Below are 93,088 nucleotides of genomic sequence, written 5' to 3' on the forward strand. Positions count from 1 at the left end.
GTGGCTTATGGCTATCGAAACTTTGCAAATCTACGTGACCGCATCTATTTAGTTCAAGGCTTAATTTTTGAAGACGTTAAAGACAACAAAAAGAAGCTCCAGCTAAGCAAAGCTGCTTAGCTGGAGACACTGTACTCTATTCAATTTGACCCTCACCAACACTATTTGACGAAGAGCCAAAAAAAACTAGCCCATACCACCGAAGTGATAGGGCTAGTCTATAGTCCGAATATAATGTTACAAAAATGTTGATGTGGGAATCAAATTAAGCTTTGATTTCAGCAACAACACCGGCACCAACTGTACGTCCGCCTTCACGGATTGAGAATTTAGTACCAGTTTCGATAGCGATTGGGTGGATTAATTCCACTTCAATTGTTACGTTATCGCCAGGCATAACCATTTCAGTACCTTCAGGTAACTCAACAACACCAGTTACGTCAGTTGTACGGAAATAGAATTGTGGGCGGTAGTTAGTGAAGAAAGGAGTATGACGTCCGCCTTCTTCTTTAGATAAAACGTAAACTTCCGCTACGAATTTTGTATGTGGAGTGATTGTTCCTGGTTTAGATAAAACTTGTCCACGTTGGATATCTTCACGAGCAACCCCACGAAGTAACGCACCAATGTTGTCACCAGCTTCAGCGTAATCCAATAATTTACGGAACATTTCAACACCAGTTACAGTTGTTTTTGAAGTTTCTTCTTCAATACCAACGATTTCGATTTCGTCACCAACACGTACTTGACCACGTTCAACACGGCCTGTAGCAACAGTACCACGTCCAGTGATTGAGAACACGTCTTCGACTGGCATCATGAATGGTTTTTCAGTATCACGTTCAGGAGTAGGGATATACTCATCAACTGAAGCCATTAATTCCATGATTTTTTCTTCGTATGAAGCATCGCCTTCAAGAGCTTTAAGAGCAGAACCTGCGATAACTGGAGTGTCATCGCCTGGGAAGTCGTATTCAGTTAATAGATCACGAACTTCCATTTCTACTAATTCTAATAATTCTTCATCATCAACCATATCAACTTTGTTTAAGAAAACAACGATGTATGGAACACCAACTTGGCGAGATAATAGAATGTGTTCACGAGTTTGAGGCATAGGGCCATCAGCAGCAGATACTACTAAGATAGCTCCGTCCATTTGTGCAGCACCAGTGATCATGTTTTTAACGTAATCCGCGTGTCCTGGGCAATCTACGTGAGCGTAGTGACGAGCATCAGTTTCATACTCGATGTGAGAAGTGTTGATAGTGATACCACGTTCTTTTTCTTCAGGAGCGTTATCGATATCAGCATAGTTTTGTGCTTCCCCGCCGTTATGTTTCGCTAATACAGTAGCGATAGCAGCAGTTAATGTAGTTTTACCATGGTCAACGTGTCCAATAGTACCAATGTTTACATGGGGTTTAGAACGGTCAAATTTTTCTTTAGCCATTTTAAATGTTTCCTCCTAAAAATCCTAAGATTAGTTTTTTATTATTTGATACGCGGTTAAACAACCGCATTATCATCTGTAATTATTTTACCCGAAATTCTTAAAAAAGCATAGTCAAAAATAGGAAATAAGTGTTTTACGACTTATTAGTTATTTCCGCCACCATTTTTCTTAATAATTTCTTCTTGGATAGATTTTGGTACGTCTTCATAGTGGTCAAATACCATCATAAATGTACCGCGACCTTGTGTTGCAGAACGTAAAGTAGTTGCATAACCAAACATTTCTGCTAAAGGAATAATCGCGTTAACGATTTGTGAGTTTCCGTGAGCTTCCATACCTTCAACACGGCCACGACGACTTGTAACGTGTCCCATGATATCACCTAAGTAATCTTCAGGAACAGTAATTGTTACTTTCATCATCGGTTCTAAGATTGCTGGATTAGCTTTCTTAGCAGCGGCACGTAAAGCCATAGACGCAGCAACACGGAAGGCTGTTTCATTCGAATCGACATCATGGTATGAACCATCATAAAGTTTTGCTTTAATATCCACTAATGGATAGCCAGCAAGAACCCCATTGTTCATTGATTCTGCTAATCCTTTTTCAACGGCTGGAATGTATTCACGAGGAACCACACCACCAACGATAGCATTTTCAAATTCGAATCCTTTACCTTCTTCGTTCGGAGTAAATTCAACCCAAACGTGTCCGTATTGACCTTTACCACCAGACTGACGGACAAATTTACCTTCAGCTTGAGTAACAGGTGCGCGGAATGTTTCACGATAAGATACTTGAGGTGCACCAACGTTAGCGTCAACGTTGAATTCACGTCTCATACGGTCTACTAAAACGTCCAAGTGAAGTTCGCCCATTCCTGAGATAACTGTTTCACCTGTTTCAACGTTTGTTTCAACACGGAATGATGGATCTTCTTCTGCAAGTTTTTGTAGAGCAACACCCATTTTATCTTGGTCAGCTTTTGATTTAGGCTCAACAGCGACTTGGATAACTGGTTCAGGGAATTCGATTGATTCAAGGATAACCGGAGCATCCAAGGCACAAAGTGTGTCCCCTGTTGTTGTATCTTTCAAACCAACTGCAGCTGCGATATCGCCTGAATACACTTTATCAATTTCTTTACGTGTATTCGCGTGCATTTGAAGAATACGTCCAATACGTTCTTTTTTGCCTTTAGAAGCGTTCAATACATATGAACCACTCTCAAGGACACCAGAATAAACACGGAAGAAAGTTAAACGACCTACGAATGGGTCAGTCATAACTTTAAATGCTAATGAAGCAAACGGTGCTTCATCATCAGCCGGACGAGTTGTTTCTTCGTCTGTCTTCGTATCAATCCCTTTAATTGCTTCGATGTCTAATGGTGATGGTAGGTAAGCTAATACCGCATCCAACATTAATTGAACACCTTTGTTTTTGAAAGCAGAACCAGCTAATACTGGGAAGAATTCAACGTTGATTGTTGCTTGACGAATTCCAGCTACTAGTTCTTCTTCAGTGATTTCTTCACCATCAAGGTATTTCATCATTAATTCTTCATCAGTTTCAGCTACAGCTTCCACTAATTTTTCGCGCCATTCTTCAGCAAGCTCTTTGTAATCTTCAGGAATATCAGTTTCTTGAATGTCAGTACCTAAATCGTTTGTATAGATTTCAGCCTTCATTTTAATCAAGTCAATGATTCCAGAAAATGTTTCTTCCGCTCCAATTGGAATTTGGATTGGATGAGCATTTGCTTGTAAACGGTCGTGTAATGAATTTACTGAATAGAAGAAGTCCGCGCCTAGTTTATCCATTTTATTACAGAAAACAACACGGGGAACTTTATATTCAGTGGCTTGACGCCAAACTGTTTCAGTTTGAGGTTCAACACCTGATTGTGAATCTAGAACTGTTACCGCTCCATCAAGTACACGTAATGAACGTTGAACTTCAATTGTGAAATCCACGTGTCCAGGAGTGTCGATGATGTTTACACGATAACCTTTCCATTGTGCAGTTGTTGCTGCAGATGTAATTGTAATACCACGCTCTTGTTCTTGCTCCATCCAGTCCATTTGTGACGCGCCTTCGTGCGTTTCACCAATTTTGTGGATTTTACCAGTATAGTATAAGATACGCTCAGTTGTTGTTGTTTTACCAGCATCAACGTGGGCCATGATACCAATATTACGAGTTTTTTCTAATGAAAATTCTCTTGCCATCTCAGTTTGTACTCCTCTCTTTATTCAAATCGATTGCAAAGTAACTGTCTGCTGCAGCGTTAAGCTGCAGACAGAGAGGATCTTACCAACGATAATGTGCAAACGCACGGTTCGCATCTGCCATTTTGTGTGTATCTTCGCGTTTTTTAACTGACGCACCAGTGTTATTAGCTGCATCCATAATTTCTTTAGCTAGACGTTCTTCCATTGTGTGTTCACCGCGCAAACGAGCGTAGTTTACAACCCAACGAAGACCTAATGTTGTACGACGTTCAGGACGAACTTCAACGGGTACTTGATAGTTAGAACCACCGACACGGCGAGCTTTAACTTCAAGAACAGGCATAACGTTCTTCATGGCTTGTTCGAAAACTTCCAATGGATCGTTCCCTGTAGATTCTTTAATAATGCCAAATGCATTATAGATAATGTTAGCAGCAATCCCGCGTTTTCCATCAACCATTACACGGTTAATTAAGCGAGTTACTAATTTTGAGTTATAAATAGGATCTGGTAAAACATCACGTTTTGCAACTGGACCTTTACGAGGCATCCGTAACTCCTCCTTCCGAAATATTTCTATTGTATAGTTTCATTTGTAAGTTTCAGTTCAAAATTAAGCTTTAGGTCGTTTAGTACCATATTTAGAACGGCTTTGTTTACGGTCGTTAACTCCCGCAGTATCAAGCGCGCCACGTACGATATGATAACGTACCCCTGGTAAATCTTTTACACGTCCACCGCGTAATAGTACCACGCTATGTTCTTGTAAATTGTGTCCAATACCTGGAATATAAGCTGTAACTTCGATTAAGTTAGACAAACGAACACGGGCATATTTACGTAAAGCTGAGTTCGGTTTTTTAGGTGTCATAGTTCCCACACGAGTACACACACCACGTTTTTGTGGAGAGTTCACATTCGTTTGAGATTTCTTGAAGCTGTTATATCCTTTGTTCAATGCTGGTGAATTAGATTTATCCACCTTAGATTTACGAGGTTTACGTACTAATTGATTAATTGTAGGCATTCCTTGTTTTCCTCCTTCCTTAATTCGCTTTGTTAGTCCCACACATCCAGGTGGTTCTTTTTAGGCGATAAAAAATAATGCAATCTCTGCATCCTTTATCAAATATGCTTTGATAAACAGTCAGCACGTCTCTAAACAGAGACCTGTAGATAAAGCACCTTTGTTAGAATAGCATGATTAAGCCCCTCTGTCAACTGACTTTCAGGGTTTTTCTAGCGATTTCCAAAAAAATATAAAGCGACTTAAAAAAAATGGAGACTCTCTATCTTTTTAATAGAAGAAAAGTTAAACTGTAAGAGAAGTTTTCGTGCATCTCAAACGACATGTAAAACCGCAATTTAAACAAATCTTTCTACAAAGGATGAGTGACTATGGAATTAAAGCAAATGGTGGGTATTGAAGCTGCAAAATACGTCAAAGACGGGATGGTCGTTGGCTTAGGAACTGGCTCGACGGCTAAATTCATGGTGGACGAAATTGGTCGCCGTGTAAACGAAGAAGGCTTATCGATTATTGGTGTAACTACTTCTAAAAACACGGAAAAACAAGCATTAGAATTAGGTATTCCGCTAAAAAGTATCGATGAAGTTACAGCTGTCGATGTGACGATTGATGGTGCGGATGAAATCAGTCGCGATTTCCAAGGAATTAAAGGTGGGGGTGCTGCCTTACTGTTCGAAAAAATTGTTGCCACCTACTCAAAAAAATGTATCTGGATTGTTGACGAATCAAAAATGGTCGAAAAACTTGGGGCCTTCCCACTTCCCGTTGAAGTGATGCCTTATGGAAGCCAACAGCTCTTCCATTTATTCGAAGAAAAAGGTTATGCACCTAGTTTTAGAAAAACAGAAACGGGTGAAATGCTCGTTACGGATGGCGGCCATTATATTATTGATCTACAGCTAGATGTTATAGAAGATCCGCGGACGTTAGGCAAATACCTAGACGAATTGGTAGGCGTAGTAGAACATGGACTATTCCTAGATATGGTTAATTTAGTGATTGTTGGTCATGAAAATGGACCTGAAACACTTACTTCCCCTTATTAATCCAAACGAATTTAGTGAAATACAGCAATAAATATTCAAATTATAAAGAAATTTTCCTGTTTTTTACCAAAAAGCTACCATTTCAATTCTCTTTATGCTACATTTTTTATAATAAAGGTTGTAATGAATATAGAGAGGATAAAAAATGAAAATTATTGGTTATGCACGGACGACCATCATTAATGATGATCTAGATAATCAGCTCACTCATTTGACCAAATTTAACTGTCATGAAATTCACCATGAATCATGTACAGATGAAGCGAGTCAAACGGAACATGCTGATTTAGCGTCTGTTTTAAGGTTGTTACAAACAGGGGATACATTGGTAATCTGCCAACTTCATCGTTTAGGTAAGTCAACACGACAACTGACTGAATTGATGCAACAATTTCAACAAACAGGCATTCACTTAGTGAGCCTGCAAGAAGGGATTGATACGCGCAGTGAGTCAGGAAAAGCCTATTTCCAATTAATGGATGGTCTGGCGACAATGGAATGTACCTTGATTAAAGAGCGCACCTTGGTTGGGTTAAATGAAGCGCGTAAAAAAGGCAATATTGGGGGACGTCCCAAAATCGACGGTCGTACGGTTAAACGAATTCGTCGCATGTACTTCGAGAAAAAAGAGAAGATTCAACAGATTTCAAATAAATGTGGCGTCTCTGTCGGTACTTGCTACAAGTACATCAATCTTTCAGAAACAGATGTCCAAAAATTTTTAGAGAAAAAAGCATAAGTTGCTTAACTCAAATAAAATAAGGCGAAATTCACAGGGAGTCCATATTCCCCGAGAATTTCGCCTTATTTTTTTATTTATATTTTATAGTCGTGGATTTAGCTTAAAAAGAAGGAATCAGCCCAAAATGGAAAGTTTTTCCCATGACTTTTTTTTAGAATTTTTCTTTCTTGTGAAACTTTTATCAGTTTTTCAATGGAAATCTCGTTGAAAACATTGTACAATAAGGATGGAATTGAAAATTTCAGAAACTATATTGTAAAAGGAGCGCTATACATGCCAAAATTAGTTTTCTCTCGTCACGGTCTTAGTGAATGGAATGCATTGAACCAATTTACTGGTTGGGCTGATGTTGATTTAGCACCAGAAGGAATTGAAGAAGCCAAAGAAGGCGGACGCAAAATTAAAGAAGCCGGAATTGAATTTGATGTTGCTTATACATCTGTTTTAACTCGCGCAATCAAAACTTGTAACTTCATCTTAGAATACTCTGACCAATTATGGGTACCTCAAGTAAAATCTTGGCGCCTAAATGAACGTCATTATGGTAAATTACAAGGACTTAACAAAAAAGAAACAGCTGAAAAATATGGTGACGAACAAGTGCACATCTGGCGTCGTTCATATGACACTTTACCTCCATTAATGGATCCTACTGATGAAGGTTCTGCAGCAGGCGAACGTCGTTATGCTATGTTAGACAAACGTGACGTACCTGGTGGCGAAAACTTAAAAGTAACTCTAGAACGTGCTTTACCATTCTGGCAAGATGAAATTGCCCCAGCATTACTAGATAACAAAACAGTTTTAGTTGCTGCTCACGGAAACTCATTACGTGCATTAGCTAAACACATCGAAGGTATCTCTGATGAAGACATCATGGACCTTGAAATCCCTACAGGACAACCACTTGTTTATGAATTAAACGACGACTTAACTGTAGCGAAAAAATACTATCTATAAGATTTAGAGGTTGGACAGAAACGTTTAACTCCGAGAAATAAGACAGAATTCATGGAAATTGCTCTTCAAATTTTTAATGGATTCTGACTTATTTCCGAAGGAGTTGCTTCTGACCAACCGTTTTTGTTAGAGGTTGGACAGAAACGTTCAGCTCCTATAGTAAAAGGCTGTGCAGCCCGTCAATTTGACGGATTGCATAGTCTTTTTTTCTAAGCTATGTCCATCAAAAATTTTACAGTCTGGTCACAAGCAGCTCAACAAAGGACGTTGATCTCATTGCTAGATTAGTTCAGCTAGATTAGCTGTAGACTAATTCATTCTATATTGCCCTTACTACTGCCAAAGTTTCAGAGTAATAGATAATCTTGGATTTTCAACCAATAAATGATGGATAAAGCTGAGTGAAATTCTAGTTTCAGCTAACTCCATAAAATTGTCAGCAGTGTCCAATATTCATAGAATTCTATGAATATTGTAGATTTCAAACTGAATCTCCATATGAGATAAAGAGCCTCTTTTTCCTACTAGTGTCTATTCGCACACTTTTTACGTAAAAAATGTAGCGAAATAGATGGTTTTAGCTAAAAAAACTGATAGCCAAGGGATTCTTGCTATTGTATGCTCTGTAAAATAAATCGAAAACAGTGCGAATAGACACTAGTGGACAATTTATGATTTCCAGCTAATAAACACTGGATATAGATTTAAATTCAGACGATTTTTTTACAGAATTTGTCAGGAAAACTCCCTGTTTATACGGTTCTATGGCTTTTATAAATTTTAAACCAAATATTTATTGGAGGATAAAAGCCCACTTTTTCCCCACTAGTCTTTATTCGCACAACTTTCTTAGGGAAAAAGATGGTGAAATGGATGATTTTAGAAGCAAAACCTACTGAGCAATGGATTCTTACCATTTTACTCTCTAGTAAAATACTCAAAAACAGTGCGAATGACGACTAATGGAAAAAATATCTAGCCAGCAGCTTTATATGAAAAATCACTCGTTATTTTACAATCTAACTTCCCAGATAAAAATCAGCTGTTTTAGCAATCGAACACACGATAGAACTGTGTGTTCGCTTGCGGCTCGACTCCTTTATTTTTTGGCAGAGGCCTGACCGCAGGCGAGATTTATCATCACACTAAAAAAGCCTCAGCGGTACAACATTGCTGAGACTTACTATTCTAGTTTAATTTAATCTAATCAGTCTACACGTAGCTTGATTCAGTCATACTTGCTTGATAGATAGCAACGACGTCTTCTTCACTTAACGGTACGAAAGCTTGCGTTGCAATGGCACTTTGCGCGACCGCTTGTTTGGCCATTTCTGCAAATTTCGACTCATCAGAAATCCCAACTTCTGGCAAAGTCATAGGAATGCCACAAGCTTTGAAATAATCATACGTCTTTTGAATCGCTAAACTAGCAGCTATTTCTGGCACTGTTTCAGTAATGCCCCAAACTTCTTTTGCAAAACGAGCAAATTTTGGCGCGGTATCTTCATTTAAGACATGCAACATCCAGCGTGGCGTAATAATCGCTAGGCCGATACCATGAGTAATATCGTAAAAAGCACTTAATTCATGTTCCATCGCGTGACATGACCAAACGCCTTTTTTCCCACTTCCAGTTAAGCCATTCAGCGCCAAGCTGCTGGCCCACATCAGATTTGCGCGAGCATCGTAGTCGTCTGGTGTTTCTAAAGCGATCGGACAGTTTTTGATGACTGACTTCATCAAGCCTTCAGAAATACCATCTTGGACATCCGTTCCCGGCGTTAAATTGAAATAGCTCTCAAATAAATGACTTAAAATATCCGCTGATCCGGCTGCTGTCTGAATTTTTGGTACAGTGAAAGTATTTTGTGGATCTAAAAACGAGACTTTCGGCAAGGTTGACGGGCCACCCATTCCTAATTTTTGGTTCGTTTGCATATTCGAAATAACGGCACCCACATTCATTTCGCTTCCCGTAGCAGCCAAGGTCAAAATGGTCACGATTGGCAATGCTGGTCCATTGAAGCTTCTTCTCTCTAAGACTAAATCCCATGCTTTTTTATCTGAATAAAAGCCGGCTGCTACAGCTTTCGAGCAATCAATTGTCGAGCCACCGCCCACTGCTAAAATAACTTCTATTTTGTGTTCTTTACACAAATCAATGCCTCGTTGCACCGTTTCTACTCGCGGATTTGGCTCTACGCCAGATAATTCAAAAACTTCACAGGTCGCTTCATTCAAACGAGTCATCACTTCATCGTACAGTCCATTTTTCTTAATACTACCGCCACCATAAACTAGTAACACTCGTTGACCATATGTTTTTATTACCTCAGGCAATTCTCCTAAACGGTCTTTCCCAAAGCGAATATCCGTTGAGACATGAAATTTAAAATTTTCCAAAATAACTCTCCTCCTCGTACCTTTTTCTCTATTTTAGCATAGGGACTAAATAAAAGAGCCGGAAAATGTTTCTCCCAGCTCTCTTATTGCTTATTTTATTCACTAATTGCTGTCTCTAAACCGACATGAATCATATCTGCAAAGGTTGTTTGTCTTTCTTCAGCCGTTGTTTCTTCGCCGGTGATAATATGGTCGCTAACTGTCATAATCGCTAAGGTTTGCACCTTAAATTTCGCGCCTAAATAGTACAACGCAGCAGCTTCCATCTCAACACCCATGACACCCAAATCGGCTAATTGCATGGTTTCAGTTAAGTCATCTTTGTAGAAAGTATCTTCTGATAAGACATTGCCGACATGTGTCGTGAAGCCTTTTTCTTTTGCCACTTCATAGGCTTTCAATAACAATTTGAAATCGCCAATTGGTGGAAAATGGAAGGCTTGGAAATTCTTCTCAATCATTGAAGAACTGGTTGCAGCCCCTTGTGCAATAATCAAATCACGGACATGAATGTCTTTGGCTAAAGCACCACAAGTCCCCACACGAATTAATTTTTTCACACCGTATTCGGTGATTAATTCATGGGCATAAATGGTTGCTGAAGGCATCCCCATCCCGGTTCCTTGGACAGAAATCCGCTCACCTTTATAGGTACCTGTATAACCCAACATCCCGCGGACATTGTTATAGCAGACCGCATCCTCTAAAAAGTTCTCAGCAATATATTTTGCTCGTAGTGGATCGCCTGGCAATAAAATTTTATCAGCAATCTCGCCTTGTTTCGCTTCAATATGAACGCTCATAAAAATCTCCCTTCTATTCTACATCTACTCATTATCTACTCTTTTTATTTATCGGAGTGCTTATTTATAAATCGGATTTTATAACACGGCTAAAGTTTCTTTAATCAATGCTTTGAATTCAGCTTTGACACGCTCAGTGGTTTCCACGACTTCTGCATGATTTAGATTGGCTTGCATGCCAGCCGCTAAGTTGGTGATACATGAAATTCCTAAGACTTTCAACCCGTTATGGACAGCCACGATGACTTCTGGAACGGTCGACATACCGACTACATCAGCGCCTAATGTTCGTGCCATGTGAATTTCAGCAGGCGTTTCGTAGGTTGGACCCGTGAAGCCCATGTAGACGCCTTCCTTCATATGAATACCTTTTGCTTGCGCCACCGCGCGGGCTTTTTCACGATAATCAAGGGTATACGCTTGGCTCATATCTGGGAAACGAGGCCCTAAATTTTCTTCATTCGCACCAATTAATGGGTTCGTGCCCATAAAGTTTAGGTGATCAGTAATTAACATCAAATCGCCAGGCGCAAAGGTTTTATTGACCCCGCCACAGGCATTTGTAACTACCACAGAATGAGCTTTAAGAGCCGCCATCACTCGGACTGGATAGGTCACAGTGGCCATCGAATAGCCTTCGTAATAATGGAAACGTCCTTGTAAAGCCAAGACTTTTTTACCGGATAATGTTCCATAAACCAATTTCCCCGCATGTCCTGCGACTGTTGAGACTGGGAAATTTGGAATTTCTTCATAAGCAATCGCAATTGCATCCTCGATCTCATCAGCTAATTCACCTAGACCTGAGCCTAAGATTAAACCAAATTCGACTTCACCAATGCCTTTATCTTTTAGAAAGCTAGTTGTTTCCTGTAATTTTTCACTTAATGTCTTCATCGATACACCTCTATTTTAATAGTTTTAAGAAGCTCGTGCCATTTTCGGTAGCTGCTACGTCAAAATTCTCAGCAATCGTTGCTGAAATATCCGCATAATAGCCTTGACTCAAGGCACCTTGGCCAGCCATTTTTTTGCTATAGACTAGTAACGGTACATATTCACGGGTATGGTCAGTGCCAGGGAAGGTTGGATCGTTCCCATGGTCAGCGGTGATCATCAATAAGTCATCCTCGTCCATCGCTTCAAGTATTTCTGGAATCCGCGCATCAAATTCTTCAATCGCGTTGCCGTAACCAACCACGTCACGTCGATGACCGAATAACGCATCGAAATCGACTAAGTTCGTGAAGCTTAAACCAGTAAAGTCTTTTTCCATAACCGTTAATAGTTGGTCGACACCATCCATATTGCTCTTCGTACGAACAAATTCTGTAATCCCTTGGCCATTGAAAATATCATTAATTTTTCCAACCGCGATTACATCTTTACCAGCCTCTTTCAAGGAATCTAATACTGTTTCGCCAAATGGATCCAAGGCATAGTCATGACGATTGCTTGTACGGGTAAAGTTACCTGGTTCACCTAGGTAAGGACGGGCAATAATTCGACCAATCATGTACGGTTCATCTTTAGTAATATCGCGGACATACTGACAAATACGATACAATTCTTCTAACGGAATGACCTCTTCATGAGCAGCAATTTGAAGCACTGGATCGGCAGAAGTATAGACAATTAAATCGCCCGTTTTCATTTGATGCTCGCCGAAATCATCAATTACAGCAGTCCCACTATAAGGTTTATTGCAGACAATTCCACGACCAGAAAAGTCAGAGATTTGTTTTAATAATTCATCTGGGAAGCCATCTGGAAAGACGCGGAAGGGTTTCTTAATATTCAAGCCCATAATTTCCCAATGCCCAGTCATCGTATCTTTCCCCACAGAAACTTCTTCCAGCTTCGTTGCATAGCCTTTGTGATCTGCCACTGAAGCAACCCCTTTGAGCGGACGAATCGTACCCAAACCTAAGTTTTCTAAATGAGGAATCTTCAAGCCTGCTTGTTCCGCAATATGACCTAATGTATCTGAGCCAACATCGCCAAACTTCTCAGCATCTGGCGCTTCTCCAATACCGACTGAATCCATCACAATCAAATGTACACGTTTAAACATGTCTATTCCTTCTTTCTATTATTTTCATTTATTATCATACCTTATCTGAGTAAAAAAAGGGCAGACAAAGACATATTGTCCCTTAAGCCCACCCTTTTTTCAAATTACTGATTATTCAATTTTATTCTACTCTATTAAAGACGACCGACCAACGGCAATTGACTTTATTTCGATTTAATATAATTCTTCCCATTAGCTTTTGGTCCGGAAGCTTTTCCTAGGAAAATAACCAAGACCAGAATGGTTAAGACATACGGTGCTGCTTGCAGATACACTTCTGGAATTGAAGAAATCACTGGCAAATTGCCACCGACGATACTGATGTTTTGAGCAAAACCGAAGAAAATTGCGGCGCCCATCGCACCTAGTGGATTCCATTTACCAAAGATCATCGCAGCCATGGCAATAAATCCTTGACCGGCAATCGTTGTTACGGCAAAACGTCCTGAGATCGATTGGGCGAAAATTGCGCCACCCATTCCACCGAAGAAACCAGAAAGTAAAACCCCTGAATAACGCATGACATAGACATTAATTCCCAACGTATCGGCTGCTTGAGGATTTTCCCCGACAGAGCGCAGACGCAGACCAAATCTTGTTTTGTAGACAACGAACCAAGCCAATATGGCAATCAAGATAGCAAAGTAGGCTGGCAAGGTTGTGTTTTTAAAGAAGATTGGACCAATCACTGGAATATCTTGCAAGATTGGAAAACTAAAGTAACCAAAAATTTGTTGAATATTATCTGTTTGACCTTTTCCGTAGATAACTTTTACCAAGAAAACGGCTAAGGAAGGTGCCATCAAGTTGATGACCGTCCCACTAATAATATGATCGGCCCGAAGATTGATGGTTGCCACTGCATGTAATAATGAAAAAACCATCCCAACTAATCCACCGACTAAGATTGCAACCCACGGTGTCCATACGCCTAAACTTTCGGCATAGGTTAGGTTAAAAGTGATTGCGCTAAAGGCACCCATCACCATGATTCCTTCAAGTCCCACGTTGACAATCCCACTACGTTCTGAGAATACGCCACCTAAGGCTGTCAGAATTAAGGGCGCGGCGTACACTAATGTTTGCGTCACAATAGATGCGATTAATGAAATATCCACTAGAGAACCCCTCCTTCTTGATCTTCGTCATTTGGTTTACTTTCAATTTTTTCGACGACTGCAACCTCTTTTTTATTGCCAGAAGTTTTCGCTAAGATAAAGCGAATTAAATAACTAATCCCGACAAAGAAAATAATAGAAGCAATCACGACATCGACTAATTCTGGTGGAATGCCGACAAACTGCATGCCTTGACCACCTAATTTTAAGATACTGAACAGGATAGCTGCCAAGAGAATCCCAATCGAGCTGCCTGCGCCAAGTAGCGACACGGCCATCCCATCAAAACCAATACTTAGAGAGGACCCTTGCACGAAGAAATATTGGTACGTGCCTAATCCTTGAACGACACCACCCAATCCAGCTAGACCACCTGAGATGATCATAGAAGTGATGATCGTGCGTTTACTGCTCATTCCTGCATATTCGGAAGCAAAAGGATTCAGTCCAACTGCTCGAATCTCATAGCCTAACGTTGTTTTCTTCATAAGAAACCAGACTAACACTAAAAAGATCAGTGCTAAAAAGATCCCTGTACTGAGACGTGAGCCGCCACCTAATTGCGTCAACCAATCCATTCGAAGAGAGCCATTGGCACCAATTGGTTTCGTGACTCCTTTATTATTCATAATTTTTTCACTCATCACGTTATTCACGATATGCGTGCTAGCATATAGCAGTACGTAATTTAGCATAATAGTGACAATTACTTCGCTTGTCCCAAAGAAAGCGCGCAAGACACCGGGAATCGCTGCGGCAATCGCCCCAGCTACGGCACCGGCAATAACTGCTAGCGGCAAGACGATTAATTTCGAGGTATCAGGCATCGACAGAGCTACCCAAATACTAACCACCCAGCCACACAATGCTTGTCCAGAAAGCCCGATGTTAAAGAAGCCAGCTGAATTAGCTACCGAGAAACCGAGAGCGGTAAAGATTAAAGGCGCCGCCATTACGAAGATTTCACCAATACTTTTTGAATCTCTAAATGCTGTTTGGAACATCGCTTGATAGCCAGTAATCGGCTCGTAACCAAAGATTAGCATAATAATTGCACCAAGTACAAAGCCCATAACGACTGAGAGCACAGGCACTAATATATTCCGAAGTTTTTCTGATCGACTATTCACCAGAATCACCTACTTCCACCTTTTTTAACTCTTCGCGCGCTTCTTCTAATGAATAACCCGCCATCATTAACCCTAATTCATTTTCTGACGTTTGTGCTGGATCTACGATACCGACAATTTTCCCGCCATGTAATACTGCGATTCGGTCAGAAACATTTAAGATTTCATCCAACTCAAAACTAACTACTAATACGGCTTTGTCTTTATTTCGTTGTTCAATTAAGCGTTTATGAATGTACTCAATCGCCCCAACATCTAAGCCACGAGTCGGCTGAGAAACAATTAATAAATCCGGATCTCGATGAATTTCTCTGGCAATAATTGCCTTCTGTTGGTTCCCGCCTGAAAGAGCCCGAGCAGGCACTAATTCATTAGTCGTCCGCACGTCAAATTCTTCAATTAATTCGCGAGCGAACTGATTCATTTCTGGATAATCTAAAATGCCATGGTTACTAATTGGTTCTTGATAATAGGTCTGTAAAGCAATATTTTCAGCTAGCGTCATCTCTAAGATTAAACCATATTTATGTCGATCTTCTGGCACATGACCGACACCCGCTTCGGTTATCTTCCGCGCTGAATGATTGGTAATCTCATCACGATTCAAGAAGACTTTTCCTGATTCGACTTTGCGTAAGCCAGTCAAGGCTTGGATTAATTCCGTTTGACCATTGCCATCGATTCCGGCAATCCCTAAGACTTCTCCCGCGCGGACTTCTAAGCTCAGATCTTTGACCGCTGCCAGCCCGCGACTTTCGTTTACCACCAAGTTTTCGACAGATAAAACGACTTCTTTTGGCACAGCCGGTTTTTTCTCTGTTTTAAAGGAAACCGCGCGCCCGACCATCATATCAGCCAATTGTTGAGACGAAACATCTTTAACATTGACTGTATCGATACTCTTACCGCGACGAATGACGGTACAACGATCCGCTACTTTCTTAATTTCATCAAGTTTATGCGTAATGATAATAATTGATTTGCCTTCTTTAACTAAGCTATGCATAATCTCCATCAATTCATCAATCTCTTGAGGAGTTAAAACCGCTGTCGGCTCATCAAAAATTAAGACATCCGCCCCACGATAAAGGGTCTTTAAGATTTCAGCACGCTGCTGCATCCCAACAGAAATATCTCTGATATAGGCATCTGGATTGACCGACAATCCATACTTTTCAGAAAGCTCTTTAATCTCTTTCTCGGCCTTCTTACGATTTAAGAAGCCTAAACGATTCGGTTCATTTCCAAGAATAATGTTTTCTGTGATCGTAAATGCCTCCACCAACATGAAATGTTGATGCACCATGCCAATTCCTAAACGATTAGCCACCGTTGGACTTGAGATAGCAACTTTCTGTCCGTTCATATAAATATCTCCAGAAGTCGGTTGCAACAACCCTGACAACACATTCATCAACGTCGATTTTCCAGCACCGTTTTCTCCTAACAAAGCATGAATTTCACCACGCTTTATCTGCAAATTAATTTGGTCATTTGCTTTAAACGTGCCAAACTCCTTGGTTATGTCTCGCATTTCAATGACAAAATTTTCTTGATCCACGTTTTTTCACATCCTAACGATTTTAATACACTTCACTAAGTGATTGATACGAATGAGTCGCAGCTAAAACAAGTAGATTTTAGCCTTTAGCACATTGGTTTATTTGCGCGTGATTAGACTCTTAGGAAAACAGACTCTGTCGCTCTACTTTCCTAAAAGCTAGTCTCTTATTTTAGAAAAGCCTTGCTAAACAAATTGTTCAACAAGGCTATGCAATTCTATTTCTTATTTAGTTGGTGCTTCTGGTATCTCAATATCGCCAGCAATGATTTTTTCTTTTGCTGCTTCAACAGCGGCTTTCGCTTCATCTGTTAGGTAACCATCAGTTAGGTCAACACCACCGTCTTTTAGTCCGTAAACTAAATGTTCGCCACCAGGGAATTTACCGTCTAACGCACGATTAGAAATATCTTTTACCGCTGCACCCACACCTTTAAGTGTCGAAGTTAGTGTAAAGTTATCTTTTTCGCCAGTCTTCTTGTTTGTGTACTCCCCTTCTGCTTGTTGGTCACTATCCACACCAATTACCCACACTTTATCTTTATCACCAGCTTCATTTAAAGCTGTTGCTTCTTGGAAGACACCATTTCCAGTACCACCTGAAGCATGATAGATAATATCTGCGCCATTTTGATACATAGAGGCAGCTAAAGCTTTTCCTTTAGCAGGATCCCCAAATGAGGCTGCATATTTCACTTCAACTTTAATATCTTTTTTCAATTCTTTCGCTGCATCTGCTACACCTTTTTCAAAACCAGCTTGGAAACGGTCAATAACAGGACCTTCTTCACCACCGATGAAGCCAAGTTTGTCTGTTTTTGTTGTGTAAGCTGCTGCAACCCCTGCTAAATAAGCGGCTTCGTGGTCTTTAAATGTTGCAGAAACCACGTTATCTTGTCCTTCAATCACATCATCAATTAAGCCAAAATTCACATCTGGATTTGCTGCTGCACCGGCTGCAATTGAATCTTTTAATAGATAGCCAATACCAAAGACTGTTTTAAACCCTGAAGAAACTGCTGAATCAACATTTGTTGTGTATTGAGACGCATCATTTGATTGAATGTAGTCAAAGCCTCCTGGTCCTTTAGAAAGACCATGTTCTTCCCCCCAAGCTTGAAGACCTTCCCAAGCTGATTGGTTAAATGAACGGTCATCTGTTCCACCAATATCGGTTACAAGTATAACGCTGTGTTCCGCATCTGTTTTACCAGAAGCACTGCCGCTTGAATCCGTAGAATCTGTTCCGCCTTTACCTCCACCACATGCACCTAATACCAGTGCTGCCGTCAATGCAACGGCACCTAAACCAAATAATTTTGCTTTTTTCATTTCTGTAAAGCCCCCTATATAGTATGAGTTTTTTCAACAGTCAGTGACTGAATTGAACAAGGTTTATAAATCTTCTTCCGTAAATGCATACGGCAATAATTCCCGAACCGTCATCTGTTTTTCAACACCATTATCACCCAGCAACGTCACCGGCATCTCAGGCGAACAAAATTCCGCCATGACCTGTCGACACGCACCACAAGGAGAAATAGGTTCCGGGGTATGTCCTGCAACCACTAAATGTGCAAATTCGCTTTCGCCTTCTGAAACAGCCTTAAAGAAAGCCGTCCGTTCTGCACAATTCGTTAAGCCAAATGAAGCATTTTCAATATTAATCCCTTGGTAGGTTTTGCCACTTTTTGTGACGAGACAGGCACCCACAGGAAAATGAGAATAGGGAACATAGGCTTTATCTAATGCAGCAATTGCACTATCTTTCCATTCTTGCTTCGTCTCTTGCTTCATGCATTACGCCTCCTCTTAGTAGCCTTCGCCAGTCGTTCCAGAAACAATCGAAACGCCTGCGCTTGTACCAATCCGAGTCGCACCAGCATCAACCATCGCCTGTGCTTCTTCAGCATTATGAATGCCACCAGATGCTTTAACACCCATCTCAGGCCCAACCGTTGCGCGCATAATTTTCACCGCTTCAACAGTCGCTCCTCCAGTTGAGAAGCCAGTCGATGTTTTTACAAAATCAGCGCCTGCTGCCTTAGATAATTCGCAAGCCTTAACGATTTCTTCTTCTGTTAATAAAGAAATTTCGATGATTACTTTGACTAACGCTTTGCCTTTAGCTGCTTCAACGACTGCTTGAATATCGGCTTGAACTGCATCATATTGTTTTGATTTCAAAGCACCAACATTGATTACCATGTCGACTTCATCTGCGCCATTTTCAATCGCATTTGTTGTTTCAAACGCCTTCGTCGCTGACGTGTTCGCCCCTAACGGAAAGCCAATCACGGTACAGACAGCCACAGAAGAATCAGCTAATTCCTCATGTGCTAAAGCCACCCAAGTTGGATTCACACAGACTGACCAAAAATGATGTTGCTTGGCCTCTTCAATAATCCGTAATACATCCGCCTCTTTCGCGTCTGCTTTTAAAATAGTATGGTCAATCAGTTGATTTAATTCCATTTTTATCCGCTCCCTACTCTATAATCGTTCATCTAATACTCTACTTAATGATTTACTCTGCCATTTATTTAATGACCTATTCAACAATCTAATCAATAATCTAGTCAATAATTTACTCTGTAATTATATCATGAATTAGCTGAGGCTCTTCGGCTGACACACCGATTTCTATATTTTTATACAGCAACTCTTTGACTGCCTCAATCGCCTGGGTATTACTATAGATTGTGAGCAATGATTCCCCTTCGACGACTGCATCGCCAATTTTTTTATGCAGCTTCAAGCCTACCGCATGATCAATCGATTCTTCCTTCGTTTGACGCCCCGCGCCTAGCATCATCGCTGCTATGCCAATCTCATTGGCAACGAGTTTAGTGACAACACCAGAAGTTTTCGCTGGCAAGTCCATTGCGTACTGCGCTGTTAAAATCATCTCCGGTTGATCAATCACTCGGGTATCGCCCCCTTGATTTTCGATCATTTCGCGGAACTTCGCTAAGGCTTTACCAGAAATCAACGCTTCTTTTAATAACTCACGCGCTTCTTCTAAGGTCTCAGCTTTCTTAGCCAAAACAACCATCTGACTGCCTAACACATAACACATCTCGACTAAATCCTCAGGTCCTTGACCTTTCAATGTTTCGATTGCTTCCACAACCTCTAAACTATTGCCGATTGCTTCCCCTAAAGGTTGCGACATATCAGAAATCACGGCCATTGTTTTGCGTCCAGACAATTCCCCGATACGCACCATCGTATGCGCCAACCGTTTTGCTTCATCAATACTCTTCATGAAAGCTCCATCACCTGTGGTCACATCCAAGACAATCGCATTTGCGCCTGCCGCAATTTTCTTACTCATAATTGAGCTTGCGATTAACGGAATGGAATCCACCGTCGCCGTCACATCACGCAAGGCATACAATTTTTTATCCGCCGGTGCCAAATCGCCCGATTGGCCAATCACTGCCACCTGACTCTTATTCACTATTTCTATAAAATCTTCATCAGAAATTTCTACTTTAAAGCCTGGAATTGACTCCAGCTTATCTAACGTGCCTCCGGTATAACCTAGGCCACGTCCTGACATTTTCGCCACAGGTGCCCCAACACTGGCCACTAAAGGCGCCAAAATTAAAGTTGTGGTATCGCCCACGCCACCCGTCGAATGTTTGTCTACTTTGATGCCCTCAATCGAAGACAAATCAATCATTTCGCCTGAATTCGCCATCGCTAAGGTTAGATTGGTAATTTCTTCATTGGTCATGTCTTCATAAAAAATAGCCATCAATAACGCGCTCATCTGATAATCAGGAATGACATCGTTCGTGTATTCCTCAATAATAAAATGAATTTCCTCTTTCGTTAGTGCCAGGCCATTTCGCTTTTTTTCAATTAAATCAACCATTCTCATCTTCGAAATTCCTCCAAATCTTCCTTCGTAATTATACATTATTCTACCTCTAGGTAAAACACTTTAGTAAAACAGTTTACTAATAACAAGCTATCCGTTAGATAGCGTTTACAAACGCACTATAGCTTATTCGACAGGACTTGTCAACCTCTTCACACTCTCACGAATAATTAATTTTGTTTCGAAGGTTTTATTCGGAATCTTGCGATTTGGGTACTCGATGGCATCAATTAAGAACTTCGCTGCATAATAACCAATCTCAAAACTCGGCTGACGCACAGTCGTAAGAGGTGGGTAAATATATTCAGAAAGCTTCAAGCCATCAAAACCAATCACCGAGATATCCTCAGGAATCTTCCGTCCCGATTCATAGATTGCTTGGTAACAGCCAATCGCCATCGCATCATTACCACAAAAAATCGCCGTTATCTCCTTACTTTTTTGCAACAATTCTCTTGTCGCCTCATAACCACCCGAAACTGTCAGCTCACCAGACGTTACCAATTTCCCAGAAAAAGGCAGTCCATTATCTTTGAGCGCCTGACGATAGCCATTAAACCGCTCCTCCAACTGATAATAACCCGTTGTCTCCTTCAACATACCAATCTGTTTGTGCCCTTTATTAATCAATAAACTCACCGCTTGATAAGCCCCTTCGTATTCCTTAACCAAAAGCCGCCCATTATCACGCTGATTCAAGCCTCGATCAATCAACATAATCGGCATATGACGATAAAAACCACTGGTCAACGAATGCTCCTCAGACAAAATATGCGGCGTCGCAAATAAAATCCCATCTACCGAACGATGAGCCAACTCCTCCAAATACTGCTTCTCTTTCTCCTGGCTATGACGTGAATTACATAAAATAATCACATAACCCAAAGAATTTATATAGTTTTCGACCCCTTCGATAATCTTTGAAAAGAAAAAATCCGTCACATCAGGCACAATCATGCCGATTGTTTTCGAATGACGATTAATTAAATTTGAAGCAAAATAATCCGGTTTATATTGATGCTCCTCCACTACTTGTAGTACGCGAGCACGAGTCGCTTCACTAAAACGGCTGCCTTTATTATTCAAAATTTGTGAAACGGTCGTCACTGAAACGCCCGCCAGTTCAGCAATCTCTTTAATCGTCAACTTCATCCCCGACACCCCTCTTTTTCAAACTCGCCTACAGTGTACCAAATTTTCTCTGAAAAAAATAGCCACTTGAAAAACGAAACACCCGTGAACACCTTGTAACTATACAAAAAAACGCCCTGCAAGGTAACATGACTCCTCACCTAAATTCAATCCGCTTATTCAACTAGCGAGGCAAACGGAATGCTCGTATGACAATCCAAAGATAGCTATACGAATAAATAGTAAAAAAGAGAAATACCCGGTTAATTACCTAGGTATTTCTCTTTTGACCTTTGCTTGTCCATATGAATGTCCAGCATTTCTTATTGCAATCACAAGTATCCTGCAATTACTCTAGCGACAGCCCTCACCCAGATTTACGCTAGACTACTTACCTGATTTTACCTAGGTAATTACCCGAAAAAACTCGATTAAGCTTCTTTGATACTTTTTAGAATGTAATAGCCTTTATCCTTTGTGACAATCTCAACATTGCCGAAGGTTTCAGCCATTTTTTTCTCAGCACTCGGTGCACCCTGTTTCTTTTGAATGACGATGGTTAATGTACCCCCAACTTTTAGTAGTGGGTACGCACCTGTTAAAATCTCATGGACGACCTTTTTACCTGCCCGAATTGGCGGATTACTAACAATCGCCGCATAATCTGCTTGAGTAAGTGTTTCATAAATATTTGATTGATGAATATCGACCTGCTTCACGCCATTACGACTAGCATTCCCTTGAGCCAAACCAACCGCTCGCTGATTAACATCAATCATCTCAACTGGCAGCTGGCTGGCATGAGCTAGAGCCAAGCCGATTGGTCCATAACCACACCCAACATCTAAAATCGCCCCTTCAGGTAATTCCTCCCAGCTGAATGCATCAATCAATACGCGTGAGCCATAATCCACTGTATCCCGTGAAAATACGCCACTATCTGTCTCAAATTGGAAATTCTTGCCCTTTAATTCAAACGACCATTTCTCTAGGTCATGCGCCACATCTGGTTGTTCTGTATAATAATGATTTGCCATCGATTTCGCCCCCACATTTCTTCTCTTGACTAGTCTACCTTTATTTTGTTTGGCAGGCAACTTTTCCTTCTACTTTCTGTCAAAATCCTCCTTTTTATCGGGAAAAGCACACGGAAAAATTCATCCGCCAAAGCCATTCTTTAAAGAATTTACTTCCAAAGCAAAAACACATAGGAAAAATGGTTGAATTCCCTTATTTTATGGTAAAATAATCTCAGTGCTGGTAAGGGAGGATAACATGGACGACAAAATGAATTACTATCAGATTGCGCGAAAGGAATGGCAGGAGTTTTACCGAAACGGTGCGGCCCCTTTAACGCAAGAGGAACTAGATAGTATCAAGAGTTTTAACGATCAAATTTCAATGCAGGATGTGCAAGATATCTATGTGCCATTGACGCATTTAATTCATTTATATATGAAAGAATTTGAATCTTTAACAGTGAGTAAAGGACTGTTTCTACATGAATATGTCCCTGTACCGCCTTTTATTATTGGGATTGCTGGGAGTGTTGCCGTTGGGAAAAGTACCACAGCACGCCTACTACAGATTATCCTATCGAGAACCTTTAAACGCCGTAATGTCCAATTAATTACGACCGATGGCTTCCTTTATCCAAACAAAGTATTGGAAGAACGAGGCATCATGGATCGCAAAGGATTTCCCGAAAGTTACGACATGGAGAAGCTGATTGAATTCCTCAATCAAGTAAAATCGGGGCAAGAAGAGATTAAAGCACCGCTGTATTCGCATAACGTCTATGACATTATCGATGGCGAATTTGAAACCATTCAGCAGCCAGACATTCTGATTGTCGAAGGGATTAACACCTTGCAGCTACCCGCGAATCAGCAAATTTACGTGAGTGATTTCTTTGATTTCTCTGTCTATGTTGATGCCGACTCTGACTTAATTGAAAAATGGTACTTGGATCGTTTCGGAGCCTTATTAGATACGGCTTTCCGTGATCCAGAAAACTACTATTATCAATATGCGATTGGCGACCGAAAAGACGCCTTTGCAATGGCTAAGGACGTTTGGCAATCAGTTAACCTGAAGAATTTAGAAGAATATATCTTGCCAACTCGTGGACGAGCAGATATCATTCTCCATAAAACAGAGCATCATATTATTGATGAGATTTTTCTACGTAAGTACTAATTTCCATTCAACTACTGACGTAGGCTAGAAATATTGGTATGATACTACTTGTAAGATAAATTTTGCGTTTTAGAGTGAAGGCCTGACCTTCCTTTGAGATAAATTAAAATGAATAGGGGTAATAAATGTGACGAACGTTGCCGACATGACAAATGTTGAAAAGATTATCGTACTCGATTACGGTAGTCAGTACAATCAATTAATTACACGCCGCATCCGTGAGTTTGGAGTCTTTTCAGAACTACTAAGCCACCGAATTACTGCTGCTGAAGTCAAAAAAATGGCGCCAAAAGGCATCATTTTATCTGGTGGACCAAATAGTGTCTACGATGAAAAAGCGTTTCGGATTGATCCAGAGATTTTAGAATTAGGCATTCCAATTCTAGGTATCTGTTACGGAATGCAATTAATCACTCATTGCTTAGACGGAAAAGTTGAATCCGCAAAAAATCGTGAATACGGTAAAGCTGAACTAGAAGTCACTAGCTCTTCTGCTGCCCTATTCCAAAATACGCCAGACAAACAAACTGTTTGGATGAGCCACGGTGATTTAGTCACTGAAGCACCTGCTGGATTTGAAGTAGTTGCTACAAGTAAAGACTGCCCAATCGCGTCTATTCAAGATAGCGAACGTAAATTCTACGGCGTGCAATTCCACCCGGAAGTTCGCCATTCTGAATACGGCAATGATTTATTACGTCATTTTGCTATGGATGTCTGCGAATGTAGCGGCAACTGGACAATGGATAACTTCATTGACATGGAAATTGCCAAAGTTCGTGAAAAAGTTGGCGACAAAAAAGTTCTTCTTGGCCTTTCAGGCGGGGTTGACTCAAGTGTCGTTGGGGTTCTTTTACAAAAAGCGATCGGCGATCAATTAACTTGTATCTTCGTTGACCACGGCTTATTACGTAAAGGCGAAGCTGAACAAGTAATGGAAAGTCTAGGCGGAAAATTTGGCCTAAACATCATTAAAGTTGACGCAAAAGAACGCTTTATGAATAAACTTGCTGGCGTTTCTGACCCAGAAGAAAAACGTAAAATCATCGGAAACGAATTCGTGTATGTATTCGACGATGAAGCAACAAAACTAGACGGAATTGACTTCCTAGCACAAGGAACTCTTTATACTGACGTCATCGAAAGTGGAACTGAGACTGCGCAAACAATCAAATCTCACCACAATGTCGGCGGCTTACCTGAAGACATGCAATTCCAACTAATCGAACCTTTAAACACCCTATTCAAAGACGAAGTCCGCGAATTAGGCAAACAATTAGGCATGCCTGACGCAATCGTTTGGCGCCAACCATTCCCTGGACCAGGATTAGGTATCCGTGTCCTAGGCGAAATCACTGAAGAAAAATTAGAAATCGTCCGCGATTCTGATTTAATCTTACGCGAAGAAATCGCTGCAGCTGGCCTTGATCGTGACATCTGGCAATACTTTACAGTCTTACCAGGCATCCGTTCAGTCGGCGTTATGGGCGACGGCCGTACCTACGATTACACAATCGGTATCCGTGCCGTAACATCCATCGACGGCATGACCGCAGATTTCGCTCGCATCCCATGGGATGTCTTGCAAAAAATCTCTGTTCGTATCGTTAATGAAGTCGCACACGTCAATCGAATCGTGTACGATATTACCAGCAAACCGCCAGCAACAGTCGAGTGGGAATAATGCATAGGTGAATTAGATTTAAAATTGTTGATCTAATAGGCTTAAATTCCAGTCATACAAACAAATTTGAGGTCATTTAGGTGCAATTTTGCCTTAGTGTGACCGCAAATGTATCCTGATGAAACCAAATTTATTGAGTCAGTCAAATTTTTTTGACTGGCTTTTTTATTTTTTGATTCTTCCTTTTCTTTTAAACGGCGATAGATAATTGCCCACTTTGGAAAAACCGGAAGTTAGAATTTATCTCTAAATTTGTTGTGGCCTTAGCCGCCGTCTAAACTCAGGTAAAACTCAGATTTTCTTTTTTAAATACATATATCTTTCTATAAAATCGCTTGATAGAATAAAGTAGTCATAATATGCATACGTGATTTTGTATAATAGAACTGTAGTTATAAAAAGGAGGAATTTCTCAATGCAACAACACTCAATCAAAATTTTCACTCTATGCGCTATGGCTGTATGTATAAACGTTATACTAGGATCGATTATCACCTTAACGCATATTCCATTCCTATTTTTAGATTCATTAGGAACTATTTTTATCTCAGCGAATTTTAAAATGAGGTATGGTGTTATTACAGGTTTATGTACAAATTTATTATTAGCAGTTATTCATGGACCACTTGCTTTACCCTTTGCCTTAGTGAGTATCACAATCGCTATTGTCACAAACTTATGTGCAAGAAAGAATTTCACCTATTCAAAAGCAGTTTTAACGGGTATTTTACTTGTCCTGATCGGTTCTTTAGTTAGTGCCCCAATACGTGTCATTTTGTACGGAGGATTTGGTGGATTACATAAATCAGTTTCAGACATACTAGTTTTTTCTATTCAAGCAACTGGCAGACAAGCAATTACTGCTGCTTATTTTGGTGCAGTAACAGATGGAATAATAGATAAAATCATTTCTTGCTTAGCTATTGTATGGCTTAGTAACTTGCCTCAAATCAAAAGACTACTTCGGTCATTTTACATAACAAAGGAGAATAATCATGAATGGACAAATGAGAATCCTTAGAATTTTCATCCAGTTATTAAATGGTGAAACACTTTATAAAAAAGATTTAATTGAAGAATATCAGAAAAAAGGAAGTACGATTCAAAGAGATATGACCGTTATCGAAGAAGCGCTAGAAGAAAATCTGCGAACTTCTTTGAATACACCTTATATTGGAAGACTATTTCGTGAGGGAAAAGGAGTTTATCAACTACCTGAATATATTAAAAAGAACTTCTTAACAGATGATGAATTACTTGCTACTTTAAAAATCTTATTTGCTAGTCGTGCATTCAATATAGAAGAAATGACTAATTTCATTGATAAATTCCATGACTTATCAAAAGATAAAAAAAGAGTTCGTCAATTTATTGCTAATGAAGAACTCTACTATCATGGTGTTTCAAAAGTAACCCTACTAGATAGAATTAACCTTATTTATGATGCAATTTCAGAAAATAAAATGATTGAGTTCGAGTATACAAAATGCGGAGAAACACGAACTTTCAAACGCATTCCGAATGCTGTTCATTTTTCTGATTTATATTTTTTCATGTTATCAGCTTCGCACACGGCTCAAGATGATGGAGATTTTTCTGCGTTAAATAAATTTCGTATTAATAATATGGTGAATCCGAGGATTGTATCTTCTAAAAATAGAACAAAGCATAAAGATCGTTTCGAAAGTGGTGCTTTAAGAAATCAAACGGCTCATCTCCCCTTTTTAGGAAATACAATCACGATGATTGTTGACTTTTATCATGATCCTGTATATGTATTGGATCGTTTCCCAAATTCTAAAATTCTTAAGGAAAATGAAGATGGAAGTTTCCGTATTGAAGTCGAATCAAATGATGGTTATGGAGTAAAAATGTGGTTACTTAGTCAAGGTGATATGATAAAAGTGATTTCACCTAATCATATGAGAGAGTATATTATTCAAGATATGATCGGTGCATTAGATTATTATGGATATGAAGTAACCCCTAAGGAAGATAGTTAACAGCTATCTTCTTTTTTATTCAAAAAAAGTTGAAATTTTCTAAAAAAGTTTGCTTGAAAACCGTAAGTGTTCATATTATGAATACGTCATTTTGTATAATTGAAATAGGCTAGAATTAGCTGTATAAAAACAAGGAGGTCGCTAAATGAAAATAAATAACTTTAGCAATGTTTCAGCTTCGGAAAAAAAATACCGAGCAAAAATGGTTAAAGGAAAACATGGTTGGTTAGTAAAAGGTATGGTATTTGGTACGCTTCTACTTGGTGGTATGACTTTCAATACAACCTCAGCTGATGCCGATGTATGGATTCCTAACACTGTAGAACAAATTTCAAATAGAATTACAGAGGGACAGACGTCATTAACAATGATTGAAGGAGATACTGTTTATAACATCGGTTTAGCTATAAACATTAAAGACCCAATGCAATTATTGTATGATAATGGCTTCAAAAATGGCGATCAGTATACATTAGCTGTTGGTACAGTTATTTCTTGGGACGGTAATCACGTAACTGTGACAGATTCCAATGGGAATGTGATTGGAGATACTCTAGTAAACGATTCACAAAAACATAACCCTGATGAAACAATCGCTGGGCAAGCTACTGATACACCTAAAAATGTGTCAACGAATAAAAAGGAAGATGCTACATATACGCCAACGGACAATAAGACAACACCATCTACAAATAGTCCAAGCGGTAAAGATTCAGTAGTGAAACCTGAAACTCCTACGACACCTGTAGAAAATGAAAAACCTACAAGTCCTGTTGTACCAGAATCTCCAGTAACTCCTGAAACACCAGTTGTACCTGAAACTCCTGAGACTCCAGTAAAACCTGAAACTCCAGAGGTTCCAAATGAGCCTAACAATCCTGATACTGGTGAAAAGCCAACTACACCTGTAGTTCCTGAACAGCCAGATAATCGGACAGAATTAGAAAAATTAAAAGCACAATTAGCAGAATTGGAAGCAAAATTACAAGTCGCGCAAGAAGAGTTGAATCAAGCTTCACAAGAATTAGCGAATGCTAAAGCAACCGACCTAGATGCTGAAATTGAAGCATTGCAAGCTATTGTGGATCAAAAAAATGAACGTATTTCTGTGATTCAAAATGAAATCTATGAATTAGAAGCAGAAAGAGCTTCTGCTTACTCAGAACTAGATACTGCGACAACTGTATTGAATAATACCTTAGCTACTCAACAACAAGCACAAGAAGCTGTGAATGCAGCACAAGCCGCTTTAGATGCCATTCAAGCATCTGATGATTTGGAACAAATTGCCAATGCAGAAGCAGCATTACAAACGGCTAAAGATGCGTCTGCTAGTGTAGATGCAGAAGTCGCTCAAGCGCAAAACGTTGTAAACGAAAAACAAAATGCGTTAACTGCTATTGAAAACCAATTAACAGCGAAACAAGCAGAACTTGATGAAAATAATGTAGAAGCTGATCTAGCTACTTTGGCTGAACTTCAAGAACAAAAAGCGAATCAAAAATCTGTAGACGAACTCGAACAAATTGTAGCTGAGAAGCAAAAAGTTGTTGATGAGTTGAATGAGCAAATTGCTGATGTGAAACGGAAGATTGCAGATATTGAATTAAAAGTTGACCGTTCAGATGCAATTAATTCATTGAAAGATTTACCTTATTTAACACAAGAATTAGTTGATGGATATGTATCACAAATTAATTCAACATTGAGTAAAGATGAAATTCAAGCAATTGTGAATGAAGCGAATGCCAAAAATGCTGAATTAAAAGCGCAAGCTGATGCAGAACAATCTGCAAAAGAATTGGCTCAAGCAAAAACAAACGCAATTGCTTCACTAGATGCATTAACATTGTCATCTGTTGAAAAAACTGATTTTATCTCACAAGTTGAGAATGCTCAATCGGTTGATGCAATTAATGCAATTCTAGGAAATGCACAAACTGTTTCTAATCAAAACAAAGCAAATCAAACACTTAAACAAGCAAAAGAAGATGCGATTGCTTCTTTAGATGCATTCACTCTTACTGACGAAGAAAAAGCTGATTTCGTTTCACAAATCAATTCAGCTTCATCAGTTGATGCAGTTAATCAAATTGTAACTTCTGCTAAAACTCAATCTGATGCAAATGAGCAAAAGGATAATGATGCGAAAGCACTAGAAACTGCTAAAACAAATGCAAAAGTGTTAATCGGGAAAATGAATTTAACTTCTCAACAAAAAACAACATTTACTGCTCAAATTACAGCTAGCACAACAATTGAACAAATTGATGCAATTGTAAAAGAAGCACAAGCAATTTCTGACAAAAATGATGCAGACGAGCAAGATGCAAAAGAATTGGCTACCGCCAAAACAAATGCATTGGCTAAATTAGAAGCAATGAATTTAAAAGATCAAAAATCTGATTTCACAAACCAAATCAATAATACTCAATCTGTATCAGTAATTGAACGTATCTTGGAAGAAGCACAAAAAACCTCAGACAAGAACGATCAAGATAACATGGCTTCTCAAGAACTAGCTAAAGCAAAAGAAGAAGCTTTAACTAAACTCAACTCACTAAACTTAAAATCTGATCAGAAATCAGATTTCACAAATCAAATCAATGATGCATCTTCTATTGATCAAGTAAACTCAATTTTAGTTGAAGCACAAAATGTTTCTAAATCGAACGACGATGCTGATCAAGCTTCTAAGTCATTAGAAACAGCAAAAACTGAAGCATTAACTAAACTTGATACGTTAAATCTAAAAGACAATAAATCAGAATTTACAAATAAAGTAAATGCTGCTAAATCAATTGATGCAGTCAATGCAATCATTGCAGAAGCTCAAACAATCTCTGATACAAATGATCAAAAAGATGCAGAAGACCAAAATCAAAAAGAATTAGCAACTGCTAAAACAGAAGCTCTTGCTAAACTTGATACACTAAATCTTAAAGATCAAAAATCTGAATTTGTAAATAAAGTGAATACGGCGAAAACTATCGTTGAGATTGATCAAATCGTTAAAGATGCTCAAACAGTATCTACAACAAATGATCAAGCTGATAAAACTGCTAAAGAGTTGGCCGATGCCCAACAATCTGCGATAGCAGAGGTAAAGTCATTAGAGTACTTGTCTGATCAAGAAAAAGCAGACTTTACAACTCAAATTAATACTGCTAAAACAATTGATGCGGTTACTAAAGTAGTTAGCGATGCAAAAGCTAAAAATGAAGCAAATGCTCCTCAACCAGAGAAAACTTTAGATGAAGTTAAGAAAGAAGCTATTAAAGAAATTCAAAAAGCTAATCTAGGATTGAATGCAGTTGGTTACATTACTAAAGTAAATAAAGCAACATCCATCGAAGAAGTTAATCAAGTTATGTTTGAATTTAGAATTGCAATCGAGGCTAATACTAATAAAAATAATCCTAGCGCTTCAACAATCGAACGAAATGCTGAGGAAGCTCAGAAATTCCAAGATGAATTCTTAAAAGAATTAAATGCTTATCGAGTTGCTAATGGATTATATGAAATTACTTTTGATCCTACATTAAATGCGGCTGCTCAAATCAGAGCTAAAGAATTAGAAGCATCATTTGAACATACACGTCCTAGTGGGGGTAAACCTTTATCTGCAGTAGTAGAAGCATCTGGTGGATTATCTAATAATATTTACGGCACAGTTGGTGAGGCAATCTCTTATGGATCTGGTTGGCAAAATTTAAGTGGTGAATCTGCAGCTAGAGCAGTTATAAATGGTTGGCAAAATAGTCCAGATCATGATTCTATTCTTAAAACTAGTGATAATAAAAGCTTTACCATCGGAATCGGATTCTACATTGGTTCAGATGGCAAAACATATATGACTTTCTTATTTGGATCACTTAAAGCGGTACCTAATAATTAATTATAGTTAACATAACTAATTTTCAAAATCAAATCCTTCTCACAACTAATTAAATATAGTGAGAAGGATCTTTTTATCTGTATAAAACAAACTACATCAAAAGACAAGTAATTACAATAAACGAATTCTCATATCCAGCTATCAAGAAGATGTTTACTGATTTACAACGTTTAGATGAAGTTGTGTTTTCTTACTTTCAATCAACTTATCAAAATACGCAACAAATTGCATCAAGTAAAGCTTGTTTACAACACTTATCAGGATTTGATCATCATGTTGATGTTAAAAAACAAATCATTCAATCAAATCAAAAGAAATGGGTTGCATTTGACAACAATCAATCACAAGAGCCTATCTATAAGCCCTCAGTAAAACATTAAAACCCTCCAATATAATTATTCTTCGCACTATTCATGCGAACATCTATTATACCGGGGGTTTGTGTAGATTATTATGAATACTGGTCAATACTTACGCAGAGGTGGTCAATTTGTCATATTGACTTCACTCAAATTATAACTTATTTTTTTGTGTTGTCTGCTTGCCAGGTAACTGTCAAGTTATGATTTAAACCTTTTTTCACTACAACATTTACTGACAAATTGTATCTAACACATCTAGCAGAGAAACAAAATTTCTAAAATCAATATTTTCATAATTTGATAACACATATTGTGAAAATATCTCTTTTCCATAAAAGTCTTCTCCACCAGCTTTATCAAAAGTTTTTCCATTGATAACTGTATTTAACATTGAGTCCAAAAACAAGTCTTCCAACTCATTTTCCCGACTATTTCCTATCAAAGAATGCGTTATTAAATACAAGTTCTTTTCTATTTCAACATACAATTTATTCTGAAGTTGTTCAACTTTGGATTTATGTATGTTTGAATGATTGATAAATTTTTTTAAGGGTTTGGATTTATTTGCCATCTCATTGTCGAAAAGAAATATCGTTGGTTTATTTTGACAAACAGCTTCATTTTCCATAAATAGTTTCAAATAGTTGGGATAAGAAACATTATCTTTATCAGAAAAAAAATTATACAATTTTGTCATTGAATCTGCCCCGTCTAACTCAAGATCAAAAAAATATCTAAGACATTTACTACGATTCAAAAATTGGAATTTATAAATAAATTCATTTTTACCTTCAATTTTCTCTATTAGATTAGGGTATGATTTATACATCTTTTTTAATGCAGCCTTTATATATCTAACATCAGTTTTGCCTTCAGTTACAATTATCGGATACTCATTGCCATAAAAGTATTTGTAAAATAGAAATTTTTGGTATTCTTTTTCTCGTCCACTAAACTGTTTAGCTCTTGTTATATATTTTTTTCCTTTTTTTCGACACTCAAAAGATATTTTTGGTACTCTATATTATTTTTCATTATAGAAGCATTGTTTTCTAATTTATTATTATACTTATCTAACTGGTTAATAAATGCGAAACGGCCATTAAGTTGATTAATACTACCAGTTCTCTCATTAACATCAAAACTTCCTGTTTTGTACAATGTATTAGCCATCGCTCGAGTATCTTTGTAGTATTCTCTAGGTACATTCAATTTTTTATTTACAATTAAACCTGTTACTGTCTGCCTTGAATTATTAAACTGTAGTCTAGTTTTATCTTCATTGATCTCAAATCCCGCTTTAACAATCTTTTTTTCTAGTTTTTTTAAAAAAGTTTGGTATTCATTAACTATCTGAACGTTATTAGTTGAAAAAGTTAAATCATCTGCATATCTTGTATAATTTAATTTAAATCTTTTTGCTAATTGCATAATCCTATAATCCATTATTTGACATATTAAATTAGTTATTATAGGTGAACTCGGTGCTCCTTGTGGAAGAACTCCCTTATAACAAGATAATTGCGCTATGATTACTGCCACTTCAGTTGGAACTTTAAAGTCTTTATTTTTCTCAAAAAAACCTTTCACTCTTCCAAAATGAAAACTTTTAAAAAAATCTTTTAAATCCACATTTATAATAAATTTTTTATTTCTATGAATTTTTGCATTTGTCATTATGCTTTTATTAACTTCAAAAGCATGAGAAATCATTGGAACCCTGTAGCGTATGCCATCTTTTAAATTTTTTTGATAAAGATTATATTCGTATGTGTTCGCATATTTTTTCCAAACGTCAATTTGAGTTTCCCATAATATCTCGGCTAATCTCTTTTGAACATATTTTAGTTTTCCTTTAGGTGCATCTATATTCCTAAAACCTCCATTTTTTTTAGGAATTTCAAAAGATTCATAAAAACTATCGGTTCCCTTCACATATAATAGATGAGTCATACTTCTTTTACTTATATCAAATTCCTCAAAAAAAATATTTTTGTCTTCTATTTCAGTTAATCGCATTGACTTTAATCTCCTTATAGAAGCGTGTGGCAACTCATTATGCGAAGCATGGTCGGTAAACAACTCATTATATATTGTCGCTATGGTATTGGAGGCATGCTTACTAGCTACCCTTTTTGTCATAACTTGCGAAACACAAGTCAAAAAATCTTGCCACACGCACATTCATTATATCATTGATTACACTTGATTTTCTCAACATAATCACTTTTCTTGATTTTCTATATCGTACTTTTATGAAATATAATCCAATTGATTTATATTTAATTTTCGGCCAATATTTATAACTTATTTAGTGAAAATCTACTCAATTAACTAACGCTCAGATTAACTGTAATATAAGATTATACTTATTACTTTCCAACTGTTAAGTAATCCTTAACAGTTGGAAGTTTAATCATCTTTCTAAATTTTTGAATCATCATTTACAATAAACCTTATCCGCCTTTTCCGACTCACTCATACCAATAGAACCAAAAAGAGACTGCCCTAAGACAGTCCCAAAACTTATTTCAATTCAATCAATCTAAATCCTCTACCTCATAAATTTCACATTTACTTAGAGTCTAGACTCATATCTTCAGAAATACAGCTAGCTATACTAATAGCTGCCCCAATCAAGTTCGCATCGTTTCTGTACTTGCAGCGCTCAATTTTAGTCGAGACAAGCTCACTAAATGCATGTGTAATTTCTTGATAATAGAGCTTTTGAAGTTCTTTTATAAACCAATCTTCAGAGCTTATCCCACCACCGATGCAAATAATTTCTGGATTATAGAATATAGTAATGATATTTAATCCCTTAACAATATTCAGTAACCATTCATCGACCGTCTTTTTGGCAATCCTTTCGCCTGCTAGATAATCCTGACATATTTGCTCAGCAGTATAGACTTGCCCCGTTCCTCTATTTCTCTTATATATTGCCAATAATCCAGGAATTGAGACCTGAGAAGCCATTCCTTTTAGTCGTTTTCCATCAAATCCTATTGGTAAATGGGAAAATTCTCCAGCAAAGTTATCCTGACCACGTATGACTTCAGTTCCATTGAATAATGCTCCGCCAATTCCCGTTCCTATTAACCAATAGGCACTCGTCCGACTATTTCGTCCGTTTCCTATCGAAACTTCACATAATCCAGCAGCCCTAGCATCATTCAATGTTGAAACAGGTAGGTTTAGGCGAGCGGTTATCTCTTTATTCACATTCGTTCCATACATTACACAGATTGAATCAGCCGCTTTGGACAGAACACGAGAATCCTCTGCTATGATTCCTGGGGTACTTACGCCTACGCCAATCACTTGATTCGTATCGATATCTTGACAAATATAATCATAAAATAGCTCCGCAGATGCACATCGCTTTGTTGGCTTTTGCCATTTCTCTATGATGTCCATGTTTTTTGATAAGATCGCATATTTAATATATGTGCCGCCAATATCAATACTTAAATACATACTTTCCACCCACTATCCTTAAACTAAACTTCGAGAAATTTCGTCTTTAATCGTTACTCCAGAAGCTTCTAATTCTTCAATTTTAGCTACAAATTTCGGCAAAAATTTCTTATGCGCTAGTAGCAATTCATCCATCACTGTTTTAGCCGTTGCTCCAGCAGGAATCAATGGATTGATTGTAAAGGCTTGTAGCAACATGCCATAATCTCCGGTAACTGCCGCTTTACAAATACATAATTCCATATTTTTCATTAATTGTAACCAGCCTTTTTCTGCTGGCTCTAGACTACCAAAAGCAATCGGTAAAGCTCCTGCAGCGCCAATGTATGCAGAGACTTCCACGACACATTCTGGCGGCAGGTCAGGAACCGCTCCTTTATTTTGAGTTGAAACAACAATATGCGTTTTTTTGTTAGCATAGATTGATGCAATCGATTCACACGCAGCATCTGAGTAATGTGCGCCACCACGTTTTGATAACTGTTCTGGTTTATAATCTAGTTTTGGATCTTTGTATAATTCAAATAATTCAGCTTCTGTTTGTTTCACTTGTTGTGCTCGAGTACCAATCGTTGCAAATTCTTCAAGCGCAAAATCAAGCATCTCTTCTTGACGGTAGTAATAACGGTGATACCCACAAGGAATCATATTCATCTGTACGAGTTGTTCTTTAAAGAATGGCACATTATGGATGTTTACGGGAATTCCAGCGTCCGCTTCAAACATTTTATCAATAATTTTTGGCGTCACATCTTCACCAAATTTATCAATAACTTTATGCCAGTGAAAATGATTTAAACCAGCGAATTTATAAGTTAAATCATTTAAAGTTTCCCCAATTAAATTAGGTTCCTTCATCATTGCACCAATTGGCACATTACATAATCCGATAACTTTTTCCCATTTACCATATCTAACGATTGCTTCTGTTACCATTCCTGCAGGATTAGTAAAATTAATCAGCCATGCATTAGGACACAAACGTTTCATTTCTTCGACAATCTCTAAAATAATAGGAATTGTTCGTAACGCTTTAAATATTCCACCGGCTCCATTGGTTTCTTGTCCCATCATGCCGTAGGATAAAGGAATTCGTTCATCGCGAATACGCGCATTTAATTGTCCTACACGAAATTGAGTGGTTACAAAGTCTGCATCCTTCAGCGCTTCTTCACGATCCATAGTAAGATGGATTTCTACATCATAAGGTGAGGCAGCCCACATTCTACGAGCCATTTCACCAACAATCTCTAATTTCTCTCTACCTTCTTCAATATCTACTAACCAAATTTCTCGGATGGGTAATTCATTGTAACGTTTAATAAAACCTTCCATTAATTCTGGTGTATAACTGCTTCCTCCGCCAATTGTAGCGATCTTAATTCCTTGTTTACTCAATCTATTCATCTTCCTTCCATTTTCTATTCAACAACTATACTTGTTTTAAATTCTTCTTTCGGTTTACTAGCTGCTAATTCTTGTTCATATAATCTACGGTCTTGCATCGCCATAAACGGGTAATAAACAATTGTCGACATTACGATAATTACGACTTGTACAAATACCCCTTTAAACCCTTGTAGTATAAATCCAGATAAGATTGGTGGCATGGTCCACGGAACTTGGACTGCCGTAAATGGTGCCAAAAACCCAGTAGCAATTGCTAAATATATTATGGTAAAAGTAATCACTGGTACAATAATGAACGGGAACAACATGAGCGGATTATACACAATCGGTAAGCCGAAAATGACGGGTTCATTGATATTAAATAAACCTGGTAGTAAAGATAGCTTCGATATTTCCTTCATTTGTTTCGACTTAGCTCTTAATAAAGCGGCGATTAATAATCCTAAAGTAATACCGGTCCCACCAATTTTTACAAAATAATCTAAAACCTGAGGCGTCATAATGTAGGCTCCTGCTGCTACTGTCAGCGGCCCTTTTTCAGCCAACGCACCATTAGCAATCGAGTTGGCCGTTAATATAGGTAAGATAGGTCCCATAACAATATTTGGTCCATGTAAACCCATCCAAAATAATAATGCACACAAGACAACCATAATAATGCCGCCCACATACGTATCTGTTAAGCTTTGCATTGGTTCTTGCATCACTTTGAATATAAATTCAGTCAACGTAGTATCAAAATTATGCAACACATAATATAACCCCATGGATACTAACGCAATAACAAATCCTGGTATCACAGCGATAAACGCATTGGACACGCCTTCAGGTACACCCGCAGGCATCTTAATTGTGATTTTCCGTTTAACAAAGAAACAAAACGTCCAAGCTGTCAGTAATCCAATAATTATTGAAGTGATTACACCCTGACCACCCGTCCAAACCTTCGGAATTACTGAGCTAACTACTTCACCACCCTCAGAAATCGCACTTGATGCTGTTACTATGAAAAATGAAACAAGCGAAATAATCGCACAGGAAATACCATCTACTTTTTCAGCTTTTGCGTAGTAATACGATATCCCCACAACAGAAATAATAGCTAATAAATCAAACGTTGCGCCAGATACTTGGTTCAACCCCACATTCCAATTCTCCCCAAGGTGAGCAACCATAAAATCTGAGTAGCCAGTAATTGGCAAATTAGCGACTAGCAAAAATATAGATCCTACTAAAGTAACTGGCATGGTTAAAACAAATCCATCCTTCAACGCGAGTAATGCTTTGGTGTTAGCAATTTTTTCTAGCACAGATAAAAACTTCTCAAAAACAGTATTCATAACAATCATCTCCTTTTTATTTTATCGACTCCACATCCTTATTATTGCCCGTCATCTACTGTCTTACAATCCTTACAGCACCAACAGTTATAGCGTTTACATTTTATCTGGTATTCTCTCTCTTTTTTTGAAACAATTTTTACAAAAAGGATATGCTATACTGTGATTAAAGAGGTGGTTACACATGTTAACTATTGAAAAAATGGAAACAATAAAGTTTTCACCAACCGAGAAAGCAGTCATTAATTATATTTTAGAAAAGAAGGAAGCCATCAAAAAAATGACCATCAGAGAAATTTGCGACGATACGTTTTCTAGTCCTGCTATCCTAATAAGAATTGCAAAAAAGATGAATTTTGATGGCTGGAGTACGCTAAAGGAAGCTCTTCTAAAAGATTTCCAATACCTGTCTAGCAATTTTTCTGATATAGAACCCAATACTCCTTTTACCAAAAATGATGGGGTTACAACCATCACGAATAAGATTGCGTCACTCTACCAATCAACGATTCAAGACTCTTTATCTCTACTTGACCATGATACGATGCAGCAGTCTCTGGATTTACTTTTGAACAGTACCGAAATAAAAATATTTGGGAATAATGTTAACCTTTTAATCACGCAAGATTTTGCTCACAAGATGAATCGAATTAGATGCTATACTTCCGTCAGTCAAATTGATGGCGAACAACTTTTTGATGCGGTTAATTGTCGCGATGGAGCCACTGCAATTGTTATTTCCTATAGCGGTGAAACAGAACGAGTTCTTGATATCTTACCTATACTAAAAAAAAGAAATATACCCATTCTTGCCATCACCAGCCTTGGCGATAACTCGCTAGCCCAAGCAGCTGATTGCGTGCTTAACATCACAACTAGGGAAAGACTCTATTCTAAAATAGGCAATATGACGCCTAATATCTCTATTCAATTTATTTTAGATTGCATTTATTCGTGTGTTTTCGCGAAACACTATGATGAAAATTTGGATCATGTCATTCAAACTTCTCAGTTATGCGATCCTAGAATTTCTACTACCTCTATCATGAAAGAACTACATTAATGTGAACGCTGTCTACCGAGTCAAGCAGACAGCGTTTTCTGCTTCACAAAAAAGCCTGCCACTAGGACAGACTTCAATAAATCAATCTATTCTTTTCAATACTTCATTCATCCGTCAACGAATCTCATTCGAAGCTTTTATCCCTCAACCCCTTCAAACAGTCGTTCCACCAATTCTTTCACCGATGGAATATCATTAATTACATCAATTCCTGTATTCACTGAGATAATTCCTTCATCTAGATTGCCTTCGAGCATGCCGATTCTGAAGCCACCGACAGCATCTGAGCTGGTATCTCCATTATTTTCCGCCTTTGCTAGCATCGCTTTGGCTTTTTCAGTTACGATTGAACGCACGACACCACCGATTGAAGCCATGTCAGCATAGCCAGAATTGACGATTGCTTTTTTCGTTTCGATTGACGAAGGTGCTTCTTTTGTCGCTAGGAATCTGGTGCCGATGAAAACTCCTTCTGCACCCAACGCAAAGGCCGCTTTCACCCCACGCGCATCATTAATTCCGCCAGCTCCCAAGACTGGGATATTGACTGCATCAGCCATCGAAGGAATCGCTGTAAATGTCCCCAAAGCTTGCTCCGGTAAAATCCCCCCTTCATCATGGCCGGTAACAACTAATAGGTCTGCACCTGCCTGCTCTGCTTCCTGCATTTTTTGTCTAGTAGGCGTCAACGGTCTATAGATAATCACGCCACCCGCATTTTTTATGTCAGCAAACAAGGCTTTATTGATTTCACCTATGACGACAAAATAGTTGACCTTTTCCTCGAACGCAACGTTCAGGATTCCTTCAAAAAATGGATTATCTTTATCATTTTCTTCCCCACCCGATATAATGTTTAAGCCAAATGAGTGCTTTGTTAACGCCTTTGTTTCTCTGATTTCATTGCGCATTCTCTCAGCGGTTTCTGTCGGATCACTCGTCAAGACAGTCTGCCCAGCATTCGGGCCCAAGACGCCTAAGCCACCTGCGTTCGCTACAGCTGCAACTAATGTGGCATCAGTATTCCAGGACATTGGTCCTTGGATTAAAGGATAGTTTGTATTTAAAATCTCTGTAACTCTATTTTTCATGTGATAATCATCTCCGCTTTCTAATTATAGAACTTCGTAGTTCCGTAAAAAGAGTATAGCATACGCCAATACGGTACGCAACAGTTCCATATTGGCGTTTTTAAATTATTTATTTTTCAGATACTCGCATTAATCAGCTTTCTCTGGTAAAAGTGGCAAGATTAATTTGTCTACCACATCCTCAATGTACTGATGAATATCGACCGTTTGATCAAATTGATTTTTATACGTAATTAATCCCGGACCAATGTCTGCGATTAACTGGACTTCATTTTCAGTCAGCGAATGGTCTTGTATAAAAGGCGCAAGGATTGTTTCCACCACTTTACCGTAGCGCTGATTAAATGCCTGTTGAATTTTGGCCTGCTCATCCCGGGCGACTGCCTTACTCACTGCCTCCATCGCCACATGATAATTTTTATTTTCTTCAACACACAGCAAGTTTAATAAATCAATAAACTGCTCGCGAATCGATTTATTTTTATCTAACGTCTCTTTCGTCGTCTCAAATGGACACATCAAAATAACTGCGTCGATAATCAATTCCTTTTTGGTAGACCAACGTCGATAAATGGTCCCTTTCCCAACTTTAGCCTCTTTGGCCACTGCATCTACAGTCAGTGCGTCATAGCCATTCTCCGCTATTAAATTGATTGTGGTCGCCAATATCACCGTGTTGAGTGACAAGTCTTTGGGACGCCCCCGTTTGTCATCAACTTTTACTTGCTGCTTCTCAGACATAAAGTTGCCCACCTTTTCCATGAAATTTCTTCAAACTACGTTTAGTAAGAATCTCAAGCAAGTATATCATTTTCTCAGCAACAAATCGATACTGACAGGTTCTACAATCATTGAACAATCGCAGCTTCATTAAATTTTTTGATTCCTAGCACCGCTTCCTGCATAGGGAAAGAGCGCCTCACTAAGCTGCAGCTCAAAGCTTGTTCGATCTACAAGGCCGACTATTTGCTTGCTGTCATAGAGTTCAAGTAAAAACTCAGCCACTTGTTGACTCGAATGGTACGTCCCGAAAGCTTTATCGTAATTATATTCCTCAACGTCATTCGCGCGTTTGCCAAACTCAGTTTGAGTGGCAGCTGGCGCCAGCACTTTGACTTGTAACGGTGAATTCGACGCCCTCAGCTCAAGCGCCAATGATTCAGTAAATGAACTAACATAAAATTTGGACGCGCAATAAGTCACAGCCGTTGGGACCATCGTGTAGCCACCTGCCGAAGATACATTGATTAGCTGCGTCCCTGCTACGCCATTATATTTTTTCACAAATAGTATCGAAAATAGGGTCAACGCCTCAATATTCAGCTTAATTAAGTTAACTGTTTTCTCGATTGTTTGATTCTCAATCAAGCTATACAATCCAACACCTGCATTATTAATCCAGGTTTCAATTTCATAGTCAGATAAACTTAAAAATAGCTCTTCCAATTTGTCTGTTTCCGTCAAATCAAACTGAACCAGAATAACTTCAACGCCTGGATATTCATTGGCTAATTCACTCTTTAACGCATTGAGTTTTTCGATTCTTCGAGCAATCAACAGTAAATTCTTTCCTCTTTTGGCAAATTCTTTCGCCGCCGCATAGCCAATCCCAGAGCTTGCACCAGTGATAACCGTATATTTCCCTGGCACCTCACTGCTTAGCTTGTTATTGCTCGCATTGTCATCGTTCGATTTGTTATTTCTGACCTTATCATTATTCATCTCACCATTGCTCAATCTGTCGTTTCTCATCTTGTTATTCCTCCTTGTCTGTATCACAAGGATAGGTGCTGGAGTTTACTCCATGTCAAGTAGGAAAATAATCATGAGTTATTTATTTTTTAGCATCTCTTTATAAATTTCGATTTTATCCGCTAAAAATGAGAGATGATCCTCGATTTCTGCCTTTTTCTGATCTAATGCTCCACTCTGTTCATACAGCAAATCTAAGCGTTCTTCGACTGTTTCATTTCCTTGGTAGCGCAGCTCTGAATAGCGCTTGATATTCTTTAATGGCATGCCCGTTAACTTCAGTTTTTTGATAAATTCCATCCATGCAATATCCGCTTCACTATATACACGTTGATTAGTCGAATTTCTTTCAGGCTTGATTAGACCTTCTTTTTCATAATAGCGCAACGTATCGATTGATAAATCAATGACCTTCGAAAATTCGCCAATTGAATACTTCATAAAATCTCCCCTTCAGTGACTCTCTCTTTATTATATAGGAGCAGAGGTGCCCATTCATAGTGAAAAATTGACGTTTACTTTTAGTTGGGATTATAGATTTTTCAGTCCTCATTGACTGTCAGAATTCACTGTCCTCTGTACAAACAAAAAAACTTCTCTCCCTTTTTATACCAAGGGATGGCGAAGTTTTTTATTTTTCTATCAACTTTTACTGTCCTTATTTCCCCTTCTTAATGTGCTTGAATGTTGTATACAACAGAAGCAGCAGAAATATCGACACGACGGTGAAGAGTATGACTTCACTTAGAATAACTGGGAGTCCGGCTGCGGCCATGAAGGCTAGCATGGTGAGCACGGCTAGGCCTAAGGTGGACATTTTGACTACGACGATGGTTGTTAAAAAGTAGCCGAGTGGGTGGTTTTTTAATAGTAAAATTCCGGCTATTACGGTTGTCGGTAATAAAACGGTCAGATCCAGCGCTTGTATGACGAGACTTGTGTAGTGTTCCAACTCGGCTGGAATGATGTTTGCAAATACGCTGGGTAAAATCATGGCTAATGCTCGAAATGACATCATAAATGCAAAAACTAATAAAGAGATTGCGACTCTTCGTCTTGGAAATGTGCCCGAGAATGCTGCTTTGACTTGTGCCACATCGAATGACTGGAAGCACATTATGAACGCGAAAAAAGTGAGGCTAGTTAGCGCGATATACACAATAAATAGTTGATTGTATTGGGCCAAAAAGACATACGATGTATAGGAATAAAGGAAGTAGCCTAATGTTCCTAGCAGAAATAATTTTCCTCTGAGTGAATTTTTACTAGCGTAAACCATCGATAAACCGAGCAGCGGCACACCTAGAATAAGTGTCAATAAATCTTGGGCTTTCGCTTGCGAAGCAATTGTGACAGAATCATTGTGATAAATTCCTTTGCCATAGAAGTTGATCAAGTCTCCATTTACGGAAGTTGTCGTCAGATTTTCAAATGTTGCATTGGTGAATAAACCGATCGTTGTCGCTAGGATAGTCAAGACAATAATAGCGCCTATCATGAGTTTGTAAGTTCGTGTGGTAAGCAATAAAATATTCTCCTTTTTCGATAATGGTAACTAGTTACTGTTTACATTATAGCAACTAGTTACTATAATGTAAAGAACTACATAATGTTTAGCAGGAGGGGGAGTAAAAATGGTATTAAAAAAATTAATTAATGAATATGAAGGCGAACGGACGGATGAAATTAGAGGGATTTTTTCGAGCATTTCCATTTTGCAAAATAGGCTTCAAACACTATTTGATAAAACCGATACGAAAATAACGATGAAGCAATTCATGCTATTAACCATGTTGCGCCACTCCAAAGGATCTTCCTATACAGAGTTGGGCAAACTATTGGGCAGCTCGAGGCAAAATATCAAAAAATTAGCCGTTCTACTCGAAAAAAATGGCTTCATAAAGATTGAATCAGCCACTGGAAAAAACAATCGCGTGCAGCTAACCCTGACAGATTATGCAGAATCTTACTTTGAAAAAGTATACGCCGATCACACAACTATTTTAAGCGACATTTTTGCAGATTATACAGATGAGGAAATTCATTTATTTTATGGATTGATTACGCGGCTGTACGTGGGTGTGGAGAGAGAAGAAGGAAAATAAGGGGGAGAATAGGTTTTTTCAGGCGCAACATTAAAGAGCGGCCCTCATCCAAAAGGTCCGCTCTTTACCTATATATATTTGATTGTTTGCTGTAGGCAATATTCTAATAGTATCTCCATATTCGTATTTTTGCATTTTTTACAGGCTTCGCAAAATTCCTCTATCTGTTTTCTATCAGCGCCACGAGCATCTGCTACAGGGAATACCGTTACATATTCTCCTTTTTTTGATTTAGTTTTTGCGTAAGGATAGCCCATATATTTCAAGACTTCTTCTAAGTTTCTATTATTATAAATAGGGACTATCTGATCTTTAAACCAATACTTATTAAACATAATTTTATTTTTATAAGACTCTTGCGCACTCGTATCAGCATCATCCAAATCCATTATCATGAAAATTTTACAATTTATTATTTCTTTTTTATTACTCTCGACAGAAGAAAAGCTATTTCTAAAATTCTTTATATTTTTAAATCTGAAATCTGTCAATAGATGATCCAATGACCCAATCTGTATACTAACTCTCCCTTTATTTCTAGCAATTAATTCTATTGGTAAACGCAGATTTGACTTAATAAATTGAGCGATGGTCAACTCACTTTTCCCATGAACAATAATAATTGCTTTTGTATTATTACTCATGAACTCTCCACTGAATAATTTGATTGATTTCTTCAAAATCAATATCGCGAGGTAGCGGAATCCCTTCAAAAACACCTTTTAAATACTGATTCTGGAAATTATTATTTTGGGCTACTGTTCGATTGTCATAATCTCGTAGGCTTTTTATTTTTTTATTCCCTTCATAGTCAATTGTTATAAAGTAGACTGATTGCTTTGGCAACTCTTTCAATAGAAGGGTATCATGTGTCGTAAATACTAATTGCCCATTAATATCATCCGAAAGGCTATCTAACAAATGATTCATCAATATATCGTGTATGCCGTTATCAATTTCATCTATGAAACACACCCCTCCATCAACAACATTCAAAAAGAATGGAAGTATTTCCAAAAGTTTCTTTGTCCCTCTAGACTCTAAATTAACCGGTATATCCACAAGTTTCCCATAGATACTTTTCTTCAAATACAATTGATAGTCAATTTCATTGTTTGTCGTATTTTTTTTATAAAACACATCTTTAATGTCTACATACAAACTAGAAAAATAGTTATATAAAATTTTCTCGGTTTTATCAATTTTTTCCTCGTCTGAGGACTTTACACTCCCTTTTGAAGACTCAGATAATATAGAAGCTTCTTGTGAAATGGTTGTATATGATTCTGTAGAAACCGAAATACTTGAAAAGAAAGTGATGACTTCTTTCAATCGATCCTTAATATTTTTGTCAATATACGATTCATTAAATTCCTCTTCCATCGCCTTAAATATGGACATAAACGAATGTTTCCCCCAAAGCTTCTGTAGCCTATTATCCAATTCTCTTCTCACATCTACCGTTAAAAATATGCTTTTATTCAAATAAGACGCAACTTCATTTGCTTTATTTTTCTCAATCGTGTAAACGTTACCAATCCTTTCGTTTATTGTGTAATCAAGCTGCTCTTTAACTAATGTATTATCCTGATCAAAAGTTACTATATATTTCCCTTTTCGATTTCCCTGTAACAAAAAAGAATATTCTAATTGCATATTGCTTTTTATGCCGATCGTTTTTGTTTTATCTATTATTTTTTTTATATTTGAAAATTGAGTGGCTTGAATAAAGTCAGACAGTCCACCCTGCTCATCGATCAAAGACAACTCTTTTTTTTCCGCCAGTGCATTGAATTTATTTACTGTATTACTACGTTCGACTGTATCCATTGATAATCTTAATATTCCAAATGCTTCGATGAGGCTAGATTTCCCTGAACCATTTTCACCATAGATTGCGATAAGCTTCTTAGGGCTATTCAATGATTCTGTCATATCAAAAAAGATTCGATTAAAAGATTTGAAATTCTCTAAAACCAATTCTGTAAACATGCTAACCACCCTTTCTGATACAAAGTGTACGCTTATTAAACTTTAATTACAATTTTTAATCTACTTTAAAACAAATAATCCTAAATTCTATCGAGTTCAATCAGAAAAGCCTGTCCAAAAATGAATTTTTCCGTAGTTTGTCCCTCTCTTGGAAAAACTTATCTGAAAAAGTACCAATTTCCGTTTTTTTTTGATAAATTTCTGTAGAAATCATGGGATACTGCCAATTTTGGATTCTTTCAGTATACTTAATTTTCAGAGCTTCAGATCCTCAACTTTTCATATTCACAGCTCCTTTGATACACTTTTTTATAATCCATATATGTCTTCTCCTCTTTACTTCACACAAAAACATGCCGATATTCTCATAAATTTTCTACTAATAAAACAAAGTGGTCATAATATGCATAGGTTGTCCTGTATAATAGAACTGTAGTTATAAAAAAGGAGGTTTTTTAATGCAACAAAACTCGCTCAGAATTTTTACCTTATGCGCGATGGCGGTCTGTATCAACGTCATACTCGGATCGATTATTACGCTCACTCATATCCCTTTTCTATTTTTAGATTCGCTGGGGACAATCTTTATTGCAGCAAATTTTAAGATGAGATATGGCGTCATCACTGGTCTATGCACCAATTTATTGTTAGCACTTATTCATGGTCCGTTGGCTCTGCCATTTGGTTTAGTTAGCCTGACTATCGCCATTGTCACCACTCTCTGCACGCGGAAGAAATTCACTTATGGAACAGCGATTGTAACAGGAATTTTACTGGTCGTGATCGGTTCTCTGGTGAGTGCTCCGATTCGGGTGATTTTGTATGGCGGCTTCGGTGGCTTACATAAATCTGTCTCAGATGTCCTCGTTTTTTCTATCCAAGCGACCGGTCGAAAAGCGATTACTGCCGCTTACTTTGGCGCTGTAACTGACGGTATTTTGGATAAAATCATCTCGTGCCTATTGGTTGTTTGGTTGAGTAATTTGCCTCAGATAAAACGATTGCTTCGTTCATTTTCTCTCACAAAGGAGGAGGCTTATGAATGGTCAAAAGAGAATTCTTAAGATTTTTATTCAATTACTGAGTGGCGCAACTTTGACAAAAAAAGAGCTAATCGACACTTATCAGAAACAAGGGAGTACCATTCAGCGGGACATGATGATTATTGAAGATGTCCTTGATGAAAACTTGCGTAGCCCCGTCAATGCCCCTAGTCTTGGCACCCTTACGCGCGAGGGGAAAGGCACTTATCATCTACCAGATTACGTCAAAAAGAATTTTTTAACCGATGACGAATTGCTTGCCACTTTAAAAATATTATTTGCCAGTCGCGCTTTTAACTCAGAAGAAATGACGAATTTCATCGATAAATTTCATGATATGTCCAAGCATAAACGACGTGTGCGCCAGTTTATTGCCAATGAGGAACTGTATTATCACGGAGTTTCAGAAGTTACTCTGCTTGATCGAATCAATTTTATTTATGACGCAATCTCAGAAAATAAAATGGTCGAATTTGAGTATACGAAATGTGGTGAAACCCGGACATTTCAACGGGTACCCAATGCGGTGCACTTCTCTGATTTATATTTCTTTATGTTGTCCGCTTCACACACGGCTCAAGATGATGCAGATTTTTCAGCATTAAATAAATTCCGTATCAATAATATGGTCAATCCAAGAATTGTTTCAGCCAAAAATAAAATGAATTATCGCGACCGCTTTGAAAGTGGTGCGTTGAGAAATCAAACAGCTCATCTCCCCTTTCTAGGCAATCCCATTACCATGGTGCTTGATTTTTATTTTGATCCAGTCTATGTGTTAGATCGTTTCCCTAATTCTAAAATTATTAAAGAAAATCAGGACGGTAGTTTTCGTATCGAGGTTGAAGCGAATGATGGCTATGGCGTGAAGATGTGGCTACTTAGCCAAGGCGACATGGTAAAAGTACTCTCGCCAAATCACATCAAGGAGTACATTATCCAAGATATGATTGGCGCCTTAAGTTATTACGGCTATGAAGTAACGACTCCAGAGGATAGTTGAAAAACTATCTTCTTTTTTTATCCGATAATCCAACTATTCATAATATGCATACGTCATTTTGTACAATAGAACTAATACGAAATAGGAACATTAAACGAAGCAAAAATCGTCAAACGTCTGATAAATAACTGAAAGAATGGAGTCAAATAACTATGAAGAACACCGAGTCGAAAAGTGAAAATATGAAAAGTTTGTTATTAGATAGAGCACTTCTTGAAGAGCAACAACTAAAATCCTCTATTTGGGCGGTGCCTATAAAGCCCTATTTGAATAAAAAAGCTCGAGAATTACAGAAAAGTGAACCTAATAAATACAAAGAGCTAGTGAAGGCCCAAGCGAGTATTAAACGAATTATAGAAAAGGTTATAAATAACGTCCCTCTAACTGCTCATGAGCAAGCAGATTTAAAGATAAGAGTGCTAGGCGATTGGCCAATTAATAAGGAAAATGCGGAAGGAATCGAAACTTTGGTGGCTGTCTATTATCACGAGAAAAAGCAAGTAGTTATTGCTATTTATGAAGTCTCTGCTACAGATATAATTGAAGTCTCAAATACTTCTAAACAGCAACGCCGCAGATGGCTCGATGGCCAAGCAGTTGATTGTTTAAGAGGCTTTGAGGAATATAAACTTCCTCTAGTAATTGACCAGTTGAGTCCCCATATGAATCGGGCACAAAAACTATTTTTCAAAAAATAACTAACCGTGCGAACTGTCTAGTTGAACCGTTAGTTTAGGTACATAAAAATAACAATGAATAAATGATAAAGTTGGAAATTACACATGGAAAAACAAAAAAGAATACACAGCAGTCGCTACATCACCGGCTTCGATGGGATTCGTTCACTAGCGGTGATTGGCGTAATTTTCTATCACCTGCTTCCTTCGACAATGAAGGGTGGCTATCTAGGTGTGCCCATTTTCTTAACCGTGTCAGGTTATTTAATTACTGACTTATTGTGTCAAGAATGGACTCAGAATCAACGTATTGCTATCGGCCAGTTTTATGTGCGGCGCCTAAAACGTCTGCACCCAAGCCTACTCTTTCTATTAATCTCAAGCTCGGCCTACATCACGCTATTTCAACGGAATTTATTAGTAAATTTGCGAGAAACAGTTTTTAGCGCACTCGTTTATTTAAATAATTGGTGGCAAATCAATCACGGGCTCTCTTATTTTGACCGCTTTACCAATGAATCGCCGTTTACGCATATTTGGTCCCTAGCGGTTGAAGGACAGAATTACCTGATTTGGCCCATTCTCTTTTATCTATTAATGAAATATATTCAGAGACGAGGCTGGATTTTCTATACTATTCTAGCCCTTTCCGTACTCTCAGCCATCTCTATGGCCATGTTCTACTCGCCAACAATTGATCCGACCAGGGCCTATTACGGAACAGATACACGCTTTTTCTCGATTGGGCTAGGTAATGCATTAGCACTTGTTTGGCCAAGCACTCGATTAAAACAGGAAATTCCACGACAGGCAAAACGCCTAATGAATGGTCTAGGCAGCGCGTCATTTTTACTGTTGGCATTGGCGTTTCTATTCCTGGATGCAAATAAACCGTTTGTATATTATGGAGGTATGTTTCTAATCAGCTTACTTTCAGTCATTTTAGTTGCCGTAACCGCACATCCAGGAGCTAGCCTGAATAAGTGGCTGACCAATCCAGTCTTCACTTGGATAGGCAAACGGAGCTACGCCATTTATTTATATCAATTTCCGGTAATGATTTTTTATGAAGCAAAGATCACTAATTTAGGCGAACATGTGTGGCTGCATGCCGTTATTGAACTGGGCGTGATCCTCGTGATGAGTGAATTATCCTACCGCTTTATCGAGCAGCCCTTTAGTAAATTTGAGTATGCCCATTTAGGGACAAAATTAAGACGGTTACTGCGCGCACCACTGTTTTCAAGAAAGAGAATACTCTTTTCCCTTTCAAGCTTAGTGCTATTAGCGGCCGCTTTCGGCTGGGTGACCGCACCCAAACGGACACTGACTGCAGATCAATTGGCGCTTCAACAGCAAATTTCTGAGAATAAGAAAGTCGCGGACAAAACGAAAACAGACAATCAAGAGGAAGTTATCGCGCAAGCCGCAACAAAGACAGAAAAAATAACCCCTGAGCAGGCAAAAAATCTACCTATCACGCTCTTTGGCGATTCACTAGCGATTGGCGCGACAGCTGATTTCCAGGAGGTTTTCCCGAATATTGTTGTAGATGGCGAGATTGGTCGACAAGTCTATGCGAGCCCACCAATGATTCAATCTCTGATTGACCAAGACTTATTGGAAGAGACTGTTTTAGTTATTTTAGGCACAAATGGTTCATTTACAGAAGAGCAGCTAGACAATGTTATGAAAAAATTTGGTGAACGTCAGGTGTACTGGGTCAATGCGCGCATTCCCACTAAACGTTGGCAAAATGAAGTGAATGTTATGCTAGAAGCGGCCAAAGATAAATACGATAATCTAGTCGTAATAGATTGGTACAGTTATAGTAATGCCCATGAAGAATGGTTCCGCGAAGATCGTGCCCACCCCAATGAAGAAGGAATGGAAAAGTATGTGTCCTTCGTTTCCGAGAAATTAATAGCGGACATGACAACTACAGATTAAAGAAGCTGATTGTGCTTACCTGTTCTAACCAACACTAATACTAACTCTTGATGTTGTATTTTATAGATAAGTAACCAATCAGCTTCTATGTGTAGTTCTCTATAGCTTTTCCAATCTCCAAACAAATTATTATCTTTATATTTTGTTTTTAGGATATCAGTATCATTCTCTACGATACATGTAATTGCCATCTTCAACTTTCTCATATCAAAGTTTTTCTTTTTATAAATTTTAAAATCTCACTTAAATTTGAGCGCTCGGTCAATTCTCATTTAGTTCCTCCCAAAGCTCATCTACCGAATTAAACGAGGCAAGAATTCCCAATCATTCCGCGAACTCCCACTCAATTTCATCCATCAATTCAGTCAAAAATCCTTCTTGCAAGGCTATTTGGTGGGTAACTTTAATCTTTTCTGCTACCGGAGCAAGCCTTGGATCTTGAATTCGTTGCAGTTGCTTAATCCGAGCTGCACTGAGTTCACTTTTTGTCGCTATTTTTTGATAGGTTGCCAGATTCATCGCAATGGTTTGTAAATGTTCAGGGAACGCGTCTATTAATCTTTGTACCATAAACAAGCCCTCTGGATCCATATCCCCCACGTAATACAATTGCGTCTGACTTTCAACTAATTTACGTAGCATTCGCCAGACTGCGTAGATAAACTGGCCGCTGGAGCAGAGAATCGGCACTTCAAGTAATAAGTCCCCCTGGATAGAAAAGACGCCAGAGTTTTCAACAATTAGCACTCTATCACTAGTAAAAGGTCGGATCTCGGTCATCCGCAAAATTTCTTTCAATGGAATATTCCAAGAACATCCTTCTATGCATGATTGCCACCACATCTCATTGATTACGCTATTCTTACTAGCAACTAATCCTCTAGCCGCCACATAATTCATCATGTCGTCTCTCAATAAGTAAAATTCTTCCAGCACCTCTGTAAACAATTTTCTTGTTGCTTATCGAAGACATGGGCATCGCCTGTTTGTTGGTAGGCAAACACTGGGATACGCACAAACTACTACGGTGATTCCTTTAGTTCATCTGAATTCCTTACTTATAGTTATCTACCATGCCTCCAAGCTAGCAGGTTTGGCATCAATCCAGCTAATCTATAGCGATTGCTCTCTTTCATCCACCAATGCCAACACTTCTACCATGCTAATTGGTGCAAAATGAATCATATCTACTCCAACATTGACAGCATTAGCTCCTAAATATTGTGCGAAATAATCCGGCTTCGAATTATGCACGTGCCCATATAGATGAATAGACTGTTTATAATAGCCATCCCACTCCAAAATAGGATAGTGAAACAACACGAATCTCACTTTATTTTCCTTAAATGAATAGTAATCCTTCACCCACTCAAACAGAGAAAGATCAAAATCTGGATCATTCAAGTACTTCTCATGATTCCCTTTGACTAGATATTTTTTCCCACGCAACTTTTTCAAAATCTGATTCGCTTGGGCACCGGTTCCCTTATAGACAAAATCACCTAAAATATAGACTTCATCCTTTGGTGACTTCACGACACTATTCCAATTATTAATCAATGCTCGATTCATCTCTTCCACATTCTCAAAGGGTCGATTGCTAAACTCAATCACTGCTTCATGGTAAAAATGGGTATCTGCAATAAAATATTTCATGTTCTCACATCCCAACGTCCATACGACTTAATTTCTATCTAATTTTATTCATTCCATAATAGCTTAAGGCCTCAGCTTCAAAGCGATTACCCAATTATACTCTATTTTGGTAGGCAGAAACGATCTGTTCATTGAACTCACGGGAAATGATATAATTAGTGCGAAGATTAATACTGACCATACAAATAGAAACAACTAATGAAACATTACCCCAAAAAGTAGGTATCATTTAGCTACTAGGTAACCAAGCTAGGTAATTACCCGCCATTACCTAGTAACAATCAAAAAAATAATCATTTCACCTCTCCTACCTATGTAAGCATCCATAAATATCGTTAATTCCCTACATGTACACAGCAACAGACAGACAAATTTTGATTCTTCACGTAATCTAGAATCAAGGAGGCAGACAAAGTGAACTTTAGCAAGCAACTAAAAATTTATCGTGAAACGAATGGTTATTCTCAAGAAGAACTGGCTGGAAAAATTTATGTGACACGACAAACGATTTCAAAGTGGGAGAACGATCATACCTATCCAGACATCCATAATTTGATTGCACTAAGTATCCTTTTCGATGTCACCTTAGACGAGCTCGTGAGAGGAGATGTAGAGATAATGAAAAATAATATTGATGCTGAACGTATGAACAAATTGAGTGTGGTTATGCTTTTATTTCTTATAATGACTGCAGTAGCTGTGGTTCCTTGTGTTTATTATTTAAGCTGGCTGGGGCTTTTTATCGCATTTATCCCATGTGGTATTTCTATGGTAGCAGCACTCAAGATTGAAAAAATAAAGAAAGAAAAAAATATTAAAACTTATGCTGAAATCGTGGCCTTTACAGAAGGTAAAGACCTAGACTCTATTCGAAAACAGCGTAATCGCAAAAGAGACATCCAAGCTAAAGTGAAACTCGTTTTATTATTTACGCTAGCAGGAGGAGCCATCACCGCCCTCTTTGACTTCTTATGGTTCTTGATTTTATCCCATTGATTGTGTAGCTTCCCCTGCCATAATAAAAAACTGAAAAGATAGCTTAAATCTAGGTAGGTAAATTACCTAGGTAATAAGAAATAACCCTTTTGCTCCCAGTAGCATCTATCTGGAAACAAAAGGGTTATTTAATCAAGCCAATAAATACGCTTGGGCTTTTCGATATTTAGCCAGTCGTTGCTCATCCTTCTCAGTCAACACAGCCATTCTAGAAGTGTCCATGTTATGCTTCAAATCAGCCAGCTTGACGACTCGCGCAAGTTGCTTTTCTTTAACCTTTTTTAGATAATCAAAATACGGTTCATTCTTCTGATGTGTCAAAACTTTGACAGCTTCGATTACCGTTTCGGGCAAGCCAACATTCCTAAGATCATTCTCATCAGTTGCAGTATCCTCTAAAACATCGTGAAGATAAGCTACAGCTTTCTCTTCATCAGTTTTAACGAAGCTAGCGACTGTTTTCGGATGTAAATAATACGGTTGCCCACCTTTATCAACTTGCCCTTGATGTGCTTCTTCTGATATTTTTCTAGCAATTTCTACAAAATCCATTTTACCAATCCTCTTTTCTTCAATTGGCGATTTATTTTTTCCTAGATAAAGTATACCCTCGGCAACTTCTATTCTCTACTATCTATCTGTAGTGACGAATTCTATCTATCAAAAACTAACTAGCTTTTGATTTTTCTATTCTATTTTATAAAAAATCAGTATCTGTTTATCCTTATGTACAGTGGTTTAGTTACTACCACACAATGTTTTTTTGACTAACTAGAAAAACCTTGCTATAATGCACGTGTAGGTAAAAGGTGCGCTAACACCTCTTACAAAATTGCTTCGGCAGTGGATTTGGTTGGGCTTAAAGGATTACTCCTTTAAGCTTTTTATTTTTTTAGCAATCGCTAACGATAGATCAACTATCGTTAAGATCGCGATAATGTTAGCAAACATTATCATTCAAAAAATTACCTTCCTCATTCCACCGTGATTCATTGGCAATTCTCCTTTCAAACCAACGTTTATATATTGATTAGAAGGTTGAAAGTGATTCACCACGACCTATGGCAATACTACACTTGCATGACAGCAAGTTCTTTTCTCCTCACTGACTGTAACACACTTACACCTATATAAATAGCGAATGTCTTATAAAACTTTCCTTTTATGATAGCGCCCTCATATATCTGCTTAAAACTACCATAATCTCTAGTCAAATTAGAATAATTACCAAAGTATACCTGTCATAAGCGCAGGCTTTTTCACAAGTTGAGCATCTATAATAAAAAGACAAGTACCCAGAGTTTCCTCTCGAATACTTGTCTTTAACTGTCTAATTTTATAATTCCTTGTTACGGATTAACAAAGTGCTGGCTACTAATGAAAGTAATGTTACCACAGCACTAACAATCACATAAGGTAAAATCTCATCAAATTTCAATTGACCGACACCTAAGACTTGAATAAAGCCTAAGAAATCAAAATATTTCAGTTGTTCCCATTCTGTAATTGTGTAAATAATTTGAACAACGATTGGGTAAACCACGATCAAGATTGCGGCACCCACCATGCTGCCTAACCCGACTAATAACAGACTTGCCAAGCTAAATACGACACTGATTAATAAACTAATCGCAACCGCTAATAGGAAAGTTTGCAACACAAATGAGAAGAAATCTGCTTGTGTACTGCCGAATTTTAGGTACGCTGTCAACATGACTGCTGCAAAGTGTAGCACGATGAAAAATGTTAGATAAAAGACTTGGCTGATGTATTTTGCTACGACAAATTGTAAACGGCTAACGCCTGCAGTCAATGAATTCTTGTATGTTTTTTGTGAAAATTCATAGCCGAACACGATCACAAAGACCCCGATTAATAAATAGACCAATATGCTACTAGAAAAAACGGCTGCATCGATCGATGTTTTCAGATCAATCCCTGATGGCATTGTTGTATCCAGGTCCACACCCATGCCGACTGAGTTTCCTGTTAAGACATTGACGATGGCGAAAGCAATCATCACGATGCCTGTCACGATAAATCCTTTTGTATGTAGTACTCTATAAAAATCTGCTTTAATTAATCGAATCATGTTATTTTCCCCCTGCACTGTTCGCGTTTGTATTCGTCACGTTTTGGACCAACTCGGTAAAGTAATTCTCCAAACTATTTTCTTGTTTTTGAATTTGATTGACTAAGATATCATTTTGCACCAATAATTTATTGATAGCTTTAATTTCCAATGTTTCATCTAAGATACGAATCTGATTGCCTGTTGTCACTTCAAAATTCGTGATGTTGTTTTCATTCAAGATCATCGCCGCTTGCTTCGCGTCTTCCACGTCCACGACAATCGCTGTTGTCACTAAGTTATCAAACTCTTCTTTTGAGATTTCTTGAATCATCGTTCCTTCATTAATAAAACCAAAACGATTCGATACTTGATATAATTCCGTTAAGATATGGCTTGAGATGATGATTGTTGTATTGCGTTCTCTGTTAATTCGTTCTAAAATTCCTCTAAATTCAATAATTGCGATTGGATCCAAGCCATTGATTGGCTCATCCAAGATTAAGAAATCTGGGTTACTCACAAGTGCCATCGCGATTCCCAAACGTTGTTTCATACCTAATGAAAAGTTCTTGAACTTTTTCTTGCCTGTATCTGCTAGATTGACAAATTCTAACGTTTCGTCAATCACTGAGAAATCATGGATACCTTTTTGAATGCACATGATTTTCATATTTTGGTAGGCAGTCATCTTATTGTATGCCGCTGGACTCTCGATTACTGAACCCGTCCGTTGTAAACTATTTTGATAGCCTCTCGTACCTTTTCTATTTCCTAGTAAGGCGATTTCTCCACCAGATGCTTCTTTCGATAAATCCGTAATCAATTTCATAATCGTTGTTTTCCCAGAACCGTTCCGACCAATCAGTCCGTAGATGTCGCCTTTTTTCACCGTTAGCGATACATTATTTAGTGCATATTGTTTCCCAAATTTCTTTGTCACATTATTTAAAGTTAGTATATTTTCAGTCATTGTTGTTTCCTCCTCTTTCGATAGTCTTACTTTACCAAGCATTTCTTAACTCAGCTATTAACTAATTCTTAACTCTTTCTTAAATCGAAAAAAGTCGAAAAGTTTCGTATACTCAATATTTTGATTGACTTAACTTTTGAAGAATCTTACCGCTTAATAGAAGGAATGTGAAAAAGTTAAGTATACTTAATATTCTGATCTATTCAACACTTTAAAAATTTTAAAACTTAATAAAATGAACGCCCAAAACATTAAGTATACTTAATGTTTTTGATTCTAACGAGAAAAAGTTTGGTATACTTAATTTTTTGACTGTTTAACTTTTGAAGAATTTTGACGCTTAATAGAAGGAGTATCCCAAAAATTTGGTATACTTAATGTTTTGGGGTCTAATTGTGGACTTTCAAAATATTTTTTCTCAAAAAATACAAAAGCCACTTTTTCCTTAAAAATAAAAAGTAAATCTTGAGAGATGATATATTTAATTTCCTTTCAGCGGATAATTTAGATTTTTGAACTTTTTTATCACTGGCAAAACAACAGACATCTATGAAAGACCCAAAATTAATAACGATAAGCGCTGCTCAGTCTATACATCATATTCCATTTAGACTGTTTCTTGATGTTTCCCTGAAATTCCTTGAAGCATTTTCCTGTTGATTCTTGTAATCAAAATAATAGCATCTCCATCTAGCAGGAATCCCGGATGTAGTACATCACTTGGCACTCACAGTACGTATACTTTTCATTAACACAAATAAAGCTAGCCAAATGATTTTACTCATTCGCCTAGCTTTGCTTAAATTCATCCCACTTTGTTTCCCTTACTCTTCTACCGAGTTCAGGTAGCTAATAAATTTATCCTGAGCTTCCTGTAGTTTATCCGTGTAATCCGTCACAGTTTGATAGTAACTTTGCTCATCAGGTGCCTCAGCTAATTTGTTGAAATAGTCCGTATGGAGTGTATTAAACTCATTTAATGCATTCTGTAATCTTGATACATCTTTATATTTTTTCTCATTCTCCACAAGTTTGAACTCTTTAATTTGCTTGGAATTAGCTACCCATGCCAGATATTCATCTGATTCTAGAAAGCCCTCTGCCTGTTGGTGTAACTCGTCAAAGGCGACGGTTGGTTCAACTATTGCGTGTTTATTCATCAGCTCCTGTAACGTCTCGTTGTAGCCCTTTGTCAGCGTCATAAACTCGTCTGCCGTCTTATTATTGTTTGAGCTACAACCAGCCATTACGACAACTATTACGGCCAATAACCATCCTATGTACGTTCTCTTCTTCATTTCCGCCTTCCTTTCTGTGCCCATCAGCCTTTATTCTGCTGTTTTCAGTAAAACAATCTCGTCTTCGACCTTTTCACCAGTTACGACAAATCCCAGCTTTTCATATAAGTCTTGAGCAATCTGATTGCCTTCTACTGCTGAGATTCGTAAGTCTTCTGCTGGAAAATGCTCAGTGAACCACGTCAAGCTTTGTTGTAATCCCTTTGTACCAAAGCCTTTGTTTTGATAAGGACTAGCAATCATATAACGTTCAATCCACCAAGAATCTTTCCCGTAATCCTCATCTGCTAGGTAATAGCTAAACATAATGAAGCCAATCATTTCCTCTTCGTTATACAATCCAAAGGCTTTTCTGTCTTTTTCGAACTTAGCCTCTAGCAAAGAATACCAATTAGGGGCAACAAATTTTTCCTGTTCCTTGTCTACCGTTATTTTGACGCACGCTTTATAGTTTTCTTGAGTAATTTCCTTTAACTGAATCATCAGTTCGCCCACTTTCTATTTTAATTTTTTTAAAAAAAGAGTCCGGGACATTAGTCAAATTGACTGATGTCTCAGACTCTGTCCTCGAAAGGCACTCACTGATTTACCCACAGCAAGAAATATTTCCTACCCTTCGTTTTTCTTCTGTTACTTATGTGATTTGCTCTGTCGATTTAAAACAGACCAAATTTTTTCTTTTTGACTTCCGTAAACGCTGGATAATCAGTTGGGTCACCATTCAGCAAATCTTTTGCCACTTGCTTCATCAATGCGACCTTTTCCCGCCCAAAATCCTTGGCAATTTGTTCGTAAGCTTCCTTCATATAAAACGTCCGCTTCTTAACGCCATGCGCGTCTGATGCAACCATCTGAACTAGATTATGCTCCACCATTGTTTTGGCTGTTTTTTGAATTTCCTTACCAAACGTTCCAACGTAACTAGGCGCTGTTAATTGAGCCAAACAACCCATCTCTAAAAATGGAATCAGGTGATTTGGATCCTTACGAAAATGAGCATTGCGTTCCGGATGGACAATCACTGGCGTTTTACCTAGTGCTTGTAAATCAAAGAAAACTTGCTCCGTATACGAAGGAACTTCCATCGTCGGAAATTCAATCAAGATATACGTATCATCTAAATCTGTAAATAAGATATTATCACGGGCCAAATCATCCAGTAAATCGCCAGTAATTCGAACCTCTTGTCCCTCTAAAAGAGTCAAAGGCAGATTTCTCTTATCTAATTCATCCTGTAAATCAGTGACAAGTGAAATGACTGTTGATTTGGGATTGCGATATTTGCCATTGTTATGATGCGGGGTACATAAAATATGGGTAATCCCTTGGCTAATGGCTTTTTCGGCCATGTCAATGCTATCTTCTAGCGACGATGCGCCATCATCAATACCATGTAAAATGTGGCAATGTAAATCGATCATTCTCTTGTCTCCTTACCTACTAATTTTTATCTTTGAATCTCTCAAACTATCACTAGTTACCGTAATAGTAATAGTATCCTTGGTCCTTGCTATTTTCAGCACCGTTATAGATAACACCTAACATGCGCGCTTGAACCATATTCAATAATTCTTTGGCTTTCGTCAATGATTCTTTTCTTGAGACATTTTCACGAACAACCAACAATGTGCCATCTGTTTTTGATGCCATAATTTGCGCATCCGTTACAGCAACTACTGGCGGCATATCGAAGATTACGATATCGTATAAACTTTTAGCTTCTTCAATCACTTGCCCCATACGCATTGAGCCTAATAACTCAGATGGATTAGGTGGTTTAGGACCACTTGTTAAGACAGTTAAATTATCAATCACAGTTCGTTGTGCTGCTTCTAAGACACTTGTTGAAGTACTCAACACCGTGCTTAATCCTTTGGCATTACTCAAATTAAATGTCTTGTACACAGTAGGTTTACGCATATCTGAATCGACTAATAAAACACGTTGTCCAGCTTTTGCAAAAACTACTGCTAAGTTCTCTGACGTTGTCGATTTTCCTTCACCCGGTCCAGAAGACGTGATAACCATTGTCTTAATTGGATTGTCTGAAGAAGAAGCGAATTGAATGTTTGTTCGAATTGTCCGATATTGTTCAGAAATTGGTGAAGAAGGATCCACTAATGTAATTAGACTTACTGCACTAGTTGTTGTGCCTTTACGTTCATTTTTCTTTGCCATAATCCTTATCGATCCTCCTAGACACGTGAACGACTACGACGTGATTCTGTCGTTTTGTCATCCTCTGATTTTTTCGCTACAACTGCAGCGGTAGGTTTTGCTTGAATAGTTGCGTGCAATTCTTTTGGTGACATTTGTGGCACCGTCCCAAGAATCGTGAAGCCTAATGATTCAGTTACAAATTTATCGTCTTTAACTGTTCTATCAAGTAATTGTAATAAGAAGGCTAAGCCGACACCCACCATTAAACCTAAAACAACCCCGATTGCCAGGTTCAATTTGTTGTTAGGCGACACAGGTGTTGTACTAGCTACAGCACTTGATACAATCGAAATTTTGTCGACGTTCATGACATCTTTGGCATTTTCTTGGAAGACCAAAGCTGTTGTGTTAGCAATTTGTTGTGAAGTAACTGCATTGGTACTCGTCGCTTGAATCGAAAACATTTGCGAGTTTGGTGACTGGTTAACGGAAATCGAACCTTTGATCGCCCCGGCACTCATCTCTACATTGTCGTCTTTGTCTAAACGCTCTTCGACTTCATTCATAACCAAGTCACTAGTAATCATATCCTTGTAAGTGTTAATCATCTGTAAGTTGGTATTAACATCATTCACATTAGTCGTTTCAGTTTGCGGTAATGTTACAATCAACTGCGCTTGCGAACTATACTTTTGTGTGATTACGAAAAAGGTCGCCACCCCAGCCAAGGCCAATCCAACAAACATCGAAATTAAAATTGTCGCAATGTGCTTGCGTAAGACTTCAAATATATCTTTTAAACTAATTGTCTCTTCCATCTTTTCTCCACTTTCTATTAATTCTCTATATTCATTTGTTTTTTCAATTCCTCTTGAACTCTAGCTAATTCATCTGCAGCTACTCGTTGGTAAGAGACGCCGTCTTGCATGAATCCTTCACCCTTCAACTGGTCTTGTTTGACTTTGCCAAACGCCTCCCGATAGTCTAAGGCCATAGTCTGCATCTCTGCAAAACTCATATCAGTCTTCATGTTGCTTTCAACAGCACCCAAGATACTTTGATACTTACTAACTCCATCTACACTGAGCACTTTCCTAGCAATACCTTCAACAATTTTACGTTGACGCTCTTGACGACCATAATCACCATTCGGATCTTCATAACGCATTCGTGAAAAAGCCAAAGTAGCATCACCATCTAAGCTAATCTTGCCGATAACAAAATCATGCCCATCTTGTGAAAAAGTTAAATCATTGTTGACTTCAATGCCGCCAACCGCATCGACCAGTTGTTTCAAACCTTTCATATTAATTGATACATAATGATCAATCGGTATGTCCAGAAAATTCTGTATCGTATCCATCGACATTGCTGCCCCACCAAACGCATACGCATGGTTAATTTTATCCTGCGTACCACGGCCAATAATATCTACGTAGGTATCACGTGCGATACTCACCACCGTCGTTTGTTGATCCTCAGGGCTAACCGTTGCTACCATAATTGTATCTGAACGTCCCTGGTCAAGACGACCCAAATCACCTGTATCAATCCCCATCAAAAGAATAGAGACGGATTCTTGCTTTGTTAAATCCACAGGGGTCTGACGATGATTATCTAGTTTTTCAGTCCGTTCAACTGTCTCATATGTTTTATCAAAGGCACTCGAAACATCCGTGTAAAACTTCGTGCCCATTGCAACAACCGCAATAATTAAGACAACAATGACTGCCAAAATAATCAAAAAAATCTTTTTTCCCTTTGACATAGCTTTCCTCCAATTAATTCAATCCATGCATATATGTATGTATGAAAGAATCATTTTCTTCACTCGGGGGACGCATAGGAAGGTTAGTAATACGTGCCCTCGTCTGTGTAAGTACCCTCGTCCGTGCTAGTATCGCCTGTTGTACTATCCCCATAATAATTCGTTCCATAACCCATTTGTTCAGCGACTTTTTCTGCCAAAGCAGTATATTTCGCTTTTTCTTTTTCATTTCTCACTTGGCTGATACTGTCAATCGCAGCCAAATAACCCTCATAGGTCACCGCATCTGTGACTACATCATCCTTGATCATTGTCGCAAATGATTTTTGTAGTTCAGCAATCCGTTTCACTTGTGCATCAGCATACCCAAGATACGTTTCAACGTTGGTTTTCCATGAACTATCCTCGAATAAACTTAAGTTTTCACGCACACGGCCCATATCAGTTTCTTTCAGGTTGTCTTTGATGATTACATTGTTTTTCGTTTTCTGCCAATCTGACACACCATTCACAAACAAAGCAACTGTTTGATTTTGAATCGATAATTTTGCTTGCGCTTGTTTCAGTACTTCTTCGATGGCTTTTTTCTGTGCTTGAACTTCTTTTGATCCTGAAGGTAAAGCCTTCTCTTCAATGCCAAATTCTTTTGCTGAAACCTTAATTGCTGAAATTGATCCAGACAATTTAGTCAATACATCATCATTCACACTTGCCTTCAAGAAAGTCTGCTTGTCATCAGTGAATAATGCATTTACTTCTTTTTCTACTTCAGAAATCCCATCTTTTTCTCTTATAATTGCCGCTTGCGCATATTCAACTCTTTGTTGATACTGACGCTGATTGTTTTCTCTAAACCCAAAAAAACACACAGCAACTGACCCTATACCCGCTGCAATAACGGTCAACGTCTTAAATAACGTCTTGCCCATGAACACACTCCTTAAACTATTGATTGGATCCTACAACTTGTTCTATTTTACTGAAAATAGAGACAGTTCTTATTAATTATAGAAGAAATCCCCCTTTAAATAAAGATAAATCGGGATTTTTTTCGCTAAAATCCGTGGCATCGTTATCCACTCGTTATTATATACACAAACGAACTGTTTAGTAAATGTATTTATCACTATATTCGTTGTTATTTTAAGAAATAAATAAGTTCTTAATTTTTTGCTAGAAAAGTCGAAAAACACGCGCTATTCATGATTTCCCAACGAATTCGCCCTTACTGTTTGAAAGCCAGTCAAACACTCGACTGAACATTTCTCTTAAATTCATCCTAAAATACAGGCAATCAATCTCTCGTTGCTCATCATTTCCTAGCGATAAATTTCTGCCACCGATTTATCTATTGCTTCTATTAAAAGAGGCTTTTTCTTGTAAAAAAATTAGTTCTCTATTCACACAAAGAGAGGCTAAGCTTACGTGCCTAACCCCTCTTGTGTTTTTCACTTACTGAGCGTTATACTATCTGATTCTTTACAGAGTCCCTTTTGATTATTTTACAAACTCTGCAGATTTAGTTCCTGCTTGGCGACCGAAGATGATGATGTCAGCCACAGCATTTCCACCGATACGGTTATTTCCGTGTACGCCACCTGTTACTTCACCGGCTGCAAATAAACCAGGAATGACTTTATTTTCTGTATTCAAGACTTCTGTATTCGTGTTAATTTTCACGCCACCCATAGTGTGGTGAATCCCTGGTGCAATCGCAATTGCGTAGTAAGGACCTTTTGATAAATCGTTATCCATCGCTGTTTCACGGCCAAATTCGGCATCTTTTTTATCTGCTACAGCTTTGTTCCATGTTTCAACCGTAGTTTGTAAGTTATCTTCTGATACGTTAATTTCTTTTGCCAATGCTTCTAATGAATCAGCTGATTTCACTAAGCCTTGCTCTTCATAGAAATCGATCGCTTTCACACGTTCTTTAACACCTGCATCAAAAATTAGGTACGCTGATTTTTCTGGAAGTGCAATAATTGCTGCTGAAACTTTATCACGTGTTTCCATTTCATTAAAGAAACGATTTCCTTCCTGGCTGACCAAGATAGCTCCTTCACCACGTACCGCTTCTGTAATCAATAATGATTTTGTTTGGTCAACAGTTGGGTGAATTTGGATTTGATCCATATCCACTGTTTGGCCACCTAAAGCTTCGATCATCTTGATTCCGTCACCAGTTGAACCTGCTTGGTTAGTTGTGACATAGCCTTTTAATTCAGGTTTGTTCTCAACAACCATGTCCATGTTTGCGCCGAATCCGCCAGTTGTAACAACAACTGCTTTTGAAGAAACTGTTTTTTCTTCTTCGCCAATTTTTACGTTAACACCAGTCACAGTGCCATCTTTTTCGTTAATTTTTACAACATCCGCATTTACAAATAAAGGAATTTCACGTTCATGAATGTTCTTCATCAAACCATCCACTAAATAGCCACCAACCGCTGAACCATCAGACGGACGATGCGTTCTTTTTTCGCTCATCCCACCTGTAGTTGTTAGGTTATCTAAAGTAATTCCCATAGAATCTAGCCAATCAATCGCAGCAGAAGAATTATCCACTAAGTAATGTAATAACTCTTGATCATTGGTTCCGCCACCGCCAGCTAATGATTCTTCGAAGAATTTATCATTTGAATCTTCAATCCCTTGGTCTTTTTGGAATTTTGTTTCAGAAGCATTCATACCTGCTGAAGCTTTTGAAGTATTCCCACCAGCAACTGGCATTTTTTCTAAAATAACTGGATTCGCGCCAGCTTCTTTGGCTTGGATTGCCGCAGCCATCCCTGCGCCACCAGCCCCTACGATAACCACATCGTATGAATCTTTCAACTCAGAAGGATCTGTATATTCTTGTGCTGAAGCCGCTGACGTTACATCAGAAGTTTCAGACGTTTTATCGGTCTTCGCTGACTCACTTGAATCTGTTTTTTTGTCGCTACCACAAGCTGTTAGCAGTAAAACAGAACTTAATACTAACAGTCCACTAAAAATCTTTTTCATTTTTTTACCCACCTTTTTATTTTTTCATAAAAAGTATATCACATCACAAAGATCCACAAAAAATAAAAAAATCTCATATTTTGCTCATTCAAAAACTCTGATTAATAGACCTATTTTATTCCAAAATGAGAATATCAGGAAATATAACAATCGCTATATTTATATAAATTAGAAAAAGATGAGAAATGAAGATAACGTTTTTTATGTTTTCTTTCATTCAGCTACTTTTTTTAGGAATTTAAATAAAACTCGATAAACCTTTGCGCGTAATTGTATACTGATAGCATAGATTAATTACTTGTATAAGCTTATCCTACTCAGCTAAGCCGTGACTTCATCTATCAAAGTCCTACCTACTTATTCTATTCAGAAAGGTGCACCGATATGACCACTTTAATTACCATCCGCGGAAATTCTGGTAGCGGAAAGACCACACTCGCCCTTGCGCTTCAAAAGAAATTAGGCCCGAATTATCTGCTCATTTCTCAGGATATGATTCGTCGTGAAATGCTCTATGTAAAGGATGGTCCTAAAACACCAGCCATTTCTTTACTCACAACGCTTCTATTATATGGCAAAGATAACTGTCCCTTTATTATTTTAGAAGGCATCCTAAATGCTAGCTGGTATGCGCCGCTATTTGAAGTCGCAACCACCACATTTTCAACAAATCTTTTTGCTTATTACTATGACCTACCTTTTATTGAGACCTTCAGACGACATCAAACAAAATCAACTGCTAGCGATTTTGGCGAACCCGAAATGAAACGTTGGTGGACAGAAAAAGATCTCGTCCCTCAACTACACGAAACGATACTCACTGCCAAACTTTCACTAGACCAAACTCTTGAATTAATCTGGCAGGATCTAGCCCAGACAACCGATACGATTGAGCTGTAAGTGGGTACGCTGGCTACTCACCGGGTAATTATTACCCAGTTGTTTTACCCACTATTTAATAAAAGAATAGTTCAGAAATCTTTCAGTAACTTCTCTTTTTGATATTTCAAAACCATTCAATTTGTGCTACTATCCTATTTAAGAACTTTTTCATCATTTTCTCATAAAAAATTAAAGGAGGTAGATTTGAATGGTTTTAGTAGGCTCACTAGCAGACAGTTTAGGGATTGTTATCGGTAGTCTTTTAGGCATTCTCTTGCGAAATATCAATGAACAAACCAAAGACACAGTCACAAAAGGAATTGGGTTAGGCGTGATTATTTTAGCCATTCAAATGGGGATTCAAGCCACCTCTTTTATTATCATTGTCATCAGTATCTGCTTAGGTGGTTTAATCGGTGAATGGCTCAAAATTGAAGATGCCATGGGCCGCTTTGGGCTCTTTTTAGAAAATCGCTTTGCGCGCGGTAATGGCAACTTTTCTGAAGGCTTTGTCACCGCCACTCTAATTTTCGTGATTGGCTCGATGGGCATTATCGGTGCCATCGAAAGTGGCGTTTCTGGAAACCACCAAACACTGTTAACTAAAGCCGTCATGGATGCCTTTATGGCCAGTATGTTGACCGCATCTTTGGGTGTTGGTGTGCTTTTTTCAGCTATTCCTGTCTTAATCTATCAAGGGGCAATTACTCTTTTTGCGCGTTTTATTATCCAATATGTTCCTGACGCACTGTTGGATATCATCATGGATCAGATCAGCGTCATCGGAGGTTTAATGATCTTAGCGATTGGTTTGAATGTCATGAAACTCACTAAGATTCGGGTCTCAAACTTTCTACCAGGTATTCTGGTCTTAATCGCAATCTTAGTAGTTCAATATTATTATTTCTAACCGGAACACCTACCTATCAAAAGAAGCGGGTAACACCTAGTAAATTACCTAGGTATTACCCGCTTTTCATTTAAACTATCATCTCATTCAGTTCAACTACGCTTATCCGTGTTTCAAGACATCTAAGATTGTCCGTAATTCACCCACTGGAACTTGACCAGGTGCTGAAGCTTGACCTGCTGCACCAAATGTTGCGTCGGAACCAAACGTTTGACCTGATACACGACTCACCATACCCAATGCGCCCATCGACATAGTAATTAGTGGACGATCAGAGTACTCACGTTTCATTTCTTCTGTCGCTGAAAGCAACGTTAAGACATCCGCAGCAGTTTGCGGCATTACCGCTATTTTGCAGATATCAGCGCCTTTATCTTGCATCATACGCAAACGATTCACAATCTCAGCTTGAGCCGGTGTTGCATGGAAATCATGGTTACACATCACGATTTTCACGTCTTTTTCATGCGCTTTTGCGATTAGCTGGGCTGCTGCTTCCGCTGGCATAAACAACTCAACATCGATTAAGTCAGCTTTACCTGAAGCAACGACTTCTTCATAAATTGAAAAATATTGCGCATCTGGCAACTCTAGCTCGCCGCCTTCTTTTTTGGTACGGAACGTTACTAATAAAGGTTTATTTAGGCATTCGCTCAATTTTTTTGACAACTCAGCTACTTTTTTACCATCGGTTACTTCATCAAAAAAATCAATTCGCCATTCAATAATATCGCAATCTAGCTGTGCTAATTTCTGTGCTTCTGCTAAAATTCCAGCCTCAGTCTTTTCTACTAAAGGAACAATGATTTTCGGTAATCCTTCCCCAATCACTACATCAGCCACTTTAACTGTCTTCATCTCGTTTCGCTCCCTTTTTCCTATAATTTTACAAATATAGGCATTGGCTGAACGTTTCCATACCAATGTCTATTCTATTTTTAGTTCTAATTTTTATTAAGCTTCACTGGTATCGATTGTTTGACGATAACGAATGAAGATGACCACTGCAAGTACAAAACCGATCCCTGCAATGATTGTATCAAATAACATGATGTTGCGTACACTAGTTTCAGCAATTTTAGCAGCTGCTACAGGAATTACAAAGGATGCGATACTACCGAAAGTATAGAAAATTCCAGTAATTGTACCTTTTCCAGCTGGGAACATTTCGCCCATCACGGTTAAACCTAACTGTAAAACACCGCCTGCCGCAAAGAAACCAACTAAACCTGCACCCACGGTACAAACCAATGGTGTTGGGAATGCCCACATCACCAAAATCGTTGCAAAAGAGACTAATGTATAGAGTAGCACAAGGTAAATCGGACGAACTTTTGCAGCAACTACCGCTGTAAACGCCACGCATAATAATGAGCCCATTGAATAATAAGACACCAAAACACCCGCATTTTCAGCAGCCATACCCGCCGCTTTTTCCCCATAAGTTCCGATAAACTGACTAATTAAATAGAAGGTTGCTTGTGCAATAAAACCATAGATGACAAACGCGACCCCTTCAATAGCCATTTTAGGTTTCGATTTAAATTTCGTTGTTGGCGCTTGTTGAACCGCACCTTCTGTCCCTTCAGCTGCCTGTTTTTCCTCTTGATCAGGAAACGGACGCTTCCATAAATATAAAGAATTCAGCACTAAAATAACAGCAACAGCAACGAATGACCAACCAAACCATAAGCCAGAAGAGACCAAAAATTTGATCATTAACGGTAAAGCAAACTGACCAATTTGAATAAATGCTTTAAGTAAGACATTGGCCGTTCCAGCTGTTTTAGGAAATGATTCCATCAACGCAGGATAAGTCCCTGAATCCAAGAATGAGTTCGCAATCCCGGCAATAACCGCAAAGAACATTGCTACCTCAACACTCGGGCTGAATACTATCCCGAAGAAATAGGCCATATACGTCACCATTCCTAAATAAATGAATGGTTTTCTACCAAATTTGTCAGACAATCGACCAGAAATCATAATCGCAATCAATCGACCAATCCCCAACATAGAAATAACTTTTGCAATGCCCATTAAATCTGTATCCCACTGATCCATCAAAGCATTCTGATTTTGAGAAATAATAATAACTCCAATCCCGTGAACAACATAGTTCATGTACAACCCTATCGCGGTTGGCATATATCTATTTTTCATTGTCTATCCCCTTAGTTTTATTCTTTCGTCTTTAATCATTAGTCTTTACTTAGTCTTTAAATAACAACTCTTTAATATAATCAACGGGCATATCTTCACCAGTAAATAAATTGAAGGCTTCTGCTCCTTGGTATAACATCATGCCCAAACCATTGATTGTTTTCTTCGCACCATGTTCTTTAGCGAATTTCAATAGTTTTGTTTCTTTAGGAATGTAGACCACATCGAAGACCACTAATTCGTCGTGAATCATTTCAGGATCGTTGATTAAGCTTTCATTTTCTAATGGCTTCATACCCACGCCTGTTGCATCAATGTAAATACTACTTTCAGCAATCGATTTTTTGAAGGCTGCTTGGTCTTTTAATGAAGTCAATGTAGCTTTACAGTCAGTTTTGCTGTTAATTTTTTTGACGGTTTCTTTGGCTGTTTCAAACGCCGCATCTTCAATATTGAAAATCCGTAATTCTTTGACGCCGTCTAACGCTGCTTGGATGGCAATCGCTGTTCCAGCACCACCGGCTCCGGTCATGGTCACGATTTGATCTTTCACTTCCACGCCTTCTTCACGTAAAGAACGCATCGCCCCTGTTCCGTCAGTGATGTGGCCAACTAAATGTCCTTTGCCATCTTTGTTGACTACTGTGTTAACAGCGCCAGCTAATTCAGCTGCTGGTGATAATTCATCCAGGTGCTGAATGACTGCTTGTTTATTCGGCATTGATACGTTAGATCCGCGGATTCCTAACGCACGAATCCCTTTGACTGCATCTTCTAATTCTTCATTTCCCACTTCAAACGCTAAGTAGGCATAATCCATTCCTAATTTAGCAAATGCTTCATTATGCATCGTTGGTGATAAACTATGTCTGATTGGTGTCGCAATCAGCCCAATTAATAATGTGTGTCCGTCTAATCTTTCTGTCATGCTCAGTTCCTCACTTTTGAATTTATTTTTATGGGACTGAGAAAATTGGAAAAGAATTCATTTTGCGTGTGAAAGTTTCTTTAAATGAACGCCCTCACTCGCCCGATTCTTTTGATCAGAGTTTCTAACCTCAGTCAGATTCCTCTTTATTTTCTCAATCCCGGTTGCCTAAATCAAGCTTCTTTTATTGTTGAAAAGACCGCTTTTTGTGTCCGATCGTAATCAACTTTTTCAATAGTTTTCAAAATATCCCGTGCTTCCTTGGTTCCTTCAATAATTCGACGAGCCACTTTACTATCCCCGATATTGACTAAGGTTGCATCATTCACTCGTGCATAATTCCGTAATTCATCCATTAACGGCGCGTCTGCTTTCATACCTAAGCACACAAAACCTAAATCAAAATTCAATTCTTTCATCTCGCCACTCGGTAATTCCACTTTGAAATTATCTGAATTAACTTGCATCAACTTAGTCGATGTGTAGACATTAACGTCAAAGTCACGGACGATTTCCATCATCGCTAACTTGGTAATTAAGTCTAAGTCTTTCCCGATTTCTGGCTGCATTTCAACGATGCTGACTGATTTAGCACCACGCTCAGCATAATACTCAACCATATCCAGACCTACAGCACCACCACCGATGACGACGACTTCTTTGCCTTCAAACTCATTAAACTGTTCCATGTTACCCAAAACATCAAAAATTGAAAAGACTTTCCGATTTTCTTCAGCCAAGGCGTCATGTAAGCCATTAATCGGCGGTAACAAAGGTTTCGCACCCGTCGCATTAAGGATAATATCGACATCTTTCCCTGCCAAATCAGCCATTGTGAAAGAATGATTTAAATGAATCGTTAAGTTATCTAACTCGGCACAACGATTCTCTAGATAGGTAATGAAATCGGCAATTCTATTTTTATCAGGCAAGCGCGAAATCTCTTGGCCCAAGCCACCTAAATAAGATTTTTGTTCATATAAATCGACCGTCACACCGACTTCGGCTGCTGTTGCTGCGGCTTCAAGACCCGCTGTTCCGCCACCAATTACGACCATTTTTAATGGCTGCTTGACTTGGTTTTGTTTGTAATCCTCTTCATAATAAAGATCTGGATTGACCGTACAACGGATTGGACGTGATTTATTGATTCGATGATCCGCACAACCGATATTACAAGAAATACATTTTCTCAGTAAATGTTCTTGGTTGTTTTCCACTTTATTAACCCAATTTGGTTCAGCAATCAAGCCACGGCCCATCGCCAACAAATCAGCATCGCCATTTTCTAGAATCTCAGCTGCTCTTCTTGGGCTACGGATATTTCCAGAAGTCACAATGACTTTATCCGGATATTTTTCTTTCACCGCTTTAGCCATATAAGAACGCCAGCCATCTTCTAAGTTCATTTTATCAATTTGATACTGCAAATTATCATTCAAAGCAGCCGACACGTTTAAAATATCAACTTCGTCCGCAAAATATTTCAAAATATCCAACGAATCCTCTAAACTATTTCCCCCTGCTAATAATTCATCTGCGCTAAAGCGTAAAGAAATAGGGAAAAACGGTCCAACCGCCTGACGCACAGCCTCAATCACCAATGTCGTGAAACGCGCGCGATTCTCAGCAGAACCACCAAATTTATCTGTTCTTTTATTATATAAAGGAGAGAGGAATTGGCATAATAGATACGAATGTCCTGCGTGAATTTCCACACAGTCGAAGCCAGCACGCTGCGCACGAGCTGCGGCTTCCCCATAGCGAGCAACAATCTCGTAGATTTCTTCCTCCGTCAAAGGACGCGGTGCTGGATTGCCTGCCTTACTCGGCACGTCAGAAGCTGAAACAGCCTGTTTGCCATTTAAACGTAAGCCATAAGCCGAAGCACCCGCATGGTTAATTTGAACAGAAGTCGCTGCACCATAGGCATGCATCAATTCATTAAAACGCCATAATCCTGGAATATATTGATCATTATCAATTCTCAGCTGCGACGTCCCATTCGTTCCCATTGGATAATCAAAGCAGACATTCTCAAGCGTAATCAGCCCCGTTCCGCCTTTCGCTCTTTGCTCATAGTAAGCAAGATGATCCTCATTAAAAGTCCCATCCATATTGGCAAAATTTGTGCCCATCGGTGGCATAATTACTCTATTTTTCAGAGACATTCGTTTAATTGTCAATGGTTCAAAAATCGCTTGATAATTATTCATGACTATCCTTCTTTCTCCAAATTAATATTTTCACAATCTAATTACCTATAGTTTAATCTATCTATTCAATAAAAACTAATACTTTTTTATCGAACAAACAATCAATATAATTTATCAATTATTCAATCACCAGTTTCCTCTTTATAATAATTTTGTTAATAGACTATCTGCATAAGATTCGTGTATTTCCTTTTTCTAAAAACCAAAAACAAAAATTGGTATACCTGTTTTTTTGACTTTAAAACGATATTCTATTGACTTTTACCCTAAATGGTATATATTATAAGTGTAGGGATTAATTACTTATCCGATAGGAGGAGAGAACCATGAGAAAATTCGTCGTATTGTTTAGTTTAGCTGTATTTGGTTTAGGACTTGCTGCACCTATGACCACCTTTGCTGCAGAGCAAGTGACACCTGTTGCTCACACAGATCAAGTTGTGTATGCAATTCCAGAAGGAGTGAAAAACATCACTGCGATTAACTTTGACCGTGGCGTCTTCTCTCCTGATGTTTATTTAAGCAATCGGCTGATGAATGCCATCACTTGGGCCGGTGGAGGTGCTGTAGCTGTCCTTGTAGCGGCTATCCCTGGCATAGGCATTCAGATGGCCACAGTCGTTGTTCAAGCAGTGAAAGAATATACGGGTACAGTAACAGATGGGATTGTTATCCATATCACCAATGGCTTAGTCGAATACGTAGAAGCCCAATAAATTAGCTATTCAATTATAGCTACTACGTACAAAATAAAAACAAGGAGAATGGCCTTCAGTTTGAAGGGGCTTCTCCTTGTTTTTGCTCTTTATCAAGTCAAATTGACCTAGCTTTTGTTTATAGTTGATAAATTTATCCAAATTCATTTACTTATAATTCATTTTTTACCGTACAGTATGTAGTCGTTCAGTAATTCCTTCACTTACTATTTTATTCATCTACTCGTAGGATAGCTGGTTCCTCCACTATAGCCTTGTAACGCATGGCAATCACAAGTGTAGCGACAAAGCCGATGACCGTCAATACAGCATTGTATAAGAAAACCGTTCGAATGTCCGACTCCGCCATAATTCCTGTGATATATGGCGTAATCATTACTGAAACAGAGGTTGCTAATGAATACAAGCTAGTAATACGTCCTTTTCGCTGAGGGAAAAATTCTAAAATCAAGGCTAATCCCAACTGCCAGATTCCCCCTGCTGCAAAGATACCGACACACAATGAAGCAATCACGAGACCGACAAAGGTCGGCTGCATAATCATATAAATTAAAGAGAGAGCCGTGATACCTGTACAAACTACCATCAATCCTGTTACGCTAACACCTTTTTTCACAATCATCGATGTTAAAAAGACTGATACAAAGGAACCAACACTAAAGACGCTAACAAAAATCAAACTATCCTGTTGACTCACAATATTCATCTGTTCACCAAATTGAGGAATCCATAATATAAATATATTGAACATTGAGACCGAAACAAAAGAAAAGACTAGGAGGGCGATACCATCAATCTTAAACTTAACTCCTTTTGGTCCAGTCGGCTCCTCTGTTGTCGAAGCCTCCTCTTCTACCGTCGTCAGTGGTGGGAAAGGTTGTTTTCTCAAAAATAATAAATTTCCGAATAAGCAGACCGCACACAAAATAAAGGGCCAGCCATAATATAAATTCTCCGTAATAATAATTCTAGTCAAGAAAGGCAAAATAAATTGTCCAATCGAGATAAATGCCTTGTTCAAAACACTCAATGAGCTATTATCTTTCTCACTCGGATAAGCTTCAACTAGCGTTGGATACGTACTTGTATCCAAAAAGGCATTACTAAAACCACCAAACATCGCCAAAAATGCTGCTATTTGATAATTTGGACTTAGCAGAATCCCTAGGAAAAAGACAAAATAGGACACAATCGCGATCATCACCGTTTTCTTTCGACCATATTTGTCTGAAAAATAACCTGAAAAATAAAGACTAATAATTCTACCAAAACCAATTGCACTCATAACCAACGTCACCTGAGTTGTCGAAGCTTGCCACTGGTCTTTTAATGCAGTCATATTTTGCGATAAAACAATCGCTGCCATTCCTTGAAAAATATAATTGAAATAAAGACTACTAAGTAGCGGGATATAGCGTCGCTTTTCATTCGTTTGTTTCTCACTTGTGATATTATTCACTTAAACACCTACTTTCAAACACACTTACTTGTATCCTAGGATACCCGATTCGATTCAGAAATACCAATGCTTTTTTCATTCCAATATGATAAAATTCATTTATCATTTCAGAGGAGAAGATAAATATGAATTTTCGACACCTTGAATATTTTATTAAATTAGCAGAAAATGAACACATGAGACTCACTGCTGAACAACTCAATACTTCACAACCAAATCTAAGCCATGCGATTTCTGTCTTAGAAAAAGAATTAGGCGTAGCGCTATTCGAAAAAAAAGGGCGCAACATTTATTTAACTAGCTATGGAAAATTATTTTATGAATACGTTTCACCTGGATTAAACAAACTTTATTCTGGCAAACAAATGCTCCAAGAACTCGCTAGCCCTGAGACGGGACAAATCCAATTGGGCTTTATTTATACAATGGGATCCGTCTTAACCCCGACATTAGCCAAACAATTTTTAGCTGTACCAGGTAATGAACAGATTCACTTCCGTTTTTCTCAAGGCAACTCTTGCGATATGTTACAACAACTAAAATCTGATACACTCGATATTGCCATCTGCTCAAAAATCGATGACGATCCTGAGGTCCAATTTGATAGTTTAACTGAGCAAAAAATTGTCGTTGTTGTCCCAGAAAACCATCCATTAAGTAGCAAAAAGTCCGTTTCTTTGGATGAACTCGCGGCCTACCCATTTGTCTATTATAACCAGCAAAGCGGCCTGCGTCCCTATATTGACGAGATTTTACACGCTAAAAATATCCAACCAACCATCGCCTGTGAAGTCGAGGAAGACCACAGTATGCTAGGCTTTGTCGGCAGTGACTATGGTGTCGCCATCATGCCGGATATCCCTTCTATTTCGGCCTATCCAGTCAAAAAATTGCGCATCGCCGATATCATTCCAGCACGGCATATCTACCTGGCAACTAGGAAAAATAAAAAAAAGACCCCCGTTGTACAAAAATTTTACAACTACTGTTTAGAAAATAAAGAAACTCTACGAACAGACACATTAAAATAAAACAAACAAGAAGGCTATGGCCGTAGTCAAAATCGACTACTACCATAACCTTCTATTTATTTTACACTTTATATAATGAACCTAGTTCATGCTGCTCCATTCCTTCAATCATTTTGTTTCTAAATAAAAGAGTCACATTTTTTAAGTTTGTAACTTGAACTTCATAGGAATCGCCAGCCGGTGTTACTGTTACCTCGCCTAATGAATGACCTTTAGTGTCAAATACAGTGACTGTTTTTTCTTCTGTCAGCTCAAAGACATGGACAGTAATATCTTTACTATAATCATAGTCTGCTGTGTTTACATTTGCCCCTTCAACAATCAAACTATTCGGACGAGCTAATAATGGAAGTGAGAAGTAGTCATGGGTTTCATGATACCATTTGCCACCTACATAGCTTGCATTATTTAAATAACTTGTCCATGTGCCTTCTGGAACGTAAAATGAAACTTGACCTTCTTCATTGAAGATTGGTGCAACTAATAAATCCTCACCGAACATATACTGCTTATCTATTGTATGAACCGTATAATCCTCTTCAAACTCTAAAACTAATGGTCTCATCATCGGAACGCCCGTTTTCGCTGTATTCACGGCTTCCTTATAAATATAAGGCATCAGCTTGTTCTTCAAACTAGAAAATTTCTGAGTGACCAAGGCTGATTCTTCCCCAAAATTCCAAGGAACACGATACTCGATATTCCCATGATAACGACTATGTGTTGATAATAAGCCAAACTGAGTCCAACGCTTATAAAGATCTTCTGATGTATTTTCTTCAAATCCTCCAATATCATGACTCCAAAATCCGAATCCTGAGAGAACGAAAGAAAGTCCTCCTCGTAAAGATTCTGCCATTGATGAATATTGTGATAAATTATCGCCACCCCAGTGAACAGGGAATTTTTGTGAACCTACAGAAGCTGAACGAGCAAAGACAACCGCATTGCCTTCTCCCTTAATCTCTTCTAACAGCTCAAAAACAACTTCATTATATAAATACGCATAATAGTTATGCATTTTTTCTGGATCAGAGCCATCATAATAAACAGCATCTGTAGGAATTCGCTCACCAAAGTCTGTTTTGAACGAATCAACACCCATATTTAATAAAATGCGTAATTGGTTTTTATACCATTCTCTTGCTTCAGGATTCGTAAAATCAATGATCCCTTGTCCAGCTTGCCATAAATCCCATTGCCAAACAGCACCGTTTTCCCGTTTAATAAAGTAGCCTTTTTCTTTGCACTCTTTGAATACTTTCGCTTTTTGGCCAATGTAAGGATTAATCCACATACAAATCTTCAAGCCTTTCTCATGAATCCGATCCAATAAGCCTTGTGGATCTGGGAACATTTCCTTATCCCATTCAAAACCACACCACTCAAATTCTTTCATCCAGAAACAGTCAAAGTGGAACACATCAAACGGAATTTCTCTTTCTTGCATTCCATCAATAAATTGCATAACCGTTTTTTCACTGTAATCCGTAGTGAATGACGTTGATAACCATAAGCCAAATGACCAAGCTGGTGGCAACGCTGGTTTTCCAGTTAAATCTGTATATTTTTGTAGCACTTCTTTCATCGTTGGTCCATAAATGATGAAGTATTCTAGGATTTCACCTTCTACACTAAACTGAGTTCTCGATACATTCTCAGAAGCAACTTCAAACGACACCTTCTCAGGATGGTTAACAAAGACCCCATAGCCTTTATTTGTTAGGTAGAACGGAATATTTTTATATGATTTCTCACTACCTGTTCCACCATCTTCATTCCAAATATCAACCGTTTGGCCATTTTTAGTAAATGGTGTGAAACGCTCGCCCATGCCATAAACCAATTCAGACGGATCAAGTGTCAACTGTTCACGCATGTAGTGTTTGCCATCATCAGAGGTAATCTCTGCTTGTGCACGAGGTTTTGATGAAGTGATTAAACGATTGTCTCCAAAAAATTCAAGCGTAAATGGTCCTTCCTTCGGTACACGTGCTTCTAAGTTTCCTGCCTTGAAACGATAGTCTTTATCTGTCGAAATCTCAATTTCTGCTGGATTTATAGCAGTTGCGTAATGAGGTGTCGCTTGATCCACGTCATGATGAGTCAAACGAACCTTGATAATATCATTTTGCGGTGATTCTAAACGCAGAGTAGTCATTCCTAAATTTAATGTATCTCCACGTCGTTTGATTACTTTATAAGGCAGAAATAATTCTAAGGCCTTTTCTTCTACTCGATAATCGCGGCATTCTTCAGGATGGTTTAAGGTAAATCCATCTTTTGTTAGCCAATATCCTTCTGTAAATCTCATAAGTTCCTCCTATTTGACTGCCCCATCTGAAATTCCTTTCACAACGTGTTTTTGCAGTATGATAAATAAAATAATAATTGGTAAAATAACTATCACTAAAGCGGCTAGTGCGAGATGCCATTGCTTGTTAAATTCACCAAAGAAATAGAACATCTTAAGTGGAATTGTATACATCCCTTGTTTATTAACACTTAGTGATGGTAATAGATAATCGTTCCAGAACCAAAGAGAATTTAGAACAATAATCGTAACTGTCGTTGGTTTTAGTAACGGAAAAATAATTTTCCAATAAATCTGAAATGTATTCGCTCCATCGATAATCGCCGCTTCATCCAATGATTTAGGAATTCCACGTAAGGCACCATAATACATAAAGGTCGCCATACTCGTTGCTAAGCCTAGATACATAATCATTAAACCTGGACGATTTAGCATGCTAACTTTCCCGAAAAGTGAAATTAACGGAATCATAATCCCCTGAAATGGGATAAGTAGCCCAATCGCGATAATAAAATAAATTGCTCCACTCAGCTTACTTGTATTTCTAGAAAGAGCATAAGCTGCCATTGACGAAACAAAGATAATTAATACTAATGAACCCACTGTGATTAAAAGCGAGTTGGCGGCACTTCGGACAAAATCTAACTTATCTAATGCCATTGTATAGTTATCTAAGCCTAATCCTTTTGGTAAGCTCAGCGTATTTTGGAAAATCTCAGATTTTGTTTTAAATGAGTTGATTACAATTAGGAAAAATGGATAGAACCAAAGAGCTGAAAAAGCCAATCCTATCGCAATCAATGCTATCTTTTTATTTTTTCTTCTCGTTTTCGTTTTCATTAAGCACTTATCTCCTTTTTACGAGTGATTGAGATCTGAACCACAGATATCACTACGATAATTAGTAGAAAAATAATCGCTTTAGACTGGGCAAACCCCATTTTTCTCATAGCGAATGCTTCATTGTAAATGTTCATTGCTGTCATCTGTGTGGAATTATACGGTCCACCTTGTGTTAATGCTAAGTTTTGGTCATAAATTTTGAATGCATTAGATAAAGTTAAGAATAGCGTCACAGTAAACGCTGGCATTAACATTGGTAATTTAATTCTTAAGAATGTCTGCATTGGTGAAGCCCCATCCATGTCTGCGGCTTCCAAGATTTCTTCAGGAATGTTGTTTAAAAATGAAACATAAATCAACATCATGTAACCACTCATCTGCCAAACAAAAAGCATTACTAAGCCCCAAAAACCAGTCTCAGGTGTACTTAACCAGCCTTTGAAAAAGCCGATACCACTTAAATCGCCGATTGTTTCAAATGCTTTGTTAAAAATAAACTGCCAGATAAACCCTAGAATAATTCCACCAATTAAGTTAGGCATAAAAAAGATTGTTCTGAAAAAAGTTGTCCATCGGCCTAATTTTTGTGTAACTAAAGTGGCTAACATTAGAGCAATGACATTAATTAATACGACACTTACGATAGAAAATTTAGCCGTAAAAATTAAACTATCCATAAATCCTTGATCCTTAAAAGCTCGTATGTAGTTATCTAATCCCACAAATTGACCTACTGTGTTCCCATTCCAATCAGTCAATGAATAATACGAGCCAACCAAAAGTGGTACAAATAATACGAGTGCTAATCCCAATAATGCTGGAAGTAATAATAGCCAAAAAGATTTTGATTTATTTGTTAACATACTTGTCCCTCCTTCAATAAAACATAAGGGAGGAGAATTTCCTCCCTTAAAAACAATTACTTACGTTCGTCATTCCACGTTGTTGTTATCGTCTTAGCAAAATCATCCCATGTAATTTGATCTGCTGTATAGGCTTGCACTTGAACGCCAATAACATTTTGACCGAACCCATCAGGGTAAGAATTATGCGCCCAAGGAACTGTTTTTCCATCTGCTAAGTACGTATAAATTTTATTAGATAGTGGGTCTTTGATATCGTCACTAGCAAAGTTTGTGTAGGCTGGAATAAAATCGAAATCGTTAATAATTGAATCCATCGCCTCTTTATCCGTATACATCCAGTTTAAGAAGTCGATAGATGCGTCAATCACAGCTTGATCTTTGTCTTTATTTACACCCCAGTACCAGGCTGGTCCAGCAACAATTTTTCCTTCAGTTTCACTTTCAACAAACATCGGAATAATATCTAACTTTTCTTTAGCAAATGATTCATCCAAGCTGTTCAATGTTGGTACAATCCAGTTTCCTTGATGAACAATCGCTGTTTTCCCACCAGCAAATAGTTCTTCAACAGACGTACTATAATCCATTGATTCAAGAGCTGATGCATTATATTTAGATGCTAAATCCAGGTAACTTTGCATTTGTTTACTATAGTCGAACTTTAATTCTTTAGCGTCATATGTTTCAACTAAGCTGTCAGAAAACTCTGGAGCAATAAAGTTTGAACTAAATTGACTTGTTACCCATGTTTCTCCGCCACTAAAAGCAAAGACACCTTCTAAACCTAATTCTTCTTTTTTAGAATCTAACGTTTTGACCGCGCTTTCAAAATCAGCGAACGATTGAATACTTTCTACATCAATTCCAGCTTTTTCAAAGATTTCTTTATTAACCAACCAGCCATAGCCTTCGATGTTCATTGGCACTCCTAATACCTTATCATTTAGCGTAGCGCCTTCTAAAGTACCTTCGATCGCATTTTTAGCTAAGTCCGTATCTGTTAAATCGTATAATTTATGTTCCCACGTTTGTGCATCGGATAACCCACCTAGCATAAACACATCTGGCTCATCACCAGAAGAGAATTTCGATTGCATTGCAGCCGTTGCATCTGTTCCGCCACCAACCGTTGTCATATTGATTTTTACATCTGGATGGCTTTTTTCATATTTCTCAACCAATGCATCCATCTGTTCCGCCGTTTCTGTCTTAATGTTGAATACTTCTAGCGTGGTTTTCCCTTTGTCCGACGATCCTTCCGAACTACCACAAGCAGATAAAGCAAGCATTCCTAAGATAGCCGTTGAAACCAATAATAATTTTTTCATCTTTTGTCCTCCTAGTTTTTCTTCTTAGGTACATTTTCATTATAGAGTCACTTATGATAGAATGTAATCGCTATCTTAATTTAAATACATTAAAATATTGATATTTTTAAAAAAGGAGACAAAATATAATGGAAAATTTTATTTTCACACCTAATCCCAGTGAAGAAGATATTGACCCTTCCTTAAAAGAAATTACTGAACATGGAAATAGTTTATTTCCTTTTGCTATTCATTTTACAAACCATGATCAAAAACAACCGATTATGATTCATACTCACTGGCATCGGGAACTTGAAATTTTATACATCACTAGCGGCAGAATGGAAGTTATCATTGAAGGAAACCATTTTATTGCTACGGAAGGCGATATCTTACTCGTTCCACCAAATCTTTTACATGGAGCAATTAACTATCAGCAATCAGCCTGCGCCTTTTTTGCGATTGTTTTTGATTCATTCTTTATTAATAGCCATCTGTCAGATTTAATTCAGCAATCCTATTTCGATCCTATATTAAATTACACGACACAACATATTGTCCATGCAACAAGTGAACTCGAAAATATTGATTTGTTGCAGACTCATGCGTCTGAATTAATTGAATCTTTTGCTATAAAAAAACCCTATTTCGAATTAACCATAAAAGCTCATCTTCTTCTATTCTTTCAACAATTATATGAAGCAAAGGACACTCTATTTCATTTTGAACGTGGTGTCGAGCAAAAAGATGATTTAACTTCTTATAAATGTAAAAAAGTTTTGCTTTATTTAGAAGAGAATTATAAGAATCATATTTCTTTGGAAGATATAAGTAATCATATTGGTTTCAGCAGAGAGCATTTTTGCCGCTTCTTTAAGCAAAATTTTCAACTCTCATTTTTCACTTATCTGAATAGCATGCGCGTCAAAAAAGCTGAGTACTTATTAATAAATACTCAGCTCAAGATTATTGATATTGCTTTAGAAAGTGGCTTCGAAAATTCCAACTACTTTACCACAGTTTTCAAAAAAGAAACAGGCCTAACACCGACTGCTTATAGAAAAAATCCTAATAATGTCACACTTTTATAGCTGAAAGCTAGTGATGTATCACGTTCATTTTCGATAAAAAAGGAGCTCTCTTCACTAAATTAAAGAGGTCTCCTTTTTTATATACTCATTCTAATAAGCCAAAGAAATCATCTGAAGATATCTTCTATCTCACTTTTTTCAAATCCTAATAACAAAGGCTTCATATGGCTTCAATATTTGTTCACCGGTCGGTACATCTGACCGGTCATAATTAGAAATAATCAATTCTTTTCCTTCAGCAGGCAAAGTCCATTGCGTTGGCGTTTCACTGAAATTCGCCACGACCAACCAAGTTTCATCATCTAGCGTTCGTTTATAAGCAAAGATCTCTTCAGGCGTGTCCTCTAACAGCTCATACTCACCCCAAACCACAAGATCATTCTTCTTACGTAATTCAATTAATTTTTTATAGGTATAAAAAACAGAGCGAGGATCTTTCAGGTTATTCTCAACATTAATTTCTGTATAATTTGGATTCACATGCAGCCATGGCGTCCCCGTCGTAAAGCCGCCATTAGCTGAATTATCCCACTGAATCGGTGTCCGGGCATTGTCACGACCTTTGGCATTGATAGACTCAATCAATTCTTCATTCGAGAAGCCTAATGCCAAGCGCTCATTATACATATTAATCGTTTCAATATCCTCTGCTTCAGAAATGTCTTTAATCGGATAATTGGTCATACCAATCTCTTCGCCCTGATAAATATAAGGTGTGCCCTTCATCATATGCAGTAAAATGGCGAACATTTTGGCACTTTGCTCACGGTAAACCGTGTCATTGCCCCAGCGAGAAACAATCCGCGGCAAGTCATGATTATTCCAGAATAAACTATTCCAGCCTTCGTTACCAAGCGAAACCTGCCACTTCGATAAAACTTTCTTTAATTCAGCAACATTTAAAGGTTTCAAATCCCATTTATCTTTTCCTTCACCATGCTCTTGATCCAAGCCAACATGTTCAAATTGGAAAACCATCGACAATTCATGACGCTCAGGATTAGAATACAGTTTAGCAATCTCAGGAGTCGCGCCCCACGTTTCACCAACCGTCATCAAGTCTTTCCCACCGAATGTCGCTTGATTCATTTCTTGAAGATACTCATGCAATTTTGGCCCGTTACCCGTAATTTCTTGATCCGGCACCTTACTAATCAAGTCAATCACATCCATCCGGAAACCGCCGACGCCTTTACCAATCCAAAAATTCATCATCTTATAAACGGCTTGACGAACCTTTTCATTCTCCCAATTCAAATCCGGCTGACGCTTACTAAATAAATGTAAGAAATATTGTCCAGTCTCTTCATCAAATTCCCAGGCAGACCCACTAAATGTTGAACGTAAGCCATTAGGAACCTCGCCCCCTTTGCCATCGCGCCAAACATAATAATCGCGGTACTCATTTTCTTTACTTTTCTTCGACTCAACAAACCAAGCATGCTCATCTGAGGTATGATTAACGACCAAATCCATAATCATTTTGATATTGCGCTTATTGCCCTCTTCAATCAGACGCTCCATGTCTGCCATCGTGCCAAATTCTGCCATGATATCCTCATAATCACTAATATCATAGCCATTATCATCATTCGGTGATTTATAGACGGGCGACAACCAAATCGCGTCAATACCCAATTCTTCTAAATAATCCAGGCGTTGAATAATCCCTTTTAAATCACCAATTCCATCGCCATCTGAATCCTGAAAACTTCTAGGATATATTTGGTAGACTACGGCGTTCTGCCACCATTTTTTCTTCATAGTTGTTCCTCCCGTCAATCTATCAGTTTATTTCTAGGTAAAATAATGGGTCAAATAACAGTTCAACTTATCCCACAAACGAAATTTCAACTTACGTTTATCTCATTTATCTGGACACCCAAGCTCTATTTTTATCCAAAGATTTCTTCATGTTCTGTTTCAAACATATCTAAAAGCTCACGGACTTCACTAGTTGATTTAGTATTCATCAAGCTAACCCGCAAATCACTAGCGCCCGGGAAACCTTTGATATAAATCTTGAAGAAACGATGTAAGCCGACGATTGAACGAGGTACTTCTTCACTATATTTATCTTGCAAATCAAGCTGCAGTCGCAACAAACCAATCAGTTCTTTCGCTGAATGTTCTTCGGGCTCTTTTTCAAAGGCATAAGGATTTTTAAAAATCCCCCGACCAATCATTAGCCCATCAACTCCATATTTTTCAGCCAACTCTAGTCCCATTTCACGATCCAGAATATCTCCGTTAATAGTGATGAGCGTATCAGGTGCTAGTTCATCACGCCACGCCATAATTTTAGGAACCAGATCCCAATGAGCCGGCACCTTACTCATTTCTTTTCGCGTCCGCAAATGCACAGAAAGATTAGCGATATTTTGATTTAATAAGTGACGAATCCAACCCTCCATCTCAGCAAGCTCCGTATAACCAACACGCGTCTTAACACTCACCGGTAAGCCGCCAGCTTTAGCCGCTTCAATCAACTCCGCCGCAACCTCTGGGCGTAAAATCAAACCACTACCCTTGCCACGTCCCGCTACATTTGGCACCGGACAGCCCATATTTAAATCAATTCCTTTAAAACCCATCTCAGCTAAACTGAGACTCATTTCACGAAAATACTCAGGATTATCCCCCCAGATATGCGCCACCATCGGCTGCTCATCTTCCGTAAACGTCAAACGCCCGCGGACACTTTCGATTCCATCCGGATGACAAAAACTATCTGAATTCGTGAACTCTGTAAAAAATACATCTGGCGCTCCAGCTGCCATCACGACATGCCGAAAAACCACATCCGTCACATCTTCCATTGGTGCTAATACAAAAAAAGGCTTCGGTAACTCCGCCCAAAAATTAGTCGACATTGATTCTATTCCTCCTACGATGCGCTGCATAAATAAACCTGCTACAGGCATTTTTCAAAACATAGTCATTATACTAAGAACGGAGAAAAGAAGCAAAAAAGGAAATCGGCAGACAATTTCCATACCAACATCCATTTCACTTTACCGTCCTACGTATACCATCCCACTAGAAGGTCATGTACAAGTGGGACTGGCGCTAGGGACTTTTTAAGGTATGAAATGTTCCATTTCATCTTATCGTCCTACGCATACCATCCCACTAAATGGTCGTAGACAAGTGGGACTGGCAAAAAGACTCTGCAGAAAAGTACAGAGCCTTCATTTATTTATACGAAAATTAACTTAAACGCTTATTTCTTTCAGCTGCAGCATGAACGGCATTCATCACGGCTGAACGAAATCCGTGGTCTTCTAATGTTTTGACCGCCGCAATCGTTGTGCCACCGGGTGATGTTACCATATCTTTTAGAGCACCTGGATGCTGATTGGTTTCTAGCACCATTTTTGCCGAGCCAAGAACTGTTTGCGCCGCAAATTCATACGCTTGCTGACGTGGCATTCCCTCAAGGACCGCACCATCAGCTAATGCTTCAATGAACATGTAAACATATGCTGGCGCGGATCCACTGACGCCGACCACTGCATCTATTAAATTTTCGCTGACTGCTTGCGCCTTGCCGAAGCTACTGAATATTTCTAAGACTGCCTGTTGTTCTTCCTCCGAAATGTTCTGATTGTAGACAACTGCTGACATCCCTTCACCCACTAAAGCTGGTGTGTTGGGCATCACGCGCACTATTTTATGTCCCGTCGACAAGACCCCTTCTATGGTTGCCAAAGTCACACCCGCTGCAACTGAGATTAAAATTTGTTCCTTCGTTAATTTTGGCGCCAATTCTTTAAGTAAATTAGGTAGCACATACGGTTTCACGGCAAAAATAATCGTGTCACTATTTTTAGCCAAATCATCTGGATTTTCTGTTGGTGTCACTCCTAACTCTGCCACCAAGCTGTCAACAATCGGTTGATAGACATCATAAATCCAAATATCCTTTGCTTCGTATAATTTGGACTGTATTAGTCCTTGGATCATTGCTCGACCCATATTTCCCGTTCCATAAAAGCCAATTGTTTTTGCCATTTTTTCTTTCCTCTCTTGATAAATTACTACTCACTTAGCGCTATCTTACAACTTGAATTGAGCTTTTTTTATTACTTATTAGCTCACAGAGGCGAAGTGAGAGTGCTCATTTCTATCCTCAATAAAAATCCATAGATTGTTTCATTACTTTTTATGTAATTGAGCTGCGTAATAACTTTGTCTAGCGCTAGCTGCCCTTTATCCCTATCTTCCATCATCACATCTCTACTATACCTTGTAAAAGACCTTCTGAAAAGTATCGGATTATTTGTTTCCATTTGCCTCCACTAAGAAATCAGACTATACTGAAATTAAGGAATAGCTAGCCTATCAGTCAGCAACAAGTAACTCGCACAGTTTCCTCCACTTTAATTTTACGTTTGGTTCTCCATTTGTGGCACCAGTCATCTACATAAATTATATGCACTCAGCAATTATTGTTATTTTGCCTATTACTATCATCATCGCTTGTCGCAACTAGTCTAAAAAGGAAACGAGGTACAAACATGGAAAAAGTTCGGAATTTTTTAAGAAGTTTAATTGCATTCGCAGCATTTCTCAGCCTCTACATCGGTGGCGTCACAGTCTATCTACTCTTACTCTCAGTAATTGCCTATGCCGGATTTGAACTAGCTGTTATGTTAGCCAAAAAAGCACGTCTGAGAAGACAGTGATCTTTTGTAAGTAGGTTAGCGAACAGGCTAAGCTTCAGAAAAATAGGCTACGCCAGGGAATCGATTTTACTATCTAAAAAGGGTTCTATAATATTTAGTGTTGGTGGAAGATTTTCGAATCTTCTCCCAACACTATTTTTGTAAGCAAATAACAAAAAAGACACCCACCAAATGGCGGATGTCCAAAGATCGTTGATAAAACAACGATTAACGTTTCGAAAATTGGCTCGCTTTGCGGGCTTTTTTCAAACCTGGTTTCTTTCTTTCGACCATACGAGCGTCACGAGTAAGTAAACCAGCGCGTTTAAGAGCTAGACGGAAGTCTGGATCTACTTCTAACAATGCACGAGCGATACCATGACGGATAGCTCCTGATTGTCCAGCGTAGCCTCCACCGTTTACGTTAACAAAAACGTCATATGCGCCTTTTGTTTCAGTAACTCCGAAAGGTTGGTTGATAACTTCACGCAAGTCTGCGTGTGGAATATATTCTGTAACGTCTTTTTTGTTTACAGTAATTTTACCAGTTCCTGGTACTAAACGTACACGAGCAACTGCATTTTTACGACGGCCTGTGCCGATATATTGAACTTGTGCCAATGAAATTCCCTCCTATTAGATTAAGTTTGTGATGTCTAAGACTTCTGGTTGTTGTGCTGTATGTGGATGTTCTGCTCCACCATACACGTTTAATTTTGTTAATTGTTTGCGGCCTAAAGTGTTTTTAGGAAGCATTCCTTTTACAGAAGTTTCGATTAAACGGCGAGAATTGTTAGCACGTAATTCTCCAGCAGAGACTGATTTCAATCCGCCTGGGTAGTTACTGTGACGGTAGTACATTTTGTCACTTGCTTTGTTCCCTGTTAATTTAATTTTGTCTGCATTGATTACGATTACGAAATCTCCAGTATCCACATTAGGTGTGAATGTTGGTTTATTTTTACCACGTAAGATAGAAGCAACAACTGCTGAAAGACGTCCCATAGGAACATCAGTTGCGTCTACTACGTACCATTTACGTTCTACTTCGCCTGCTTTGGCCATATATGTTGTACGCACGATATTTTCCTCCAATTTAAGTTTCTGATGTTTGACATACACTTCGAGTTTCCGGGGCTCTTTGTGGGGCAAACAATACCATTTAACATAATACCCTCTAAAAAGCCTTCTGTCAATGCGTTTCCACCGCCTTTCGGAAAATAAATCTCTCTTTTGAAAGGCTTTTTCATCTAAACGTTCTGTTTGACCAAATGAATCTTATTCGTTTTTTATGAATAAATAGAACGATTATTCAATTATTATTGTATATTTTATGTTTATTTCCAAAAATATTGTATATTTATTAATAAAAACTATTGTCTTTTTTATTTAATGATGCTATGATTAGTCCATGAAATTTTTTTGAAAATAAATAATCAAGTTTTAAGGGGAGAATGAAATGAAGGAAAAAGTTATTTTGGCATACTCTGGCGGTCTCGATACTTCGGTTGCAGTAAAATGGTTAGTTGATGAAGGCTATGACGTCATCGCTTGCTGCCTAGACGTCGGTGAGAAGAAAGATATGGAATTTATTAAACAAAAAGCATTGACTGTAGGAGCTTCTGCTTCCTACGCGATTGATACAAAAGAAGAATTTGCCCAAGAATTTGCCTTGGTTGCCTTACAAGGGCACACGTTTTATGAGCAGTCTTATCCATTGGTTTCCGCGTTATCTCGTCCATTAATTGCTAAGAAATTAGTGGAATTAGCGCATGAGATGGGGGCAACAACGATCGCGCATGGCTGTACCGGTAAAGGCAACGACCAAGTGCGTTTTGAAGTAGCTATCAGCTCATTAGCACCTGAATTAAAAGTTATTGCGCCTGTTCGTGAGTGGAAATGGTCGCGTGAGGAAGAAATTAAGTATGCCCAAGAAAAAGGCGTGCCAATTCCTGCTGACTTAGATAATCCTTACTCAATCGATCAAAATTTATGGGGCCGTGCCTGCGAATGCGGCATTTTAGAAGATCCTTGGGCAACACCTCCTAAAGGTGCTTACGCGCTGACAGCTGAGCTGGAGGACACACCTGACACGCCAGATATTATTGAGATTACCTTTGAAGAAGGCGTGCCGGTCGCTTTAAATGGTGAAAAAATGTTGCTATCTGATTTAATTCTGTCATTAAATGTTACCGCTGGAAAACACGGCATCGGCCGAATTGATCATGTGGAAAATCGTCTTGTGGGGATTAAATCGAGAGAAGTTTACGAATGTCCTGGAGCAATTGTCTTGATGAATGCCCACAAAGAGTTAGAGGATTTAACCTTTGTCCGTGAGTTAGCTCATTTTAAACCGATGATTGAAAATCAGTTAAGCCAAATTATTTACGATGGCCTTTGGTTCAATCCTTTAACGGATGCGCTGATTGCTTTCTTAAAATCAACACAGGTATATGTGAATGGCGTTATCCGTGTGAAATTATTTAAAGGAAATGCAATTGTCGAAGGGCGTAAGTCTGCCAATAGCTTATACAATGAACAGCTGGCTACTTACACTTCTGCCGATACTTTTGATCAAGATGCTGCAGTTGGCTTCATCAAACTGTGGGGCTTACCATCAAAAGTCCATGCTGAAGTCCAAACAAAAGTTGCTAACGACCAAGCATCAACTAAATAGACCTTCTGTAACAAACGAACAACTTAGTGTAATTGTTCATTGCTGACCTCTCATTTTGTGAAACCCACTAAAGAGAGGCGCAATCTTCAATATTTCTAGCAGCTGCACTTTTATAAAAAGGCGAGTACAAATTTTCCGAGGAAAATTAATTGTTACCTGCAGTCTGCTCTCCCCCTATATAACTGATCGGAATTAATCCGAAAAATAGTGGACGAATTAATGATAAGACGCCCTTTGTTCTTACCAAACTTAATTAAAATTAAACAATGCAACACTCAGAGACTGGACTGTGTACCAAACGTCCGTCTCTTTCTTTTTAAATAAAAAACGAGGTGAACGAATCATGGCAAAACTTTGGGGTGGCCGTTTCGATGGAAAAAACGAGGCTTGGATTGACGCATTCGGTGCATCGATTCCCTTTGACCAAAAATTAGCAAAACAAGACATTACCGGCAGTCTCGCTCACGTGAAGATGCTGGCCCACACGGGTATTATCACAGAAGAAGAGGCGCAACAAATCATCGCTGGTTTGAAAGCTGTTGAAAAGAAATTAGCGGCCGGACAGCTGACGTTTGCGATTGAAAACGAAGATGTTCATTTGAATATTGAGAAGTATTTACATGAAGAAATCGGTCCTGTGGCTGGCAAATTACACACGGCTCGTAGCCGGAATGACCAAGTTGCGACTGATATGCATCTTTACTTGAAAGAAATTGTCCAAGAAGTCGTCGAAAAAATCACTTTATTTCGGCAAGTTCTGGTCCATAAAGCCGAAGAAAATATTGAAACGATTATGCCTGGTTACACTCATTTACAACACGCTCAGCCGATTTCCTTTGGCCACCACATGATGGCTTATTATGGCATGCTGACGCGCGATCAGGAGCGTTTTACTGAAAGCCTTAAACGTGTCGACATCTCACCTCTTGGTAGTGCCGCTTTAGCTGGAACGACTTTTCCGATTGACCGGCAATTTGTTGCAGAAGAACTCGGCTTTTCGTCCGTCTATGAAAATAGTTTGGATGGCGTCAGTGACCGCGATTTTATTTTAGAATTTTTAAGTAATTCTTCTATCTTAATGATGCATTTATCACGTTTTTGCGAAGAGTTAATTTTATGGTGCAGTCATGAATTCCAATTTATCGAATTAACGGATACTTTTTCAACCGGTAGCTCAATCATGCCGCAAAAGAAAAATCCCGATATGGCGGAATTAATTCGGGGTAAGACTGGCCGCGTCTATGGCGATTTATTTGGCCTCCTAACCGTTATGAAGGGTTTGCCGCTCGCTTACAATAAAGACCTTCAGGAAGACAAAGAGGGCATGTTTGATACCGCTCATACGATTTTAACTAGTCTAGATATTATGGCTGGCATGGTTGAGACCATGAAGCTCAACACACAGCGTATGGAAGAATCCACAGAGAAAGATTTCTCGAATGCTACAGAATTAGCTGACTATTTGGCCACAAAAGGCATTCCTTTCCGCCAAGCCCACGAAATTGTTGGCAAGTTAGTGCTCAGCTGTACCCAGAAAGGCATTTATCTGCAAGATGTCCCATTAGCAGACTACAAAGCAATTACGCCGCTTATCGAGGAAGATATCTATCACACACTAGCCTCAAAAACAGCCATACAACGTCGTCATTCCTTCGGCGGCACCGGCTTTGACCAGGTAGCAGCCGCTATCAAACGGGCCAAACAAACCTTTACAGAAGCAGAATAAGTAAAAAGAGTGGGTGAATTCGTTCAATGAACGAATCACTCACTCTTTACTTATTCTTGGACAGATGTTGTCACAAGCTATTTAAACGGTGTGACAGAAGTAGCTTCTTCGGAAATAAGCCGAAATTCCCCAAAAATTAAAGAAACAATTTTCGGGAATTCCTTCTTATTTCTTGAAGCTGACCTCTTCTGTCACAACCTATTATTAATTACGGCTTTTTGCGCGTGTTCCTGCATCAATGCCAGGAGCTTTGCCTAATTTAGCTTGTAACATCCAGATTTTCTTCTCGATGTCTGTTTTATTTGCGATAAAGATATCTTGAGTTGAATCGTCGCCTTCATCCCCAGATACTTCAATCCCTTTTTGATATAGGTCAGTTAAATAACGGTAACCTTCAACTAATTTTTCCATACGTTCAGGAATTGTGCGATCCCAGTTACCGACTTCATCTTCAATTCCAGTGTGGTCAGCGAACTCTTGTAATGTAGAATATGGTGAGCCATCCAATGTGATTAGACGTTCTGAAATAACATCTAGTTGATCATTGATTTCGTCCATATAGTCGTCCATTAATGGATGAAGCGTCAAGAATTCAGGGCCTCTCATGTACCAGTGTGTTTGATGAATCACCACTGAGAATTGGCTTAAGTCAGCAACTAATTGGTTTAATACTTCTTTTGTTTGTTCAAATTTCATAAATAATTCCTCCTATTTATTTCCTTTTTTAATTAATTTCCTTACATATAAAATCATAGTATGAAATCGAAAAAAAGTACACTAATTTCCCTTCTAAATTAGAATAATTCTAATTTAACCCCGTATTTTCCATTTATGCGCAGATTTTTAATAACTAAACTTATTTTTGAATAAAAATCTCTACTCTTTCCTGCGTATTTCTTTTTGAAGACTCTTGAAAGGAGAACTCTATGCTTATCTATTTTATTACTGGTTGCTGTTTTGGCTCGTTTTTCTGTGTCGTAGCCGAACGCTTACCTATAAACCAATCATTTCTATTCTCACGCTCACAATGTACTTCCTGTAAACATCCCCTAGCTTACTGGGAACTTGTGCCAATTTTTTCCATCATTTACAAAAAATTTCGCTGCCAACACTGTCATCAATCCATTCCGCTAATCTGTTTATTCTCAGAAATCGCTTATGGCAGCCTCTTCGTTTGGTTCTACTCTCAACCACAAACGCCATCGACTTATTTTCTATTGCTCTGGCTCACAATGGCTTTCCTACTCTCACTCACTGATCTCTTTTACTACCTTGTTGAGCCGAGAATCTTTTATTCACTGAGCCTAATTTTATGGGGATATGGGTTTTATTTGGGCCGGCCATTCAACAGCCTTTTATTCATCCTCTTACTATTACTGTACTTTAGTTTACCCACTCTCACTAACAAATTAGGTCAGGGTGATTATCTCCTGCTAATTTCTTGGGGCGTCCTTCTACCCACTTTATCTTTTGTTTACTGGCTCTTTTTTTCCAGTCTGCTCGGTCTTTTAGCCTTCAGTATCAATTATCTATTCTTTGATAAAAAAATTATTGAACTACCCTTTGTGCCTTTTCTCAGCCTAGGACTCTGCATCACTTTGTGGTTTATGTGAAATAGGTCGGCAAAAAGCACAACTCGTTCGAACGAATCAAACGATTGTAAGATTCCTTAAAATTCACTCAGATATTTCATTTAAACAGCTATCCGTAACGTATATTGATATTTATCAGCGCTATAGTTGCTGCCCTAGTTGCTATCACATTTATCGTTATTGCCAATTTTGGCGAAGAAAACCTGCTCGTCCTGAACCTTCCCGATAGCGCTCATAATGTGGTTTATTTTTTCGATAATAATCCTGATGGTAATCCTCAGCTGGATAAAACGGCTGAGCTTTTTCAATTTTTGTAACTATCGGCTGATTAAATCGACCGCTTGCTTGTAGTTTTTCCTTTGAAGCTTCCGCAACTAGTCTCTGTTCTTCAGTCTGATAAAAGATAACTGGGCGATAAGAATCACCCCTATCAGCGAATTGCCCGAACGCATCAGTAGGATCTGTTTGTTGCCAATAAATTCCAACTAATTCTTCATATGAGATGATTGAAGGGTCATAAACCACCTTTACAGCCTCTGTGTGCCCTGTTGTCCCCATCGAGACCTCTTCATATGTCGGATTAGCAACGTGCCCTCCTGTGTAGCCTGACGTAACTGAGACAATCCCAGGCTGTTGATCAAACGGTTTTACCATACACCAAAAACAACCACCAGCAAAGACAGCTTCTTCTGTTATCATTCCCTGACTTTTCATATTCTTTCCTCCAAACTCTTCTCCTCTCATCATACTGGCTTTTGAAAAATATCTCATGGAATCTGCTCACCCAGATTGTTCAATTATCCACCCCATATAAGATTTAATGATTCTATATAGAAAAAAAAGCTCCAGCTAAGCAAAACTGCTTAACTAGAGTCACTGTACTCTATTCAATTTGACCCTCACCAACACTATTTGACGAAGAACCAAAAAAGACCTTCGATTAGCGAACCAATCGAAGGTCTTATTTTTTATCGGGAAGACAGGATTCGAACCTGCGACCCCTTGGTCCCAAACCAAGTGCTCTACCAAGCTGAGCTACTTCCCGTAGCTAATAAAAAAAGACTTAACGTTTAAAAGGAATCAAAATATCACCTCTTAATCCGCAGTCAAAGCTTTTACTAATGCACCCAAAGGGAGTCG

General features: G+C 38.4%; 84 protein-coding genes and 1 tRNA gene. 25 read left to right on the plus strand and 60 right to left on the minus strand.

What is annotated here, in order from left to right:
- Positions 1–265: 265 nt before the first annotated feature.
- The 4 genes from tuf to rpsL form a co-directional block, all read right to left on the minus strand.
- Positions 266–1,453, minus strand: a complete 1,188-nt coding sequence (tuf, locus tag BAU15_RS03800; RefSeq protein ID WP_161841446.1) for an elongation factor Tu — start codon at positions 1,451–1,453, stop codon at positions 266–268.
- Positions 1,454–1,599: 146 nt separating this feature from the next.
- Complete coding sequence (gene fusA, locus BAU15_RS03805) at positions 1,600–3,687, minus strand: elongation factor G (RefSeq protein WP_161841447.1); 2,088 nt, start codon at positions 3,685–3,687, stop codon at positions 1,600–1,602.
- Positions 3,688–3,769: 82 nt separating this feature from the next.
- Positions 3,770–4,240, minus strand: a complete 471-nt coding sequence (gene rpsG / locus BAU15_RS03810; protein ID WP_010767911.1) for a 30S ribosomal protein S7 — start codon at positions 4,238–4,240, stop codon at positions 3,770–3,772.
- Positions 4,241–4,303: 63 nt separating this feature from the next.
- On the minus strand, positions 4,304–4,717 hold the full coding sequence (rpsL, locus tag BAU15_RS03815; protein WP_010767910.1) for a 30S ribosomal protein S12: 414 nt from the start codon (positions 4,715–4,717) through the stop codon (positions 4,304–4,306).
- Positions 4,718–5,088: 371 nt separating this feature from the next.
- Here rpsL and rpiA point away from each other — a divergent pair, with 371 nt between their 5' ends.
- The 3 genes from rpiA (at position 5,089) to gpmA (ending at position 7,468) form a co-directional block, all read left to right on the plus strand.
- Entirely contained in the window at positions 5,089–5,766 is a 678-nt protein-coding gene (gene rpiA / locus BAU15_RS03820; protein ID WP_161841448.1) for a ribose-5-phosphate isomerase RpiA, read from the plus strand.
- A gap of 145 nt (positions 5,767–5,911) precedes the next feature.
- Positions 5,912–6,505 (plus strand): recombinase family protein, encoded by a 594-nt coding sequence (locus BAU15_RS03825; RefSeq protein WP_161841449.1) that lies wholly within the window; start codon positions 5,912–5,914, stop codon positions 6,503–6,505.
- Positions 6,506–6,781: 276 nt separating this feature from the next.
- On the plus strand, positions 6,782–7,468 hold the full coding sequence (gene gpmA / locus BAU15_RS03830) for a 2,3-diphosphoglycerate-dependent phosphoglycerate mutase (RefSeq protein WP_161841450.1): 687 nt from the start codon (positions 6,782–6,784) through the stop codon (positions 7,466–7,468).
- A 1,212-nt stretch (positions 7,469–8,680) separates the two neighbouring features.
- Here gpmA and BAU15_RS03835 read toward each other — a convergent pair.
- The 13 genes from BAU15_RS03835 to BAU15_RS03895 form a co-directional block, all read right to left on the minus strand.
- Positions 8,681–9,871 (minus strand): iron-containing alcohol dehydrogenase, encoded by a 1,191-nt coding sequence (locus BAU15_RS03835; protein ID WP_161841451.1) that lies wholly within the window; start codon positions 9,869–9,871, stop codon positions 8,681–8,683.
- A 95-nt stretch (positions 9,872–9,966) separates the two neighbouring features.
- The gene (gene deoD, locus BAU15_RS03840) at positions 9,967–10,674 is read right to left on the minus strand and encodes a purine-nucleoside phosphorylase (protein ID WP_161841452.1); all 708 of its coding nucleotides are present in this window, start codon (positions 10,672–10,674) and stop codon (positions 9,967–9,969) included.
- 78 nt (positions 10,675–10,752) lie between these two features.
- On the minus strand, positions 10,753–11,571 hold the full coding sequence (locus BAU15_RS03845) for a purine-nucleoside phosphorylase (RefSeq protein ID WP_161841453.1): 819 nt from the start codon (positions 11,569–11,571) through the stop codon (positions 10,753–10,755).
- A gap of 10 nt (positions 11,572–11,581) precedes the next feature.
- The gene (gene deoB, locus BAU15_RS03850; RefSeq protein WP_161841454.1) at positions 11,582–12,748 is read right to left on the minus strand and encodes a phosphopentomutase; all 1,167 of its coding nucleotides are present in this window, start codon (positions 12,746–12,748) and stop codon (positions 11,582–11,584) included.
- Between the two features lie 164 nt (positions 12,749–12,912).
- On the minus strand, positions 12,913–13,866 hold the full coding sequence (locus tag BAU15_RS03855; RefSeq protein WP_161841455.1) for an ABC transporter permease: 954 nt from the start codon (positions 13,864–13,866) through the stop codon (positions 12,913–12,915).
- A complete protein-coding gene (locus tag BAU15_RS03860; protein WP_161841456.1) occupies positions 13,866–14,996 on the minus strand; it encodes an ABC transporter permease in 1,131 nt (376 codons plus the stop codon). The genes BAU15_RS03855 and BAU15_RS03860 overlap by 1 nt, the downstream gene beginning before the upstream one ends.
- Positions 14,989–16,557, minus strand: coding sequence for an ABC transporter ATP-binding protein (locus tag BAU15_RS03865; RefSeq protein WP_161841457.1), 1,569 nt, complete (start codon positions 16,555–16,557; stop codon positions 14,989–14,991). Before BAU15_RS03865 ends, BAU15_RS03860 begins: the two co-directional genes overlap by 8 nt.
- 225 nt (positions 16,558–16,782) lie before the next feature.
- Positions 16,783–17,889, minus strand: coding sequence for a BMP family lipoprotein (locus tag BAU15_RS03870; protein ID WP_161841458.1), 1,107 nt, complete (start codon positions 17,887–17,889; stop codon positions 16,783–16,785).
- A gap of 63 nt (positions 17,890–17,952) precedes the next feature.
- A complete protein-coding gene (locus BAU15_RS03875; RefSeq protein ID WP_161841459.1) occupies positions 17,953–18,354 on the minus strand; it encodes a cytidine deaminase in 402 nt (133 codons plus the stop codon).
- Between the two features lie 15 nt (positions 18,355–18,369).
- Complete coding sequence (deoC, locus tag BAU15_RS03880) at positions 18,370–19,032, minus strand: deoxyribose-phosphate aldolase (RefSeq protein WP_161841460.1); 663 nt, start codon at positions 19,030–19,032, stop codon at positions 18,370–18,372.
- A 112-nt stretch (positions 19,033–19,144) separates the two neighbouring features.
- Entirely contained in the window at positions 19,145–20,446 is a 1,302-nt protein-coding gene (locus BAU15_RS03885; protein ID WP_161841461.1) for a pyrimidine-nucleoside phosphorylase, read from the minus strand.
- A 126-nt stretch (positions 20,447–20,572) separates the two neighbouring features.
- Complete coding sequence (locus BAU15_RS03890) at positions 20,573–21,598, minus strand: LacI family DNA-binding transcriptional regulator (protein WP_161841462.1); 1,026 nt, start codon at positions 21,596–21,598, stop codon at positions 20,573–20,575.
- A 410-nt stretch (positions 21,599–22,008) separates the two neighbouring features.
- On the minus strand, positions 22,009–22,614 hold the full coding sequence (locus BAU15_RS03895; protein WP_161841463.1) for a class I SAM-dependent methyltransferase: 606 nt from the start codon (positions 22,612–22,614) through the stop codon (positions 22,009–22,011).
- Positions 22,615–22,852: 238 nt separating this feature from the next.
- Here BAU15_RS03895 and coaA point away from each other — a divergent pair, with 238 nt between their 5' ends.
- The 6 genes from coaA (at position 22,853) to BAU15_RS03930 (ending at position 31,741) form a co-directional block, all read left to right on the plus strand.
- Positions 22,853–23,776 (plus strand): type I pantothenate kinase, encoded by a 924-nt coding sequence (gene coaA, locus BAU15_RS03900; protein ID WP_161841464.1) that lies wholly within the window; start codon positions 22,853–22,855, stop codon positions 23,774–23,776.
- 127 nt (positions 23,777–23,903) lie between these two features.
- Positions 23,904–25,460, plus strand: coding sequence for a glutamine-hydrolyzing GMP synthase (gene guaA, locus BAU15_RS03905; RefSeq protein WP_161841465.1), 1,557 nt, complete (start codon positions 23,904–23,906; stop codon positions 25,458–25,460).
- 415 nt (positions 25,461–25,875) lie between these two features.
- Positions 25,876–26,481, plus strand: coding sequence for a hypothetical protein (locus BAU15_RS03910; protein WP_202622709.1), 606 nt, complete (start codon positions 25,876–25,878; stop codon positions 26,479–26,481).
- On the plus strand, positions 26,456–27,463 hold the full coding sequence (locus BAU15_RS03915) for a helix-turn-helix transcriptional regulator (RefSeq protein ID WP_161841466.1): 1,008 nt from the start codon (positions 26,456–26,458) through the stop codon (positions 27,461–27,463). The genes BAU15_RS03910 and BAU15_RS03915 overlap by 26 nt, the downstream gene beginning before the upstream one ends.
- 145 nt (positions 27,464–27,608) lie before the next feature.
- Complete coding sequence (locus BAU15_RS15855; protein WP_272927908.1) at positions 27,609–31,361, plus strand: CAP domain-containing protein; 3,753 nt, start codon at positions 27,609–27,611, stop codon at positions 31,359–31,361.
- A gap of 149 nt (positions 31,362–31,510) precedes the next feature.
- The gene (locus BAU15_RS03930) at positions 31,511–31,741 is read left to right on the plus strand and encodes a hypothetical protein (RefSeq protein ID WP_161841469.1); all 231 of its coding nucleotides are present in this window, start codon (positions 31,511–31,513) and stop codon (positions 31,739–31,741) included.
- Between the two features lie 211 nt (positions 31,742–31,952).
- Here BAU15_RS03930 and BAU15_RS15665 read toward each other — a convergent pair whose 3' ends face one another.
- The 5 genes from BAU15_RS15665 to BAU15_RS03950 all read right to left on the minus strand — a co-directional run bounded on the left by BAU15_RS15665 (position 31,953) and on the right by BAU15_RS03950 (position 37,953).
- Positions 31,953–32,552 (minus strand): hypothetical protein, encoded by a 600-nt coding sequence (locus tag BAU15_RS15665; protein ID WP_237580126.1) that lies wholly within the window; start codon positions 32,550–32,552, stop codon positions 31,953–31,955.
- Between the two features lie 140 nt (positions 32,553–32,692).
- Positions 32,693–33,742: a reverse transcriptase domain-containing protein gene (locus BAU15_RS15670; protein ID WP_237580127.1), complete on the minus strand. Its 1,050-nt coding sequence runs from the start codon at positions 33,740–33,742 to the stop codon at positions 32,693–32,695.
- 555 nt (positions 33,743–34,297) lie between these two features.
- A complete protein-coding gene (locus BAU15_RS03940; protein ID WP_161841470.1) occupies positions 34,298–35,203 on the minus strand; it encodes an ROK family protein in 906 nt (301 codons plus the stop codon).
- A gap of 18 nt (positions 35,204–35,221) precedes the next feature.
- Positions 35,222–36,601, minus strand: coding sequence for a 6-phospho-beta-glucosidase (locus BAU15_RS03945; protein ID WP_272927909.1), 1,380 nt, complete (start codon positions 36,599–36,601; stop codon positions 35,222–35,224).
- Between the two features lie 23 nt (positions 36,602–36,624).
- A complete protein-coding gene (locus BAU15_RS03950) occupies positions 36,625–37,953 on the minus strand; it encodes a PTS sugar transporter subunit IIC (protein ID WP_161841472.1) in 1,329 nt (442 codons plus the stop codon).
- A gap of 184 nt (positions 37,954–38,137) precedes the next feature.
- Between BAU15_RS03950 and BAU15_RS03955 the strand changes: the two genes are divergently transcribed.
- Positions 38,138–39,016 (plus strand): MurR/RpiR family transcriptional regulator, encoded by an 879-nt coding sequence (locus tag BAU15_RS03955; protein ID WP_161841473.1) that lies wholly within the window; start codon positions 38,138–38,140, stop codon positions 39,014–39,016.
- 137 nt (positions 39,017–39,153) lie between these two features.
- Here the strand turns inward: BAU15_RS03955 and BAU15_RS03960 are convergent, their stop codons facing one another.
- From BAU15_RS03960 to BAU15_RS03980, 5 genes are all read right to left on the minus strand, one after another.
- The gene (locus tag BAU15_RS03960; protein ID WP_161841474.1) at positions 39,154–40,107 is read right to left on the minus strand and encodes an NAD(P)H-dependent flavin oxidoreductase; all 954 of its coding nucleotides are present in this window, start codon (positions 40,105–40,107) and stop codon (positions 39,154–39,156) included.
- A gap of 129 nt (positions 40,108–40,236) precedes the next feature.
- Positions 40,237–40,869: a TetR/AcrR family transcriptional regulator gene (locus tag BAU15_RS03965; protein WP_161841475.1), complete on the minus strand. Its 633-nt coding sequence runs from the start codon at positions 40,867–40,869 to the stop codon at positions 40,237–40,239.
- A 108-nt stretch (positions 40,870–40,977) separates the two neighbouring features.
- Positions 40,978–41,859 (minus strand): SDR family NAD(P)-dependent oxidoreductase, encoded by an 882-nt coding sequence (locus BAU15_RS03970; RefSeq protein WP_237580128.1) that lies wholly within the window; start codon positions 41,857–41,859, stop codon positions 40,978–40,980.
- Between the two features lie 78 nt (positions 41,860–41,937).
- Complete coding sequence (locus BAU15_RS03975) at positions 41,938–42,300, minus strand: MerR family transcriptional regulator (RefSeq protein ID WP_161841476.1); 363 nt, start codon at positions 42,298–42,300, stop codon at positions 41,938–41,940.
- A 217-nt stretch (positions 42,301–42,517) separates the two neighbouring features.
- A complete protein-coding gene (locus tag BAU15_RS03980; protein ID WP_161841477.1) occupies positions 42,518–43,384 on the minus strand; it encodes a hypothetical protein in 867 nt (288 codons plus the stop codon).
- A gap of 109 nt (positions 43,385–43,493) precedes the next feature.
- Between BAU15_RS03980 and BAU15_RS03985 the strand changes: the two genes are divergently transcribed.
- Entirely contained in the window at positions 43,494–43,964 is a 471-nt protein-coding gene (locus tag BAU15_RS03985) for a MarR family transcriptional regulator (RefSeq protein ID WP_161841478.1), read from the plus strand.
- A 68-nt stretch (positions 43,965–44,032) separates the two neighbouring features.
- Here BAU15_RS03985 and BAU15_RS03990 read toward each other — a convergent pair whose 3' ends face one another.
- On the minus strand, positions 44,033–44,608 hold the full coding sequence (locus tag BAU15_RS03990; protein WP_202622710.1) for a hypothetical protein: 576 nt from the start codon (positions 44,606–44,608) through the stop codon (positions 44,033–44,035).
- Positions 44,601–45,956: an AAA family ATPase gene (locus BAU15_RS03995; RefSeq protein WP_161841479.1), complete on the minus strand. Its 1,356-nt coding sequence runs from the start codon at positions 45,954–45,956 to the stop codon at positions 44,601–44,603. Before BAU15_RS03995 ends, BAU15_RS03990 begins: the two co-directional genes overlap by 8 nt.
- A gap of 458 nt (positions 45,957–46,414) precedes the next feature.
- On the opposite strand from BAU15_RS03995, the gene BAU15_RS04000 reads away from it, so the two are divergent.
- The 4 genes from BAU15_RS04000 to BAU15_RS04015 all read left to right on the plus strand — a co-directional run bounded on the left by BAU15_RS04000 (position 46,415) and on the right by BAU15_RS04015 (position 50,629).
- Positions 46,415–47,020 carry a hypothetical protein gene (locus tag BAU15_RS04000; RefSeq protein ID WP_161841480.1) on the plus strand — a complete coding sequence of 202 codons (606 nt, stop codon included), beginning with the start codon at positions 46,415–46,417 and terminating at the stop codon, positions 47,018–47,020.
- Positions 46,995–48,002, plus strand: coding sequence for a helix-turn-helix transcriptional regulator (locus BAU15_RS04005; protein ID WP_161841481.1), 1,008 nt, complete (start codon positions 46,995–46,997; stop codon positions 48,000–48,002). Before BAU15_RS04000 ends, BAU15_RS04005 begins: the two co-directional genes overlap by 26 nt.
- 152 nt (positions 48,003–48,154) lie before the next feature.
- Complete coding sequence (locus tag BAU15_RS04010) at positions 48,155–48,700, plus strand: hypothetical protein (RefSeq protein WP_161841482.1); 546 nt, start codon at positions 48,155–48,157, stop codon at positions 48,698–48,700.
- An 84-nt stretch (positions 48,701–48,784) separates the two neighbouring features.
- Positions 48,785–50,629 (plus strand): acyltransferase family protein, encoded by a 1,845-nt coding sequence (locus BAU15_RS04015; RefSeq protein ID WP_161841483.1) that lies wholly within the window; start codon positions 48,785–48,787, stop codon positions 50,627–50,629.
- On the opposite strand, the gene BAU15_RS04020 is transcribed toward BAU15_RS04015, so the two are convergent.
- The 3 genes from BAU15_RS04020 to BAU15_RS04030 all read right to left on the minus strand — a co-directional run bounded on the left by BAU15_RS04020 (position 50,626) and on the right by BAU15_RS04030 (position 52,285).
- Entirely contained in the window at positions 50,626–50,859 is a 234-nt protein-coding gene (locus BAU15_RS04020) for a type II toxin-antitoxin system YafQ family toxin (RefSeq protein WP_272927911.1), read from the minus strand. The two genes, BAU15_RS04015 and BAU15_RS04020, sit on opposite strands and share 4 nt — an antisense overlap.
- A 94-nt stretch (positions 50,860–50,953) precedes the next feature.
- On the minus strand, positions 50,954–51,532 hold the full coding sequence (locus BAU15_RS04025; protein ID WP_161841484.1) for a DUF2399 domain-containing protein: 579 nt from the start codon (positions 51,530–51,532) through the stop codon (positions 50,954–50,956).
- A 210-nt stretch (positions 51,533–51,742) separates the two neighbouring features.
- The gene (locus BAU15_RS04030; protein ID WP_161841485.1) at positions 51,743–52,285 is read right to left on the minus strand and encodes a metallophosphoesterase; all 543 of its coding nucleotides are present in this window, start codon (positions 52,283–52,285) and stop codon (positions 51,743–51,745) included.
- A gap of 414 nt (positions 52,286–52,699) precedes the next feature.
- On the opposite strand from BAU15_RS04030, the gene BAU15_RS04035 reads away from it, so the two are divergent.
- Entirely contained in the window at positions 52,700–53,281 is a 582-nt protein-coding gene (locus BAU15_RS04035; protein ID WP_161841486.1) for a helix-turn-helix domain-containing protein, read from the plus strand.
- Between the two features lie 132 nt (positions 53,282–53,413).
- Here the strand turns inward: BAU15_RS04035 and BAU15_RS04040 are convergent, their stop codons facing one another.
- The 11 genes from BAU15_RS04040 to BAU15_RS04090 all read right to left on the minus strand — a co-directional run bounded on the left by BAU15_RS04040 (position 53,414) and on the right by BAU15_RS04090 (position 64,560).
- Positions 53,414–53,833, minus strand: coding sequence for a GTP pyrophosphokinase (locus BAU15_RS04040; RefSeq protein ID WP_161841487.1), 420 nt, complete (start codon positions 53,831–53,833; stop codon positions 53,414–53,416).
- A 784-nt stretch (positions 53,834–54,617) separates the two neighbouring features.
- The gene (locus BAU15_RS04045; protein WP_161841488.1) at positions 54,618–55,373 is read right to left on the minus strand and encodes an ABC transporter permease; all 756 of its coding nucleotides are present in this window, start codon (positions 55,371–55,373) and stop codon (positions 54,618–54,620) included.
- 1 nt (position 55,374) lies between these two features.
- Positions 55,375–56,325, minus strand: a complete 951-nt coding sequence (locus tag BAU15_RS04050) for an ATP-binding cassette domain-containing protein (RefSeq protein WP_161841489.1) — start codon at positions 56,323–56,325, stop codon at positions 55,375–55,377.
- Between the two features lie 824 nt (positions 56,326–57,149).
- Complete coding sequence (locus tag BAU15_RS04055) at positions 57,150–57,623, minus strand: hypothetical protein (protein WP_161841490.1); 474 nt, start codon at positions 57,621–57,623, stop codon at positions 57,150–57,152.
- 30 nt (positions 57,624–57,653) lie between these two features.
- Complete coding sequence (locus tag BAU15_RS04060; RefSeq protein WP_237580130.1) at positions 57,654–58,118, minus strand: GNAT family N-acetyltransferase; 465 nt, start codon at positions 58,116–58,118, stop codon at positions 57,654–57,656.
- Positions 58,119–58,279: 161 nt separating this feature from the next.
- Positions 58,280–59,044, minus strand: coding sequence for a tyrosine-protein phosphatase (locus BAU15_RS04065; protein ID WP_161841491.1), 765 nt, complete (start codon positions 59,042–59,044; stop codon positions 58,280–58,282).
- A 52-nt stretch (positions 59,045–59,096) separates the two neighbouring features.
- Positions 59,097–59,801 (minus strand): CpsD/CapB family tyrosine-protein kinase, encoded by a 705-nt coding sequence (locus BAU15_RS04070; RefSeq protein ID WP_161841492.1) that lies wholly within the window; start codon positions 59,799–59,801, stop codon positions 59,097–59,099.
- 17 nt (positions 59,802–59,818) lie between these two features.
- Positions 59,819–60,601 (minus strand): YveK family protein, encoded by a 783-nt coding sequence (locus tag BAU15_RS04075; RefSeq protein WP_161841493.1) that lies wholly within the window; start codon positions 60,599–60,601, stop codon positions 59,819–59,821.
- Positions 60,602–60,618: 17 nt separating this feature from the next.
- A complete protein-coding gene (locus BAU15_RS04080) occupies positions 60,619–61,551 on the minus strand; it encodes an LCP family glycopolymer transferase (RefSeq protein ID WP_420022115.1) in 933 nt (310 codons plus the stop codon).
- A gap of 83 nt (positions 61,552–61,634) precedes the next feature.
- Positions 61,635–62,480, minus strand: coding sequence for a hypothetical protein (locus BAU15_RS04085; RefSeq protein WP_161841494.1), 846 nt, complete (start codon positions 62,478–62,480; stop codon positions 61,635–61,637).
- Between the two features lie 568 nt (positions 62,481–63,048).
- The gene (locus BAU15_RS04090; RefSeq protein WP_161841495.1) at positions 63,049–64,560 is read right to left on the minus strand and encodes a flavocytochrome c; all 1,512 of its coding nucleotides are present in this window, start codon (positions 64,558–64,560) and stop codon (positions 63,049–63,051) included.
- A 384-nt stretch (positions 64,561–64,944) separates the two neighbouring features.
- Here BAU15_RS04090 and BAU15_RS04095 point away from each other — a divergent pair, with 384 nt between their 5' ends.
- Positions 64,945–65,460 carry a kinase gene (locus BAU15_RS04095; protein ID WP_161841496.1) on the plus strand — a complete coding sequence of 172 codons (516 nt, stop codon included), beginning with the start codon at positions 64,945–64,947 and terminating at the stop codon, positions 65,458–65,460.
- 190 nt (positions 65,461–65,650) lie between these two features.
- Entirely contained in the window at positions 65,651–66,352 is a 702-nt protein-coding gene (locus BAU15_RS04100) for a DUF554 domain-containing protein (protein WP_161841497.1), read from the plus strand.
- Positions 66,353–66,454: 102 nt separating this feature from the next.
- Here the strand turns inward: BAU15_RS04100 and aroD are convergent, their stop codons facing one another.
- The 4 genes from aroD to BAU15_RS04120 all read right to left on the minus strand — a co-directional run bounded on the left by aroD (position 66,455) and on the right by BAU15_RS04120 (position 71,659).
- The gene (aroD, locus tag BAU15_RS04105) at positions 66,455–67,210 is read right to left on the minus strand and encodes a type I 3-dehydroquinate dehydratase (RefSeq protein ID WP_161841498.1); all 756 of its coding nucleotides are present in this window, start codon (positions 67,208–67,210) and stop codon (positions 66,455–66,457) included.
- Positions 67,211–67,306: 96 nt separating this feature from the next.
- Positions 67,307–68,515: an MFS transporter gene (locus BAU15_RS04110; RefSeq protein WP_161841499.1), complete on the minus strand. Its 1,209-nt coding sequence runs from the start codon at positions 68,513–68,515 to the stop codon at positions 67,307–67,309.
- 49 nt (positions 68,516–68,564) lie between these two features.
- A complete protein-coding gene (locus BAU15_RS04115; protein WP_161841500.1) occupies positions 68,565–69,443 on the minus strand; it encodes a shikimate dehydrogenase in 879 nt (292 codons plus the stop codon).
- Positions 69,444–69,616: 173 nt separating this feature from the next.
- The gene (locus BAU15_RS04120) at positions 69,617–71,659 is read right to left on the minus strand and encodes an oxidoreductase (RefSeq protein WP_161841501.1); all 2,043 of its coding nucleotides are present in this window, start codon (positions 71,657–71,659) and stop codon (positions 69,617–69,619) included.
- A 326-nt stretch (positions 71,660–71,985) separates the two neighbouring features.
- On the opposite strand from BAU15_RS04120, the gene BAU15_RS04125 reads away from it, so the two are divergent.
- Positions 71,986–72,375: a hypothetical protein gene (locus BAU15_RS04125; protein ID WP_161841502.1), complete on the plus strand. Its 390-nt coding sequence runs from the start codon at positions 71,986–71,988 to the stop codon at positions 72,373–72,375.
- A 211-nt stretch (positions 72,376–72,586) separates the two neighbouring features.
- Here BAU15_RS04125 and BAU15_RS04130 read toward each other — a convergent pair whose 3' ends face one another.
- On the minus strand, positions 72,587–73,834 hold the full coding sequence (locus BAU15_RS04130; protein WP_272927910.1) for an MFS transporter: 1,248 nt from the start codon (positions 73,832–73,834) through the stop codon (positions 72,587–72,589).
- Positions 73,835–73,959: 125 nt separating this feature from the next.
- On the opposite strand from BAU15_RS04130, the gene BAU15_RS04135 reads away from it, so the two are divergent.
- Positions 73,960–74,865, plus strand: a complete 906-nt coding sequence (locus BAU15_RS04135; RefSeq protein ID WP_161841503.1) for a LysR family transcriptional regulator — start codon at positions 73,960–73,962, stop codon at positions 74,863–74,865.
- A gap of 61 nt (positions 74,866–74,926) precedes the next feature.
- On the opposite strand, the gene yicI is transcribed toward BAU15_RS04135, so the two are convergent.
- From yicI to BAU15_RS04155, 4 genes are read right to left on the minus strand one after another with little or no spacing between them, the layout of a single operon-like run.
- Entirely contained in the window at positions 74,927–77,179 is a 2,253-nt protein-coding gene (gene yicI / locus BAU15_RS04140) for an alpha-xylosidase (protein ID WP_161841504.1), read from the minus strand.
- 9 nt (positions 77,180–77,188) lie between these two features.
- Positions 77,189–78,019, minus strand: a complete 831-nt coding sequence (locus BAU15_RS04145) for a carbohydrate ABC transporter permease (protein ID WP_161841505.1) — start codon at positions 78,017–78,019, stop codon at positions 77,189–77,191.
- Complete coding sequence (locus BAU15_RS04150) at positions 78,019–78,885, minus strand: carbohydrate ABC transporter permease (protein ID WP_161841506.1); 867 nt, start codon at positions 78,883–78,885, stop codon at positions 78,019–78,021. Before BAU15_RS04150 ends, BAU15_RS04145 begins: the two co-directional genes overlap by 1 nt.
- Before the next feature lie 56 nt (positions 78,886–78,941).
- Entirely contained in the window at positions 78,942–80,216 is a 1,275-nt protein-coding gene (locus BAU15_RS04155) for an ABC transporter substrate-binding protein (RefSeq protein WP_161841507.1), read from the minus strand.
- 128 nt (positions 80,217–80,344) lie between these two features.
- Here BAU15_RS04155 and BAU15_RS04160 point away from each other — a divergent pair, with 128 nt between their 5' ends.
- A complete protein-coding gene (locus tag BAU15_RS04160) occupies positions 80,345–81,286 on the plus strand; it encodes an AraC family transcriptional regulator (RefSeq protein ID WP_161841508.1) in 942 nt (313 codons plus the stop codon).
- 138 nt (positions 81,287–81,424) lie between these two features.
- Here BAU15_RS04160 and BAU15_RS04165 read toward each other — a convergent pair whose 3' ends face one another.
- From BAU15_RS04165 to proC, 3 genes are all read right to left on the minus strand, one after another.
- Positions 81,425–83,050, minus strand: a complete 1,626-nt coding sequence (locus BAU15_RS04165; protein WP_161841509.1) for a glycoside hydrolase family 13 protein — start codon at positions 83,048–83,050, stop codon at positions 81,425–81,427.
- 131 nt (positions 83,051–83,181) lie between these two features.
- Entirely contained in the window at positions 83,182–84,159 is a 978-nt protein-coding gene (locus BAU15_RS04170) for a tRNA dihydrouridine synthase (protein WP_161841510.1), read from the minus strand.
- A gap of 337 nt (positions 84,160–84,496) precedes the next feature.
- Positions 84,497–85,300: a pyrroline-5-carboxylate reductase gene (gene proC / locus BAU15_RS04175; protein ID WP_161841511.1), complete on the minus strand. Its 804-nt coding sequence runs from the start codon at positions 85,298–85,300 to the stop codon at positions 84,497–84,499.
- A 506-nt stretch (positions 85,301–85,806) separates the two neighbouring features.
- Between proC and BAU15_RS04180 the strand changes: the two genes are divergently transcribed.
- The gene (locus BAU15_RS04180; RefSeq protein WP_161841512.1) at positions 85,807–85,974 is read left to right on the plus strand and encodes a hypothetical protein; all 168 of its coding nucleotides are present in this window, start codon (positions 85,807–85,809) and stop codon (positions 85,972–85,974) included.
- A gap of 207 nt (positions 85,975–86,181) precedes the next feature.
- On the opposite strand, the gene rpsI is transcribed toward BAU15_RS04180, so the two are convergent.
- Complete coding sequence (gene rpsI, locus BAU15_RS04185; RefSeq protein ID WP_161841513.1) at positions 86,182–86,574, minus strand: 30S ribosomal protein S9; 393 nt, start codon at positions 86,572–86,574, stop codon at positions 86,182–86,184.
- Between the two features lie 15 nt (positions 86,575–86,589).
- A complete protein-coding gene (gene rplM / locus BAU15_RS04190) occupies positions 86,590–87,036 on the minus strand; it encodes a 50S ribosomal protein L13 (protein WP_337247985.1) in 447 nt (148 codons plus the stop codon).
- A gap of 376 nt (positions 87,037–87,412) precedes the next feature.
- On the opposite strand from rplM, the gene BAU15_RS04195 reads away from it, so the two are divergent.
- Together BAU15_RS04195 and argH are read left to right on the plus strand one after the other, a co-directional pair.
- Entirely contained in the window at positions 87,413–88,630 is a 1,218-nt protein-coding gene (locus tag BAU15_RS04195; protein WP_161841515.1) for an argininosuccinate synthase, read from the plus strand.
- Positions 88,631–88,973: 343 nt separating this feature from the next.
- The gene (argH, locus tag BAU15_RS04200; RefSeq protein WP_161841516.1) at positions 88,974–90,356 is read left to right on the plus strand and encodes an argininosuccinate lyase; all 1,383 of its coding nucleotides are present in this window, start codon (positions 88,974–88,976) and stop codon (positions 90,354–90,356) included.
- A 204-nt stretch (positions 90,357–90,560) separates the two neighbouring features.
- On the opposite strand, the gene BAU15_RS04205 is transcribed toward argH, so the two are convergent.
- A complete protein-coding gene (locus BAU15_RS04205; protein WP_161841517.1) occupies positions 90,561–91,052 on the minus strand; it encodes a Dps family protein in 492 nt (163 codons plus the stop codon).
- A 230-nt stretch (positions 91,053–91,282) separates the two neighbouring features.
- On the opposite strand from BAU15_RS04205, the gene BAU15_RS15915 reads away from it, so the two are divergent.
- On the plus strand, positions 91,283–91,969 hold the full coding sequence (locus BAU15_RS15915; RefSeq protein ID WP_161841518.1) for a prepilin peptidase: 687 nt from the start codon (positions 91,283–91,285) through the stop codon (positions 91,967–91,969).
- Positions 91,970–92,125: 156 nt separating this feature from the next.
- On the opposite strand, the gene msrA is transcribed toward BAU15_RS15915, so the two are convergent.
- Together msrA and BAU15_RS04220 are read right to left on the minus strand one after the other, a co-directional pair.
- A complete protein-coding gene (msrA, locus tag BAU15_RS04215) occupies positions 92,126–92,647 on the minus strand; it encodes a peptide-methionine (S)-S-oxide reductase MsrA (protein WP_420022116.1) in 522 nt (173 codons plus the stop codon).
- Positions 92,648–92,919: 272 nt separating this feature from the next.
- Positions 92,920–92,993: transfer RNA gene (locus BAU15_RS04220), tRNA-Pro, on the minus strand.
- Positions 92,994–93,088: the final 95 nt, after the last annotated feature.

The organism is Candidatus Enterococcus huntleyi (assembly GCF_009933175.1).
Lineage (GTDB): Bacteria > Bacillota > Bacilli > Lactobacillales > Enterococcaceae > Enterococcus_K > Enterococcus_K huntleyi.

What these genes read in the sequence shown, in the direction of transcription:
- tuf (WP_161841446.1), bottom strand. Translation starts at nt 1,453, where the DNA reads ATGGCTAAAGAAAAATTTGACCGTTCTAAACCCCATGTAAACATTGGT.
- fusA (WP_161841447.1), bottom strand. Translation starts at nt 3,687, where the DNA reads ATGGCAAGAGAATTTTCATTAGAAAAAACTCGTAATATTGGTATCATG.
- rpsG (WP_010767911.1), bottom strand. Translation starts at nt 4,240, where the DNA reads ATGCCTCGTAAAGGTCCAGTTGCAAAACGTGATGTTTTACCAGATCCT.
- rpsL (WP_010767910.1), bottom strand. Translation starts at nt 4,717, where the DNA reads ATGCCTACAATTAATCAATTAGTACGTAAACCTCGTAAATCTAAGGTG.
- rpiA (WP_161841448.1), top strand. Translation starts at nt 5,089, where the DNA reads ATGGAATTAAAGCAAATGGTGGGTATTGAAGCTGCAAAATACGTCAAA.
- BAU15_RS03825 (WP_161841449.1), top strand. Translation starts at nt 5,912, where the DNA reads ATGAAAATTATTGGTTATGCACGGACGACCATCATTAATGATGATCTA.
- gpmA (WP_161841450.1), top strand. Translation starts at nt 6,782, where the DNA reads ATGCCAAAATTAGTTTTCTCTCGTCACGGTCTTAGTGAATGGAATGCA.
- deoD (WP_161841452.1), bottom strand. Translation starts at nt 10,674, where the DNA reads ATGAGCGTTCATATTGAAGCGAAACAAGGCGAGATTGCTGATAAAATT.
- BAU15_RS03845 (WP_161841453.1), bottom strand. Translation starts at nt 11,571, where the DNA reads ATGAAGACATTAAGTGAAAAATTACAGGAAACAACTAGCTTTCTAAAA.
- deoB (WP_161841454.1), bottom strand. Translation starts at nt 12,748, where the DNA reads ATGTTTAAACGTGTACATTTGATTGTGATGGATTCAGTCGGTATTGGA.
- BAU15_RS03870 (WP_161841458.1), bottom strand. Translation starts at nt 17,889, where the DNA reads ATGAAAAAAGCAAAATTATTTGGTTTAGGTGCCGTTGCATTGACGGCA.
- BAU15_RS03875 (WP_161841459.1), bottom strand. Translation starts at nt 18,354, where the DNA reads ATGAAGCAAGAGACGAAGCAAGAATGGAAAGATAGTGCAATTGCTGCA.
- deoC (WP_161841460.1), bottom strand. Translation starts at nt 19,032, where the DNA reads ATGGAATTAAATCAACTGATTGACCATACTATTTTAAAAGCAGACGCG.
- BAU15_RS03885 (WP_161841461.1), bottom strand. Translation starts at nt 20,446, where the DNA reads ATGAGAATGGTTGATTTAATTGAAAAAAAGCGAAATGGCCTGGCACTA.
- BAU15_RS03890 (WP_161841462.1), bottom strand. Translation starts at nt 21,598, where the DNA reads ATGAAGTTGACGATTAAAGAGATTGCTGAACTGGCGGGCGTTTCAGTG.
- BAU15_RS03895 (WP_161841463.1), bottom strand. Translation starts at nt 22,614, where the DNA reads ATGGCAAATCATTATTATACAGAACAACCAGATGTGGCGCATGACCTA.
- coaA (WP_161841464.1), top strand. Translation starts at nt 22,853, where the DNA reads ATGGACGACAAAATGAATTACTATCAGATTGCGCGAAAGGAATGGCAG.
- BAU15_RS03910 (WP_202622709.1), top strand. Translation starts at nt 25,876, where the DNA reads ATGCAACAACACTCAATCAAAATTTTCACTCTATGCGCTATGGCTGTA.
- BAU15_RS03915 (WP_161841466.1), top strand. Translation starts at nt 26,456, where the DNA reads ATGAATGGACAAATGAGAATCCTTAGAATTTTCATCCAGTTATTAAAT.
- BAU15_RS15855 (WP_272927908.1), top strand. Translation starts at nt 27,609, where the DNA reads ATGAAAATAAATAACTTTAGCAATGTTTCAGCTTCGGAAAAAAAATAC.
- BAU15_RS03930 (WP_161841469.1), top strand. Translation starts at nt 31,511, where the DNA reads ATGTTTACTGATTTACAACGTTTAGATGAAGTTGTGTTTTCTTACTTT.
- BAU15_RS15665 (WP_237580126.1), bottom strand. Translation starts at nt 32,552, where the DNA reads ATGTATAAATCATACCCTAATCTAATAGAGAAAATTGAAGGTAAAAAT.
- BAU15_RS15670 (WP_237580127.1), bottom strand. Translation starts at nt 33,742, where the DNA reads ATGCGATTAACTGAAATAGAAGACAAAAATATTTTTTTTGAGGAATTT.
- BAU15_RS03940 (WP_161841470.1), bottom strand. Translation starts at nt 35,203, where the DNA reads ATGTATTTAAGTATTGATATTGGCGGCACATATATTAAATATGCGATC.
- BAU15_RS03950 (WP_161841472.1), bottom strand. Translation starts at nt 37,953, where the DNA reads ATGAATACTGTTTTTGAGAAGTTTTTATCTGTGCTAGAAAAAATTGCT.
- BAU15_RS03955 (WP_161841473.1), top strand. Translation starts at nt 38,138, where the DNA reads ATGTTAACTATTGAAAAAATGGAAACAATAAAGTTTTCACCAACCGAG.
- BAU15_RS03960 (WP_161841474.1), bottom strand. Translation starts at nt 40,107, where the DNA reads ATGAAAAATAGAGTTACAGAGATTTTAAATACAAACTATCCTTTAATC.
- BAU15_RS03965 (WP_161841475.1), bottom strand. Translation starts at nt 40,869, where the DNA reads ATGGAAAAGGTGGGCAACTTTATGTCTGAGAAGCAGCAAGTAAAAGTT.
- BAU15_RS03970 (WP_237580128.1), bottom strand. Translation starts at nt 41,859, where the DNA reads ATGAGAAACGACAGATTGAGCAATGGTGAGATGAATAATGATAAGGTC.
- BAU15_RS03975 (WP_161841476.1), bottom strand. Translation starts at nt 42,300, where the DNA reads ATGAAGTATTCAATTGGCGAATTTTCGAAGGTCATTGATTTATCAATC.
- BAU15_RS03985 (WP_161841478.1), top strand. Translation starts at nt 43,494, where the DNA reads ATGGTATTAAAAAAATTAATTAATGAATATGAAGGCGAACGGACGGAT.
- BAU15_RS03990 (WP_202622710.1), bottom strand. Translation starts at nt 44,608, where the DNA reads ATGAGTAATAATACAAAAGCAATTATTATTGTTCATGGGAAAAGTGAG.
- BAU15_RS03995 (WP_161841479.1), bottom strand. Translation starts at nt 45,956, where the DNA reads ATGTTTACAGAATTGGTTTTAGAGAATTTCAAATCTTTTAATCGAATC.
- BAU15_RS04000 (WP_161841480.1), top strand. Translation starts at nt 46,415, where the DNA reads ATGCAACAAAACTCGCTCAGAATTTTTACCTTATGCGCGATGGCGGTC.
- BAU15_RS04005 (WP_161841481.1), top strand. Translation starts at nt 46,995, where the DNA reads ATGAATGGTCAAAAGAGAATTCTTAAGATTTTTATTCAATTACTGAGT.
- BAU15_RS04010 (WP_161841482.1), top strand. Translation starts at nt 48,155, where the DNA reads ATGAAGAACACCGAGTCGAAAAGTGAAAATATGAAAAGTTTGTTATTA.
- BAU15_RS04015 (WP_161841483.1), top strand. Translation starts at nt 48,785, where the DNA reads ATGGAAAAACAAAAAAGAATACACAGCAGTCGCTACATCACCGGCTTC.
- BAU15_RS04025 (WP_161841484.1), bottom strand. Translation starts at nt 51,532, where the DNA reads ATGATGAATTATGTGGCGGCTAGAGGATTAGTTGCTAGTAAGAATAGC.
- BAU15_RS04030 (WP_161841485.1), bottom strand. Translation starts at nt 52,285, where the DNA reads ATGAAATATTTTATTGCAGATACCCATTTTTACCATGAAGCAGTGATT.
- BAU15_RS04040 (WP_161841487.1), bottom strand. Translation starts at nt 53,833, where the DNA reads ATGGATTTTGTAGAAATTGCTAGAAAAATATCAGAAGAAGCACATCAA.
- BAU15_RS04045 (WP_161841488.1), bottom strand. Translation starts at nt 55,373, where the DNA reads ATGATTCGATTAATTAAAGCAGATTTTTATAGAGTACTACATACAAAA.
- BAU15_RS04050 (WP_161841489.1), bottom strand. Translation starts at nt 56,325, where the DNA reads ATGACTGAAAATATACTAACTTTAAATAATGTGACAAAGAAATTTGGG.
- BAU15_RS04055 (WP_161841490.1), bottom strand. Translation starts at nt 57,623, where the DNA reads ATGAAGAAGAGAACGTACATAGGATGGTTATTGGCCGTAATAGTTGTC.
- BAU15_RS04065 (WP_161841491.1), bottom strand. Translation starts at nt 59,044, where the DNA reads ATGATCGATTTACATTGCCACATTTTACATGGTATTGATGATGGCGCA.
- BAU15_RS04070 (WP_161841492.1), bottom strand. Translation starts at nt 59,801, where the DNA reads ATGGCAAAGAAAAATGAACGTAAAGGCACAACAACTAGTGCAGTAAGT.
- BAU15_RS04075 (WP_161841493.1), bottom strand. Translation starts at nt 60,601, where the DNA reads ATGGAAGAGACAATTAGTTTAAAAGATATATTTGAAGTCTTACGCAAG.
- BAU15_RS04080 (WP_420022115.1), bottom strand. Translation starts at nt 61,551, where the DNA reads ATGTCAAAGGGAAAAAAGATTTTTTTGATTATTTTGGCAGTCATTGTT.
- BAU15_RS04085 (WP_161841494.1), bottom strand. Translation starts at nt 62,480, where the DNA reads ATGGGCAAGACGTTATTTAAGACGTTGACCGTTATTGCAGCGGGTATA.
- BAU15_RS04090 (WP_161841495.1), bottom strand. Translation starts at nt 64,560, where the DNA reads ATGAAAAAGATTTTTAGTGGACTGTTAGTATTAAGTTCTGTTTTACTG.
- BAU15_RS04095 (WP_161841496.1), top strand. Translation starts at nt 64,945, where the DNA reads ATGACCACTTTAATTACCATCCGCGGAAATTCTGGTAGCGGAAAGACC.
- BAU15_RS04100 (WP_161841497.1), top strand. Translation starts at nt 65,651, where the DNA reads ATGGTTTTAGTAGGCTCACTAGCAGACAGTTTAGGGATTGTTATCGGT.
- aroD (WP_161841498.1), bottom strand. Translation starts at nt 67,210, where the DNA reads ATGAAGACAGTTAAAGTGGCTGATGTAGTGATTGGGGAAGGATTACCG.
- BAU15_RS04110 (WP_161841499.1), bottom strand. Translation starts at nt 68,515, where the DNA reads ATGAAAAATAGATATATGCCAACCGCGATAGGGTTGTACATGAACTAT.
- BAU15_RS04115 (WP_161841500.1), bottom strand. Translation starts at nt 69,443, where the DNA reads ATGACAGAAAGATTAGACGGACACACATTATTAATTGGGCTGATTGCG.
- BAU15_RS04120 (WP_161841501.1), bottom strand. Translation starts at nt 71,659, where the DNA reads ATGAATAATTATCAAGCGATTTTTGAACCATTGACAATTAAACGAATG.
- BAU15_RS04125 (WP_161841502.1), top strand. Translation starts at nt 71,986, where the DNA reads ATGAGAAAATTCGTCGTATTGTTTAGTTTAGCTGTATTTGGTTTAGGA.
- BAU15_RS04135 (WP_161841503.1), top strand. Translation starts at nt 73,960, where the DNA reads ATGAATTTTCGACACCTTGAATATTTTATTAAATTAGCAGAAAATGAA.
- yicI (WP_161841504.1), bottom strand. Translation starts at nt 77,179, where the DNA reads ATGAGATTTACAGAAGGATATTGGCTAACAAAAGATGGATTTACCTTA.
- BAU15_RS04145 (WP_161841505.1), bottom strand. Translation starts at nt 78,019, where the DNA reads ATGAAAACGAAAACGAGAAGAAAAAATAAAAAGATAGCATTGATTGCG.
- BAU15_RS04150 (WP_161841506.1), bottom strand. Translation starts at nt 78,885, where the DNA reads ATGTTAACAAATAAATCAAAATCTTTTTGGCTATTATTACTTCCAGCA.
- BAU15_RS04155 (WP_161841507.1), bottom strand. Translation starts at nt 80,216, where the DNA reads ATGAAAAAATTATTATTGGTTTCAACGGCTATCTTAGGAATGCTTGCT.
- BAU15_RS04160 (WP_161841508.1), top strand. Translation starts at nt 80,345, where the DNA reads ATGGAAAATTTTATTTTCACACCTAATCCCAGTGAAGAAGATATTGAC.
- BAU15_RS04165 (WP_161841509.1), bottom strand. Translation starts at nt 83,050, where the DNA reads ATGAAGAAAAAATGGTGGCAGAACGCCGTAGTCTACCAAATATATCCT.
- BAU15_RS04170 (WP_161841510.1), bottom strand. Translation starts at nt 84,159, where the DNA reads ATGTCGACTAATTTTTGGGCGGAGTTACCGAAGCCTTTTTTTGTATTA.
- proC (WP_161841511.1), bottom strand. Translation starts at nt 85,300, where the DNA reads ATGGCAAAAACAATTGGCTTTTATGGAACGGGAAATATGGGTCGAGCA.
- BAU15_RS04180 (WP_161841512.1), top strand. Translation starts at nt 85,807, where the DNA reads ATGGAAAAAGTTCGGAATTTTTTAAGAAGTTTAATTGCATTCGCAGCA.
- BAU15_RS04195 (WP_161841515.1), top strand. Translation starts at nt 87,413, where the DNA reads ATGAAGGAAAAAGTTATTTTGGCATACTCTGGCGGTCTCGATACTTCG.
- argH (WP_161841516.1), top strand. Translation starts at nt 88,974, where the DNA reads ATGGCAAAACTTTGGGGTGGCCGTTTCGATGGAAAAAACGAGGCTTGG.
- BAU15_RS04205 (WP_161841517.1), bottom strand. Translation starts at nt 91,052, where the DNA reads ATGAAATTTGAACAAACAAAAGAAGTATTAAACCAATTAGTTGCTGAC.
- BAU15_RS15915 (WP_161841518.1), top strand. Translation starts at nt 91,283, where the DNA reads ATGCTTATCTATTTTATTACTGGTTGCTGTTTTGGCTCGTTTTTCTGT.
- msrA (WP_420022116.1), bottom strand. Translation starts at nt 92,647, where the DNA reads ATGATAACAGAAGAAGCTGTCTTTGCTGGTGGTTGTTTTTGGTGTATG.